The following is a 115,343-nucleotide window of genomic DNA, read 5'->3' as shown; positions in this document are numbered from 1 at the left end:
GTAGACCAATTACCAAGACAATTGCAAATTGACTTTCAGGCAAATTTGTACCCGAGCAATGACGAGTAGTTTGAAGTAGAATGTAGCCAGCCAGAAATTAAGAATCGCCAAATGGTTTTTCACCCTGACTTTGACCGGGACAATGCCCAACAAACCGCAGTCAATCCACTTCTGAAGTACCTCCAACACCAATCCCCGGAGGTTCTAGCCCGCATCGCCAAGTCCGCCAGCCCAGAAATCAAAGAAATTATCTCTCATAACGTCCAAGGACTTGTCGGCGTCTTGCCTTCAGACAATTTTAACGTCCAAATTACCACTGACCGCGAAAACTTAGCAAATTTGCTAGCTTCAGCGATGATGACAGGCTATTTTCTGAGACAAATGGAGCAGAGGATGCAGCTAGAAGAAAATTTAGCAAGCACCAGCTCGATTCAACCAAACTCTCCCAAAGAAAATTGACATACTCCCCGGCCTGAAGGCACGGGGATTCTTATTCCTTGCTCAACGAAGTCCACTTGCCAGCTCTGGTTGCCCTTCACTGATAGAGGCGGTCTTCTCCCAAGGCTTTCCCTCAAAAGAGGCGGATTCCTTTTGCCCAAAGGTACCGTTTTGATACTCAGCGCCTAAAATATTCATTCCCTTCCGCAAAATGTTGAGCGCCGCATTTGTATCGCGGCAAATCTCTAGTCCACAGCTTGGGCATGAATGGGTTCTCGTGCTGAGTGCTTTCTTGGCTCGTTGGCCACAGCCAGAGCAATCCTGAGATGTGTAGTTAGGCGATACCGCCACAACTACCTTGTCCCAGATTTTCCCGTAGTAGTCAAGCCACTGAGTATATTGGTAACAAGCGGCATCTGAAATTGACTTAGCCAAGTGATGATTCTTGACCATGTTCGCTATCTTTAGATCTTCATAGACCACAACATCGTTAGATGCCACTACGCACCGAGCCTGTTTAATAGCCCAATCTTTACGCTGTCTTTGAATCTTCAGATGGATTTTTGCTAGCCCCTTTCTTGCCTTGTGGTAGTTCTGCGACTGGGGCTTTGCACCCTTTACGAATTTCTTGCTCAATCGGCGCTGCGCTTTCTTTAGTTGTCGTTCAGCTTGGAGTAGAAACTGAGGGTAGACAACAGCAATATCGTTTTGGTCTTTGGTGAAATACTTCAGCCCTAGATCTAATCCAACAACATTACCAGTGTATTCGCCCTCTTCCTTTCGGTCAGCATCAAAGCAGAATTGAGCATGATACCCGTCCGCTTTGCGAACAACCCGCACCCGATTGATTTTCAGGGTTAGGATATCTTCCCTCGTTTCGTTATTACAAAATAACGAAAAAGTCCCTGCTTCAAATCCATCCGTGAAATTGATAGTCGTGGCATCAGGGGATACTTTCCAGCCCGATACCTTGTACTCAACCGAGCGGCAATGTTTTTTGAAAGTAGGGTATCCTTTTTTCTTTTCGCCCTTTTTACAGCGGGCATAAAAGCTAGCTATCGAATTCCAAGCCCGTTCAACGCTGGCTTGTCTGGCCGAAGAATTCAGCTTCTTGGCGAAGGGAAATTCCAAGGCGACGGTCTTTGCACAGCTTGTACAAATCGGCTTTTCCAGTACCCTTGCTGTCCATCCAGAGTCTAACAGCTTTGTTCCTGATGAACTGGGCTGTTAGGATGGCTTCATCAAGGGCAGAATACTGCTCTTTTGTACCGTTTTTTAGCTTGACTTCTCTAACTATCATGTTTCCATGAGAGCACATTTTTATTCAGCATAATGCTCAATAAAAATATTTCTGCTGTGCTATTATTGGTGTGTGCTAAATCCCTCATCCGCTTGGACGCTAGTTTGTGGTACAAAAGTCTCACTAAGGGCGGAATAACAATTTGGCGTTCCTATCCATCCTCGGCTATCAGGCACGAGGCTTTCCGTCACATCTGGTAAAAAAATCAACGGGTTTGGCAAGGCAGAAAGATGAAAGTTGTTGAAAAAATAAACATTCCTGGAAAGACAGGAAATTAAGAAACGGGGTTTTTGATCTATATACCTCGCGATACAGGGAGGATTTTGGTGGAAAAGCCCGGTTTCTGCGTGTAGGAATATTCATTTATACGGCTGGAAATTAACCACCGGTGGGACTCCCCGATATGGGAAAAGCAGCGGGACGTACTTTAATTTTCTGAACTTGACCGAAACGGTTAATTTCCACTTCGAGTTCTTTGCCGACATTCGTGTTTTCCACCCGTTCTTGCACGTCCCCAGGAGTGTTGACCGCAATTCCGTCAACTTTTTGAATGACATCTCCGGGGCGCAAGTCGGCTTGTTGGGCTGGGGAATTTTCCACGACTCGGGTCACGGCTACGCCTTTATCGATCGTAATTTTATTATCGAGCTGTTTGTTGACTTCTGCCTTGGTGGCGGGAGTCAAGCCGATCATTTGAATGCCGAGATAGGGATGTTCGGCTTTTCCCTTGGCGAATAACTGATCGGAAACTCGTTTGGCGGTTTCGATCGGAATTGCAAATCCCAAGCCTTGAGCGTCGGCGCGGATGGCGGTATTGATGCCAATGACTTCGCCTTGGTCGTTGAGTAGCGGGCCGCCGGAATTGCCGGGGTTGATGGCGGCGTCAGTTTGGATGAAGCGGACTCGCTTGTCGGGGATGCCGACTTGGGAACTGGTTCTACCGGTAGCGCTGATAATGCCCACAGTTACGGTATTGTCGAGACCTAAAGGATTGCCGATCGCGATCGCCCACTGTCCCGGTACAATATTGTCCGATCGGCCCAAAGCCACCTGCGGCAGTTCCTTGGCATTAATTTTCACCACAGCCACATCCGTCAGCGGATCGACCCCCTGCACCTTACCCTCAAACTCGCGGCCGTCTTTGAGCGTCACCTTAACTGTATCCGTCCCGGAGACAACGTGAGCATTAGTAACGATGCGGCCGTCTGGAGTGAGAATAAACCCCGCACCTGTACCGTGCTTGACTCGTTCTTCCGGCTGCGGCAAATTGTCCCCAAAAAACCGGCGAAACAAAGGATTTTTGAAAGCTTCGGGCACTTGATTCGTCACCTTGCTGGATGCGTCAATCCGCACGACAGCGGGGCCGACTTTTTCGGCTGCTTCAGCAATAAAATTGGGATTGCTGCGATCGACTGCGCGATTTTCCTGAACTGGAGGAGACGCATAGGGCGGGATTTGCTGGCGCACCACCGGCAAAACCGATCCGGTTTCCAGAGTGTTTGGGCTTTGGAGATAGCGATTCCCCAACCATCCCATGCCTCCCCCAATAGACAGCAAAGTCACATAAAGGGTCGTTTGCTTAAAAGATAAACTCATATTTAACAACTCCCGCTGAATACCTCATCCCCGCAGACACGTTGCGCTTTGAGCATTTTTGTCTTGGCGACGGGAAGGAAGCGGGGCGGGGCGTACCGCTTCCTCAAGAACATAGCTGTTAACAGACAGGCGCTGATTGGCATCACAGGCAATTTTTGCCGGATTTGCCAACAGCGAGGAAAACTAATAATTCTTATCCTAACTTGGCTCAGGCTGCGATTTGCAGTCTCGGGCGGGACTAGAGCTTTCAAATATGCGCTTTCACTCGGCGAAAAAATTGTCAATTGTCCGAATTGAATACTTTTTTTTGTACTTAATGACTTTTAAACGCTTATTTCTGGTCATTTCTGCACTCCTAAAGGTCGATCGCCCCTGTTGGACAAACGGCGACAAATCTTCCTCCCGGTTCGCCTTTAAAAAACCGTGACTCCGCCCGCGATTGTCCGGGGCCGCTGTGTCTCGGTTGCGCCGCCACATCGCTCTCGATGGCGAAATTGTAGAAAGCATAGTGCGACAGTACAATGTGATGCCGGCGGTGTCGATCGGGATAAATCCAATGTTGCGGGGAGGTCGAGCGGCGGCAGTCCGGTGCGATCGTCATTCCTCCCTACGATGGCAGGCTCGTAGAAGTGCCTGCGGGCTGGAATTGGCAAAAATTGACCCAAGTTTATCAAGTCCCCGCAGATTTGCTATTTGAGGCGAACGGGTGCAGGTCTTTGGGGCAAACGGTGTTTGTGCCTGCGGTGAATAGGTCGATCGGGCCTTCGGTAAATCCCGATTAGGGCGGTGCCAGGATTTCCGCTACCCGCCCCAGCCGATTGCTGCTCGATATGCTCAACAAACATCAGCCGCTGGGGAAAGGAATCCGTGCGCCCGATCGGGTTTCACTCGCCCGTCCATCTTTCCCCTTTTCCTAGCAGGAAACACGGTCAAGTGCGTCTTGACTGCATAGTTTGGGGAGGGTTATCAGGGGGATTCTCGGGCTAATTAAAATACATTGCTGCCAAGACCAACCGCTTTGGATAATTTATACCTATTCTAAACAAGAGTGCTACAGATAGATTGTACGCGACCGTTTCTGCAAGCACGCGGGAATGCCGTTTTATTAGCGGAATATGCGACTTTTAATCATTGGTACAAGATTGAAAAGTGTAACAAATATTTTTTGAAGTGGTAGGATTTTTTTCAATCCACATTCCGCACACTCAACTGTTACAATCGGTTTTTACTTATTTTTATCGAGCAATGAAGCTATAAATTATATACTTTTTAAGTATATATACGTAAAAAATTTTTAAAAAGCATAATTTATGACTGGAAAAATTGATTGTTTTGAGTAATTATGCTGTGTAAAACTAAGCGAGGGCGGAATGTGGGTTTAAAGCGCATAAAATTACTTGACAGCAGCTTAATACCTCATATATACTTTTCAATAAATATTTTTGTCCCGCTTCAGAAGTTAAGTAGCAGTTCAATGGAATGTCATCTATTGGGTTGCAGGGAAAAAGCTCGATCGAGCCACAAAATGGTGTAACTAAAGTTCACCTCAATTTACAGTGCAATTATTAAATTTGGAGACAGCGGTATGTATTTGTCCAAAGAAAAGCTCCAGCACATCAACAGCATCGCCCATGAAGGCAAAGTAGTCGTCTTTGCAACCGATGCTGATGGCATAATTTCCTATACCGTCAAGCAAGATGGGTTTGAAGACAGCTACCTCAACACGCCCGCAGATCAGAGAACTGGGTGGGAAAACTGGCAAACATTAGAATTTCCTGATGAAAAAGTAGATGACCAGTCGGTTGTTGACAAAGAAAAAGCCGAACTTACCTACCAAAAAGACCCCAGTAAATTTGTTTTCAAGTCGCGCTACAGAACTAAAGAAGAATGTGCTGTAGCTCCCGTACAACTCATTTCTGCACTGGGACATATTTATGTTTTCCGTCAGTCCAAGTCCAATACTTTGTTAGTAGACCGCTTTGTTTTAGATGGGATGACCAATAAGCTGAATCGCAAACTAGAAGTACGGTTTAAGCGCAGTAAGCAGAAGCACGCGCCCACGAAAAACATGAATAAGGGGTCTAATGGACTCGCTAACATTGACTCCTTGGACTTTCGAGATGCCAACGGTAACTTTTTTTACGAACCCACCACAGAACTATGTGCAGTCAACAACCTGCAAAAAGGTTGGTTTTCAGTCGTGTTGGTTCCTACAATTGAAAATGATGTTTATCGTTGGCATATTTTCGCCTTCAACACTCAAAGCCAGAAAGTAGAATTAACGACTATTCGCGCCTCCGAAGAAGGGCTATTTGATGTCAAAGATTACACAAATTTTGAAGAATCAAACGATACTCTCGTTCCCCGGAAAATTCCGGGAGTAATTAAACGGACTTTAGACATTAGTGGTGTAATTGTCACCAACGGTTTAGCAGCCACCAAGTACGATTTACAACAGGAACAGGAAACCCAATCAGGGGAAAAGCAACTGTTGAAAACAGCAACCCGGTTGATGTTAGCAGTTCCCACCGATAAAGGAACGGCTGCATTCAGTTTTGCCATTGCTGGAGATGGCACCCTGGCAGAAATCGACGCAACACCTGACAGCACCATCATTCGCAGTCAACAGCGAGAAGTGCTGTTACCTTTAAACACTCTGGATGAAATCAAAGCCATTGGCGACAAAACACCTCCTCCCCAAGGAATTATTACAGGGTTTGCAGAGGGAACAGATGAAGAAGATATCGAAGATTTGGTGAAAATATCTACAGATGCCAAAGCAGCAGAATTAGCAAATGGCGACCTCGTAAAAATTACGGGTACAAGTGATTATCAAGGGCTTTATCGCACTAAAAAAGTAGATAATAATACCTTTGAAATTGACCTGCCATCAGGTAACGGACTTGGCTATTGGGAAAAAGAAGATCAAGAAGCCGGGGGTTTGATTTTTGATGGGATGATTACCGCCTATCAAAAAACAGCCGATGGTAAATTGCGAGTAACTTGTCCCGATCATGGTTTAGAAAATGGGGATGAGGTGCAGATTGCGGGGACAGAAGCCTATAACGAAACTTACCCCGTGCAGAAGATTGACGATACTCAGTTTGCGATCGAGCGTAAATGGGCAACGGGAGAAGCCATCAATGTAAAACTGGTATCTCGCAAGCGGCGCGGCGTTGTGTTTGATGGGGTGGATGATTATATCCAACTCCCACAGCCACTCTCAATATTTTCTGGTTCATTCACCGTTTCTATGTGGGTGAAAGTGCCTAACAATTCCGATCGGGGTATATTGTTGGGAGACTATGGACTACCAAACTCAATTAATGTAAATTTTGAGGTTTTCGATGGAAAGCTGAGATTTTACTGGAACGGTGAACCTATACCCTATCTACTTGGCTCGAAAGATTTGAGAGACAATCAATGGCACTTCATCAGCTTTGTCAGAGATCGGGACAACAAAAAAATCTACGGCTATGTTGATGGTGTCCTTGATTTTGAACATTCAGGAGAAATTTCTGATAAGCGTGCTGCGATCGCTCACAGAATAGGGCGTGATAGTCGGGAAGGAGTAACCAATTTTGAGGGTCAAATTGCCGATATCCGCATCTGGAAAACCGCCCGCACCGCCGAAGAAATCAAAAATAATATGTACCTGCAACTGACTGGGAAAGAAGTCGGTTTGGTGGGGTACTGGCGGCTGGGGGCTATTGCCGAAGGCAAAGTCATCGACTTTTCGGCTAACTGCAATGATGGCATCGTACATGGAGATGCCTATGTAAGTGCTGCCACGCTGAACCGCAAACTCGCAGGGGGAACTGACGCAGTTAAGTATAGCAATCCTGAGTTATTTGCAGTCAGCGAACGGGCAACCTACGAAGAAAGCTTTGAGTTTAAGGTTAATTCCAAGACACCAGTCAATGTTGCCTATCTTGACAATGCCGATGGCAAGAATCTAGGAACCAAGATTTTCACCCTATCCTATTGGGGAAAAACCAGCCGGAATACTGAAGAGAAAAAGCCCATATCTACCGTCCAGAATAAGTTTGAAGACTTGGGCAATGGCTGGTATCGGGCATCTTGCAACTTTACTATTCCTGATGAGGTGAGTATGTTGCGTTCCTTTGAGATTATCAACATCAAAGGTGACTGGGTATCCCTGGAAATTCGCAAGCACCGCATCCGTTTGTTGTCTGACAGTATTACTGAGGCTAAGTATACTGACAGTGTGACTTTGGCAACTTTGGCTGATAGTCAGTTAACATTGGCGGACAAGTTAAAACAACTGGAATTAAAGGAGAAACTGGAAGCAAATCTGCTCAAAGAAAAACGAGATTTAGAAGCCAAAATTGCTGCCTACAATGCTCAGGCTTCAACCCGAGAAAAGATTGACAAATTAACCGCTCAGATTACAACGCTCACCAGTGAAGAGCAAGCCCTTTTGTCTCAATACAATGCCGAGCAAAACAGCCCCTTTAACTACTATTGCTACATTATCAATCTCTCTTACGAGAATCATCGTTTAGCTCCCTGTGGAATGAGTGGTAGTCGTTACAACATGGTATTACGACCCAAAGGAGATGAAGACTATTACCACAAGTGGAAATTTGTCTCCTTGGGGCAAAATTCTTACCACATTATCAATCTCTCTTACGAGAATTATCGTTTAGCTCCCTGTGGAATGAGTGGTAGTCGTTACAACATGGTATTACGACCTAATGGAGATGAAGACTATTACCACAAGTGGAAATTTGTCTCCTTGGGGCAAAATTCTTACCACATTATCAATCTCTCTTACGAGAATTATCGTTTAGCTCCCTGTGGAATGAGTGGTAGTCGTTACAACATGGTATTACGACCCAATGGAGATGAAGACTATTACCACAAGTGGAAATTTGTCTCCCTCGGCGATCAGTCTAATAACAATATACCGATAGCCTATCAAGCTTGGCAGGCCAAACTTCAGCAACTAAACCAAGCAAAAGAGCAGTTAATACTGCTTAATGCAGCATTAATTGCCACGCCTGCTGAAAAAGCTGCTTGGGATGCTCGTCTTGCACAACTGATCAAAGAAATCACCACGATTCAAACTGAGTTAAACACCCTAAATACTGACTTCCTGAATGCAGTCAAAAACACCGCAGCAAAGCCACAAACCATGCCACAAGTTGGTAAAGATGGCAAGGGATTGGTAACTCAAGGAGCTTTACTTGGCTTTGTGCAACCTGCCAGCCGCCTGAACGCCATTGAAACCTGCGAAGGCAATGTGCAACTGAGTTACTTCGATATCCAGGGGCGGATGCGACAAACCAACTATGATGCTACGGCTGACAGTAATAATGCTGCCTTCGAGCAGTGGATTCCCGATGCTCAACGCGCTTGCTTAAATTTTGGCAATAGCAACAGCGCAGTTAAGTTAAATCAACCTCTGTTTCTTCCCGCAGACTGGAGTATTGAAGCCTGGTTCTTCTATCCTTTACCAGAAGCAGGAGAATGGAATACATTAACCAGGGGGCAAAATAGCGACCACCACATCTTGGTCAGAAATCGCAAACAGTTAGGTATTTATTTCAACAATGACTCCCTGGGGCAGAACTTTTACGATAGCGGCTTCAATATGGAGTTGTTATCTCAAGGATGGCATCATCTCGCTGCTGTGGGTGGGAAAGATACCACCAGGTTCTACATTGACGGGAAAAAAGTTGGCGATACCAAAGCAAAAGCTCTAGCTGATGCCGAAGAAAATCTGAAGAAAACCCCCAACGATGCCGCAGCTAAGAAAAAGGTTGACGATATCAAGAAAGCTATTCTGAAAGTCACCAGCGATGTTTATGCCATTGGCAACACTAACGGTAGCGGACAGCAATTTGGGAAAGTAGCAGAAGTCCGCATTTGGGGAGTCTCCCTGACTGAAGAAGAGATTGCGGTTAACAGCAAAACCCTACTGAGTGGTAACGAACCGGGTTTGATGGCTTACTATCCCCTGAATGAAGCCACAGAAGTTGAAGTCCGCGACAATTCTGGGAAGGGAAATAATGGCACGGTATCTGGTGCTAACTGGTGGGGTTGTACTGCTCCCATTGGCAACCCCGGAAATACGGTAATGCAGTTTGATGGGGTGAATGACTATATCGCTACCACGAACAGTTTAATGAATAATCTGCCAGCCTTCACTCTGGAAGGATGGGTAAAAGCCCTCTCTTTACCAGAGGGAAAAGCAATTTCTCTATTTGGGCAAAACGATGCGATCGAATTTGGCATCAGTTCCCAAAAACTTGCAGTATGGACAAAGGGTGACGGATCTTTGTTGAATGCCGATGCTCCTTTTGAGCTTCAAACGTGGCATCATGTCGCGGTGGTTGGTAACGGCACAAATGTACTCCTTTATCTTGATGGAATGCAAATCAAAATCGGCGGTTCTGCCACCAAAAATTATGGAACGTCGCCAGATCGATTTACAATTGGAGCCGGAGTTTGGTCTGGAGGGAGCGCAGATCCGTTTAACGGTCAAATCGCTGAGGTTCGCATCTGGAATAAAGCCCGCACCCCAGCCGAAATCCAGGTGGATATGTACAAGCGTCTGAGCGGTAAAGAGCCAAATTTAGCAGCTTACTATCCCCTCAATGAAATCAAACTGGAAGGTTCTACTCGAAAAGTTCTAGACCTAGCTGGCAACAATCACGGCACTGTAAGCGAAGCCATTACCGTAGACGACAACACCCTACCCATTGGTGGCGATGCCCTCGTGTCCAACGAGTACAGCACTGTGACCCTCCAAAATAACCGCAAGGTAGCCATCATGCGGCGGTTCTTTGCCTCTCCTGCTACCAATGGACCAACGCTGCTACCCGATAAGCGTGTTGAAGCTTTGGAACTGAAATGGATTGGTAATGCCCAATTTGCTCCGACTTTGTTGGGCTACATCGAAGGGCCACCACCCGTACCCAGTGAAAACTTGACGCTGGAAGACGACTATAACTGTGCGACTTCTGTGGAATTAACCATGTCGGAAGATGTGGAATTTAACTGGAATCGATCGCAAGATAGTGGTTTGGGAGCGAGTATAGAAGCTTTTGCTGGATTAGATGATGAAGTCACGGGAGGGATTGTAGTTTCCAAAAGAATTGCCAAACTTCGTGCTGGTTACAAAGCAAACTTAGACTTCAGCTACCAATTCCAGAATGAGAGTAGTATCACCTCGAGTTCATCCCTAAGGATGACCGATAAACTGGAACTGCGGGGTACGCCGGAAGAAACTGCTAAATTCCCCCATCTCGGCAAACGTTTCATTCCCAAAAACATCGGCTATGCGTTGGTAGTTTCTGCAATAGCAGATGTGTTTGTTACCCGACTTGCCCGCAGCGGAAAAATGGTAGGCTACCAAGTCCAACCCGTTGACGGTATTCCCCCCGATGTCAACACCATTACCTTCTTGATGAATCCGGCTTACACCATGAACGGCAGCTTGGATGGGATGACAGGTAGCAGTGCGACGAGCGATCGCTTCTTCAAGCACGTTCCCGAAATGCGATCGCAGTACGGTTCTCTCTATCCCGCCAGTTACTATCGCCTCCAAGAAGCTTACGATCTCAAACAAGCGATCGAAGCAGAAGACAAGCGACGGGAATCTTACTTTTCTCACTTTGATGTGCGTTTAGTTGATGAAATCTCTTTGAATCGGAATATAGACAGTGGCGATGCACCGACGACTATTGGGGTGACACGGGAAGAAGACAAACCCAGCACCCAGATGACTGAGGAGGAAAAGAAAAAGGCTGCGGAGGAAAAACTTCAGAATGAAAAAGCTGAGGCAGCAGCAAAAACCAAGCAACAAGAAACCGCTTCCCAGCAGAAACAGGCAGAGATTCAAAGCAAAATTGGCGATCGAGAGAAACGAGTACAAGCCACAGACAGTTTTGCTGGCTGGCAGAAACGGATGGAAAGCCTGCAAATTCGGGCTGGCAAACGCAACATCGTCAACACCTATGTTTGGGATGCTGACGGCGGACTGCGAACCGAAGCCCAAAGCTTTGCCAATACTGTAGAGCATAGCATTGGCGGATCTTTTAGTATGAATGCAGGTTTAGGCGGAGAAGCGAACGTTGGTGTAGCTGGTTTCATGTTTGAATTGTCCGCCCTAGCCACTGTCAACCTAACTCAAACCATGAGCAAAACCGAAGCTCGCAGCAAGGGCTTTGAATTAAACGTAGACCTCAGCGGTTTGGAATATAAAGGCATCACCAACTACAACGACAACCCCATTCTGCCAGGGGAAAAGGTCGATCGCTATCGGTTTATGAGTTTCTACCTCGAAGGTAGCACCAACAACTTCCAAGACTTCTTTAACTACGTGGTCGATCCAGAATGGCTGCGAAGCAATGACGAAGAAGCACGGGCGTTGCGGCAAACTCAAGCAGGTAAACCCAACAAAACTTGGCGGGTGCTGCACCGCGTCACCTACGTCGAACGTCCGGCGCTGATGGGATTTGGTCGGGATGTCCGCAAATTGCGGGCTGCTGCTGAGATTTCCGAAAATCAACAACTGCTGGGTAAAATTGCCAAGTTGGAGGAAGATAACCGCAAACTAGAGGCAAAACTGGATAAAATCCTTGATTTGCTCTTTGAGCGCAAATAGTCGATGATTTTGGGAGGGGGGAAACCTCAAAGCTATGGCTCTATCTAGACCTAGCCCCCCTTTCGGGCGATCGGGCTACCGAAGGGGGGAGAAGAGAAGGACGAAGAATAAGAACCCTTGTACGATCGCATCAGCACTGAGGCAGAAACTGGGTGCGATCGACGACGAAAATACACAGGTTGCAGCCGGAAAACACACTTAAAAAACCGGGTTTCTGTGGTCAAGACTGCGTAAGTCCTGAAATTTTAGTAAAAGCCCGTGGCGAGATTTGAATTACACCCCTCCACTTAATTAACGAGTTTACGTCATTCCAGTCCATAAATCATTCATCTCAAAGCACTTGCTAACACGCTTGAGTGGAAAGCGAGTGTCTTGCAGTAAGCTGTACACAATAAGCAGACTCAACATTGAGAATCAAGTGAGTGGAATATGAGTGGAAATCGTTAATCGTTAATTAACTGAGATTCTTAAATGGCTAAGCCATAATGATTTAAAAGCTAAGCCCGTGGCGAGATTTGAACTCGCGACTTCCTCCTTACCAAGGAGGTACTCTACCCCTGAGTTACACGGGCATAAAAGATTAAAAATGCTAAATTAAAATGTTTGACTTTTAATTTTCAACTTTTAACTTTTATGTCAATTGTGGTGGGCCGGGCTGGATTTGAACCAGCGTAGGCGTAGCCAGCGGATTTACAGTCCGCCCCCATTAACCGCTCGGGCACCGACCCATTTGTACCCACAGTTAAACATCCTAGCAGATTCTTCTTTTTTTGCAACATGACATTTGAAAGTCTAATCATTAAAGGCTGAACCGATAAGTTATATCGTGTCCGGTCGATTACCATAACAAAAACAGTTCGCGCGTGCAAGTCCTCTGCCGGGAAGCGGACTGAAGTCAGCGCTACGGCCGGAAAGCGGACTGAAGTCCGCACTACGAACCTTACAAGAAACCGGGTTTTTTACCGAATCGGAGGGTTGCAACGACTATTTTGGTAAAAACCCGGTTTCTGGGCATCTGTGCGTGTAGGATTCTTATCGCAATTGAAGTCTGGGCTCAGCAGAAATTCCTAATTTACTAATTCGCCGGTTTCTTGCAGGGAGTGCAGGCGGCGGTAAATGCCTTTTTGGTTCAAGAGTTCGTCGTGGCAGCCAACTTCGACGATTTTACCGCCGTCGAGTACGACGATCGCATCAGCTTCGCGAATTGTACTCAGTCGGTGGGCGATAATTATGGTGGTGCGCGTACCTAAGATGTTCTGCATGGCTAGCTGGATCGATCGCTCCGACTCATAATCCAAACTAGAAGTAGCTTCGTCAAAGATTAACACGTCAGGCTGCACCAGCAGCGCCCTGGCAATTCCCAACCGCTGCCGCTGACCCCCGGACAAGCGCATTCCCCGCTCCCCGACAACGGTATAGTAACCTTGGGGCAACAAGTTCACAAACTCGTCTACTCGGGCGATGCGGCAAGCTTCCTCAACTTGGGCGAAAGTTGCTTCCGGGTTGCCGTATTTCAAATTTTCCAGCAAAGTACCGTTAAACACGTCTACTTCTTGGTGGACGATGGCCAAACGCTTGCGGTAGCGAGTCACGTCTAAGCTGGAAATGTCCTCGCCGTCGATCAGAATGCGGCCGCAGTTGGGCTCGAAATACCGGAAAAGCAGTTTAACTAAAGTTGATTTCCCCGAACCCGAGCGCCCGACTAATGCTACTGTTTGACACGGGTGAATTAATAAATTGACATCCTGCAAAACTGGCTTTTCGCGATCGTACCCGAATGTCAGCCCGCAAAACTCAATTTTCCCGCTAAATCTATAAGGCGGCGCGGATGCAGCATTTTCTGCTGCTAAATTGACCGCATCTACACCGTCTGGTAACTGCATAAACTCGTGGAACCGGATCATTGAAGAATAGCGGCGGGCAAACAATTCGGCGATAATGCTAATCGGACGCAGTTGGGAATATGCCATGCTTGCTAAGGTGTAAACCGTAACAAAATATCCCAGAGATATCTTGCCTGCGACTGTTGCTGCTACGCTAAAACCGAGAACTGAAAACAGGCAAAGCTGGACGATCGTCTGCTGGTATGTTCCCAGGGTGACGTATCCTTTGTGAATGCGGTTAATTACGACTTTCAACTCGCGATCGAGTCTGGTTGTTTGTTTTTTTAGTTCCCGACTTTCCGTTGCAAAAGCTTTGACTGTTTTGATGTTGGTGATAATTTCCGAGTTGCGGCTTTCGGTATCTTCGATGTATTCATCCAGAATTTCTTCTCGCTGAGTAAGCCCTTGAAGGCCTTTGAGGGTAAAACCGAGGATAAATAGGAAGGAAACCAAAATTAACAAGCCGATGCGCCATTCTATTAACCAGATAACTGCAAAGATGCCGATTAAGCGGACGACTTCGGGGATGAATTCACTGGCAATTTCTGGGTAAGTCCAAGTATGGTTGGCGATGCCTTTGGCGATGCGACTGGAAATCCGACCGGCGTTGTTTTCGTCGTAGAATTCTAAGGGTAAGGTGAGAATTTTGCCGATCGCTCCTTTCATCCGATCGCGTCGTGCGGTCAATGGTAGCGCCCAGTGGAACCAATTTCCCACCCAAGGCTGTACGGGTGCTTGGGCGACTGTTACCAGAAAAATTAAGCCCAGCAAGACGGATAGCGATAATATTTTACTGGCGGGCTGCTGGGTAAGTGAGGCGATCGCCGCGATCGATTTTTGCGTTATTATGTCTGGTGGCTGACCGGACAATACGTTTAATAGTTGTCCGATCGCGTAGGGCACAGCTAAATCGGCGATCGCAAACAGGCTGGAGGCGCCGATGCTGAAAACCGACATTTTCCAGTATTGGCTGTAGTATTTGAGGATGTCCCGAAAGCTTGCCATAATTCTTTTTGCGATACAACCCTTGCCAAAACTTGAGTCTGACAACTGCGCGCTCCTGGCGCTTTGCTTACAATTGTACTACAAAAGTAGTCGATCGGGAAGCGCTGTGGGGATAAGTTGAAGCAGCTCAGCCGGCTTTTGAAGGCGCTCGACGTGTTTGCGCGATCGCAGCCATCGCTGATGAGGAATAGATATTATTTATTGTGACTCGGGCGATCGCAACGAAGCAGATCGATCGCCCGCGATGATATTTCAAGCGTTGATGCAACAAGAGGAAACCGCTCCTTAACGCTCCTTAACGCAGATAGTTTCCTGTTATGGCGATCGAATTAATGCAATGCCGAACTTAGTTGTGGTGTCGCAGAAGTCCTTGTACTTGTACTTTTGGGCAACAATTGATTTAGCGCACCACACAAATATTTTTTCACTGTTTCCCTGCTTGCACCCACCCCACTCGGAATGGTAAAGATCATCTCGACATTTAATAGATTGCCATCCTGTGAGGCAAATACATCGATCGGCAAAGCACGCTGAAATGCTGTTGCGGGATTTTCCGCTTTCATTACACCCATGCTCACATCGGTGCTGACAGTCTTGATACCCTCGCGGGCTAAAATGGGTCGCAATTGGGAAAATGCTTTTTCTACCGTTAACCCCTCAACCTGAACGCGCGCAGAAAATGCAGCGCCATTGAAAAAGTCCCCTTTTTTTTGGAAGCTTTCCTCGCAGGTGGTAGCAAAAGCAGGGGTGGCTAAACACAGAAGAGCTACGGTTAAGATAGTCGATCGCATATTAACTAAGTTACGAGTCTGAAAGTGTCATCAAGACCAAGATAAACACCCTACAAGTGTTTGGCAAAGACTTGAAGTATCTGTCTCAGGCAAAAAAATACAGAAGACAGAATTTGCTTAAATTCTGCCTTCCGAGCAATGCTTTCTAATTTTTAGGTTCTTTTCGTCTGTTAGCTGAAGGCGTAGGCTGATTGCAGCGCCCACCAGATGAGGAAGCCGATGCCGCTGCCAATGACGATCGCCGAAATGGCGATCGCGATGGGGCTGTCAGCTCCTTTGAACTTCATGATTCCGCGATTTAAGTCTGACATGAGCAGTGTTCTCCCACAATTGCAGCTTGATTGTAGCTTTGCACTGTGGCGGATGACGGTCAAAACCACTGCAATTACTGATTTTTTTAACAATCGGGCTGCTGCAATTTCAGGCGGGCAGGGGCATTGGGGCGCTTTTACTGGGTTTGTGAAAAAAACTTACAAAAAAGACTTGACAAATTCCCAGAAGTGAGACATTATAGTTAAGACCGCAGGAAATGCGGGTGTAGCTCAGTGGTAGAGCGTCACCTTGCCAAGGTGAATGTCGCGCGTTCGAATCGCGTCACCCGCTTTAGAAGATAGAGAAAATAAAAAAACCGGAAAGTATAGCAATAAGCTCAGGGATATACTCCTAACGGTGGTTGAAAATACCTAAGTTAGTGGTAAAATTGAGTTGAGAACTTGCAAGTCACAATTGCCGCTCGGGCGATCGCTCGGCACAGGCAGTTGAAATCCTCGATAGGGCAGAATTGACAAGTTTGATTAAATGGATATGTTAACGATTATTTTTGCAAAAACGCTTTTTTTATCCGATCGCTCGTGCCATCTCAAAAAGCTCCCAAGATTGACTTAAACGATGAGTACCCGTGCCCTTGCCGGCGCCGGGGTCGTCTCGTGCCCATAACGCTGACAGAAGCATTTGGCTGCAACCGCTGTCAGCAAATATTTGTATTGGACGAAAGCGGACAGGTCATCGAGCAACTATCAACGAACTATCCTTACAAGCAGGCTTGGCGGTGGACGGGCAAACATTGGAACAGAGCGCATCCGGGTTTGAAGGCGCACTACTTGCCGCTGGCCCTGGGGATGATTTTGGTGCCTCTAGTGATTTGGTTGCCCCTGGCGCTGCACTCGCCTGGCCCGAATGTGATTCTGTGGGCAATGGTGGCAGTGCTCCTAGCAATGCTGCCGGCGCTGATGGTATGGCTGGCTTACAGGCGTTAGCTAGATGATAATAGAGGATTTTAGCCATTCATCAGATGGGGCAAATGTCGCCCGCCGCGCAAATCTTGCTTCTTTGGAGTTGGCGGCGACAAAGAGTAGGGATCGTGCTGCTGCTTTGCAGGCGATGGCGCAAGCGCTGAAACGCCGGCAAAATGACATTTTAGAAGCAAATACTCTGGATCTCGAAGCGAGTCGGGATATGGCGATTCCCGAGTTGATTGTGGAGTGGCTGAAGCTGACGCCGGAACGGATCAAGACAACTGTGCAAATTCTGGAACGGTTGGGGGAAATGCCAGATCCGATCGGCAGAGTGATCAATGCTTCGTATCAGGTCGATCGCTGTCAGGTGTACTGTCAATCGCTGCCGCTGGGGGCGATCGCTCTAATTTACGAGGCGTTTCCCGAGTTGGGGGCGATCGCGGCAGGTTTGTGTCTCAAAAGCGCTAACAGCTTGATTCTCAAAGGCGGCAGCGAAAGCTGGCAAACTAATGCTGTAATTGGAGAAGCTTTGGTTTCGGCGATCGATGATGTGGGTTTGCCGTCAGGATGTTTGCAGGTACTGCCGCCGGATCGGGGCGCTTCGATCCGAGATTTGGTCACTCAAGACCAATATCTCAATTTAATTATTCCCTACGGTAGACCGAGTTTGGTGCAGCAGGTGGTAAGGCTGTGCACGGCGCCGGTGTTGCGATCGGCAATGGGCAATTGTTACCTTTATTGGTCGCCGACTGGTAGTTTGGAAATGGCAAGGTGGATGATTTTGGACAGCCATCAAAGCGTGCCCGATCCGGTAAACGCGATCGAGAAAGTGCTGATCGATCGCAATCAAAAGCCTTCTTCCTTAGTCAGGCTGTGGAACAGTTTAAAAGAAAAAGGCTTTCAAATTAGCGCCGACGCGGATCTCGTGGCAGATTTCCCCGAGTTGAAGCTGGCTGAACCCTACGAGTGGACTCAACCCTATTTAAACAAAACCATCGCGTTTAAAGTTGTTGATAGCTTGGAAATTGCGATCGGCTGGATCAACCGCTACAGCAGCGGCCACGCTGACTCCATCGCCACTGAATCTTACTTAGAAAGTCGCCAATTTGCTCTCGATGTCAACAGCGCCTCTACTTTTATTAATGCCTCGCCTCGGTTTTGGCGCTATCAAAATCGGGGAGATGCGATATTTTTGGGAATGTCGAACCAAAAAGGTTATCGCCGGGGATTGATCGGGCTAGATACGCTGACGACAATTAAAGAAATTGTTCAAGGTAACGGACAATTTTAGGGAGTTAGATTTTGTAGTTGGGCTGTGGAATTGAATTTAAGGCAGAGCATCTTTTTCTAACAAAGTTTGTAGTCAGGACTTGAGTCCTATGCCTCGGCTTTTATTAAACAAAGACTAATAGCCGTACTACAACAACCAACTTTTATTGTAGGTGATTAAGCCAAGATGAGATGAGATTCAAAATCTATAGAAATAGGATGTATTTTAGCAGTTAGATGGGATTTGCTATACAGATTGTTGAGAATTAAAATCTTCCAATAATTACATTTTTGTGATATGTATCAAGTGTCGGGACAACAGTTGTAAATTCCCTAAAACAGTGACTTGCAAAGAGTAAATTATCCCAGAATAGATATAATTAAAATAGGAAAAATAATCTGACTGACATTAGGGTGTTATTAGCAAACAATGAATTCTGAAAAAATGCTCATTTCTTTAGACGAGACTGTCGATCGCGAAACGCTAATTCACCAATCGACATATGCTAAAAAATTGCGTCCGCTGCTGCCGGCAGAGGCCTTTGAACCCGATCGTAGCAAGTTAGCAATCCTGTTAATCAATCTGGGAATTCTCTTGCTGGGATGGGGAATTGCCGACTATCTCGATCGCTGGTCTGTGTATTTTTTATGGCTTTACTTACCTTTAGCCGCGATTATGGGCCATAGTATCATAGTTTTGCTATTTAGCTCCCACGATTTGATGCACGGTAGCGTTCAGAAAAAGTCTCGCCTGACATATCCGATCGCCTTTTTAGGCCTGAGTATGCTATTGATGCCACCTACCCAGTGGAAATCCCTGCACAACCTCGTACACCACAATACCACCAATTCCCTAGCAGACCCCGATCGCAATTACCTGCACCAGCAACCGGATACTTGGGGAAAATGGATTCAAAATCTATTTGTACCCTCGGTAGAAGTCAATCCGCTGTGGTTGATTGTCGGAATGGCTGGATCGTGGGCGGTGCATAACTTCCGCAACGTGTCCTCAGTCTTGTTATTCAACGATAAATCTGTGGATTACGTACCGGCTGCGTTTACGGTTAGTCCGAAAGATCGATCGATAATCGCCTTGGAATGTTTGGGAATCTTGGGAATTCATCTGGGCATCTTGTTCTACCTAGACTTTAACCCGATTAAAGTTACTCTGGCATACATTTTGCCGATCGCGATCGGTCATGCAGGAGCAATGTTTTACATCTATACAAACCATATGGGTTGTCGGATGACCACCATTAATGACCCGCTGATCAATAGTGCTTCGCTGCGAGTTCCTAAAATATTTGACCTGCTGCACTTGAATTTCTCTTACCACACAGAGCACCACATTTTCCCCAGCATCAACTCCGACTATTACCCGATGGTGCAAGAGTTGTTACAAATTCATTATCCCGATCGGATGAATTTAATCGATGCTGGGGAAGCTTGGCGGTTGCTGAGAGAAACGCCGCGGCATTACAAAGATGAAGTCACCTTCACTGATTCCCTAGGAAAAATGTCCGTAAATTGCAGTATTTTGGAAGAATATAAATGCTAATTTAGCGATGTGTAATATCGTGTCCGATCGATTAACCGCAATCAGATTCGACGATCGCGCGTGCCCCCGAAAGTCCGCAAAACGCTGCGGACTTTCGGGGGCACTACAAACCGTTTTTGTTATGGTAATCGACCGGACATGATATAAAAAGTAAGGTGCGCCCCTAAGCACTCTACGGCTTTTATACAGTTATATCATGTCCGAAAATTTGGTAGTGAGGACTTCAGTCCTTATAAATCAGAGGACTTTAGTCCTCACTACCAACCATTCTGATTGCTGGGAATTCAGCGGATTTCAGTCGTTATAAATCAGAAAACTAAAGTCCTCACAACCAACCATTTTGATTGCTGGAAATTCAGCGGACATAATATTATTTTAGGCTGCATTGTGTTAAAAACCGTCGAGCTGACTCGGCGGTTTTTAAGGCGGATTTGGTATTAGATGCTGATGCTATTGATCACTAAAGAAGGTTTGAGAGCAATATATGGCACTAATCGCTTTTTATTGTTGGCATCAATCTTCTGTTCTGCCATATTCAAATCTTGCTGAAACTGTCTGACTAACTGTTGGATCGGAGTTCCCTCAAAAACTTCGTCGAAGGTGGCACGGTAGAGTTCTCGGAAAGATCTATCGTAATAACCCAAACGGTCATATTTATAAGCTGACAAAGTAAACATAATTTGCAGTTGGTCGGCAGCTTTTTTGTAGGGCGGAAGCAACTGTAGAAGCTTCAGTTCCGTAATTACTTCAGGAATATCGGACTTGGTAATTCCCGGAATATCCCGGTAGGCAGCCAAAGGCATATTGGCGACAAAACTCATGTATTGATGCTGCGTATAATTCACAGCACAATGCTGCGGCCCGCAGGTGAAAATCACTGTTGTGACAATTTCAATCAATTGTTGAACATCGTCAATGCGCTGTGGCATTCCTTTGACTTTACCCCCTGTCTGGGAGGATAATTCTTGCGCCCAGCGTTGCAGTTCGGTATCATCGGTAAGTTTCTGCTTTGTCGAGTAAAAGTGTTTTAGGTAGCCGGATACAAAGGTTTTAATTGCGTTCCAAAGCAGCAATCCATCATCTCGGTAAGGGTAGTGAGGTAGTTGAGTTGTGTTGTCCATTCCCCGATTTTTAAGTTCCGTTGGGAAGGCAAATTGATCGATACTCCAGTTAGTGCAGGCTTCCCTGCTGATGTCGATTGTCTCTGGCAAGGTTCCTGCTAGCAACTCATCGACTGGGCCTCCAGGGGCGATCAACTGATTGCGTGCGAGATTGTTGTTGGTCAACATGAAGCGAAAGTGGGGTTTGAGCAGTAAGCTGAGGGGATGATTTTCAGCTAACTGTCGGGCTGTGACGATCGCGATCGGTTCCATAACAAGATGGGTTCGACCTAAATGCGAACTCATTTCGTGGTGATTGGCATCTGCGACTTGCACGCAGAGTTTGGCAAAAAACCAATTGAGGGGCGGATCGGACGGGGTGTAGAGATGGCTGCCCGGTTTGGGGTCTAGTTGGATGGCAAGGGGTACCATTTCACCCCGATCGCGCACTCCCGTCCACCGCCAAGCAAAGAAAGCACGGGGTTTCGGCAAGTATTTCCTGCCTTTTTCATAGGTGCCTCCTTGAATTCGAGCAGGCGCGCGATAGTTTGCGTCAGTACCCGTGTAATCGGCAATGTAAATACTTTTTTCCCGCAACTGTTTGGGTATCTCCAATAATGGCTGCTTGCTGTCGAGTTTGGTGAGGATTTCTGCCCGGGGATCGCTGGCATCTAAGAGGCGAAGCACCATCGGATTTGCCCCTGACAAGCGCTGTTCGGCAAAAGAGCGATCGGTTTGGTAAGTCTTGGCAACTTGAGGCAGCCGGATCACGGGAAAGAAGTCTTCATAGTCTTGGAGTTCGTCGAGAGGATCTAGAAAAGATCTCGCCTGGACTGCCAACATATTTACAGGAAGTTCAGAGGTTGCTATTATCCGTTCTCCAATATAGTCGCTCGAAAAATTCTCGACCGCTGGCACGGTTTTTAATAAGGCCAAAGGTGATAAACTGTTATAGTCAAACTGGTAAGCTTGTTGCTGGCGAGTTAAGTAATCGCTGCGCTGTTGTTTGTTCGCGTCGTCTTGAGGAAGGGAAGGTTTCATGATTTTTATCCGTTATCAATTTTAACCCTTATTTTGTAGTAATATATAGGTAAAAATTACCACAGATAGGGTATTGGATGAACCCAGTCTTGTGACTGTATAAGAGAACTTGATATAATCATAGTTCGCAGATTGGCAATTGCGCTCCGGACAGTTTCGAGTTATTTTGCTGCTACCAGTCGCAACTCTCCAAGCACGGGGATTTTGGTGGAATAATCAGTCGAGCAGCTTCGTCCCGAACTCAAAGCCATTGAGCCAAGCAAAAGTTATGCTAATTCAAAAAAGCTATGCAACAGTAGCTTCGGTTTGCTTTCGTACAAGTCTACCTACTGTACCATGATTTTTTGCCAACGGCTATTAGAACAAATGAGTTCGTGTTCGGTTATCTAACCATAATTAAGTTTGATCGTTGGGACTGAAGTCCTCAAAATCCGAAAAATCATCGCCAACAATTTTATCATGAGTGATTGACCGGACTTAATAGGAGTTCCTGTCTGCTTATCTAACCATAATTAAACTCGCAGTCAGGGCGAAGGGTTTTATTCATACCTAGAAAGAGGACTTGCATTCCGAACGATCGAACACGGAGGACTTTAGTCTTCATTAAAAACACGGGCTAATTATGGGTAATTAGCCGGACATCACCTCTGGGCTATTCCTGGACGCACTCCGGCTTTGATCGACCGGGTTTTTTCACTGTGATTGAGAGTTTGAACGAAGTATGGGGGTTAAAAAACCCGGTTTGTGCGTCTTGGAGTGTCAGCGATTAGGCATGAACCATTAAATATTGACCGTTGCCGTTATATTCACCATCGCAACTGGCGAAATTAGCCACAAACCAAATCAAGTAAAACCGCCAGATGCGGCGGAATTTGGCATAATCGATGCCGTAGTCTAAATCTTTGACTGTCGCCTGAGAGTTGTCAAAATTTTGCAACCAGTTAGCAAAGGTTTTAGAGTAATTGTATCCGTTGAGATACCATTGTTTTAGGGTTTTGAGGTCTTTGTTGTGGCTGGGAACAGCATCATATTTCCAGTAACGGCCGTGGGGAAAAATGTATTTGTGGGTGAAAACGCTGGATATGTTGTTAGGGGTGCGAACTGTGATGATGTGAATTAAAACTTTGCCATTATCGTTCAGGAAAGATGCCAGCTTTTGGAAAGCTTTCGTTAAATTGCCTACATGCTCAAAAACTCCGATGGAGAGAATTTTGTCAAATTTTGTCTCAAATTGGGCCTCGTTCAAATCTCCTTCATATAGGGTAAATCGACCGGAACTAAGGTAGCTTTCTGGGTCTTGCATCTTCTGACGCATATACTCGCATTGGTGGTGGCTGAGGTTAATCCCGGTAAAGGTGACATTGGGGAATTTGGAAAGAATGTAATTGGGAACGCAACCCCAACCGCAGCCAAAGTCTAAAATATTGTCGCCATCCTGAATCTCTAGCTTTTCAATCACATCATCAATCATCTGCATTTGCGATTGTTCAAGGTTGGCGGCTCCTTTTTCCCACAATCCCATGCTGTATTTAGGATAAATGAGTTTCCCGTCGCCTAACATCGGATTCAGCATAGCTTGAGGTAAGTCGTACTGAATCTTCATTAAATCCGGCGGCCCTTCGGCGGTACGATCTGTTTCTGTGAGTACCCATTCGTAGGGTGCGAGGAGGGAGGGAAAATACTTAAAAAAGACGGGCATACAGGTATCAAAAAGCGATCGCAATACAGAATCCGGTACTTCTAAGCCGTTGATATAAGACTCTGCTACTGCCATTTGCACCGCGTTAACTGCACTAACTGCGACGCGGGTTGCTCGGTAGGCGATCGGACTTTTGGTATGGATATTTCCCACGAGCGGGATGTGCTGTTCGATGTTTTGTAGGGCTGTTGATGAACTCATGGTTATACGGGTTTTAAAGATGCTGCTATTCTATCTCACGCAAATTTGCTGGTTGTTAGGGAGCCAAAAAGCTGAAACTATTACCAACTAAGGTTTGCACAGAAAAAGTCTGCAAAATCCTCAAAATATATGGCGGTTGACGGCGATTGGATAACGCATTTATTGGGTTTTAGGCTATCTTAAATTTATTAAGAATTATGTCGGTCAATTGAGGATTTTAGATGGGAGATTTGAGATTAATTCCACAGGCTTTAATGAAGCTGGAATTGGCGTGTTTTCAGGGTGCGATCGCCTATTTAAGGCTGAGGTTGTTTGGCGGTTGAGGTGACGGCACCAGAAGCAAGTGTCGATCGCGACTTATAGTTAAGGAATCAGGCCATGCAGAAAAGATGTTGAGAAACCGGGTTTGCAGATAGAGTCGCTGCAATAACAGATGTCCGCTCCATGCCTCCCTAATTAGCTAGAAACGCCACATATGCCGCAAATTCACTATCTGCCGGACGATCGCGCGATCGAGATAGACGACGACGATATAATTCTGGAAGCTTCGCTGCGTGCAGGCATTCCCCACACCCACATCTGCGGCGGCAGCGCCCGCTGTTCGACTTGTCGCGTCTTAATTGTCGAAGGTTTAGAATTTTGCTCGCCCCGCACATCGCCGGAAGAGGAGCTCGCGAAAAAACTGCGCCTAGAACCGGAAATTAGGCTGGGGTGTCAGACGCAGGTTGCGGGCGGGAAGGTGATTTTGCGCAGGCTGGCGATCGATTCTGAAGACTTGGAAACATTTAACGACGAAATCGCCGGAAACTTGATTTCTGCACCTGTGGGTCAAGAAAAGAGAATTGCAATTTTGTTTGCCGATATTCGAGGGTTTACGGCATTTGCAGAATCGCTTTTACCCTACGATGTAATTTATATTTTAAATCGCTATTTCCAAAAAATGGGTTATGTTATCAACCGCAACGGCGGGATGATTAATAATTATATGGGCGATGGTTTTATGGCGCTGTTTGGGTTGGAAAACTCAGAGAAGGCGGCGGAGCAAGCGGTGAGAGCTGGGGTAGAGATGCTGGAGGAATTGGACAAACTCAATCCCTATTTTGAGACTTTATACCGCCACCGGTTGCGGATTGGGATTGGGATTCACTGCGGTTTGGCGGTTGTGGGGAATTTGGGGGCGTCGAAAAATCAGACGGTAACGGCGATCGGGGATGCGGTAAATTTGGCCAGCAGGATTGAATCTGCAAACAAGCAAGTGGGAACAAGTTTGCTGATTTCCGAGGAGACTTATCAGGAAATCAAGGATTTGGCGATCGTCAACCAGCGCGTATCAGTTCAAATTCCGGGAAAGAGCGGCGAATATCCGCTTTACGAAGTTGTCGGAATGCCGCCGCTGCCGGTGGAAATAGAGGAGATCTCCGAGGTTGATAAAAGTTCTTTTTTCCAGGGTTTTGTCAAAAAGTTGATGAGTTTATTTGCTGCGGCGCGGAATTGGATTAGGAAATTATTTGAATTGTGAATTTATATTAATATGAGCCTATAATTTTGTTATAATTAAGTTGTGTACTTGTCATAAGCCTATGAATGAGGAGCAGCTTGCAGAAATTAAACAGATTGCCAGAAGATATAGAAACTTTCAATGCGTTCCCTGTTCCCAAGCAATCGAAAGTTACTTGACTAGAGAGGGCATTCAGGGTAAGCTAATAAAAATTAGCACAGAAACCGACCGACTGCCATTTTCAATTATCACTAATCCAGCGGGGAGCGATCGCCAAATAGCCACCAAGGGTTTTCATCAACGTGCGGTTGTTGAAATAACCACAGAGTTAGGAACACTTGAAACAGTTTTTGATAACCTTTATCCTGATGGAATTCCTAAAGATGATTGGCTCCAGAGTTGTGGCGGGCCTCTTGTTGAAGATTTTAAGGGCAACTTTGCGGTGAGAGAAACCGAGTTTTAATAACTCAAGAAATATTCAATAAATGATTCAACGGGATAGTTTGTATGGATAATCTCTCCGAGCTTCTCAAAAAAATCCAGAATAAACCTTCAGTCTATTTGGGCAAGGTGTCAATTAGTTGTCTTCAGGCTTTCTTGTCGGGATATAATGTGGCACAGTACCAACTTGGCATACCTCTCAAAGAAGAAAACGCCCTAGATGGATTTCAAGAGTGGATACAGAAAAAATTTAATATTGATTCATCTCAATCATGGGCGAATATAATTCTCTTTTTTTCTCAGGATGAGAGGGATGCTCTTAATAGTTTTTTTGAACTCTTTGAAGAGTTTTGTCAAAGTAAGAAGGTGGTCGAATCGGGGAAGGTGCACCCATAAGCACCCTACAGGGATTTGAGATAAATTCACAACCGCAGATATCCGCGTTCATCCGCGTGCATCTGCGGTTAAAACAATCCCTCCTAAGCCATCACCATGCCCCCATCAACATTAAAAACCTGCCCGGTAATATAAGCCGCCGCCGCATCCGCCGCCAAAAACTTCACCAGGCCCGCAACTTCATCAACTTCGCCGTATCTTCCCAGGGGAATGTACTTTAAAATCTCGTCAGATTTGACATCCTTGGTCATATCTGTGGTGATAAATCCAGGTGCAACCGCATTTACAGTAATCGCGCGACTGGCCAACTCTTTCGCCACGGTTTTCGTAAACCCAATTACTCCAGCTTTGGCGGCACTGTAATTAGCTTGTCCGGGATTTCCCATTTGGCCGGCAACCGAAGCAATATTAATAATTCGGCCGCTGCGCTGCTTCAGCATGATTTTGCTGACTGCTTTTGTACACAAAAATACGCCGGTGAGATTCAAATCAATCACGGCTTGCCAATCTTCCAGCTTCATCCGCAGCAGTAAAGTATCGCGGGTGATGCCGGCATTGTTCACCAAAATGTCAATTCGTCCCCATTTTTCCATGACTTTACTGATGAGTGCATCCACTTGGTCAGTTTTGGAGACATCCGCTGCAAGGGCGATCGCCTCTCCGCCCGCTGCGATTATTTCTGCTACCGCTTCATCAGCCGCAGCGCTTGAACTGGCATAATTCACGGCGACTTTCGCGCCTTCTGCTGCGAATGCTAAAGCGACGGCGCGGCCGATTCCCCGCGATGCACCGGTGACTACTGCAACTTTACCCCGCAATCGCTGATATGTCTCTGGCAATAATTCCATAATTGTGTCCTCGCAAATCTACGCTCACAGAATTCTGCACTAAAATCGATCCAGAACCAAAAAAATTTATACGGATTTGCTGGGTTCCGTTGTGACTATTAGTGTCAACAAACACGTCAAATGTAGTGCGGGTCTACTGTCTGACGATCGGACCCTCGATCCCCCCGGCGCCCCCGCAACGATTCGGGGGGAACCGTCCACTTCTGTTTCGTCAACCCCTACTCCCCTTCTTAAGGGGGATTTAGGGGGATCTGGCCTAGGTTATAAACGACAGATACAAAGGTTTTCGGGGTTAAGTTGATACTAATGAGTTCTGACAATTTCCCACTCGTTAACCCTTCGGCTATAATTGGTGTCCCTTTACCACTTTTTTAAGATGGCAGTTCAAAAACAGTTCAACAGTTTTGAGGAGTTACTATCGAGCTCTGATTTGCCGGTACTGGTAGATTTTTATGCTACTTGGTGCGGGCCTTGTCAGATGATGGTGCCGATTTTAGAGCAGGTGAGCGGTCAGACGAAAGATAAGCTCATGGTTGTTAAGATTGATACGGATAAGTACGAGCAGTTGGCGTCGCAGCATCACATTTATGCTTTGCCGACTTTGGTGCTGTTCAAAAATGGCGTTGAGGTCGATCGCATTGAGGGAGTATTGCAGCCGGCGCAGTTGATCGATCGACTGCAACCTCACTTGTAACCACAGCCGATTATCTCACACGCAGGGGTGCGTCAGCCAATATCTGATAGATTGCGGACAAAATAATGGTTCCCGATCCCGCCTCAAAACGGGTATAAGCCCCCGACACTCATGAGGGTCGAGCCCAAGATTTTAGACTCGTGTTCCAGCTCCAGATTCATCAGTTCGGTAAATCTAAAATCTAAAATCTAAAATCTAAAATCGACTGACGCACCCTACTTATGAAAACTCCCAGTCACGCTATTATCAATCTGGCTATTCTGGGTAAACCGCAACTGCCGCAATTTAATCTGATTATTGCGATCGGCGGAATCTTACCGGATATCCCGATATTTTTATTTTACTTTTGGGCGAAGTACATTGCTCGCTTGCCGGAAGCTAAAATCTGGTCGGAAGCATACTATGAGCCTTTGAACCAAAATATTGTTGCTTTGTTTCATTCGATTCCCCTGGCGGTTATTGGTTGGTTAATTGCTTATTATTTCGGTTGGCAAAATGTGCAAATTCTGTTTTTGAGTATGATTTTGCACTCTTTGGGAGATTGGCCGGTGCATAATGATGACGCTCACCGGCACTTTTTTCCGTTCAGCAATTACCGTTTTATCAGTCCGATTTCTTATTGGGATAGGAAGCACTACGGGTCAATTGTTTCTCTGGTGGAAATGTTGTTGGTGCTGCTGTCAACTTTCCGCGTTTTTGGTTTTGTTAACTCTTATGGTGGTAAGATATTGTTAATTTTGGTTAATTGTTTTTACTGGATTGGATATGTGTCTTTTTCCCTTCGTTCTCTAATTTCATCGGCGGTCGATCGACCCCTATAAAATTGGTTCGATCCTTCGGACTTTAGTTTTCTCTCCCGGTCTGAAGAAAAACTAAAGTCCGAACGATCGAACTTAATATAATTTCTCTATTTTAATTATTCGGCTGCCATTATCTAACCCAACTGCTGTAAGGTGCGTCAGCTAATATCTGATTGCTTGTGAATTGAATTATGCTAGCTGACGCACCCTACCAATTACCAATTACCTATTACCTATTACCTATTACCTATTAACTATTACCTATTATTAACTCCGCCGAATATTGAAACAGCACCAATCTTGGCGCTTCCACAGAGTAGCGACAATCCAGCCGTGCTGTTCGAGGGTGTCCGCAATTGGTTTAGCTTGATCGAGCAAAATGCCGCTGAGAACTGCCCAAGTATTCGGCTTGCTAATGGCGGTGAACTGCGGTATCAAATCAATGATTACTTCTGCTAAAATATTGCACATCAAACCGTCGATCGGACCGCCGGTCATTTGGATGAGCCGATCGATACTTCCGAGCTCTGCTACCAACTGCTGCGGTTTAATGCGATTGAGCTGTCGGTTGCTAATTGTCGATCGCACGGCCAAGGGGTCTGTATCCAAAGCATAAACCTTTGTGGCTCCGAGCAAAACCGCGCCGATCGACAAAATGCCCGAGCCGCAGCCGATATCAGCAACGATGGACTTGCTGTCGTCAAAACCGAGACGCATTTCCAGCGACTCCAAACACAGTTGAGTCGTAGCGTGAGCGCCCGTACCGAAAGCGACACCGGGATCTAAGCGCAAGACTAGGCGATCGGTATCAGTCGGTACCGGGAGCCAAGCCGGATTAACTAAAAATCGATCGCCCACTTCTTGAGGCTGCCAGTGCTGCTTCCAACTGCTGCCCCAGTCCTCCTCTTCAATCAAATCCCACTGCATCGCAGGTAAGGGCAAACCTGCACACAAAGCATCTTGGCGCAGCCACAGAGACAGGGCGGCCAAATCCAGCAATCGGGCCTGTTCTTCGGGCAAATAACCCGACATCAGGCAGGAATTGCTTTTGATCTCAGTGGCAGTTCCCCGACAGTTAAATTGTTCCAGACGCCAAAAGATGATATCTTCCAGCGCCGGATCGCAAATAATTCTAATTTCCCACCAGCTATGTGCCATTAACTTAATTTTAGATTTTAGATTTTAGATTTTAGATTCGCCGGTCTGGAACTGGAGACTGGGAAGTGGGGAGTCAGGAATGAGGATTGACTAATAGAAAAATTTCAGCTTTCTTGCCAATTACCAATAACCAATTACCCATTACCAATTATCAGTCCTTGCATCGAAAATCTCCACTCCAAAATCCTTCAAAGAGTTACCGTGTAACGATTTTCGATTTTCGCATTGAAGATTTTCGATAGGCCGCACCTAAAATCTAAAATCCTTCAAAGATTTACCGTGTAACGATTTTAGATTTTAGATTGGCCCAGGGAGACTGGGGACTTGACGGTCAGGATTGACGTAATAGAAAAAATTCCAGTTTTCTTGCCAATTACCCGTTACCAATTACTGAATTACCAATTATCAGTCCCTGCATTCAAAACCTAAAATCTAAAATCCTTCAAAGAGTTACCGTGTAAGCATCCCGAATCCCCGGAACTTTGAGGATCTCGGCCAGTATCCCCTCTGGCAGAGGGTCATCGAGGCTCAAAACCATCACCGCATCGCCGCGGACGATTTTACGGCCTACTTGCATACTGGCAATATTGACATTAAAACTGCCCAATTGGGAACCAATTTTGCCAATAATCCCCGGCATATCGCGGTGCAGGGTAAACAGCATGTGGTGAGTGGGGGAAACGTTGACCGGGAAATCGTCAACGCTGGTAATCCGAATTTCGCTTTCGCCGAGCACTGCACCTGTAACTGTGTGTTCGCCGAGAGTTCCCTTGGCCGAGAGGTGCAGGGAGCCTGTGTAGTCGCGAATCGAGGCATCTCTGGTTTCAACGACCCGAATTCCGCGTTCTTTGGCTTCAATGCTGGCGTTGACGTAGTTAACGCGCTCTCGCAGGGCTTGGGAGAGCAGGCCTTTGAGGGCGGCGACGACTACGGGCTGGCTTTGGTTGCTGGCCAATTCGCCTTGGAGTTGGACGTTGAGGTAATCGACTCGGCCTCCGGCTAGCTGGCTGACGAGGTTGCCTAGGGTTTCGGCGAGTTGCAGGTAGGGTTTGAGTTTTTCGATCGAGTCTGGGAAGATTCCCGGTATGTTGACAGCCGATCGCGCGGGGAGTCCCAACAGGACATCGCGAATTTGTTCGGCAACATCGATCGCCACATTTACCTGAGCTTCAGCCGTGGAAGCTCCCAAGTGAGGCGTCAGCACGATATTTTGGCCGACATTCCGCAGCGGAGAATCAGCTTCCAGCGGCTCATGTTCGTAAACATCGATCGCTGCACCGGCGATCTGACCTGATTTAATGGCTTCTGCCAGGGCTGCTTCGTCGATGATGCCACCTCTGGCGCAATTAATGATCCGGGCCGTGGGCTTCATCTTCGACAGCACAGAGGCGTTAATTAAGTGCAGGGTTTCCGGCGTTTTGGGGATGTGCAGGGTGATGTAGTCGGATTCGCGCATCAGCAGTTCGAGCTCTACCAAGCGGCAGCCCAACTGTTCGGCTCTTTCGGTGGAGATGAAGGGATCGTAAGCGAGCAGTTTCATGCCCATTGCTTTGGCTGCGGTGGCGAGGTGGGAGCCGATTTTGCCCAAACCGACGATACCGAGGGTTTTTTTGTAAACTTCTACGCCGATAAAGCGGTTGCGTTCCCATTTACCGCTTTTGACGGATGCGTTGGCTTCGGGGATGTGGCGGGACATCGAGAGCATCATGGCGATCGCGTGTTCGGCGGCGGCGATCGTGTTGCCTTCGGGGGAGTTGACGACTACAATTCCTTTGCGGGTAGCGGCGGGTACATCGACATTATCTACGCCGACGCCGGCTCTACCGATGATTTTGAGCAGATTTCCGGCTTCAATGATTTCTTTGGTAACTTGGGTGCCTGAACGGATCATTAAAGCATCGTAATCTGGAATAATTCTCACCAGCTCTTCGGCTGAAAGTCCAGTGTTTACGTCAACTTGCGCGACTTGGGAGAGGATGTCAATTCCGGCTTGGTCGATCGGATCGGATACTAGAACTTTAGGCATAGCAAGCAATTGAGTGCAATAGTAAAAATAGGCCGAGCGTTGGCGAGCTCAAAGTTGAGACTTAGACTTAGACAAGGAGCAGTATCTAACAGCTCAGCTCAAGCGTGCCTTTGTGCAGTTTGAATTGTATCTGTATTCGGTCAAAGTCGGTGGTTTTTGCTTGAAATATTTTAGCTTTGCGGGCGATCGCACCGGCGCAGCAGTCTAGAAAAACCCCAATTGCTTAGCTAGTAAGTCTTTTCAGGCTATAATGAATTCCGGGTATCCGAACCTAACTATCAGGAATTCTTGTCAATGAATTATCTTATCGCCGTACTGCCCGATCGAATGCAAGCCGAAGCTGCCTATTGCGCCCTCGAAAAAGAAGGCTTACCCATGAAACAAGTAAGCATTTTGGGCCGCGGCTACAAAACTGCTGATGAATTTGGCTTGATCGACCCCAACCAGCAAGCGAAGAAACAAGCGAAACTCATGGCTGTTTGGCTGATACCGTTTGGCTTTATTGCCGGCGTTACTTTCAGCTTGATGACTGAGTTGAAGACTTTTGCTTGGGCGGGCGAAATTGGCGATCACGCGATCGGCGGAGTGCTCGGTGCGATCGCGGCCGGGATGGGCAGCGTGTTTGTGGGCGGTGCAGGAGGAATGGCTTTTGGTAGCGGCGATGCTTTGCCCTACCGCAACCGTTTAAATGCGGGCAAATTTTTGATTGCGGTTAAAGGTAATGACGATTTGACCGAGAAAGCAGCTAATATTTTGCAGCAGTTTGAACCGGAAAATATGCAAGGTTATACAGAGACTTAATTCTCATCGGCGTTCCTCTGCGTTCATCTGCGGTTAAAAATTCCAAGTTAGTATTATGGAAACAATCTAATATTGACTTGGATTAAGGTTGTGTTACACCAGAATATTTAACCTTACTTGATATTTGGAGAAACCGATGGAAGTTCAAACGATCGCTTTATCTTCTCCCCTCGAATTAACAATCGATCTAACTGACGAACAATTTTTTCACTTGTGTCAAGAAAACCGAGATTTCAGGTTTGAGCGTACTGCTACTGGAGGATTAATTATTATGTCGCCTACTGGTAGCGAGACTGGTAATCGCAACATAGACTTATCCTATCAACTTCAATCTTGGAGCCGTCAAAATAAACATTTAGGAATTGCTTTTGACTCTTCAACTGGATTTAAACTGCCCGACGGTGCAGATATTTCTCCCGATGCTGCTTGGATTCGGCGCGACAGGTGGGACGCTTTAACTCCCGCAGAAAAAGAGAAATTTGCGCCAATTTGTCCCGATTTTGTGGTGGAATTGCGATCGACCACCGATTCCCTAGAAAAATTGCGGGCTAAAATGAAATTGTATATGAAAAATAAAGCTCGTTTGGGGTGGTTGCTCGATCGCAAAAATCGGCAAGTGGAAATCTCGCGTCAAGGTAGAGAAGTAGAAATTTTAGATGCACCTGCAACTCTGTCAGGTGAAGATGTACTGCCCGGTTTTGTGTTGGATTTAACTGATATTTTATAATTGGCAAACAAGCATTTTTCTCGGTGGTGGACAGAGAAAATCTGTTACCTAGTCTAGAGCGCGTGCCGGATAAGCTGCCGCAAAAAATTGGCTGCCGACAAATCTGAACACGGCTCCGTATAATTGGGATTTTGTGCAGCCTGTTCGCGGTTTGTCACTAAAAAACAAGCAGCCGTGAAATGCCTTTCCCGCACCATCTTCTGACAAAAAAGTTCGTAGCGTTGAGCATAGCTTGCCCCTCTAAACTCCGGCAAAACCGCGAAATGCGGTTCGGCAACCTGCACCGGCGCGCGCGAAGCCGGACTGTCTTCCAAAACAAACAAATATCCCAACCACGGTGGCGGAGGTGCTTCGCCAAACACCCCTTCCCGGTAAGCTGTCCAGATGTCGAGAGCCGCCCCCATCGCTTCTTCTGTGCGGTTGTTGAAATTGTTGCCAAAGCTGCCAACCTGGCTTTTCAACTCGATGACTACCTTGAGTTGTCGCTTTTCTGGGTCTACCACCAGAAAATCATACATCTTCGTCGGCCGAAAAAACCCTGGGATGACAGTTAGGCTTTTCTTAACGTGGATGTGGTTTTGAGGAACACCCGCAGCCAGCAGGAAATTCGTCAGGGTGAGGATGAAACCGTCCATCTGTTTGCCTCCTGTCACCGCGCTGCGATTGCCTTGGTCAACTTTGCCTGCTAGCACCTGGGCTTGTGCTTGAGCGATGCGGGTATCCCAAAAACCCTGCACCGCTTCCCGGAATACATTATCGGGGATGATGGGCGAGTGTCCCGTCATTCGGCAACCTCCGCCATCAATCCGTCATAAACTACGCGCAAACCATAACTCTCCTGCATCCGTTTCAGCGCCATCTGATGGTAATTGGGCTCAACATCTACCCCGATACTGTTGCGTCCCCAGTTGGCCGCGGCGACGCAAGTTGTGCCCGTCCCCATAAACGGGTCAAGTACCGTGTCCCCGGCAAACGAAAACATCCGCACCAGCCTTTCTGCTAGTTCCAAAGGATACGGGGCGGGGTGTTGCTTGGTGGAAGCGCCTTTGATATCCTGCCAAATTTGTTGAAACCACTGTCGGTGCAGAGTTTCCGGTATCACGGACAATACCCGGGCTGTGAGGGTAGGGCTGCGGTAGCCGCCCGGTTTGCGCTGCATCAGGATAAATTCGATATCGTTTTTGATGACACCTCCGGGCTCGTAAGGCTTGCCGAGAAAACTGGTGCCATTTCCGGCTGCTTCTAGGGAAGCATTGGCGATTTTGTACCAGATAATCGGTGCGAGGTTATCAAATCCCAGATGGCGGCAGTGTTCCTGAATGCTGGCGTGCAGGGGAAATACCATGTGCCTGCCAAAACGCCGGCGCGCAACACAGACATCGCCCACGACAATCACCAGCCGTCCGCCGGGGACTAAAACGCGCCATATTTGCTGCCATACTCGATCGAGCTCTTGCAAAAACTGTTCGTAGTCTGCTATTTCCCCAAGCTGGTTTGGGTTTTTGAGATATTCTTTTAAATTCCAGTACGGGGGCGATGTGACTACCAGATGCACGCTTTCATCGGGAATATGTGTCAAGTTTCGGCTATCGCCCTGTAGCAGGGAATGGAAAGATGGCAAGCTTTGCACTCGATGCTGAATTTCCTGGAGCAACGCTGCATTTTTGCTGATGGCAGGAATGGCGCGCTGTTCGCCTGCTGCTAGTAATGCGGCTGCTTCCTCGGGTACAAGGCTTCGATCCTGTAGCGCTTGTTTCAACGGTTCGGCTGCTTCCTGAGACAGCAACCGCGTTGAAATATTAACCTTGCTTAAACTTGAAGACTTCATACATTAGGCATAATAACACTGTTTATCATATCAGCTTTACCAGTACCAAAAATCCTAATATCGTTGTTGGATGATTTTAGACTATAATTAAAGTAGTGCGACTGTTAAAGAAGTAGACTTTTTAGTTACAGCAAGGTTTGGCAATCTCAAATTAGAATCTAAAATTGACTGATGTTGCAAAGAGAAGAACTGTTAAAAGGTATCGAAAACCGCGAATGCGTGGCGCGGGCGATCGACCAAGCGGAACAAGCAATTAAAACTTGGGAAGTTAGTCAGACTGATTTTCTGTCGCCGCCGGAGTTGGCGGATACTCTGACGGTGTTTAAGCGCTTAACTGATGTGGAATTAGTGGCTTGGGGCGGCTACCCGCAAGCTGAAAGGCAAAGAATTGCGATCGCGCGATCGGATATCCCGATCGACTCTGAAGCGGTTAACATTGCTGCGGTAGAAATCGCTGGCAATTTCCTCTTCGACACCGCCAGCCACCGCGACTTTTTGGGGGCGATGCTGGGTACGGGAATTGTCCGCGAGAAAACGGGCGATATCATCGTGTTGGGCGAACGCGGCGCGCAAGCGATTGTCATGCCCGAAATGGTAGAGTATTTGGAGATGAGTTTGCAGCAAGTGCGATCGGTTCCCGTGAAAACTCGGCGCATTGAGTTGAGCGAACTCAAAATTAGAGAACCCAAAAAGAAAGAAATGACAACCGTTGAAGCATCGATGAGATTGGATGCTGTAGCTTCGGCGGGATTCGCAATGTCTCGCAGCAAAATGGTTGAATTCATTGACAGAGGCGACGTGCGAGTTAATTGGAAAGACATCACCCAAGCTAGTTATAACGTTAAGTCTGGAGATTTAATCGCTGTTACCGGCAAAGGAAGATTGGAAATTGGGGAAGTTATGGTAACAAAAAAAGAACGCTATCGAGTGCAGTTAACTCGATACTTGTAATTTGGAGAATTTGGAATTGGGACGCGGGTAAGTGCCGGAGTCCGACAGGGGTTGAAAACCCCTGTCTCATAGCAAAAGTCCTCTCAAAGAGGACTGATATCATGTCCGAAGAGAACGAACACAATAAGATGAGTTTGTAGTGAGAACTTTAGTCCTTATAATCAGAGGACTAAAGTCCTCACTACAAACCTTTTTTATTACGGGTAATTGACCGGAGATGATATGAAGTTCGCGATTATTTAATCTAGCTGTGCAGTCGGTTGAAACCGACTTTCGCTATTAGCCCGGAACTTGAGTTCCGGGCGGGCTTACCTGCAAATTGTTAACGCCGAAACAGCTTGGCTATCGAGTTTACCAAAAGTTCTCGCGGCATAAATCGGGGCATATTTACGATTATGGGATTCGGGAATCCGCCAGTCACGACGTTAGACTGATTTTTGTCTAAAGCTTTGAGTCCATCTCGCACTACTTCCTCGGCGGAAACGAGTTTTTGCCCGCTGCTAGATGCCAGAGCTTCGGGAAATTCTGCTGCTTTAAAAAAATCGGATTCTGTGGGACCGGCACAAAGTGCTAAAACCCGAATTCCTAAATCTTTGTTTTCCGCCCAAAGTGCCTCGCTGAAACTCAACACAAAGGCTTTACTTGCTGCATAAATTGATAGGTACGGCATCGGTTGAAAGGCTGCAATAGAAGCCACATTGATGATACTTCCAGATTTTCTCTGCCGCATTCCAGACAAAAATAAGTGCGATAGTTCAACTAATGCTACAATATTCAGTTGCAGAATTCCTACTTGTTTTGCTAAAGGGCGATCGGCAAAAGCACCGTAATCCCCAAAACCCGCATTGTTCACCAGCAAATCAACCGTCCAACCTTTTTGAACAACCGCATCAAATACAGCAGTTGTGGCTCCTGGCGCCGTCAAATCTTGAACGATAATTTCGACCAAAATATTGAAGTCCTGTTGCAGTTGAGCAGCTAGCTGCTGCAATTTGGCTTCGGAACGAGCTACCAAGATTAAATTGTGCTGGCGTTTGGCTAATTCGGCGGCAAAGGCTGCACCAATTCCGCCAGAAGCACCGGTGATTAAAGCAGTTGGCATGAACTTAAATTCGGATTATTTGATGTGGTCTTTATATATTTTAACAATTATCTCGGCGAACAACCTGTAGAATAATTAAAAGGGAATAGGTGAGTTTTATGGCGCGTCTTACCGATCGAGCTTTTGACATTTTACGGGCCCAAGTTGACAAGTGCGCGGCTGATGATGCTCTGGCGGGTGCAGTGTACCGCAAGATGGTGATGAAGCGGCTGGAGAAGTTGCGATCGCAAAACGGCACTTTCGCATCCAGAGAAGAAATCCGCGATGCCTTCAAAGACGAATTCCCCAATTTCAGCGAAGAAGCTCTCAAAGCTGCCGTCAAAGCCAACCGCGCGCCCGGATTGTTCGATAAAATCCTCTTGGCTGGCGGTTTGTTGGGCGCTGGGGCGGGGATAATTTGGCTGATTAACTTGCCTTTCCCGATGATTCGGTGGCCCGTGGCGAACACCCTGCCGATCTTGCTTTGGCCCAGCTTTATCAGTATGGATTACAATTACCGACAGGCGATCGCCCTTGTGGAACAATCCGATCAACTGGTTAACAAAGCTACGGCTGCGGCAGATTTCGACTTGGGCGAAACAAAAGTCAAAGAAGCGCAAAAACACCTTGATGCTTTGCCGGTGTGGTTCCTCGGCTATTACCCAAAGAGGTACTGCTCTTTTTCCCGTTGCACTTGGCGGTTTACACTCGATGAATTTCAAGCAGCCCGCAAAAATATCGGGCGGATGGATGCTCAGATTTTCCAGCAAAAAAATGCTTTTACTGAGTTAGATCGAGCCGAACAAACTCTCAACGCGGCGAAACAGCAGTACCAGCAAGCAAAAACTGCCGCTGACAGGCAAAAAGCGACGGGAAATTGGCAAAGTGCGATCGATCGACTCAATCAAATTCCCGCAGAAACCCTCGCCGGAGAAACAGCTAAGAAAAAACTCCAAGCAGCAGAAAGAGACTTTCAAGCAATGGGAGGCGTCGCCACCGGTTCCCTCCACGCCGACAACTTAATCGAAGCAGCCAAAGAATTTGCTCTTTCCGCCGCCGTCGCTTCCCAAAAACCGCCGCATCCAGCCGCCCAGTGGGAGCAAATAGCAGGATTGTGGGAAGAAGGAATTAACCGATTGAAAATGGTTCCTGTCGATAATCCGGGCTATCTCGACGCTCAAACCAAACTCGCTGAATATCAGAAAAATTTAGGAATTGCCCAGATTAGACTGCAAACAGAAAAGGATTCTGAAAAAGCTTTGACAGAAGCTAAAAGCTTGTTTGCAAGTTTGCAAAATAACTTAAATTCTCCCAGTCAAAATCCCGGTAACTCCCTCGGACAATTGCAACAAATTATCAATCAATTAGAATCCGTCAAACCTGGGACAACTGTTTATCCCGAATCTCAAAAATGGCTGCAATCTGCTCGTAAAAAACAGAAAGAATGGCAAAAGTAATTAAAGCGTATCAGTCACATCGCTCGATCGCAATACCGCCAAATCGCCCTTCATCCGCCCAGCACTGTATCCCCTCGATATAGCAAATGTGGCTGAGATATTCTTCTTGAGTATCAACTACGATCGCCTGAAAACCTCCATCCATTGAGACGTTAAAAAACTTCAGCTTTCGCCCTCGATCGTCACAGGCTTTGCTGCGGCAAGTCGAACATACTAGACGGGGATACCTTTCCCAATACGGGGATGGGATGGAACAGATGGGGCAGGGATGAAGTTGTCGATCGTTCATAGGAAGATTGACTTAAAAAATATATCGATTACCAAGTCGGGTCAACATACAGATTAATTGTAACTTGCTTTTTCCCGGAAGGGATGCCGGAAATACAAGCACAAATCGTATCCCCGCCGTCAATTTCTACTTCGCAAGCGTGACAAGAACCCATCAGACAGCCGGTAGGAATAGAAACCCCTGCACGTTTGGCTACATCTAGCAACAGCTCTCCTGCTTCAGCTTCCACTGTCACATTATCCGGCAAAAAAACAATCTTTGTCATGCAATTTTAACTCCAGATACGATACCATTTTTAGAAATTTTTGCTCCCAACAAAGTGTGAGGTTTGTTTACACGAATTCTGTCAGTTATTTGTAAGGTGCGTCGCTGTAAGATTTTCGATATTTAATTAGGGATTGTTAGCATAGCGACGCACCCTACGACTTCCTTCTCTTTCTGACATCCGTTAAATCCGCTACATAATCCGCTGCCGAACTTCCTTCTTTTTAACCTAAAATCTGCCTGATATCTAAATGCTTTTCCACGGTATCTGCTAGAGTCTCTAACAGAGTTTCTCGGTGTTCCCGGTAATTGGGAATACCTGTGGGCAATGCGCGGAGTCCCCGCTGTTGGCGCAAGTGATTTAACCAAGCTCGCCGCCAAGCTCCGTTGTCAAAGATGCCGTGCAGGTATGTGCCCCAAATTGATTGAGAAGTGTTGACAATTCCTAAACTCGGATCGTCAAATAGCGGTTGAGTCAAATCTGACTCGATCATTTGGGTTCTTCCTTGGTGAATTTCGTAACCTGAAACTGGTAAACCCGGTTGAGGATAGTTAGATGTTACGATCCGTTGGCGGGCAATTTTGTTCGGTGCGATCGCAGTTTTCAAAGGCAGCAATCCCAATCCTTCAAATTCTCCCTTTTCTCCCTCAAGCCCTTCTTTATCGGTGATACTTTCTCCCAGCATTTGAAAGCCGCCGCAAACTCCCATGACTGTACCGCCAGCTATTAAGTAATTTTTAATAGCTTCTGCCATACCTGTTTGGCGCAGCACCTGCAAATCGGAAATTGTAGTTTTAGAACCCGGTAAAATCACGGCATCTGGATGGCCTAACTGGTCTTTTGGGCTGACATATTTGACTGTGACGGTAGTTTCCGACTCCAGGGGGTCAAAGTCGGTAAAATTGGCAATTCGGGGCAGGCGGATGACAGAAATATTTAGGTCGGTTTGAGAATTGGGAGAACGCCGATCGAGCAAATCGAGAGAATCTTCTGAGGGAAACACTTCGTCTATCCAAGGAATCACCCCAACTACCGGGATTCGGGTCCTTTCTTCGAGCCAAGTCAGGCCCGGATCTAAGATCGATTTTTGTCCTCGGAACTTGTTAATAATGAATCCTTTAATTAAAGCGCGTTCGTCGGGATCGAGCAATTCCAAAGTACCGATAATGTGAGCAAAAGCGCCGCCGCGATCGATATCAACGACTAGCACAGTCCGAGCATTCAAATGTTTGGCCACCCGCATATTTGTTAAATCGCGGTGTTTGAGATTGATTTCTGCGGGGCTACCTGCTCCCTCGCAAACGATCATGTCAAATTCTTGACCGAGAAATTCTAAAGATTCCCGAATAACTTGCCAGCCGAGATCGAAATACTGCTCGTAATATTGAGATGCTCGGACATTTGCGATCGCGCGGCCCTTGACAATCAATTGAGAAGTCATATCTCCTTGTGGCTTGAGCAAAATCGGATTCATTTCTACCCAAGGTGCGACGCCGGCAGCCCAAGCTTGCACAGCTTGAGCGTAGCCCATCTCTCCGCCGGCGGCTGTGACATAGGAATTCAGTGCCATATTTTGACCTTTAAACGGAGTTACCCGCCAGCCGCGCCGAGCAAAGATGCGACACAATGCTGCAACCAGTAAAGATTTCCCTGCGTGAGATGTTGTTCCCACGACCATAATTGCTTTCATAATATAGCGCTTCTCAATGAGTTTTACAAGAATTAACGCTATTATTTTATAGGGTTAATTGCTAAAATTATTTTCAAAAGTTACCGATCGTTCCTGCTTAATATTTTTGGGACTTCGCCTAAATTGTACAAGTGATTTAGACTCGCTCTACCCAGGCACAAGTAAGAAGTAAGAAGTAAGAATGCAAAAGTAAGAAGTAAGAAGGTAGAAGGTAGAAGGCAGAATCAAAATAATTCTGGTTTCTACCTTTTGGTTTCTACCTCAAGCTGACGGCTTGTGTTCGCCGGATACATTTTCCGACTTGGATTCAGTGGCCCTTTGAGCAGTTTCAACCCGATCGGGCTGTTCTCCGTCAGAAGAGGGTTTTTCTTCTGTGGATTCGATCGAGATCGCTGATACTGAAACCGTTTCCACCTGCACCCTCAACCCAGGTTCTCCGGGTACTTCTATCTCTACAGGCTCTGCTATTTCCACCACAGTCATTTCTATGGATACAGGCTCTGCTGCTTCTGGTTCGGATTTATCAACATCAGGCGGTGTTGTCCGAGTCTCAGCGGACGATCGCTCTTCGATCGAATTTTCCCCTATTTTGGCAGAACTCGCGGTTTGAGCCGCCATCAACTCGGCCATTGCTTCAACATCGGTGGGAAACGGCACTCCTTCGCTTGTTTCCACAGCAGTGTTGCTGGTTTCGGCTGCCACTTCGGCTGCTGCGGAGGCTAATTCTGATTCGAGAATCCGATCGATATCCGGTGCCGGAATTGCCGTTATCTTAGATTCAGGTGCGATCGGCTCTGGAGTCGCTTTCGCTGTTGTCACCGGAGCACTTGCATCAGACTTATTTTTACCCGCACCCCGTCCCAACATACCGCCGAGACTATTTTTGATATTGCCGAACAGACTTCCGAAACCGCCTGCTTTTTTAGCTGTTTTGGCAGGAGTTGAGTTTGCCGTTGGGGCAGCAGTTGGTGTCGCCGCAGGGGCTGCCGAACTAGCAGCAGACTGGGACTCTTTAACCCTCGCCCTCCACATCTCGTCAAAATCATCGGCTTCGGGCTGCTGTTTCACCTCTGGCTGAGCCTCTGCTGGCTCCACAGTTGCTGAATCGTCAATTTCTGATTTTTCAAGAGGTAGAGGAGTGAAGCTGCTTGCTGCTGATTCTGCTGGGGGTGGTGAAGTCTCAGCAGCAGGATTTTCGACGGAAAACACGGGTATTTCTGCAATTGCAGGTGGTTTCGAGTCGGGAATTGCCAAGTCAGGGGCGATCGCACTTTCGGCAATAATTTCAGGTATTGGGGGAACCGCCGGCTGTTCCTCTAGCTTTACCTCGCCCTGATTCACAGCGGGTGCTGGAACAACATCAGCTTTCGGTTTGGGCGATCGAACAAACTTAGGTTTTTTCGCTGCGGGCTCTTGTTTCTTGCCAAACAAACCTGATAGCGGCGCGCCCATCGCCCCGGCCAAATTCGCCGCCTGAGGAATCGGCGTTTGCTCAGAAACGGGCGTCACCAGCCTGCGCAAAGTCAGAGTTTCCCAGGCAAAGGATCCCAACACAGCCACACCCGCCATTTGACCAAGCAGGAGAGCTCCCGTAATTCGCCCCGCACAAGCCCATAAAATTAACGCATAAAAAAGCCCTACCCCGCTCCAGGCAAAATCACTTTTGCGGTGAACTTCTGGAAAAAAGAAGGCCGCCATGTAAATACTGAAGCTGCCCAGACCGACCGCCAACGCCAGAAAGTATGCAAGCATATTGTCGGTACCTCCGCTGTGTCAAATAACTTCTACGCGCTAATTCTACCTTTGTGAGACACTCAACGGCTTCTTTCTCAGGGACAATTCCCGATGTGGAAGGAAGTTCGGCAACGAGCAATGTACTGGATTTAAAGGATTTTGACGGATGTTGAGGGATTTAACGGATGTTGGTGGAACAAGAAAGATTTTCCCAACTTTCTTGTTCTCCCATCTCTCCCTCCCCCTCTCACCCCCTCACCCCCTGACCCTCTCCTGAGTAGTGATATTTGTCACTCTTTCTATGCTGGTACGATCGCACTTGCCGTAGAGGATGTTCTGTATGGTGTAGGTGTAAGAGGAATTATGCCCTACGGCATATGTATTGGAGACAGTGCTATGTTTGAAAAACTGTTGTTAGCGGCGGCCTTAACCTTATCGGTTCACATATTTGCCGGAGTCAGCACTTCCGCGAAATTACCAAAAAATTTGGTATTGCGATCGAGCGATCGCCCGACTCAAACCCTGAAACTTCCCCTGGTGGCAGTACCTGCGGCCCTCAAGTCGAACGTGGAATCCTAATGATGCGTGCCAAATAATACGTGCAAGTGCGATCGAACGCAAGGCAGAGCCTGTCTAACATTTTTTTCAAGCAGTTCTCTTTTCTATTTAACTCTTCACAACTCATCAGTGTGTAGTGACGGCTTCAGTCCTCATTAATATCAGCTAATAAGGACTTGCATTCGGAACGATCGAACCGCAGGTGAATAAGGAGTAGCATCTGACATTAATTCCCATAACCTACGAAACAAATCTCAACATCAGGTTGTCAAGTACAGAAATTCAAACCTTAAAAAAAATGTGTAATTCTGAGTAAAGGGTCAAAACAGATATATGCTCCCCACATGAAACTCAAAGCGAATCAGCACATTCACTGTTAAATCAAGGAAAGTAAAAATGGGACTTAGCGATATTCTATTGAATGAAAACAAGAGAGACACTATAGTTGATGACTGTGTAAAGTTGATAGACAAACAAGTTGCAGCAGCGCCGGGATTGGGCGGTTTGGCTCTGAAAGCTGCCTACTCTACTGTCAAAGGCATACGGGCTGACTATTGCGCCCAAGTCGTCGATCAACTTTTGCCCGAAATCTCGATCGCGCTCGATCCGATGTGGACTGAAGCAGTAAACAATGGCAGCCCAGTCGAATATCTGGCCCAAAGAAAAGCTCAAGTAGCAGATCAATTGCTGCAAATCAGTGACAAAAAAGCCGAAAACAGCACCAGAGCAGTTGTTAAAGGCGCCTATGCCAAACTCCGCCCCTCAGCTAAGACTTACGTGGAAAACGGCATCCCGGATTTAGCCGAAATTATTAATAAACATAGTGCGATCTGATGTTGAATTGGTGGGGACTTCCCGCCAATTCTAATCCTTGTGCGGGCGGGAACTTCCCGCCTGCTAGTTAATTTTTCGGACACAAAAGATAAGACGGCGGTTGAAACCGCACGCCAAACAAACGATGTCCGCTTTCGGGCCGACAGAAGAGGATAACGTAATGTCTGGTCTTCAACCGGCGTCCGGCGGGTTTTGCTTGTTGTATAGACGCGGTTTCAACCGCGAGCGTCTTCTTATCCATTGCCAATTACCCATTGATTCGCCGCCAATATTTTCAAAATAGCCTCTCCAGTAATGCCCAACCCCAAAAACATTACAAACATGGCGCTAAATGCAGGCAAAAACTTCACGGCTGTTATCTGTTTTGGTAGTCGATCGAACTTACGTTTCGCGTAAACTAAGATTAATCCGATCGCACTCAGCACCAAAGCCAATCCCAAACTAAAGGCTACCACCAGCGTCATCCCCAAACCAACATTACCTAAAGCCGACGCGCTCAACAGCATCACCAAAGCGGAAGGACAAGGCAACAATCCCCCCGAAATCCCCAACAATAATAAGCTTTTCCAAGTAATGGGAGAACCGTCAGCACCGGGCGGCAAATGCGAGTGGATGCGGCCGTCTCCGTGATGGTGGTAGTGATGAGATATATCTGGTTTGACAGGTTTAAATTCCCTCTCCCAAGTTCCTCTACTTAAAAGATTTACTGGTTCCTCCAGGTTTGTAGTAAGGACTTTAGTCCTTGGGTTTTTGCGGACTGAAGTCATCACTACGAACCTGATTTTTTGTAAGAGTAGTTTTAAGTTGGTAATGGTAAGAATTTTAGTTTTTGGTTTTTTGCGGACTGAAGTCCTCACAACGAACCTGGTTTTGATTCTTTCTGAAAGTAACTTGAGGCCGATGACGGCCACTAATAAGCCTGAGATTAAACTCAGCCAAGGATCTAATTTTTCTGGCTCGATTAAGTTAGAAGCAAATAGCGTAATTCCTCCCACAGCAAACACCCCCGCAGTGTGAGTAATTGTAGTAGTCGCTGCTAGAAACAAAGCGTGTACTGGAGTAGCCCGCGAACCCACTAAATAAGCGCCGACTATTGTTTTTCCGTGTCCGGGGGACATTGCGTGCACGCATCCCCACGCAAATGCTCCCGTTACTGCTAGCACCAAACTCCAGCCTGAATCCCAGATAGATTCATTTCCTGCTAACAAAAACTCCCGGTTTTGCGCTGTAAATACAAAGCTTTTTACAGCACCGGCTTGCACAATCGTAGCTTGACAGCTAGCTGTCGGAACTCCGGGCAAAAATAGATTGTAGTTAATCCGCAATTTGTCGAGTCTTGAAATTACATTAGATGCGGGCCAGGTGTAGTTTAAGATTAAGGTGCTGTGGGTATTGGGCTGCTGGATTAAGCTGGCGGTTTTAGCTGCTATTTCTAGCGGTGTTACTGCTACTGAGCCTTGAATGTTGCTGCTGTTGGTGATGCGAATTTGTTGGCTAAAAAACTTTTCTAGTTCTGTTTGGTGTCTGCGAATTTCAGCAAGTTGTAACTGTCCGTCTCGATTGTCGTCGGCGAAGTTTGTTAAGCCGGTGGGAAAAGTTAATGTTACTTCGGTTTGCGAATCATTAACGATTATTTCTGCTACTGATAAGTCTGACCAGTGCGAGTAGACTGGTCGGGTTGAGGTGCTTAAAAATAGTAGGACTGCGAGGAAAAAGAGAATGAGATATTGTCGCGGTTTGTGCCATTTTTTGTGCATAAATACTACCTTTTGAAACAAGTTTATTTTGTGAAATATTGTGCGTTTTCCGACAGTACGCCAGGGGTTTAAACCCCTGTCTGATAGCGAAAGTCGGTTGAAACCGACTGAAAGATTTTCTAATTTTTCTTGAAATTCTTTCAGTTTTCTTTCAGAGGACTTTCTCTCTCTCGCCGTTCGTTGAAACGAACGGCGGACTCAGGGATTAGCGAACATTACCCAATGCTCAAAATTCATAACTTCCCAAGCCCAAATATTTGCCCGATCGATCGCCAAAACTCGGATCGATTTCCTTAGCCTTTTGAAAATAAGCGCGAGATTCAGCATCTTTACCTAAAGTCCGGGCGATCGCACCAGCCCGGTAAAACATCCCCGCATCGCGAATTCCCGATCGCACGATTTCGGCCATCACCCGATCGGCCCCAAGCCATTCCCCAGCGCTAGAAAGCGCCCAGGCGAAGATATCCAGCGTCACCGCATCCCTGCGAATTTTCACTTCTTCCTGCATTAACAGCAGCGCTTCGGCGACATCCTGCGATCGACCTTTTTCCAGCAGCAAACTCGCCAAATCGCGCCGGTGCCCGAAACCTCCAGAAACCTGTTCCTGTCGCAGCCGGGCTTCTGCTTTGTCGCGCAGTCTCCCGGAGGATCTCGCATCTCCCTCTAACTCCTTCACCCTCGCCATACCGCGATCCACCTGGATCTCGAACACCGTCGCAGCCGGGCCAGAATAGGCAGAAACCTTGCTGTAATTAGCCTCCGCCTCCCGATAATTGCCTTGGCGCGTCTCCAAATCCGCCAAATAAATCAGCGCTAGCGGGTATCGCGGCACCAACCGCAGCGCTTCCAAAAATAGCGCTTTCGCCTGCACAAACTGGCCGCGGCGGGCGTAAAATCGACCTAAGAGCGATCGGGCTCGCGCCGATCCCGCCACCTCTCCCGGTTCCTCCGCAGCCATTGCTTGCCGGTAATCCTGCAAAACCTCAGCATCTCGCCCCTGCGACTCTCTCACTAACGCTCTTAATGTGAGAGAACCCAAGTTGGGAATCCGCTTAACTAAGGTTTCTGCGGCTATACTTGCCTCGCTCACTTTTCCGGTGGCTAAGTGAGATGTGACTGTAAGGGCGATCGCATCTTCATTGTCAAAACCCACCTGTTTAGCAAAGCGCAAAGCAGTAGCAAAATCGTGTCTGGCCTCGGCAATTCGAGCTAAAACTAGCAGCGCACCTTTGTTGTCAAAAGGCAAAAGGGCGATCGATCTTTGGGCCGCTTGTTCGGCCAATAAAAACCAACCGCCCTCCCCAGTTGCGCGACCCATTTTCAAATAAGCACCCGCCAGTGCCGCCCGGTTCAAACCGCTTTTTGAATCGATAGCTAATCGCTCCTGATAAAAAGCTATTTCTTGCTGAATAACTTCCTTTTGATTGCGATTATTTCTCAAACTTTCCGAGAAATGGTAGCGGTAATTAGCATCGAGATTTGCCGGAGTTTTGTTATTATAAAAATTATCGGAAATTTCACGCAAGTTCGGCAGCCAATTAACTGCGACAATTCCCACTATCGGCAGTCCGATTAGGAGCAACCACCAAAAAATATCTGATTTTGTTTTTTGTTCTTTATTAGCAGTCATTGGTTATAATTAAAATCCTTAAATTGAGATAGTGCATCTGTTTGATAGATTTTTGTCAAACATCTAATATCATGTCCGTTGAATTGCCGGCAATGAGATTCTGTCGTCAGGTGGGGGCGGGTTTATTTAGATTGTTAGTCTGCCGGAATAGATTGTTGGTGAAACCCGCCCCTACAAGTATTCTGGTTAATTAACCAGACTCGATCGATCTAACAACTAATTAGGCAAAGCCAAATAAGGAAAATTCGGTTCTAAGGGTTTGTGTCCCTGAGCCGGATTTCCCGGAGTTCCGTTATAAGAAACGTTATCGCCAACCGGAGAACCCACCAAAGCTCCCAGAGTGATATCAATAACGTCGTCCATCAGCATACGACCTCCGATCAAGCTTCCTTGAGCATTTGTAGCGCTAGCGTAGCCGCTGGTTTTTGTGGTATCGATCCGCATGACATCGGGTAAGAAAGCTCCGGCGATCGCATTTGGATCGACATTATCCCGACCGTCCAAAAGATCCACAGCATTCAGAGTAGCAACAGCTTCCTGCCGCACCGGAGCCGCAGCAGCGCTCAAATCCAATCTCGGAGAAATATTATTAAATGCTTCCAAAAATGCGGGAGTAACTATCAAACCCTCATTAATTGCAGGTCTCGCCAAACGCTCGAATTGTTTGAAACCGCCAACTCCATCCCTTACAGAAATAGTTGACCAAACATCAAAAGTATTCGCCCCTGTTCCTGCTTGCAAAAACGCTTTCGGAACGCGCACGGCAATTGTATTGACGTTGTAACCTTTAGTAAAGTCGATCGCTTTACTCGGTTCCTTGAAACCTACTTTCGCCCCTGTTCCCAAAGCCCCGGCGCGGACTCGGAAAAATTGTTCAACATCAAAGAAAAACGGGTCTTCCCGCAAACCTGCAAATACAGTCAAGTTAGAACCGCCGACAGGTACTGTATTCAAAACAGTATTGGAATTCAGCGGAGTTGTGGCAATTAGCCCGCCATTAACTGTAGTCTTAGTAGTTGTCTCCGAGCCGCCGCGAACAACAGTTACAGCCACCGCTTGCATACCTTGATTGTTAGGCGGACTGAAGGCAAACCGCAAGATAATATCGGCGCGTCCAGTCGGTGTAGAATTTACATCGCCTACCTGCGTGATGTGAAATTGGTACAGGGCTGTAGTGCTGAAATAATATTGATAGCGGGCTACAGATCGGGGATTTGAATTCATGGTAAATACTAAATCCCCGTCCGCAGCACCAGAGTTTTGGTCTTTTTCGCGATATACGTACAGGTCGGTTAAATTGACAGCGCGACCTTTGATATCTACTTCGCCGTCGTCGTGGTCGGAAGCGGCAATTATCCCAGGAGTTAATACAACAATTAAGGCTACTTCAATTGCTAGTACGATCCGGCGAATTTTTTTGGTTAGTTTCACAGTTAGCACCTATATTTCACTGAGATTTTTACAGAACTTCTAGATGTAGGGTGCGCGGCAGACCGCGCACCTTACCGCGCTCTTAGTAGCGTGTAAAACCAATTTTTGTGTAAGTCCTAATTGGTATACGAAGCTTTGGCAATTTTGGATCTGTGCTGCCAGATGAATTTATGTAAAAAAGTGCGTTATTGAGGGTTTACTCGTTCCCGGGCTATTCTTGGGAATGCTTGCTCGCAGACAGAGCCTCGCTGATATGGGTTCTCCGGCGCTTCTTTGCAGCGAGCGAGCAGAGCTTAGAAACGAGTTAATGGCGCGGTTTTGACAGTTCAGGCTCAGGGCATTTCTTCGTTCTGCATCAAGCGGATTGCTCTCGTCTCAAAAAAATCACTAATTAGGTGGTAAACTGCAAGATGACTTGGAATTTTTACAATTCAAAGCATGACAAAATTAGCCCGCAAAGGCCTACGTAGGATTGCATCCCCAATTAACTTACAATTATGTTCTGTAGTGATATACGCCGAATATTTAATTTTGGATCTGTGCACTCAAAACAAAATTTTTTAGGTACACTGAGATGACAGGCGAAAAGTCAAGGGAGGAATCGCTGCTTTTAGTGCAGATTGCCCACAAAGACCAAACGGCATTAGCTAAACTTTACGATCGCTACGGTCGCCCAAGTTATGCTCTCGCTTACAAAATCCTGGGTTCGGTAGAAGAAGCCGAAGAAGTGGTACTCGATGTTTTTTCCCAAATTTGGCAAAAAGCAGCAACTTACGATCCTTCTCGCAGTCGAGCAGATACCTGGTTGTTCATGCTTACCCGCAGTCGTTCCCTCGATCGGCTCCGAGTGTTGCAGCGAACAGTCCGAGCGGCCCAAGCTTGTCTGGAAGATGCTAAAGTACCCATCTCTAGCGTTGCAGAACCGATGGAAGATGCAATGATCGAAGAACGCAGCGAACAAGTCAAAGCGGCCTTAGAAAAACTGCCGCCTGAACAGCAACAGGCGATCGAACTAGCCTACTACCAAGGATTGACTTGCGCGGCGATCGCGACTAAAACTGGTATCCCGACAGGTACAATCAAAACCAGAATTCGGTTGGGGATTTCCAAATTGCGTCAAGCTTTGAGCGAACAATTTTAGATTTTCAACAAATAAATTTTAAGTGGTTTAACATCAATCTAAAATTATGGCATCTCCCATCATCCATCTTGAGTGCGAGGGCAGCAGAGCAATCTCAAATTTAAAATCAACTTAGGATGAATTACAATTAATGGCCCAAAACAGATGGAAATGATGCCAGACGAGGAGTATAACATCCTTGCAGCCCTTCAAGCTCTCGATACCCTCGACGAGTCAGAAAGTCGCGCATTTGCAGAGAAATTGAAAGAGTCCGCAGAACTTAAAAATGAATTAGCGGCTTTTGAAGCCGCAATTGCCGCGATCGCCTACACAGCCCCCCCAGTTCCCGTCGCCCCCGAACTCAAAAACCGCCTGTTCCAGCGCATAGCCGAACTGCCAATTGTTACCTCGCCAACCGAAAATAATACGCCATCTTTAATCGTGCGATCGAACGATGTCAAATGGAAATCTTATGGAGTTCCGGGAATGTCGATCGGCAAGCTTTACATTGACAAAAAAAAGCGCGAAATAACCTGCTTGATGCGACTAGAACCGGGAGTAAAATTTCCCCTGCACCGACACGCTGGCTCGGAGGAGGTGTTTGTATTAGAAGGAGATTTAATTGTAGAAGGGGAAGTTTGCCATCAAGGCGATTACATTCGATCGGTTCCTAGTTCCATACATTCGCCCATCACAGAAGGGGGATGTTTGCTGTTAATCAAAAGTTCCACAAACAACGAAATGCTTGTTTAAAAAGGGCAGGCTCTCCGGCCTACCCCACAAGAATTTTTGAAGATGTCTATTCATTGTGGCACGGGCCGGAGAGCCCGTGAAAGATGAAGGATAGTGGCACGGGCCGGAGAGCCCGTGAAGCACCAATTAAAAATCACCAATTAAGGATAGTGCTATGCTAAATTACTGGCGTTTAACGGCTGTCATGTCCGCCGTTATTATACAATTAGTACCGATCGCCAAAAGCGCGATCGCCCAAGAACGCGAAGGATGTTTTCTGGTCAATGCAGCGGGAGAAGTGATTAACTTAAACCAGTTGTGCGCGCCCCAAGAATCTGGAATTAACCTGACAGGAGACGATGGGAAATTTATCGAAGACTACAAACGCTTAGCAAAAAGCTACTCTCCTGACGCCACGAACAATTTACTGCAAGGAATTCAAAGTAGCCCCGGTCAAAAAATTGCCGCAGCTAAAAGAATGTGTGCAGAAGCCAAATCGGGAGTTTCTCTACCGGAAGTTAAATTAAGGGCGATCGGGCAAGCTGCGAGTATCGAAAATCCAACAGTCAAAGAAAGTTTTCTCGCCGATGCGGATATTATCACCACCCTTGCAGCCAATCATTATTGCCCGGAATTAGCCAGTAAGTAAGATCGTGAAATCTGTAGAGACACGGCAATCCCGCGTCTCTACTTGCAGTTAAAATCATTTCCGGTTACACCGTCCGTGATGTTGACGGTTGACTGTTGACAGTGAACAGTGAACAGTCAACCGTCAACAGTGAACTCGAATTTACTATTCCGATGAAGAGAGGATTTGATATAAAATATTAATAGTCCTCTTGTCGCGCAACGACTCAGGAAATTACCCAGCATGAGATGAAACATTTAAAATCAAGTTCCGCCGACTTGCGGGATTTATTCAAAGACAGCATTACAGTTAAATACCTCGCGGAACCGCTGAAATCTGTGCCCGCTGGGGAAGATGCAGCCCAATTGCGATCGTGGATGGAGGCGCGCGATTTTGACGTGCTCGGTATCGAAGAAAACGGCACGGTTTGCGGCTATGTAGAACGATCGCACTTAATGACAGGTAAGTGCAGCGACTACCAGGAAATTTTCCACCCGTCACAGTTAATCGCCGCCTCGACTCCGTTGATGGAATTGCTACCGCTGCTGCGAGAAAAACCGAGATTGTTTGTATTGGAAAGCAACCGCATCAACGGGATTGTCACCTGCGGCGATTTGCAAAAAGCGCCGGTGCGGATGCTGCTGTTTGGGTTGGTGACGCTGCTGGAAATGAATTTATTGCGGATTGTGCGGATTTACTTTCCCCAAGATGCTTGGCAGAATTTGCTTAAGGGCGATCGCATCTCAGCGGCAAAACACCTGTGGGAATTGGGGCGATCGCGAAACGAAGCAATAGACTTAATTGATTACCTGCAATTCTGCGACAAGCGAGATTTAATCCTGACGAATGCCGAAATAGTCGATCGGCTGGGGCTCAAATCCAAACGTTACGGGGAGCGTTTTTTAAAGTCAGCAGAAGCATTGAGAAACAAATTAGCACACGCCCAAGATTTAATCAACGGTTCTTCTTGGCCAGAAGTAATTTTTCTCGCCCAGGAAATAGAAGCGCTGTTGCAGCGCTGCGAAGAAATTGAAATTACCGCACCCGCCGAATTACAATACCGGGCGGTTGAAACCGCGTCTATACAAACAAAACCCGCGACTCGACTACGCTCGCCGAACACCTCCGCGGGTTGAAGAATGGGCGGTTAAATTTACGTTATTTTCTTTACACCCTCGCTTGTTCGGACATGGTTTGTATAGACGCGATTTCAATCGCCTTTATTTCTTAGTCCGCAGAGGCGGACATCGTTTGTGTAGACGCGATTTCAATCGCCGAGTTCGATCTTTATTTCTTAGTCCGCGTCGGCGGACATCGTTTGTGTAGACGCGATTTCAATCGCCGAGTTTTATCTCTATTTCTTAGTCCGCGTCGGCGGACATGGTTTGACAAGAAGCGATTTCAATCGCCGTCTGATATTTGTTGATTTAATTTTTTATCTTTAGTTTCCTATTAGTATACTGAGGAACCCACCCTTGAGCCGTGGTGTAATACTGCACCGCTTTCAAGTACAGCGACGGAGTGAGATAAAACCAATGTTCGGTATTGGGTGGCACTTTAATATATTCTTCAGCTTGCAACATTAATTGTACCTGAGAGCCGTTAGGATACACGAAACCAAAAACACATTCCCCAGCTAAAATGTGCAGAACTTCTGCATCTGCGTGGGTGTGAGTGCGATCGCTTTGAGTCATCAGCGGGTAAATCTGCGGCGAACCCGGATGCAGCACTTTTAAGTCGCACCACTGACATCCGCTGGCGCGCTTGAAGTATTCAAACTCCGTTTTAAATGCTGCCAGGATCTGCTGTTTTTCAGTTACACTGAGAATGTCTTGGAGTAGCAGTTCTTGAACCGCAGGATTTTCCTTTCTTGGCAGGCGATCGAGCTCAATATTGAAAACAGCCAGTTGGCTGGCGATCGCCCCGATATCCGTATATGTCCTACCGTCTTCTAGTTGCAGAACAGCCATATTACACCACCTATTTATTTGGCTTTGAGGAGAATTTAGTTTCCAGTTTCTATATACTGTTGTTACAGACTAAACTCCTGCTTGTTTTCCATAATAGCCGATCGCTCAAATTAGATCTTTTGCCTCGCCGATCCTCAACTTGATATCACACTTTCACTATAAAATCTTAAATTTTAACTTTTATTTAATAACCTTGAAAGTAGGGTGCGCAATGCGCACCTTACAAAACCGACAACTTTTAAAGCAGCATTCCCGCAATGCAAGCAGTCATAAAACAAGCCACAGAACCAGCAATCATCGCCCTGACGCCCAACCGAGCCAAATCGCCCTTGCGCGATGGCGCGATCGCACCAATCCCCCCAATTTGAATCCCGATGGAACCAATATTAGAAAAGCCGCACAAAGCATAAGTCGCAATAATTGCCGCTCGTTCCGAAATCGCCTGTTGCTTAACCAATTCCATCAAATCCAAATAAGCAATAAACTCATTTAAAATCGTCTTCTTCCCCAAAATCACCCCAATTTTTCCGCAATCCGCCCAAGGTATGCCCATCAACCAAGCCACCGGAGCCATCAAATAAGAAAAAATCCCTTCCAGCGACAACCCCGGCAAACTAATCAGCCCTCCAAACCAACCCAAAAGCGCATTAAAAAATGCCAACAAACCCAAAAAAGCAATCAGCATCGCTCCCACATTAGCCGCTAATTGCAAGCCATCGCTAGCACCCGAAGCCGCCGCATCCACCGCATTAGCATAAACCTGTTCTACCTTAATCTCCACCTCGCCAGCAGTTAGGGATTTTTCAGTTTCCGGGTACAGCAATTTAGAAACAGCCAAAGCAGCCGGTGCCGACATCACCGACGCAGCAATTAAGTGTTGAGCCGACACTCCAAAAGAAATATAAGCCGCCATAACTCCGCCCGCAATTGTCGCAAAACCCCCCGTCATCACAGCGTGAAGTTCCGAGAGCGTCATCGTCGCCACATAAGGCTTAATTAACAGCGGCGCTTCTGTTTGTCCGACAAAAATATTCGCAGCACAGGAAAGAGTTTCTGCACCGGAAGTTTTCATAGTTTTAATCATCCCCCAAGCCACCGCCTGCACCACCCGCTGCAAAATACCGTAGTGATAAAGTAGAGTGATGAACGAAGAGAAAAAGATAATAGTCGGCAGCACTTTAAAAGCGATAAAGTGCTCGGCAAATTTATCTCCAAATACGAACTTTGCCCCGGCATCAGAAAAATTGAGAAACTGGGTGACTAAATCTCCCAAAAATTTAAATGCAGCCAAACCCGGAGCAGTTTTGAGAATCAAAATTGCAAAAATTAGCTGCAAAGCAATTCCCCACAGTACGGGAGGCCACTTAACAGCGCGCCGATCGACTGAAAAGGCGTAGCACAAACCGACAAAAACCGCTAACCCCAATACAGAAACAAGTCTTTCCATTTAAGTCAGATTCCGTTATAATTAAAGATTAAAGCTCAAAATTACGGCGCAGCCTAATTGCTGCTACTTTTATGCCTCTACCTATAGTTGCTATTATTGGACGCCCCAATGTAGGCAAATCGACGATCGTCAACCGTTTAGCCAACAGCCAAGACGCGATAGTCCACGACGAACCGGGAATAACGCGCGATCGCACGTACAGACCAGCATACTGGGGCGATCGCGAATATCAAGTCGTAGACACAGGCGGGCTAGTATTCGACGACGAAACCGAATTTCTGCCATTAATCCGCGAACAAGCAATGGCGGCCCTCGCAGAAGCCAGCGCAGCCATTTTCGTAGTAGACGGAAAAACCGGACTCACAGGCGGCGACGAATCCATCGCCTCTTGGCTGAGGCTGCAAAAAGTCCCCGTCATTCTAGCAGTCAACAAGTGCGAATCGGAAAACACAGGACTCACCCAAGCCGCAGACTTTTGGAGATTGGGATTGGGAGAACCTTACCCAATTTCCGGGATTCACGGTAACGGCACCGGTGAATTGCTAGACGCACTAATGACTCACCTTCCCACAGAAGTAGAGCCAGAAGTAGATGAAATAAAAGTAGCAATAATCGGCCGTCCCAACGTCGGCAAATCGAGCTTGCTAAACGCATTTCTAGGAGAAAACCGCGCCATAGTCAGCCCGATTTCCGGCACTACCCGCGACGCGATCGACACCTTAGTAGAACGCAACGGTAAAACCTACCGCCTGATCGACACAGCCGGAATTCGCAAAAAGAAAAACGTCGAATACGGCGCAGAATTTTTCGGGATCAACCGCGCTTTCAAAGCCATCCGGCGGGCCGACGTAATACTGCTAGTAATAGACGCAATTGACGGCGTTACCGACCAAGACCAAAAATTAGCCGATCGCATCAGCCAAGAAGGTCGAGCCTGCATCATAGTCGTCAACAAATGGGACGCAGTAGAAAAAGACAACGACACCATCTACGAGTACGAAAAAGAAGTAAGAACCCGACTGTATTTCCTCGACTGGGCCGAAATGATCTTTGTCAGCGCCATGACAGGACAGCGCGTTGAAAAAATCATTGAATTAGTAGACAAAGCCTCCGACGAACACAAGCGCCGCGTCCCCACCGCCGTCATCAACGAAGTGATAGAAGAAGCCACAAGCTGGCACTCAGCCCCAGTTACCCGCCAAGGAAAACAAGGCAAAATCTATTACGGAACCCAAGTGCGATCGCAGCCGCCGACAATCGCCCTGTTTGTCAACGATCCCAAACGCTTCACCGAAAACTACCGCCGCTACATGGAAAGCCAATTCCGCAAACACCTCGGCTTTACCGGTACACCAATGCGGCTGCTTTGGAGAGGCAAAAAAGTTCGCGCCAGCGAAGTCAGTACCACCAACAGAGCACTGCGCGTGAAGTGATTTTAGATTTTGGATTTTGGATTTTAGATTGAAGAGAAAACGCAGTTTAATGATATGATTAAATTGCGATTTTTTCTTTTATTTGTGGAACAGGCGTCCCGTGGTTCGGGAAAGTACAATTTCAGAAATAAATCTGATTAGATGTCTGACAGTTGAATTCATCAAAACCTTAATCGGTAGACACCCAACACAAAATTGAAAATCCCCCAATCCCCCAATCCCCCAATTCCCCAAACAATCAATCAATCCCCCAATTCCCCAAACAATCAATCCCCCAATCTAAAATCTAAAATCTAAAATCTAAAATCACTCAAGTGGATGAACAAGAGTTTAAAAGAAGAACGAAGCAGCTAGCATTGAGAGTTATTAAGCTAGTAGATGCGCGGCCAAAAGAATCGGCTTCTCAGGTGATTGGTAAGCAGTTAATACGTTCGGCAACTTCTGTGGGAGCCAATTATCGAGCTGCTTGTCGTGCTAAGTCAACAGCAGATTTGATTTCTAAACTGAGGATAGTGGAAGAAGAAGCGGATGAAAGTCTTTACTGGATGGAGCTAATTGTTGAAGCGGAATTGCTAGAGGCCACTAAATTGAAAAGTATCATGTCAGAGACTAATGAGATTTTAGCGATGACAGTTGCATCCATTAAAACATTAGTAGCTAAGCACCAAACAGCAAATCGAAGATGAAAAAATCCGCCAATCAATCCTCCCAATCAATCCCCAATCAATCCCCCAATCCCCCAATCCCCCAATCCCTCAATTCCTCAATCCCCCAATCTAAAATCTAAAATCTAAAATCTAAAATCTAAAAGATGGATTTATTGCGATCGCTACCCATAGGACTTTACCTAGAACAACCCGTAACCTGGCTGCACCGGCTAGACTCCCGCGTCAAACTAGCCTGGTTGATGACATTTCTGATCGCGCCAATACTCGCCAATCCCGTTTGGCGGTTGATGCTAGTAGCAATGTTAATCGTACTGACACTCAGCGCATCCATTCCCCTCCGCGTCTGGAAACAGCAAATGGGACTGCTGCTGCTATTCTGCCTTTTAGTATTTTGCCTCAGCGCGATCGCCCCCGACGCAGTCCCATCAGAACACCAGCCCCGCATCCCCGCCGACGAATTAACCTTTTCCCAACAGCCCGCAACCCTTCCACCCCCTCAACAGCCCAAACCCTGGTACCAACCATTTAATTTAGGCTCAAACTCCCCAACCCAAAATCCCAAAACCCCAAGCCCAAATAAACTCCCCCAACCCACAAAATACAGTTACGTTTTATTCAAACAAGGCCCGATTAAAATCACCCGCAAATCCTTAGATTTAGCTATCAACGTCAGCACCCTATTTTTCACAGTAATTTACAGCACCAACCTCTACCTCCTCACCACAGCCAGCGAAGAAATCACCGCCGCCATCGAAAACTTAATGCAGCCCCTGCGCCGCTTGCACTGGCCTGTCACGGAAATAGCACTAACATTAACGTTATCTCTGCGCTTCATTCCCCTAGTATTGGAAGAAATACAAAATTTAGTGCGATCGGTCAGCACTAGAGCCATAAACTGGAAAAAACTCGGATTTCGCCGCGCCGCTCAAGTTTGGTTGACGATCGCCGAGCGCCTGTTAGAAAACTTGCTTTTGCGAGCGGCACAAATTGCTAGCGCCATGAAAGTTCGCGGCTTCACCAGTCCCGATCGACACCGTGTAGAATGGCACTCGTTGCACTTCAAAATCCGAGACTGGATCGCCCTCGGCTGCTTGCTCCTGCTCTGGAGCGCCCGCTTGGTTTGGGGTTGGGACAGTTGACAGTTGACAGTTGACAGTTGACAGTTGACAGTTGACAGTTGACAGCTCGCCCCCCGAGCGAAGCCGAAGGGTTGACCTGTGACAGTTTTGCTTGGATGGGTAGCCAACAAGAATGCAGATTTAGGTAGACTCCAAACCCATATCCAGTCAGTCATCCCCAAATCTCAAATCTCAAAGCTCAATTCTAAAATCCTATGAGATGCTCCCGCGCCTAAGTCCTGCTAAAGTAATGGAGATGAAAATTTAGAGATTCAAGAGTTTGAACATCTATCTCGGGACAGATATTGTATACGTTCCCCGCATTCAAGCTGCGTTAGATCGGTTTGCCGATCGCTTCCTAGAAAAAGTTTACACGCCGGCCGAACAAAGAGACTGCGGGCAACTAAATTCTCAAGACAGCAGTATTAAAGGTAAAATGAACCGAGTTTCCTGCAACCAGCTAGCGGGGCGGTGGGCAGCCAAGGAAGCTGTTGTCAAAGCCCTAGGCACGGGATGGCGGGGAATACGGTATGCAGATGTGGAAATTCGGCGCTCCGAAACTGGTGCTCCAAACGTGCAACTGCACGGAACCGCAGCAGCACGAGCCTCTGTTTGGGGAAATTGCCAGTGGCAGTTGAGCCTCAGCCACGACGGAGACTACTGCACGGCTACGGCGATCGCCCTTTGCACCCCGCGATCGAGCGAAACTAAAATCTAAAATCTAAATCTTTAATCTAATATCGATCGATTGTGAGCGTGAATGACTACCGAAACCTACCTGAACCATCCAAACTTTGGCCTCCTCTTCAGGGTATCCCAGGTTGAAGACAGCCAAGAATTATTTACCACCCTATACGCCCAGCGCCTATTTTTTTTAGTGACAAACGGCCCAGGCGGCCTGAGATTTGAGCCCATCAGCCGCTCCGACGCTCGCCTCATGGTCGAAATTCGCCTGCGAACCCTCCGTCGCAGCGGTCAATATCACGAGTACGACCAATTGCACGCCATTCACCAGCGCACATTTCTCTAGCCAAAATCGGTAATTGGCAATTGGCAATCGCTAATTGCTAACTTGGTAATTGGTATCTGTCTTAATTTTCCTTCCCTCCAGTCAAGAGCGTTGTGCACCCATGACCATTGCCTCTCGAATTAACAGCATTCGCCAACACTTGCCGGAATCAGTGCGGTTAATTGCCGTTACCAAACAGGTATCGACTGATGCTATCCGCGAAGCCTACGACAGCGGCATCCGGGATTTTGGCGAGAGCAAGGTTCAAGAGACTGCCGAAAAACAAAGCCAACTCCAAGATTTGCCGGATATCAACTGGCACTTGATCGGCCACTTGCAAACTAACAAAGCAGCCAAGGCTCTAGAGCATTTCCAGTGGATTCACTCTCTAGACAATTTAAAGCTGGCTCAGCGGCTCTCGCGCTTGGCGGGCGAACAGTCCTGCTCTCCCCAAGTGTGCTTGCAAGTCAAAATGTTGCCCGACCCCGACAAATACGGCTGGAGCGTTCCAGAACTGCTTGCCTCCCTCTGTGAACTCAACAAATGTCAGCATATCAAAATTCAAGGTTTGATGACAATACCTCCGATCGGATTAGATGACTCGCAAATCCTAGAATTGTTTAACAGCACCCGCGAACTTGCTGACAAAATCCAGCAGCAAAATTTGCCCCGCATTCAAATGCAGCAGCTCTCCATGGGGATGTCGGGAGATTATCATTTGGCAATTCAAGCAGGTGCTACTATGATACGGCTAGGAACAAGCTTGTTTGGCTCTAGAAGAGGACAACTTGGGTTAAAAATAGAATAGTCAGCCACCCGCGGCTAACCCGCAACGCGAGTATAGTCGGGGCAGCACAGTCGTGAAGGAGCTTAAATGGTGAACATTTTTTCTAAGCTACGAGATTTTGTAGGCTTCAACAATGAGCCTGAATACGATTACGAGTACGACGAAGCCGAAGGCGAGCGTTTTCAAAACGTCTACCAACCGCCTGAACCTAACGCCGCTGCTGTCGCCGCAGCAGAAGAAGAACGCCGCCAAAATCGCAGAATGCGGGAGCGGTCAGTAGTAGGATCGACAGGTACGGATGTTGTTGCACCAACCGGGGGAGTAGGGTCAGTAATGAATAACGTAATTGGAATGCCAGGAGCTATGAACGGGATTTCGGAAGTAGTAGTGATGGAGCCGCGCACTTTTGAAGAGATGCCGGCAGCAATTCGAGCTCTTAAAGAACGCAAATCTGTGGTTTTGAACCTGACGGTGATGGACCCAGACCAAGCGCAAAGAGCTGTGGACTTTGTGGCGGGCGGTACTTACGCCCTTGACGGTCATCAAGAGCGAATTGGCGAAAGCATTTTCTTGTTTACGCCTAGCTGCGTGCAGGTGAGAACTCAGTCTGGTGTGGTTCACGAAGTGCCCCCAGCCCAAGGACGCCCCCGCCCTGCTGCTGCTGCTCCTGCACCGACAGTCTGGCCTGCTGCAGAACAAGCTCAAATGGCTCAGTAGTCAGTTGACAGTTGACAGTTGACAGTTGACAGTTGACAGTTGACAGTAGTTAGTGGTCAGCAGTCAGTTGACAGCAGTCAGCAGTCAGCAGTCAGCAGTTAGTAGTTAACAACTAATAACTGTGCAATAAATACTGCGGATTAATAACATTAGCTAACAACTAAGTAACCCATGACAACTGATAACTGACAACTAACAACTGACAACTGACAACTGACTAATGACTAATGACTAACATCAAATTTGGTACGATCGGCGGCGGGGTAATGGGAGAAGCTCTCTTATCCCGCCTCATAGCACAAAAAATTTATTTGCCATCCGAAATTTTGGTGAGCGATCCGCAACCCCAACGGCGCGAATTTTTGACGGAAACCTACGGAATCGGAACAACAGCCAGCAATCTAGAAGTTGCTACCGCTACAGAAGTGCTGTTTTTGGCGATTAAACCGCAAATTTTTGAGACGGTAGCTTTGGAGTTGGCGGTGGCGACCGATCGCAAACAAGGAAATAATGGAGAAACTGCTAATTCCCAGCCATCCGCCGCGATAGTGTCAATTTTGGCCGGAGTTCCCCTCAGCAAGCTCGAACCAGCCTTCCCGGGGCGCTCTGTGCTGCGGGTGATGCCAAATACTCCGGCAACGGTAGGCGCGGGAATGAGCGCGATCGCCCCGGGGAAACTCGTTCAACCGGCCCATTTAGAATTAGTCAAGCGGATGTTTCAGGCGGTGGGAGAAGTCGTAGAAGTGCCTGAGAGTATGCTTGATGCGGTGACTGGTCTTTCCGGTTCCGGGCCCGGTTATGTAGCGATTTTTATCGAAGCCTTGACAGATGGCGGAGTTTGTGCTGGTTTGCCGCGGGCGATCGCCTCCCAATTAGCAATCCAAACAGTATTCGGTACGGCGAAGCTGTTGCAAGAAACAGGAATGCACCCAGCAGAATTAAAAGATCGAGTGACAAGTCCCGGCGGCACAACTATTGCCGGAATTGCTACATTAGAAAGTAACGGCTTTCGATCGAGCGCGATCGAAGCAGTCAAAGCAGCTTGTTTGCGTTCTCAAGAATTGGGAAAATAACAACAGAGAATTTAAAATGGCTTATAGCGACTTCAAAGTGAAGGAACTTGTCAAGCAATTCGACTTAACTCTCAATGAAAACCAGGATTTATTTGGCGATACACCAGAAGTAGAGCCTAGCGAAAATCTTAAATCATGGTTGAGAGAAAATTCCGCATTAGCAGTAGACATCAATACAGAAAAAGCTCGTTCTGAACTGATTATTGCACCGATTTTACTTGAAGTTAGGCGGCAATTAAATTATCAAATTGGTTTATTTTCCGGCTCTGAATTTAATGTGGCTCCTGAAAAAGGATTGAACGGAACCTGCGATTTTTTGTTGAGTTTGTCGCCGGAACGCCTGTTTATCAGCGCCCCTGTAATTACCCTTGTGGAAGCTAAAAAAGAAGATATTAGAGCTGGATTGGGGCAGTGCGGGGCCGAGATGTTAGCTGCTCGGTTATTTAACGAACAGGAAGGCAATAACATCCCAATTATTTATGGAGCGGTGACATCGGGTACTGTATGGAGGTTTTTGAAATTAGAGGGCAATGTTATTTATATCGATCCGATCGAATATTACCTGAGAGATGTAGGAAAAATTTTAGGAATTTTATTCAGCGCTATTGCACCATTGCAAAAATAATATCAGTTTCAAAAAATAGTTAGCTCCGCTATTACAGCATTTTTTAAGGAGCGTGAAGTACACCCAGAAACCGGGCAGCCACGGGGGGCTGCTCCTACAGAAACCGGGTTTCTAAATTCAGTACCGATCTAGTGCTATTGCCCGTAGTTCAACTTAGCTTTTCAAGTAGTGTCTCCCATTCAATAATTTGATTTTTGAGCAATTGAGCGCGATCGCCGGACGCCTTGCGCTTGAGGAACAAGCCCTTTCCCGCAAGTTCTTCGCGCGCCATAGCGATACAGCATTCCAGGGCTTTTGCACATTGCCTCCCTATCCTCCTTTGTTAGCTCAGAGTCGGTGATCCCCGCACGCCCTCGGGCGAACTGTTCCAAGAATTCGGAGCGGGAGACGGCAAGAGCCTCAGCCCTGGCATCGATTGCCTTCATTGCGGTGGGAGTCACAAAAATACTGTAACGCTCTTTATTTTCGCCCCAAGCGCTGCGTTCAGCAGGTTTTCTGGCCATGTCTGTGTATGCACAAATAACAATTTTCATCATAGGGCTTGACAACCCAGAAGCAAAAGTGTTATGTCTGTGCATACATAGATATATCTGTGCATACACAGATATGGTCGAACACCAAAACCAAACCCCGCTCCCTCTGACTCACAATCTTTAAGGGCGAGGTCTGGCACTCACTTTCTAGAGATTTCCTCTATGTTTGCAGACTCCGAGCAGCCATATTTTCTGACGGTTGCTAGCCACTTGCGTCGCTTTCATTTTCAGGGCGCTCGTTACGCTGATTTTCTTCTATGTACTGTTTGACCAAATCGATAAGCACTTCATTCATATTTTTTCCGTTCAACGCACAAACAGCTTTAAATCGCTCTCGAAGCGTTCGAGAAGGAAATGTAACTTTCACAGTTGGTACTGGTTCTGTAGTTTTTAGCTCTGCCACTGGGATATTTAGCGCAATTACTTCATATATCCCAGACTACCTGTTAAAGCTCGTTTTTTGCTTAACGATCGAGAGGTGTATATGGGTTATTTGCATTTTATACCCCATATGCGTTATCATACATCCACGAACGCCTACGAACCAAGCAGAAGCATGAAACAGTTATCTGTACTCCCAATGTGGTTGCTTCAGCCAGCTTTGTTAGCGTTAAAAAAACCAAAAACCAAACCCCGCCCCCTCTGACTCACAATCTTTAAGGGCGGGGTCTGGCACTCACTTTCTGGAGATTTCCTTGTTTGGGATGTTTCTGATGTCCCATCGCGCCGCGCAGAGGATCTAGACCATCCTCGGCGCGACTAACCCCCTAATACAACTAGGAGACTTAAATTATGATGACAAATTTTGGCATTGGTTGGGAAACTACACCAAGTTTTCCGCCACAATTGGTTTATTCGCAAACTCTGGGTTTTGTGCCTAAATCCGGCGATACTTTGCCGTCGGTTATTCCTGGTGTCGATACCTTGCCACCTTGCTCTGATGGCTACGAACTGGTGAGGGTAGTTGTTTTTGGATCGAACTACGGCATTAACTATACGATCCGCTGGCTCTGGGGGCTGAATTTCGCTCAAATCTCCGAATGGAGTGTCCCTATACCTGCGCCCGGTTCTAGCGAAATGATGAGCATCGTTACCAAACGGATTCCGTTGGGTGGAACTAACTAACCGGCAAACTTGGTAACAACTTCTTCGGCAATGCTGGCGATAGTTTTATCTGTATCAAAAGCTCGATCGCCAGTTTCTTCCATCAAGACACCAGTGAGGATTGACCATGACTAACGGCAATGGACTTAACGGTGACAGGCCTCAACCCGATCCCATACAAAAGTTAACAGAATATGTCGAATCTTTGGAGATTTCTCTGGAAATTCAGGAGGATAAAACAGACGCTATTGAAGACCAGGTAGCAAGTCTTACCGAGCAGATAACCGAGTTGAAACAACAAGTGAAAGACATATATGGAGACGAAGAGGACTGGAAACGTATGTCAAAGACTTGACGGACTGATCGCAGGCCGTCAAAATAAAAACCGATTGCAACGGGAAAAACTGGAGCGAACCAAGCGCCTACAGGCTGAAGCTGCCTTGGGCAGACCTTTGAGAAAGTCCCCAATGCTTGACTTTGTTGATGATTTGGTACACCGTCCGCCAAATACTGAACAGATGCGCCAGCTCAAGGAACTGTTGTTGCAAGAACAAGCGGCGATAGCGAGACTCATTGCTCTAATCGATCGGCAGCTAGAGGACTAACACCTAGAGTAGCTGTTTGCTGTTCCCAACTTGTCTAGCAGCGCGTGCTGCTGGGCAAGTTTTGTTTTTTAGTGCGGTTGGGAGGTAACGGAATGACGACTTCAGAAGCAATTCTGGTGGACAATTAAATCGATCGCCCGCGATATCAATCGCACTTTAAACCGGCCTCCTTGGCGGTGGCATACTTGACGGGAACAAAAGCGAGGCCGAACGGCTCTTGCGGACACTCTACAATATGTGCTAAATCGGTGGGAGGATTTTTGCGATCGCCATTCTTCGGCGAGTTAAACTGAATAATTCCTGTTGCTCCCCACGCCTTAAAATTAGGAGATGAAAGCATTTTCTGCATTCCTTCGCGACTGGGTATTGGCTGCATTTTCAATGCTTTGACGATCGCGCGCGCTGCATCGTAACCTGAAGCCGTACAAGTATTAGGCTCTTCTCCCCAGAGCGATCGAGCCTGTTGGGGAAATTTTTGGTTTTGACTGTTTAAAGGATGCCAGCCCACAGAAAAAATGACTTTTTTAAACAACTTTTGCGGTTGCCCATATAAAAATTCTAACATTTGCTGAAACATCAGCGTCCATGCCCCGACAATCCAATTGCGATCGGCGTTAAGTCCGATTATCTCAAATGCGTTGTTTAGAGATATTGCCAGATGGGGATCTGGAACTAACACGATCGCAGTTTCTCCGTTTGCCTGAATTTCCTCGATCGCTCTTGCGGCATTGAAATCTCCTCTAGATATATCATAATCGCGAATCCTAACTATTGTTCCCCCTTGGGCATCTTGAAGAAAATAGTTTTTGTAATCTTCCACAAAAGATGCGCCGAACGGGCTGCCCGGATTGTATAAAATTGCTACTTGTCTTTGATTTTGTTCTAAGAGGTAGTCTGCTAAATCTCTAGCTATGAAACTGGTTGTATATTGAGTCCGAAAAAAATATTTTTTCGGCTCGTCGGTCAGCTCTTTCGTGGCTGCACCCGGAGACATCAAAACCAGATTATTGTCATTGTAAATATCTACAACGTGCATCGTCATCGCGCTGCTAGCGTGACCGACAACTGCTAAAATATCCGAGCGCTCCACTAATGAAATTGCTCTTTGTTGTGCCTCCACTGCATCGTTCGCATCGTCAGCAATAATTACTTTAAGTCCTTTGCCCTTAATGGATTTACCCAGTAAAAAACCCCGACCGGGAAAGTCACACTCCCGAGAATTTAACAGTTCCAAATTAACTTCTGTTTGCGCTTGAGCCACTCCGCGCAGAAATTCTTTCGCTTGATTGCCAAGCTGAGCATAACTGTTTGCAGGATTTTTCCAACAAAGCGGAAGGGCTACAGCAATTGTATAATAAGGAGCATTGCTGGCATCCAGAAAAGCATTGTTGATGTAAACTAAAGTTTCGGGATCTTTGCCATGTTCTCTGTCATGTTCTCTCTGCCACGAGTCTTTGAATGAATTAAAAGCTTTCTTTGAATTTACAGATGCAAATTCTTTAACTCCTCTTTGCTTTAACCAAGGAGCGGAACTTGTCAGGAGAATTTTTTCTCCTGCACTTAAACCATCTGGGAGAACTAAAGGAGGGTTTGAAGGGATAGGTGGCTTGCTGTCACGGGCGATCGCATCTTCCACTTCTACTATCGCATTATTAACAGGCTGCTGTACTTCCAAGTGCGGCGGGCGCGATACCGCTAGCAATTGCAAATCTTGCAAAACTTCAACAGCAGATTGATAGCGTTTGCCGAAACCATAGCTCACCATCTTGTTTAAAACAGTTTCTAATTGGCGGCTAATTTCCGCAATCGGCCTATCTGGCGTGGAGTAGTGCCAGACTATATACCCTTGCGGATGCAGCAGCAAATCCCTAGCAGGACGCAATCCAGTAACAGCTTGAATGGCGATGATGCCGACAGCGTAAATATCGCTACAAACTTGAGGGTTCCCGTGCATTTGTTCGGGCGGGGCATATCCTGCCGTGTAAATAGTTCGGGTTCTAGTTTGTCCCGACTCTGTAATTTCCAAGCTGCTAATTTCTTTAACTGCTCCAAAGTCTATCAGAACAATTTTGCCGTCCCTTTTGCGGATGAGATTAGAAGGTTTAAGATCGCGGTGGATGACACGATTCTGGTGAACAAACCTTAAAATTTCGAGAAGGTCTCGCAGAAAAGCGATCGTCTTTTCCTCAGTCCACTGCTGCTCTGTTGCGAGTTCTTGGCTCAGCGGATTTCCTTCGATGTATTCCTGAACCAAGTAAAAATTTCTATTTTCCGGGGATGGTGAAAAACTCTGATAATACTCAGGAATGCGCGAGTGATGACCGAGCAGGCGCAAAGCCTCAACTTCCCTTTGAAATCGCTGGTTTGCGTCCTGCCAAACCAGCGTATCTGTAGATTGAGGAGGCTTAATTTCCTTAACGACGCACAGGGGATTTCCAGGTTGTTTGAGATCGTAAGCTTTATAGGTTGTGGCAAACCCTCCCTCACCTAATATATCGATAATTTGGTAGCGATCGCGCAGAATATCCCCTGGATTCAGGCACATAAGTTTTTTACGATGATAGCGGTTTTCAGTTGAGTGAAGTACAGATTTCGGGTAGAAACTTAAAACCATATCAGTCGCAGTTTAAACCGGCCGAAGAGGCTGTCGAATACTTGACGGGAACAAAGGCGAGGCCGAACTGCTCTTTTGGACACTTGACAATATGCACCAATTCGCTGGGGGGATTTTTACGATCGCCATTGTCCGGCGAGTTAAACTGAATAATTCCTGTTGCTCCCTGGGCGCTAAAATCAGTAGATGCAAGCGTTTTCTGCATTCCATTGCGGCTGGGTTCCTGCTGAATTTCCAACTGCATTTCCAATGCTTTTACGATCGCGCGAGTTGCATCGTAAGTTGAAGCTGTACGGGTATTTACCTCTCCTCCCCAGAGCGATCGAGCCTGTTGGGGAAATTCTTTGTTGGGACTGTTTAAGGGATGCCAGCTAACAGAAAAAATGAGTTTTTTAAACAACTTTTGCTGTTGCCTCGATGCAAGTTCTAAAGTTTGCGGTTGCATCAGCGTCCACGACCCGGAAATCCAATTGCGAGATCCATTAAGTTTCATTATTTCAAATGCGTTTTGCATAGACTCCGTAACTAGATCGTCGGGAACTAACACGAGCGCAGTTTCTCCGCTTGCCTGAATTTCCTCGATCGCTCTTTGAGCGTTGAAGTCTTTTTTAGATAAATCGAAATCGCGAATCCGGACTATTTTTCCCCCTCGGATGTCTCGAAAATACTTTGTGTACTCATTCTTAAAATCTGCGCTGAACGGACTTGTCGGACTGTATAAAATTACCACTTTTTTTTGTTGTTGTGCGATGATGTAGTCCGCTAATTTTTTAGCTATTACACTACTCGTATATAGAGTGCGAAAGAAAAACTTTCTCGGCTTATAAGTCAGTTCTTCCGTGGCAGTACCCGGAGAAATTAAAACCAAATTATTTTTATTGTAAATATCTACCGCGTGCATCGTCATGTCGCTGTTACTATGACCGACAACTGCTAAAATATCCGGTCGATCGACCAGCGCCCTCGCTATTTCTTTAGCTTTTTTACCATCGTTTGCATCGTCACCAATAATTACTTTAAGTCCTTTGCCGTTAATGGCTTGACTTGGTAAAAAACCTTGACCGGGAAAGTCCTTATTGCTGCTAAAATTAGGCAGTCCCAAATTAACTTCTGTTTGTGCTTGAGCCAATCCGCGCAGAATTTCTTTTGCCCGATCGGCCATGATATCGGAACGATCGGGATTTTTCGGGCTGCTAAGGGGAAGGGCGATAGCAATTGTGTAATAAGGAGTATTGCTTGCCTCCAAAAAGGCATTATTCATGTAAATTAAAGTTTCTGGATCTTGGCCGTATTCTTCGTTCCACGATTTTTTGAATAGATCGAAGGCCGATCGATAATTTGAATTGGCAAACTCTTCAACTCCTCTTTGCTTTAACCTAGGACTAGAACTTGTAACGAGGATCTCTTCGCCGCAACTTAAAGCATCTCCCTGGATTAAAGGACAAGTTGGAGGTTGAATAATGCGCAAACAAATCAGGGCTGCCTGTCCCGCCACCATTGCCGCCACTGCCCGCAGCAACCTGTTAAAGAGATATCTAGAAAACTGCTGGCGTTTCGGGCGCGAATGCGATGTTGGTGGCAGCGCGATCGCCTCGGACAGCGGCGAGTTTTCAGGTGCTAGCGAGAGTCTTTCTAAATCTGGCAACACCTCAGCAGCAGATGGATGCGGTGTCGCGGTTGTCAGGGCTACTAGCTGCGGTGGTGGCGACTGCAATTGCGGTGCCGCGATTTCGTCCAAATCTTGCAAAACTTCAACAGCAGATTGATAGCGTCTGGCAAAATCATAGCTCACCATCTTGTTTAAAACAGTTTCTAATTGGTGGCTAATTTTCGCAATCGGCCTGTATGGCGTCGAGTAGTGCCAGACTATATACCCTTGCGGATGCAGCAGCAAATCGATAGCAGGACGCAATCCAATAACAGCTTGAATGGCGATAATGCCAGCAGCGTAAATATCGCTGCAAAATTGAGGGTTCCCGTGCATTTGTTCGGGCGGGGCATATCCTGGCGTGTGGATAGTTCGCGTTCTAGTTTGTCCCGACTCAGTAATTTCCAAGCTGCTAATTTCTTTAACTGCTCCAAAGTCTATCAGAACAATTTTGCCGGATCTTTTGCGGATGAGATTAGAAGGTTTAAGGTCGCGGTGGATAACACGATTCTGGTGAACAAAACTTAAAATTTCGAGAAGGTCTCGCAGAAAAGCGATCGTCTTTTCCTCAGTCCACTGCGGCCCGCTCGCGAGTTCTTGGCTCAGCGGATTTCCTTCGATATATTCCTGAACCAAGTAGAAATTTCTATTTTCCTGAGATGGTAAAAAACTCTCATAATACTCAGGAATGCGCGAGTGATGACCTAGCCTGCGCAAAGCCGCAACTTCCCTTTGAAATCGCTGTTGTGCTTCCTCCAACAGTCCCGGATCGTTAGATTGAGGCGACCTAATTTCCTTGACAACGCACGGGGAATTTTCGGGGCTGTCCAAAACATTAGCCCTATAGGTTGTGGCAAACCCTCCCTCACCTAATGTATCGATAATTTGGTAGCGATCGCGCAGAATATCCCCTGGATTCAGGCACATAAGTTTTTTACGATGATAGCGGTTTTCAGTTGAGTGAAGTACAGATTTCGGGTAGAAACTTAAAACCATATCAGTCGCACTTTAAACCGGCCGAAGAGGCTGTCGAATACTTGACGGGAACAAAAGCGAGGCCGAACTGCTCTTTTGGACACTTGACAATATGCACCAATTCGCTGGGGGGATTTTTGCGATCGCCATTTGTCGGCGAGTTAAACTGAATGGTTCCTGTTGCTCCTTCGGCGCTAAAATCAGGAGATGAAAGCATTTTCTGCATTCCTTCGCGGCTGGGTTGCGGCTGCATTTCTAATGCTGTGACGACGGCGCGCACTGCATCGTAAGCAAAGGCTGTACGGGTATTTACCTCTCCTCCCCAGAGCGATCGAGCGTCTTGAGAAAATTTTTTGTTAGGACTGCTTAAGGGATGCCAGCCGACAGAGAAGATTACTTTCTCAAAAGCCTGTTGCCCCGATGCAAGTTCTAAAGTTTCTTGCCGGACGAGCGTCCATGCCCCGGCAATCCAACTGCGATCGCGGTTGGCTTTCATCACCTCGATCGCGCTGTTTAGAGAACTCGTAACTTGAGCGTCTGGAACTAACGCGATCGCTGTTTCTCCGTTTGCCTGGATTTCCTTTATTGCTCTTGGGGCGTTGAAGTCTTTTTTAGATAAATCAAAATCGCGGATATTTGCGATCGTTCCTCCTCTGCTGTCTTGAAAATACTTTCTGAATTCTTGCCGAAAAGACGCGCCGAACGGACTTGCCTGATTGTATAAAATAGCTACTTTTTTTTGATTTTTTTCAAGGAGGGAATCCGCTAAAGTTTTAGCTATTAAGCTGCTTGTATAGGGAGTCCGAAAAAAATATTTGCGCGGTTCTTCTGTCAGTTCTTCCGTGGAGGTACCCGGGGACATTAAAACCAGGTTATTTTTATCGTAAATATCTACAACCTGCATCGTCATATCGCTGTTAGTGTGACCGACAACCGCTAAAATATTCGGTTGCTTCACCAGTGAGTTGGCTCTTTGAATTCCCTCGGACTTACTATTGGCATCGTCAGCAATAACTACTCTGAGTCCTTTTCCGTTAATGGCTTTCCCTTGTAAAAAACCTTGACCGGGAAAGTCGTTATTGCTGCTAGAATTGAGGAGGGCTAAATTAACTTGTGTTTGCGCTTGAGCAACGCCTCGGAGAACTTCTTTTGCCTGATCGGCAAGGATAGGAGAACTGTCCTGATTTCTCCGGCGAATGGGAACGGCAATAGCAATTGTGTAATAATCAGCCTCGATCGCCTCCAGAAAGGCATTATTCATGTAAATTAAAGTTTCTGGATCTTTGCCGTATTCTTTCTGCCACGATTTTTTGAATAAATTAAAAGCTTGTTTAAAAGCTTGCGGAGAATTTGAAGCTGCAAACTCGTCAACTCCTCTTTGTTTTAACCGAGGACTAGAAGTTGTAACGAGAATTTTATCTCCAGCACTTAAACCATCTGGGAGGACTGCAGGATGGGGTTTTCGGGCGATCGTCTCGATCGCGGTCGCGATCGCAAAGCCGGCCGCCACGATCGCGACCGCGATCGACAAGCGGACTCTCAATTTACCTCCCCGTGGGCCTGGAGACAGGCCTGATGTCTGTTTTACAGGAACATCTGCTGTGGTGACACAGACATCAGGCCTGTTCGCTAGCGATTCCCTACGGGATAGCTTCGCCGCGCGTAAATCCTCCAACACCTCAGCAGCGGATTGATAGCGATCGGTAAAGTGGTAGCGTACCATCTTGTTTAAAATTCTTCTTAAATCATCGCTAACCTGTGGGATCTCTCTATCGGGGGTCGAGTAGTGCCAGATAATTTCGCAAGTTGGTTTATGATTGCAAAGGTCTGCAATATCTAAACCTGCGATCGCTTGAATGCCGACGATTCCTGCGGCATAGATATCGCTGTTAAATCTCGGCTGATTTTTCCACTGTTCGGCCGGCATATAACCCTCTGTACCAACGGCGCGAGTTTGAGTGATGTTCCCCGACTCAAACGCCAAACTGCGGATCGCTTTTACTGCCCCAAAATCGATCGCTGCAATTTTGCCGTCTAGTTTGCGCCGGATTAAGTTTGACGGTTTAATATCGCGGTGAATAATATTTTGAGAGTGGACGCAATTTAAAACCTCTAAAATATCCTGCAATAAATTGATGACTTGTTGTTCTGTTAATTTTTTGCCGTCACCGAGTTCTTTGCTCAGCGGCTCTCCTTCTATGTATTCTTGAATTAAGTAAAAATTTCCATTTTTTTCAAAGCTCTCAATTAACGCAGGAATGCGCGGACATTTATCTTTTAGATGCAGCAGAGTTTTAGCTTCTTTTTCAAATTGCTGTCGTGCGGACTCCAACAGTCGCGGATCGTTAGATTGAGGCTGCCCAATTTCCTTGACGACGACGCACAGGGGATTTTCTGGGCTACCCAAAGCATCCTGAGCCGTATAGGTTGTGGCAAACCCTCCCTCACCTAATGTATCGATAATTTGGTAGCGATCGCGCAGAATATCCCCTGGATTCAGGCACATAAGTTTTTTACACTCCCTCGATTTGCTGCACTCGTGGATGTCGATCGTACCACAAATATGACTTTTATGAACTCCAGGTTATGACTTTTATGAACTCAAGGTTATGAATATATGAATTGACTTTGAGAGTGGCTTGTTTAATCATGTTGACATCCGAGATTTTAGGGAGAAAATATTTTATGGTTTTACGAGCAGACCCATCAGGAGTACCCAGATTAATTGGCGACAATACATCTGAATCAGTTTTTTTATCCCTCGCTAATTTCCAATTCGGAGGTATAACTAATTTCCCTTCGGGAGTCTGGATGCTTGGAGGTGACGATACAGTTAGTGGCTCAACAGCTAGCGATTTGGTTTATGGCAATGACGGAGAAGATGCGCTAGTAGGATATGCTGGCAACGATTCTTTATTGGGAGGAAGAGGGAAAGATGACCTGTGGGGAGATGAGGGAAATGACTGTTTGAGTGGCGGTCAAGATGCAGATTGGCTTCTTGGTGGAGCAGGAAATGATATTTTATTGGGAGGCAGAGGCAATGATATTTTATACAGCGGTAACGGTAATGATACTCTGATTGGAGGTTTGGGTCGAGACTGGTTATCAAGTGTGGATCGTGATAATGCTTCGCGGAAAACCAGTGGAAGTAACTTATACGTCCTCCAAGTAGAATCAGGAATTACTGATATCAATAAGGCCGATTTTATTAACAAATTTCAACTCGGTTTAGATCGAATTGGATTAGCAGGAGGTTTGACTGTTAACGATATAGTTTTGGATAACTTGACAAATGTGCTGCTGTTAAGAGATTTTGATTTTTCAGAAGATGCCAAACGCACTGTTTCCCCAGCCGATGCTTTAATTCCTTCAACTTTTGTGACTTCAGGGACTCTCATCAAAGTTAGGGATTCTGGAGATTTAATAGGTTTTGTTTATGGTGTAACGCCCAGTCAACTCCAAAACCGCATTATATCAGTTCCGGGATTCTGAGCTTGAGGATGCGTTGCAACACATCCTACAAAAGCCAGATTTGAGACAGCTAAATTACAGGAAATGGCAGGTTTATTTATGGAAGATTGGGATTAAATCAAACTAATTATCACTCGCTAGCGGCTGTTTCCAATTTCTCCCCAATTCTCGGTTCCGTCCCATTCAACAGACGCTGAATGTTGCTGCGGTGCCGCACAATCACAAACACGCCACCAGCAATTCCAAACAATACATAAGCCAGCGGCTGATGTAAAGCAAACATCAATCCAGCAACGCTAATTGCGCCGATAATTGAACTTAAAGAAACAATTCGGGACACCGCAAAAACTATTCCAAAAATCCCGAAAGTTCCCAAACCCACTGGCCAGTACAAACCGAGCAAAACTCCCAAACTCGTAGCCACAGATTTACCGCCGGTAAACCCCAGCCAGATAGATTTGCTGTGGCCCAAAACAGCAAATAAACCTGCCAAAGTTGCCATCCAAGGGATGATAGTTGCAGTATTTTCTAAACCGGCGGCGATCGCGAGCTGCCTGGTAAAATCTAGAGAGTAGATGTAGCGGATTAGGACGATCGCACTTACCCCCTTCAACACGTCAACCAGCAACACCCCCAACCCCGGCCACTTCCCCAAAGTCCTGAGTACATTAGTCGCGCCCGTCGAACCAGAACCCACTTCGCGAATATCAATTCCCAGCATCCATTTGCCCAAAGCGTACCCAGTCGGAATCGAACCCAGCAGGTAAGCTGCGATTAACAATGCGCCATTTAAAACTATCCAACTAGCCATTTTTTAAGTTTAAATTTCGTGTACTTTAAAAATTTTCCACCTTTGAAATCTAATAATTAGCAATTAGCAATTACCAATTAGCAATTACCAATTACCAATTACCAATTACCAATTCAAAAATCCTTCGCAGCCATCAAAGTTTGCGGATCGGGAGCAAAGGCCAGCCACAGCGGAAATTGCAGCATCGACAAACTAATTAAATCCTCAGTTTCATCGATCGCAATTAACGGCAACTTGCCATCTTTCACCAGTCGATCGGCTTTTTGAGCCAAAGCCTCCGCAGACTCAAACAAAATAATCCCACGTTCCGGGCCAAAATCGCTGCGAGTAATCCCCAAACAATCCTGCAAACCCCGGCGCCACTCACCCAAACGTTCGGGACTGTTCGCGAGCACCAAAGTCCGCACCCGCGGGCCGTAGACGCTTCTGAGTACAGAAATAATGGTTGAACTAATCAAGATATTTTGCAAGCGCGAACCCATTGTTCGCAAAGCGCCCCTTCCTCCTTGGGTGAAAAACCAGTTAGAAACCCGTTCCGCATGGATGGGTTCAAAGGTGCGGCGGAGTTGCCAAGGCGGGCCGTAATAGTCGGGGAGAGTGCGATATTGGTCTAGGGTGCGGCGAATTTGTTTGGCTTGTTCTTGAAATCCCTGTTCGGCAAATCTGGGATTTACTGGGGAAGAGGATGGAGAATCCTCAGCAGGAGTTTGCTTGGGCGTCTCTTGCACCGGCGGTGTCAAATCTAAGAGTTCGGCGGTGGCGGCCAAATCCTGCAAACTGCCGACTAGATAGTCTTTGAAACCTTGAACTCGAATTGCTAAATCTTGGGAAACGCCTGCAAAAGTTGTGCGCATTTCCTTTTGAATTCGATCGCGCCGGCGTTCGAGTTTTTCTACTTCGATTTGTAGGGCCATTTTGCGATTATCTAGTTGAATCAAGCCGTCTTGTACCAAACGCCCGATCGATGCTTGAGCCTCGCCCAACGCTTCTTGGGCCTTAGCTTTGTCGGCTTCCAAGGCGGCAATTCTGTCAGTCAAATCTTGTTCTTGCTGCTGCAATGCTTTGACTCGCTCTGCCAAATTTTCGGTAACATTTTCTGGTACGGGCGTTACCGTTTCTGCGGTTGTTGTTGGCTGCGAGTCTGTTTCTGGCTCGATTTGAGCGATCGAACTTTCAGAGGAGCGATCGTCTGTTTCAGGCTCGATTTGAGCGATCGCGCCTGCTGCGTCCACAAATCGGGCGATTTGGGCATCTTCCTCGTCCAGCGGGTCTGTTTCGGGCGCTCGTTGGGCTTCGGGATCGTTTTGTTCGATCGACAATTCCCGTATTTGAGATGGCAATTGGTTGTCCGTCTCATTCACGGGTAAAGTTGCTTCGCCGTCAGCGGCTGGTTGCGATTGCGGTTCTTGGGTTGGAGATTCGTCTGAATTCATGGGAATTTTGTTCGGCGTAGGGCACAGAAAAGTTAAAAATTTAAAATTAACAACTTTTTTAGTCTTGACGGGGACAGCGCTGTTCTAAGCAGGTCTGTAGCATTTTACGATCGAACAGAACCGGTAGAAAGTGAATGCTGTTAATTTCTTTGAAATAGAACAAAATCGGCACAGCGGGCCAAAATATCCGCCAATTTAGCCATTCTCGGTAAGCAAAGCGGCGGATTAAGTTGGACGATCGATAAATGTCCAAATCGGTTGGGGTAAATTGCAGCCGGAGGGTGGCGGCTTGGTACATCAGAAACAAGCCGAACAGCGAAACCGACAAACTCGCCCACTTCTGCACGAACAGCAGCGGTACGGCGGCCAGTACCAGGACTAAGGGAATCGCATAACTCGGGGCGAGTTCGATCGTATTTGTCGGCGAAGTAGCAGAGGCAGTTGTATTCACGGGTTTAAATCAGGGGTAGTTAAAGGAATATTGCCCATTATTCATATTTTACTGTTTCCTAGCTTATAGCCCTTTGAGTACGCTAGATCCCGTGCCCTGGAACATCAGCCAAGTCAAGAAAAAGTTAACAATAAAAATAGCCAGCAAAGCCGTCACCACCGCCGTGGTAGTGGATTCGCCGACGCCTTTTGCCCCGCCGGTGGTGGTCAAACCCCAGCTAGTACCGATGACAGCAATCAAACCACCGAACGCAAAAGCCTTAATAGCAGCGCTGCAAATGTCCCACAGAGTCAGGAAATGGCGGACTGATTCTAAAAACACGTTTTGAGAGATGCCGTACATTGTCGTCGCAATCAGCAGTCCGCCGGCGATGCCCGTGACGAGGGATAATATTGTCAGAATTGGCAGCATCAAGCAGCAAGCTAGGACGCGGGGAATTACTAAATAGTCGATCGGGTCTGTTCTGAGCATCAGCAAGGCATCTATCTGCTCTGTTACCTGCATCGTGCCGATTTCCGCCGCAAAAGCCGAACCTACCCTTCCCGTCACGATGACGGCTGTTAAGACAGGGCCGAGTTCGCGAGTCAAAGACAAAGCCAAAACGCCGCCGACGACATTGCCGGCACCGAGGTTAATAAACTCCCTCGCTACCTGAACCGTAAATACCATGCCGACAAAACCCGCAGTCAGCAAAGCAATCAGCAGCGATTCCGGGCCGACTGCTGCCATTTGATCGAGGGTGTTGCGGCGGTTAATTTTGCGAGTTAGCAAGTGCAGCATGACTTGGCCGCCCAATAAAATTGCTGCGAACAAGCGCTGACTCCACAAACTGAGGCTCGATGGTGTAGTTGTACTCAAGGGATTTTGACTGTAGAACAACTGCCAAAATGAAATCTCTCTACAAATCTTAAACAAGTTTCTTCTCTAAGGTTTAAGATTTCTGACATAACAGGCCGCTGAGGGCGATCGCTGCCTATCGTAGAAAAGGACAAGTTTTGTTTGCTTGCACCTTTCGGCAGTTTAGCTGAATTTACTGACTATTATGAGCATCTTTCCTAATTTTCTGCGCTCTGTACTGCTGACGGGCCTATTGAGCTTTGTCGCTCCCTTATTGTTAATCTGCGCGGGATTGACTAGCTTTTCGCTGATCGGCCTCGTGCCTGCTCTCCAAGGATTCGGTCGTTCTGGAGAAGACCTGATTTTGCAGTTCCTAGCTACTTTCGGCAGCGGCTGTCCCCTCCAGGGATTTTTGGTAATTGGTCTAGCTTTTGGTTTGGTGGGTGCTTTGTTTGATACCTACGCTGCTTATCAGCATTCCCGGTGGGGTTAATTGTGTTTAGCTTTGAGATGTGGGATTTGAGATTTTAGGTCGGTAATTCTCGATCGCATCTAAAATCTCAAATTGTTGGGTTGCGGTGCGCTTGAATCGCGCCCCCTGCTGCGAAAAATTCGATCTCGAAGTTCCTCCTCCTTTGATTCATCAGTGGAGTCAATTGTAAAATCGTTCGACGCTTCTCTAAGCAAGCATGACCGCGCTAGCACTGAGGCCCAAGTCTAAAATCTAAAATCTCAAATCTAAAATCGGCTGGCTCAGCATTACCGATCGCCCATGTTCGGAAATACGATCGCCCTTTTTGCGGAAAACCGAATCCGCCAGTTTCGGGAGCTGGAATATATTAAATACAAGTTGAGTCAAGTGTTTCTCAACCCCTAAAAACTTCAGATAGTCGAGGTATTAGTTATGGCACTTATTCGTTGGGAACCTTTGCGGGAAATGGACTCCTTGCAGCGAGAAATGAATCGGTTGTTTGATAGCTTGACACCGGCCACCGATCGCGCATCTAACGGTGTTGCTTTTGTCCCCCCCGCCGAACTCGATGAAACTCCCGAAGCCATTCACCTTAAGTTAGAAATTCCGGGCATGGAAGCTAAGGATTTGGACGTACAAGTAACCGCAGAAGCTGTTGCTATCAGTGGCGAACGCCGTCACGAAACTAAGAGTGAAGAGAAAGGCATGACTCGTTCTGAGTTCCGTTACGGTTCCTTCCGCCGGGTGATTCCCCTACCCGCTCGCATTCAAAATGACAGCGTACAAGCTGAGTACAAAAATGGGGTTTTAAACCTGACTTTGCCTAAAGCGGAAGCGGAAAAGAACCGCGTAGTGAAAGTTGAACTGGGCTAATCAATAATTGTCGGCTAATTGCTGATAGGGCGTGCGGTGCGCGCCCTATTTGCTTTGGCGGGTCGCGCGGCAGATTCTCCAACCGTGCTAAACTAAAATCAGCAATGGTTGGTGAGGAAACTTGGCAATGCCGAGTCAGGGAGTGGGAGGAAATGGAACTGCATCTGAGTTTGGAGACTTAACCGGGATGACTCGCGAACAAGTCGATGACTTTTTGCGCGGATTGGGTGCAGAAATCAGAACTACTAAAGGTGGTTATCTTGAATACGAATTTGCCGATCGTTCGCGAGTCAATATTCGTACTGATGGTGAAGTTATACGAACCCCAGCGCCTAGATACGGTTCAGATGGCAGAAAAATAAACAAAGGTTTGCGTCTTGATAAAGACGGCAGCTCGGTCAAAACACGCGATGAGTTTGGCAACCAAATTCTGGGGACACACAATACGGGAGAAAAAGTGAGGGATTAATATGCCGGATGACTACAACTTGCTTAATTTAGGTGAACTGACATCCCTAGTAACCAATGTCAATGTCTCTTTCTGGGGAAATGAAATTGTATTTGAATGTATTTACGATCCTACACGGGATCGATTGCCTTATACTATCGTATTTCATGACTGCCGAGATATCAGTTGGGAGGTTTTCCATCCAGAAGATGTACAAGATCCAGAAGCTGATTTGATTGGCATTCATTTGGGTGAAGACGCGCACCGAAAAGCAGCTTTAATCCATACGGATATTTTTGAAATTTCCATTCTCTACGGCAGTTTCAGTATTCATAAGGGAGAGGATTTAAATTCAAAAATAGGAGAATTAGAAACAGAGGTTTTGGTATCACAAGCGCAACCAGTCTTGTAGAAATTTAAATGAGTGATTGGAAAGACGACTATAACTTGCTTGGCTTGGGTGGATTGACATCTTTAGTCACAAATGTCAAGGTATCTTTGTGGGGAAACGAAGTATTAATCGAATGCGTCTACAATCCTGAAGAAAGATCCCCTTATGTGCTGGCATTTAAAGACTGTCGCGATATCAGGTGGACTGTACGCGATGAAGAGGAAGTCGGCGAACAGGAAGCTGAATTCTTAGGGATTTCTTTGGGCGAATCTGCTCACCGCAAGCCTGCTGTGCTGACTACAGATATTTTTGAGATTTCAATTGTGTATGGGAGTTTTAGTATTCACAAGGAAGAAAACCTAAATCCTCAAATGGCAGATTTAAAAACAGAGGTTTGAGTGTCACCAGCAACCGCAGTCTAGTAGCAAGTTAAAAGTATTGCGCCGTTCAAGCGCAAATCGGTTAGTAAGATTATGTGTAAAACAACCATTATTAGGTTCGATCGTTCGGACTTCAGTCCGCAAAAAAGAGAGGACAGAAGTCCTCACTACGAACCAATTATCAATTTTTTAACAAATACAGTAGGTATTGTTGCCCGCATCAGTTTAGGATACTTAATAGAACTTTTTTGCCAAATGAGGTAAGACAAAATGCCTGATATTGTTGATATTGCCGTAGGTGCGGGTTCGTTCCAAACCCTGGTAACGGCCGTGCAAGTAGCTAATTTAGTAGATGCGCTCAAAAGTCCGGGCCCTTTCACTGTCTTTGCACCTACAGACGATGCTTTTGCGAAATTGCCGCCCGGAACTATCACCACCCTAGTGCAGAATGTTCCCCAACTGACCAGGATTTTGATGTTTCACGTCGTCTCCGGCAAGTTTATGAAGGCTGATTTGGCAAAACTCGGTTTTGTTACTTCCTTGGAAGGTTCGCCGATTAAAATTGATTGTTCTGATGGTTTTGAGGTGAAAAATGCTACTGTTGTCGCGGCTGATATCGAAGCTGACAACGGCGTCATCCACGTGATCGATAACGTGATTTTAATGGGATAGTTTCGCCTTTAAACCTCGCTGCGGGAGCGAAGCAGGTGCCTTGCGGTGCCGCGCGAGCTCCCGATCGCACCACTCTTTTTTAGCGATTGAAGGTAATATAAATATAAAAAAGTTGTCTTTTGGCCCGATGTATTTTAAGATGATTGTTTAAAAAAGTTTGAAAATGAATAATTATAATATAAGCAAACCAGTGTGGTGAGCACTATGCAAATCCTAGCCGCCAGCCTCAAAGCAAAAGTCCGCCAGCGTACCTTGGAACTGCAAGTTCTCAACGAACTTACTGCAAAAGTACAACTCGCCGCTGACGCTGATGAAATTGGGCGTGCGTGTATCGAACACATCGGGCGCCTGATTCCTGCTGAGACGATCGCACTTTTGACTCTACCGGACGATCGCATCTACCTGCAACACTTACAGCCGTTAACTGAACCGGCCAAATCTGAAATTGCAGCCTGCTTGCAAGCCGCTCGCGCTGCATGGCTGGCGGGAAATCGGGATTGGGCGCACAACATCGCCTCGCCACCCATTGCTCAGTTTAAGTCGGTCTTGATGGCACCGGTCAACCCGGATGAAAGTGAAGAATTGTTGGGAGTATTTTTCATCGGTGCAGAGCCGGCAACTGCTTTTAATTTTGAGCACCTTTGTTTGCTCCACACTGTCGCTCAAATCTGTACTAATTCCTTAAAAATCTTAGCAGCTAAAACGACGGAGGTCAAGGGGAAAGCTCAAAAAATTTTTGGTGTCGATTCGGAAAGTAAAGAACTCTTGTTGCGGGCTTTAATGGACGGTGCGCCGGACAGAGTTTTTGCGAAAGATCGAAATTTTAGATACATTTTTGTCAATCAAAGTTTTGCTGCATATTTGGGAAAAAATATTGAGGAAATTATCGGCAAAGATGACATCGAATTAGGGTTTTCAGCAACAGCAGTATTTGGCGATCGCAACAGCCTTCTTAGGGGCATCCGCGAGGACGATCGAGCTGTTCTAGCCGGGGAGATGGTTCGCAATCCCTACCAGGCGAGATCCTTTGCAGGCGGCAAACAGCACGTCTTTGACACGCAAAAACTGCCGCTGCGCGATGCCCAGGGCAATATATTTGGGGTTTTGGGTATTTCTCGCAAGATTGCAGAATACTCCGCAGCAGATGAAGCCACGAATCAAAGCCAAGCCAAACTGCAAAAAATTACTGCTAGCGTACCGGGTACGGTATATCAAGTTGATTTGCATCCAGACGGCTCGATGGCATTCTCGTTTGTCAGCGCAGGCTGTCGAGAATTGTATGAAATAGAACCCGAGGAGGCTCAGGAGGATATTCATGTAATTCTTGACATGATTCATCCCGAAGATCGAGATGATTTTCGGAACTCGGTGAGGCTTGCTGCTGAAAGTTTGCAGCCTTGGCGGTGGGAGGGTAGAATTATTACCCCCTCTGGCAAACTTAAATGGATTCAAGGGGATGCGCAGCCGGAAATGCAAGGATCGGGGGAGATAGTTTACTATGGCTTGTTCACGGATGTTAGCGCCCGGAAACAAGCTGAGTTAAAACTGCAACTTTATCAACAAATATTTTTAAAGTCTAATGATGCGATCGCCATTTTAGACCCGCAAGGCTATTATTTGGAAACAAATCAAGCTCACACGGCTTTGCTGGGTTACAGTGCATCGAAATTGTGGGGAAAAACGCCTGCTGCTCACATGGGAGAACAGACATTTGCGTCAGTGCTGCAAAGCTTGGCCGAAACAGGGAGTTACCGAGGCGAAATGACCTGTGTTATGGCTTTGCAAGGGGGAACAGTTGAGGTGGAGCTTTCGGCTTTTGCGGTTCTGAATGATGCTGGGGATGTAGTTTGTTACGTCAGCGTCAAAAGGGATATCACGGAACGCAAGCGAGCTGAGGAAAGACTCAAACTTTACCGAGAAATATTTCTCAACTCCAATGATGCGATCGTCATTATCGATGCTGATGCGTTTTTCCTCGAACAAAATCGCGCTCACCAATCGCTGCTAGAATACACCGACGCGGAATTAGAAGCAGAAGCGCCGCCGCTGGTTGCGGGGGAACTCTTTTCGGCAATTGCCAAAAGTTTAGCGAAAACGGGAACTTTTCGGGGCGAAATTACTAACTGTACTAAAAAAGGTCGCACGCTGGCGATCGACGTGGCGGCATATTCTGTGATTAACAACAGCGGCGATATAATTTGTCACGTCTGTGTCAAGCGCGATATTACCGAACGCAAAAAAGGAGAAGAAGAACGGCAAAAATTTGTGTCGCTGATTGAAAACAGCAGCGATTTTATCGGTATGGCTACCCTGGAAGGCCAAACGCTGTTTGTTAACGAAGCCGGACGCAAAATGGTCGGTTTAGAGAAGATTTCGGAAGTGCTTTATACGGAAATATGGGATTATATCGGTCAAACTTTTAAACAGGAATTTAGTCAAGAGATTTTGCCAATAATTATCAGTCAGGGCCAGTGGCAAGGAGAAGGTCAAATGCAGCACTTGCGCAGCGGACAACGCATTGATGTGGTGATGAATGCTTTTCTGGTCAAGCACCCCCAAAGCAGCGAACCGCTGTGCTTTGCTGCGGTAATTCGCGATGTCACCGAACGCAAGCAAGCGGAGAGAATGCTGCGGGAACAAGCAGAACGGGAACGGCTGGTTTCGGCGATCGCCCAGCGAGTCCGGCAGTCTCTGAACCTCACTCAAACTCTGAGTACGGCTGTACAAGAAGTGCGGCAGTTGCTGGCAACTGACCGCACGGTAATTTATCGTTTTGATTCCGATGAAACAGCGATTGTTGTTGTGGAATCTGTAGGGGATGATTGGATGCCGCTGCTGGGCAGAAAACTTCAAGAAACATCTTTTGGGGAAAGTTATGTATCGCTGTACCGCGCCGGAATAATTCAAGCAATGGCAGATATTTATACGGCAAATTTGAGCGGGATTCACCGAGATTTCCTTGGTAGTTTGCAGGTAAGGGCTAATTTAGTTGTACCAATTTTTATCGGCGATGAAAGTCAGGAGTTGGCAATAGAAGATTCGCCGTCAACTTTCGGAATTGGGTCGCCGATAGGGAGTTTGGAAACGAGTCAAAATCGGTTGTGGGGATTGCTGGTTGCCCACCAGTGCAGCGGGCCGCGCGCTTGGACTGATTCTGAGGTAGATTTGCTGGGAAGGTTGAGCGTGCAGTTGGCGATCGCCATTCAGCAATCTACTTTGTTTGAACAAGCGCAGCAGGCCCGAGAAGCCGCCCTGGAAGCGTCTCGAATGAAGTCGCTATTTTTAGCAAATATGAGTCACGAAATCCGCACTCCGATGAATGGAGTGATGGGGATGACTGATTTGCTGCTGAAAACAAATCTTACTCCCGAACAGCTAGACTTTGTGCAGACGCTGAAACTCAGCGGCCAAAATTTGCTGTCCATCATTAACGATATTCTCGACCTCTCCAAACTGGAAGCAGGAGAAATGCGCTTGGAAACGATCGAATTTGACCTCAGTATCTGTCTGGATGAAGTGCTGGATTTGTTGGCAACTCCCGCACAAGAAAAAGGTATAGAATTGGTGGCGCTGATTGAGAGCGACGTGCCGCTGCAAATTAGTGGGGATGCCGCGAGGCTGCGGCAAATACTCACTAATTTAATCAACAATGCTATTAAGTTTACGGAAGCAGGAGAAGTAGTAATTGAGGTTTCGACTGGCAGGATTCCAGGAATGTCGGCAGCCAGCGACGACCAGAAAGTTTTAGAGAATATCCAACCGTTAAAACTTGGAAGCAATCGCTCGCTGTTCCTGCTATTTAAAGTCACAGATACAGGAATCGGGATTGCTCCGGAAGACCAAGAAAAGCTGTTTCAATCTTTTACTCAAGTTGATGCTTCTACTACGAGAAAGTACGGTGGCACTGGTTTGGGTCTGGCTATTTCTAAGCAGTTGGTGGAGTTGCTCGGGGGTAAAATAGGTGTGGAAAGTACCCCCGGCAGAGGCTCGACTTTTTGGTTTACTGTGCCGGCCCTCAAGGAAAATTTAACTGCTTCAGGGACAGCGTGCGAAGTGAATTTGCAAACGGCGCTGGCGGGGCGAAAAATGTTAGTTGCTAGCGATAAGCCGACAGTGCGAAAAGTGCTGCGGAGAATGGCTGTTTTGTGGGGAATGGAAGTTGAGGAGGTTGAGAACGGTTGGATGGCGATCGCCTCTCTGTACAAATCTGTCAGTGTTAATTGCCCTTACGATATTGTTTTGGTTGATATTCAGTTGCCGGAAATGGTGGCGGGAAGTCTGGAACGCTTGATTATTGCTGAGCCGGCAATGCAGCAGACAAAGTGGGTGGTGCTCAATTCAATGACTCAGATATCCGAGGCGAAACGTTTGGTAGATATCGGTTTTACCGGCTATTTAACTAAACCTGTGAAAGCTCACCGGCTGTTTGATTGCTTGGTGAATGCGATCGCCCCGGGTGCGGCGGTTGACTCGCGGCTGGCAAATCCAACGGCAAATCGATCCTCAGCTATTGACAACCGGGAGTTAGCGAGCTTAAAGATTTTGTTAGTTGAAGATACTCCGATCAATCAAAAAGTTGGTCTCAATCAGCTCAAAGTTTTGGGATGCGCGGCGGATGTGGCGAATAACGGCGCAGAGGCGCTATCGATGCTGGCTATCAAAAAGTATGACATTGTGCTGATGGACTGTCAGATGCCGGTTTTGGACGGTTACGAAGCTACGCTGGAATTGCGCCGCATGGAAGCGACAGGCGCTGCTGCTGGTTGGAGGGAGCCGGAGCGAAAGACGGTGGTGATTGCGATGACGGCGAATGCTTTGAAGGGCGATCGGGAAAAGTGTCTGGCGGCGGGAATGGACGATTATATTAGCAAGCCTATTTCGATCGAAAAATTAAAATCTGTACTAGAAAATTGGTCGGTACAGTTAAAAATTGAAAGTCCCAAGTTTAAGGGCGAGGAGATCGAAAACTCTATCGAAGATCTCGAATCTGTAGTCGATATGGCACGTTTGCACGAAATTGCGGGCGCTGATTTAGATTTTGAGCGGGAAATTCTGCAAGCTTTTGTGGTGGATACTGGCGGTTATTTAGAAGCGGCTAAAAGTGCGATCGCCTCGGGAGATGTGGAGACACTGGCCCGCCGCGCGCATCAAATTAAAGGTGTCAGCGCTACGGCTGCTGTGCGGTTAATGCCCGAGATGGCTGCTGAGCTTCAAAGGCTGGCCGAATCAAACGATTTGGAGGGGGCCACAAAAATCATCGCTGAATTAGAAATAATTCTGGCGGGGGTTCAAAAGTTGGCGGCTGAGTAAGGGGAGATGGTCCGAGGGGGTGATGGGGTGATGGGGTGATGGGGTGATGGGATGATGGGGATGGGATTGAAATATGCAATTTCAATGCAGTACAGCTTAATTAATTTTCTGGCTTTCCGGGCTTTACATACTATCGCGAACTGCTTCTGGCAACTCCCGCGATCGATCGTATGTAAAGATTCTTAAAAATTTATCAATATATTTATCTCAATGTGACGAGATTGGAAACTCTTATAACATCTTGTGTGTTGTAGCTTTTGACACTATTATATTAAGTTATTGTGGTCAAATATAAAATAATCATTAAGCCGATGACTGTGAGAGTGTTTTTCGTCTATCGGCTTGAAAGACTAAGACCAACCGATCGCCCAGCCCGCCCATTAAGTGCGTATTTACGCTCAAGGAGGTTTTATGACTCCAGTCATGTTACGTCAACTCTGGTCGTTAATTGAGACCACCCAAGCCACTGTGTTAGTTACTTTGGACGATGCCACCCTGGTACAGTGGCTGCTGAAGCAGTTGAAGATGAACTCTGCGCTCAATGGCAAGGAAACAGATTTGTTGAACGAGTACATCGAGTCTCGGCTGTCGCTAATCCGCGATTTAGCTGAGCAGCGCCTAGCACCAGAGCGGTTCTGAATGGATTAAATGAAAATTGGACGCTCAATATCGCAGGAAAGGTCGATCGCTCGTCACGGGCAAAAAACAATAGGCGGTGAACCGATAATACACTTGTCAGGGTGCAGCACCGGGTTGAGAATAGTTAATTTGAAGCCACAGGGTGTTCTAGATTGCCGATCGCAACAGTTCTCGACAGCTACAAGTTACGATCGTTGAGAAAGCGTTCTACTAAAATGTATGCGTAAATGGGGATGGATGTTGCTGGCAAGTGTGTTGTTTGTGACACCGCTGGCATCTTGTAGGGATCGATCGGCACAAGTGGGCCAAACACCAGCCACAAATACTACAGAAGGCAAATCGCAACAAGGCCCGAGCCGCATAGATACAATTGTCAGCCGCGGCAAACTGATTTGCGGCGTCAGCGGGGAACTGCCGGGTTTTAGCTTTGTAGACGAAAAAGGCAAATACTCCGGGCTCGATGTAGATGTGTGCAGGGCTGTGGCGGCGGCAATATTTGACGATCCCGAAAAAGTCGAGTACCGAAAGCTCAACGCCAAAGATAGATTTACAGTTTTGCAGGCCGGAGAAATCGACATTCTCAGCCGAAATACTACCTACACGGCAAGCCGCGACAGCACAACGGGACTGGAATTTGCCCCGGTGATCTTTTATGACTCTCAAAGCATCATGGTCAAAAAAGACAGCGGCATCAAAAGTTTAAAAGATTTTGCGGGCAAATCGATCTGCGTGCAGACAGGTACGAGCACCGAACAAAATTTGTCCGACCAAATGCGAAAATTAGGAGTTAAATACACTCCTGTGGTATTTGAAGATGTGAATGCTACCTTTGCGACGTATCAAGAAGGTCGCTGTCAAGGTGTTACTGCCGATCGATCGCAACTCGTGTCGAAGCGCACAACTCTGCCGACTCCCGAGAATAATGTTGTTTTGCCGATCGTAATGTCAAAAGAACCGCTAGCCCCAGCGGTGAAAAGCGGCGATCCTAAATGGTCGGATGCGGTGAGATGGATCGTTTTTGCGGCGATTGAAGCTGAAGATTTGGGAATTAATTCTGGCAATGTAGACCAAACTGTCGCCAGCACTACAGACCCGAACGTCAAACGTTTGCTAGGAAAAGAAGGAGATTTAGGTAAAGGTTTGGGACTGCCGAACGATTACGCTCTTCGCATTGTTAAGAAAGTGGGAAATTACGGGGAAATGTACGATCGCAACCTCGGCCCGAAAAGTACACTTAAGTTAGACCGAGGTCAAAACAAACTCTGGAAAGATGGCGGTTTGCTGTACTCGCCGCCGTTCCGTTAATTTTTTTTAGTCAGTAGTCATTAGTCAGTAGTCATTAGTCATTAGTTATTGGACTGTTAGCTGTTGACTATTGACTGGTAACTACCAACTACCAACTACCAACTGCCAACTGACTAATAACCAATGATTGAACGACTGCTGATTAAACTGCTGATTAAACTGCTGCGGGACGCTCGCTATTGGAAAATAGTCGTACAGGCGATCGCCGTAATTTTAGTAATAATAGTCATCGCCATTCTCTGGGACAACCTCAGCGCCAATTACGCGCAACTGGGGATTGCATTTGGATTTGACTTTCTCAATTCCCAAGCATCCTTCGACATCGGCGAAAGCGTGATTCCCTACAGTCCAGAAAACAGTTACAGACAAGCTTATTTTGTCGGTTTAATCAACTCGCTGCGGGTAATGGGACTCGGGCTGATTTTCGCAACAATTGCGGGTTTGACTGTAGGAATTGCGCGCCTTTCCGACAATTGGCTGCTGCGAAATTTGGCTGCATTGTATGTAGAAATTCTGCGAAATACGCCGTTATTGCTGCAATTATTTTTCTGGTATTTTGCAGTGTTCATTTCCATGCCCAAACTGGAAGACAACCCACAGTTACGCGGCCCAATTTACTTGACAAATCGCGGTATTGCTGTACCTTGGCCGGCGCCTTTGCCAGGTTTTGAGATTTGGTTGATTTTGCTAACTGTGGGAGTTTTGGCGGCGGCGGGACTGTGGATGTGGCGGGCGCGGGTGATGCTGGAAGAAGCGAAGCCGGGAAGACAGTTGTTTTGGGCGACAGGTGCGATCGGGCTGAGTGCAATCTTGGCTTTCATTATCACCAAAAATCTGCCTTTTCGCCTCGATTTTCCCCGCCTGACACCAGCATTGCAACTCGAAGGAGGATTAAAACTAACTCCAGAATTTGCCGCCCTGGTAACAGGACTCAGCTTGTATACTGGCAGTTACATTGCAGAAATTGTCCGCGCCGGAATTCAGTCAGTATCGCGAGGCCAGTGGGAAGCGGGAAAATCTTTGGGACTGAAGTCTGGAACAATGATGCGGCTGGTAATTTTGCCGCAAGCTTTGCGGGTGATTGTGCCGCCTTTAACCAGTCAGTATCTGAATTTAGCTAAGAATTCGAGTTTAGCGGTGGCGGTGGCTTATCCCGACGTTTACTTTGTGGTGGGCTCTCCGACGTTGAATCAGACCGGTCGTGCGATCGAGGCAATGTTAATTATCATGGTAACATACCTAACAATTAGTTTAATAGTTTCTCTGTTTATGAATTGGTACAATCACACCGTACAACTCAAGGAAAGGTAAACAACAGTTGACAGTTGACAGTTGACTGTTGACAGTGGATAGTTGACAGTTGACAGTTGACTGTTGACTGTTGACTGTTGACTGTTGACTGTTGACTGTTGTCATCTTGCCCGCTCGCGAACGTTATTACTCATCAGTCAAAAGGAGTTTTTTGTGGAATTGACAAACAAGGAAAATTCTTGAATTCAAAACTTTTATTTAATTATTTAATTATGAAGAATGCTCAATGACTAATGCCTTGCGCCTTGTGAAGTAATTGGCCCAAGACTGAAGACTAATGACTAATGACTTATGACTAATGACTAATAACTAAACCTGAATTCTAAAATCTAAAATCTAAAATCTAAAATATGGAAACTCACCCCGTACTGCCGCCCCCAGCCACCGAATCGCCCACCCCTTGGAATTGGGCGCGCAAAAACCTATTCAGTACCTGGTACAACAGCATTCTGACAGTAATTTGCCTGATTGTCGCCTTCCAAACTGTTAAAGGAATTATCGTTTGGGCCACAACAAAAGCTAAATGGCGCGTGTTAGAAGCCAACTTGCCGCTATTTTTCGCGGGCAGATTTCCCAGCGAATCCTACTGGCGGCTGTGGATAGTAGCCGGAATAATTGCTTTGTTGGGCGGTTTAACGTGGGGAAACGTTCAGCGGGAAGAACGTCTTTGGAATCCGCCTACACTGATTTTACTCGGTGCTGCGGTTGTTGGTGCAGTCATTTCGCCGATCGACCTTACCTCTCGCTTCTACCTCTTAGGAATTATTATCGCAGCCACCGCCAGCTATGCCGCCGCCAGACAAATAAACCCAAAAATCATGGGCTGGATACCCGGATTTTGGGCTCTTTCCTTCCCGCTGATTCTGTGGCTAATTAAAGGCGGGTTAGGTTTGACAGAAGTCTCGACAAATGACTGGGGCGGTTTAGTGCTGACGCTATTTTTAGCAATTATTAGCATTGTGCTTTCGTTTCCTCTGGGAGTATTGCTCGCCCTCGGCCGACAAAGTTCTTTACCAGTCGTCAAATTGCTTTCAACATTGTACATTGAAATTGTTCGCGGTTTGCCATTAATTGGCATTTTGTTTTTAGGTCAAGTGATGCTGCAATTATTCTTGCCGCCCGAATATCCCAAATTAGATAGAGTGATTCGGGCGATCGCCGGATTAACATTATTCAGTGCGGCATACTTGGCCGAAAACGTGCGCGGAGGCTTGCAGGCCGTACCGAGGGGACAAATAGAAGCGGCAAGAGCGATCGGGCTAAACACACCCTTACTCACAATTCTGATTGTACTACCTCAAGCACTGCGAACAGTCATTCCGGCGATCGGCGGTCAATTCATCGGATTATTCATGGATACATCCCTGCTCTCCCTATTCGGAATGTTAGAATTAATCGGAATATCCCGCGCCGTTTTAGCAAATCCATCCTACATCGGCAGATACGCCGAAGTTTACATATTTGTCGGCATCATTTATTGGGTATTTTGCTACTCAATGTCCCTCGCCAGCCGCAAAATAGAGCGAAGTCTAGAAAAAAGTAATTAGTCCGCAGTCTGTAGGGGCGGGTTCACCAACAAAATAGAACTCGCAACCCAAATATATATAAACCCGCCCCCTCCCAACCCAAATATATATAAACCCCCCCTCCGCTGAAGTAGTCAACAGTCATCAGGCAATAATTACCCGTCATTATTTAAAGGACAACACTATGCAAGATACACTAACAGTTCCAGAAACAGTAATCGTCGCAGAAAACGTCCACAAATGGTACGGACAATTTCACGTACTGCGAGGCGTCAGCATGAACGTCAACCGGGGTGAAGTCGTAGTCGTGATGGGCCCTTCCGGCTCGGGAAAATCCACGTTTATTCGCACTTTCAACGCTTTAGAGGCATATCAGCAAGGTAAAATCACGATCGACGGAATCGAACTTTCCCACGATTTGCGCAACATCGAGAAAATTCGCCAAGAAGTAGGAATGGTGTTTCAGCAATTTAACCTATTTCCCCACCTATCAGTCTTGCAAAACGTCATGCTAGCGCCCGTATGGGTGCGCCGCTGGCCCAAGAAAAAAGCCGAAGAAGTGGCGATGCAACTGTTAGAAAGAGTGGGAATTTTGTCCCAAGCCCAAAAATATCCCGGACAGTTATCTGGGGGACAGCAGCAGCGAGTTGCTATAGCACGTTCTCTAGCAATGCAGCCTAAAATCATGCTATTTGACGAACCGACATCAGCATTAGACCCGGAGATGGTGCGGGAAGTTTTAGATGTCATGCGAAATTTAGCTAAAACAGGAATTACAATGGTAGTGGTGACTCACGAAGTCGGGTTTGCGCGCGAAGTTGCCGATCGCATTGTGTTGATGGACGGCGGCGTTTTAGTTGAAGAAGCCGGGCCGGAAGAGTTTTTTCAGAACCCGAAGGAAGAACGCACGCGCAAGTTTCTATCTCAGATATTGTAAACTGAACTTACGTCATTATAGGTTTGTAGTGAGGACTTTAGTCCGCATCCAATCAGACATTATAGGTTTGTAGTGAGGACTTTAGTCCGCATCCAATCAGAGGACTAAACTCATCACTAAAAACAGTAATATGTTCGTAATGAGGACTTCAGTCCGCATCAAATCAGAGGACTAAACTCATCACTAACAACAGTAATATGTTCGTAATGAGGACTTTAGTCCGCATAATATCAGAGGACTAAAGTCCGAACGATCGAACCGTTATCTGCTTGTTATTTGTGAGTCATTCCCTTGACTTGGATAACAGCGTTACAATGGTAGATATAAGTCATAAAATCTCAAATTTATATGCCGTCCACAAAAACGCTGCCGCTGGTTAAAGATGCAGAACGCCTAGAAAGCCGCCTCAAAGAAATTCCGGCAGTTCCTGGTGTATACTTAATGCGAGACGAGAGCGATCGCATCCTTTACATCGGCAAATCAAAAAGACTGCGAAACCGCGTCCGTTCCTACTTCCGCGAAAGCCAAAACCTCAGTCCCCGCATCGCGATGATGGTGCAGCAAGTGCGCGAAATCGAATTCATCGCCACCGACACAGAAGCGGAAGCTTTGGCCTTAGAAGCAAACCTCGTAAAGCAGCACCAACCTTACTTTAATGTCCTCCTCAAGGATGATAAAAAATATCCTTATTTGTGCATAACTTGGTCGGAAGAATACCCGCGCATTTTCATCACCCGCAAACGCCGGGCAGGTAATGCAAAAGACCGCTACTACGGCCCCTACGTGGATACAGGGGCGCTGCGGAGTACGCTGCATTTAATTAAGCGGATTTTCCCCCTGCGGCAGCGCCCTCAACCGCTGTTTAAAGACCGTCCCTGCTTGAACTACGACATCGGCCGCTGCCTCGGCGTTTGTCAGGGGTTAACTTCGCCGGAGGAATACCGAAAAATGATGCAAAAAGTAGCGATGATTTTTCAGGGAAGGACTCAGGAATTGATCGACTTGCTGGAGCCGCAAATGGAACAAGCGGCCGAAGATTTGAACTTTGAAACTGCGGCGCGGATTCGCGATCAAATTAAGGGTTTGCAGTCTTTGAGCGCGGGTCAAAAAGTCTCTTTGCCCGACGATACGGTTTCTAGGGATGCGATCGCACTTGCGGCCGATAGTCAGCACGCTTGCGTTCAATTGTTCCAAATTCGTGCCGGTCAATTAGTCGGCAGATTGGGATTCATGGCGGAGATACCCCCCCAACCCTCCCTTACCAAGGGGGGGCAAGAATTATCTCAATCTTTGCAAAATGGGGAGCAAGAATTATCTAAATCTTTGCAAAATGGGGAGCAAGAATTATCTCAACTTTCTCTTTCCTCCCCCCCTTGGCAAGGGGAGGAACGAGGGGGGGTAGAGGCCGGAGCGATTTTGCAGCGGGTTTTGGAGGAACACTATCAAAATGTCGAATCCGTAGAAATTCCCAGCGAAATTTTAGTGCAGTACGAATTGCCCGAAGGGGAAATATTAGCAGATTGGTTGAGCAACCGCAAGGGGCGAAAAGTTACAATTTTGACGCCGCAGCGGCAAACTAAGGCTGAGTTGATTGAGATGGTGGAACGCAACGCTGAGTATGAATTGGCGAGAATGCAAAGATTGAGCGATCGCAATTCTCAAGCAATGGAAGATTTAGCCGAAATTCTAGATTTGCCAGAAGTTCCGCACCGCATAGAAGGTTACGATATTTCTCACATTCAAGGTTCGGACGCGGTAGCTTCCCGCGTCGTATTTATCGACGGTTTGCCGGCGAATCAACACTACCGCCACTACAAAATCAAGAATCCTGAAATTAAATCGGGTCATTCTGATGATTTTGCTAGTTTAGCAGAAGTTATTGGTCGCAGATTCCGAGACAAGAAGGAAGAAGCAAGTTCGGAAACGGATTTTGTAGCGGATTTAACGGATAAAAGAAAGGAAGATGAATTGAGTAATTTAGGAGAACCGGAAGAAATCAGTAGTTTTTCTTCTGTTTCTCATACTATTTCTGACAAACCGGACTTGATTATGATAGATGGCGGCAAAGGTCAACTGTCAGCAGTTGTGGCTGTTTTGCGGGAGATGAATTTGCTAGATGAGTTGCGCGTTGTCAGTTTGGCGAAGCAGCGAGAGGAGATATTTTTGCCGGGGGAATCTTTGCCGCTGCCAACTAATTCTGAGCAACCGGGCGTACAATTATTGCGGCGGGTGCGGGATGAGGCGCACAGGTTTGCTGTGAGTTTTCACCGGGATCGAAGAAGCGAGAGAATGAAGCGATCGCGCTTAGATGAAATTCCCGGATTGGGACACCACCGACAAAAACAATTGTTAGCACATTTTCGGTCGATCGACTACCTGCGTTTAGCGACTCCCGAACAGTTGGCTGAAGTTTCTGGGATTGGCCCGCGTCTGGCGCAGCAAATCTACGATTATTTTCATCCGTAAAGCCTTACCCAGCGTCGGAGAGGGGGATTTTTGGGGTCAAATCGGGCGATCGGGCCCCAAGTCCCGATTCCGCCACTTTCAGGGAGATATTGAGAAATTTTGCACAGGCCTATTGCAATTTCCAGAAGCTTGTGGTATGTTTATGTTCTGTGTGCGGGCATAGTTTAGTGGTAAAACTTTAGCCTTCCAAGCTAACTATGCGGGTTCGATTCCCGCTGCCCGCTTTCAGAGATATGAACCTCAAATCAACGAGAAATCAAGGGTTTGAGGCTTTTTATTGGCGAAAATACGGCTGAATCAAAAGTTGGGTTGACTAGAATTGGATACAAATTGGATACAAATTGACTACTGATTGCCCTTGTTGACCCTAAATTGGATACAAATTGGATACAAAGTTGTATCCAATTTTGAGACGCCCTAGATTTGTGATCAGTCCAAGTTATCCACGTCTCCCAGTATTTCCAGCACAGTTTGCATATCTGCCAAGTTAGCCCTCGACTTTTTACGCCGTGCCTTGACTTGGTTGAGTAAGTCGGCCGGCTCTGGGAATTCTGCCACGGTCTGCGCTGAGTTTTTATTTGCCTCGCGATCGCGTCGCACTTCCTTGAGTTCTTGCTCCAGCATCTGAACCTTCAGTACCAAATCGCCATTGCGCTCGTGTAACTGATTGAGTTCTGCATCCCATTCTGCAAGTTGCTTGTTGGCCGCTTTCAATTCCTGCCTGAGCGATTCATCGTTGCCATCACTCAGGCACTCAATTTTCCCAGCCGTTCCTCAATGGCGGCCATACGCTCCATCACGGGGTCAAGACTTGAACTTACAGCCTTGTCTACAATGTCTACAATATCTGTAGACACGACGCTATCATTGCTTCGTGTAGACAAAACAGTAGACGGTGTAGACAGTGCGTTGGTGTCGATGGGTGCAGACACTGTAGACAGCGGTGTAGACGTGACTGAGACTTCCTTAAGTATCCGTTGTGCAGCTTGACTTACCGACTCACCATCTAGCCTCTGAGCTTCTATCCAGTTGAGGAAGTGACCGGATGCTCTGAACGATACGACTTGACTTTGACTCATTGTAGACACCTGTAAACAAGATTTGTCTACAATAACTCATTTTGTCTACAGTGTCAACAAACTGTCTACGGAATTTGTAGACATGAAAATCCCCCAATTAAGGGGGGTAGTAATTCAGTGACGGCCGTGGACGGTAGCTAGATTTTCCGCAGGTTACACAACAGAGCAAAGAGTATCCGTCCACTCTTCATCCCCGCTCGCTCTTCCCAATCCACCATACAGCGGTTACTGCTTACAATCTTCACAATGCAACCGTGCCAGTAGTAAGACTCTTCACTTGGATTACTACCGGCGACCCTATCACCGACCTGAAAAACCTTAAAGGGAAATGGAATGCCTAAAACCTCTGCTACCTTTCGCTGTTCTTCTTCAGATAATTTAAGAATGAGTTCTGCCATTTCTGTCAGAGTTACCCCATCCTCGACTAAACTTGCCATTTCAGAATCATTCATCAAAACTACCTTCATATCAGAATTGAGCTGTCAGCTAATCACTCTTCCTAATCAACGATGTGTTCCAAATCCTCTGGTTTAAGCCATGTGGTAAGCCTCCCGTCAGGTTTTAGACAAGTAATTTCTTTGTACTTATTAATCGAATCCACCACCAACTCTAGACCCGCGTATTGTTCGGCGCACTCTGACCCGACGTAGCGTACTCGAAGACCTTTCTTGGCAGGTACACTCCTAGGGCGGGGCGGTGTATCTGACTGTTCCGGCTGAGCTTGAAGTTGATTGAGTATTTTTACCATATTCTCACGCTCGCTTTGTGGCTGTTTTGAGAACCATTGCAAAAATTCTGTAAAAAGTGAAGATTCATCGCAAGGATAGCAAGGTTGGCTCTGGGTAAGCTTTTCATCGCAAGTGTCATCGCAAGGATAGCAAGGTTGGCTCTGGGTAAGCTTTTCATCGCAAGTGTCATCGCAAGGATAGCAAGGTTGGCTCTGGGTAAGCTTTTCATCGCAAGTGTCATCGCAAGTCCCTTGACTTGACACTTGCGATGAAACCCGCTCTACGCAAGAACCTTGCGATACTTGCGATGAATTTACACTTTGCTCAGGATTTGCAAACTTCAAGCCAGAAATGAATTTGTTACCGTAACGCTCTTGAGTATCAACCCGTCGCTCAATCTTGGGAAATAACTCCTTCAAGCGCACATACAAGTCTTGAGACTTCTTGACCGGCTTGTCATAAGTAGATTCGCCCTCCCACGATTTCTTAGATGCTTTGCCAGAGTCATCGACGGTCAGCCACCCGTTTTCTAAATACCAGCCCTCCAAAATTTTATAGAGGTCGCCAATGTAGACCTTACCTGACGGGTCGTATTCAAGCCCAACCTCGCGGGCAAACTGCCACAAGTGCCGACTTTCCTCCTGAGCTTCCCGCATCGCCTCACGGGTTGCCTTGTAGTCAATACCCTCAGCCAACAGCAGCGGCATCCGTTCCAACATCTTGTTGAGCATCGCCGGCGCAATCCGCTCCAGAATAAAGTCTGGGTCATCCTTAAAACGCGGGTCAGCTTCTAACTCTCCCTGAGACGCCACAGCGCCGCGCTTGTAAGTTTTCTTAAAGCTCAGAATGCCGTAACGGTCATCAATAGCAGCCGTCCCCCCGGTGATAGACGGTAGTTTGTTGCAGTTGGCTAAAAAGATGGCCGTTGGCTTGTACTCGTAGCTGTCTTTACCCTTGCGCTCAATTTCTATCGGGTCGCCAGTAATAAACTGCTTGAGGCTTTGTATTGTGTCGAGACTGACGTTTGGCGCGTTCTCAGAAGCCCAGTTGCAGACTGCGCCCTCAATAGTTGCCAGCGCAAATTTCCGCCCGCCGTCGTAGGACTTGAAATCTGATAGCGACTTCCCGGTCATCCCCTGGCCAAAGACAACGCTCAACACAGCTCGCAGCGTATCCTTGCCGTTAGACCCTTCGCCGTAACACAACAAACCTTTGACTCCCTTGCCAGTCAGCTTTGACCGCACCAGTTTCAAATTCAACGGAGCAGCAGCAGTCCGCAGGAATATCTCGCGCTGTGCCGGCTCAAGACACTCCAACAGGCGATCGCAATCAGCGCTATCAACATCAGGGTCATACTTACTCCCAACGTAGGTATAGACCTGGTTAGGGTCATGTGACACAAGCGAGTGAGAGCCATCTGGATTAATCCTCACTACCCCGTTAGAACAGTTCAAACCGTCAGGATTGATGGTGTTTGGGTCGACCGCATTCCGATTCACAACCCAATTGAAAACCTCAGCGACGTTACTAGACTTGGCTCGGTTGTTGACCCAAACACCCTTTACCTTTTCCGCGTAGGTATTGAGCCAGTCACCGATACGACGCTTTTCCTCGGGTTCTGATTGCAGTTCGTAGTGACTGCCGACATAGCGATAAAGCTGACCTCCAATAGATTTCCAATGACCGTCTGAGTAAAGTGCAGCCTCTGCCTTCTGTACGAAGTTTTGCAGTGCAGTTGGCGCGGTGTCTGGTATGTAGTCGTTTTCACTACTGTCATACTTCTGGCATACTACATCTTCTCGCGTGCGCGGGTGAGGAGTTAAAGAAATATTAGGAGTTGAAGTGTCATTTTTGCGATCGCCTTTCTTAAGCTGTTTTTCCCACTTGGCTAGAGTTGGCGCGCTCGCAGAGGCCTCCTTAAATGCCTCACCGCCATTAGCCTTGATGAAATCATCCATCCCTTTGAATTGGGTATCCCAAACAGTGATGCGTACCTCACACCCGCGCTCAGCCAACAAGCTGCCAAACTTCAAAATGGCTGCACGGCAAGATGGGTTGGCCGCATAGTCGGAGTCAAAGTCTATGTAGTGGACGGTTCCGGGTTCAGCCCACTCTTTCACGAAGGGTGCTAGCTCCCCATCCTTACCCCAGTTCCATACCCCTGTTAAAGCAATGACGGCTAGACAGAGGCTCAATCCAGCCCCGGCTTTTTTAACTCCCTCTGTCCAGTGGCGCGGGATAGACTTGTCGGCATGAACTTTTGACCAATAATCTTTATCTGGCATCGCCAGGAAGATTGCGTCAGGCTCCATACCACTACCTGTGAGGTATTTGCGCGGCTTAGAGCCTTCGGGCTGGTGCGGTCTGTCTGGTTTGCATTGACCGTAGCGATTCCCCATCCGCGTACCTGTCCGCCAGTTAACGCCACGACAAGCCCATCCCCCGGTTTTGATAGGTTCCTTGGGTCGGATACGCTCGTTGAGTTCTTTGACGGTCAGCGATTCGATGTTGAGAGAGGCGATCGCTTCTGATACGGCTGAGCCTTCAACCCATTCAGTCAGGTGCTTGCGGATGCAAGGATTAAATTTTGGAAATGCAGAATTTTCCCCAGTGGGGTATGATGTATTCACGAGTTTACGGCTCACCGCCTGGTGAGTGTGAATCCAAAAGCCGTTGCGGTCAGGTCTCAATTGAAAGCAGCGGTTTTTGGCGTTTATAGTTTTTGGAAAATTCAAGAAGGCATAGGAGAGACCGCCCCGCGCGCTTAGATTGCGGGTGCGATTAGGCTGTCGTTGCGAGCACAGCCACCTACTTCAACATCGGGAAGCGGCACAAAACCCTTGGACGAGCCTCTGTAGAGTTCGCAACACAGCATCTCTACATTTGGTGCTAGCGCTGCAAGTTTGGCAAAAATTTCTTCGAGTGTTCCGGTTCTCGCTCGATGAACAATATCGGCAAAAGTGTATGCAAGACTTAGCTTCACGCCGAAAGAAGCAAAAACAAGTTTTCTGAGCGCCCAAGAAATTACTTTCCAAAACTCTGGATTTTTGAATGAGCATTTCCGTTGGTTTGCCCACACTTCTGCCAAGGACTCGCCCTTAACGCGACAAGCCCAATACTGCCTGATTTGTTCTTTACTTTCGTTAAAGTCCATCGTTTGATTTTAGCGGCAAACCGCCATCTGATGTGTCTAAAAACAGGGTGCTAGAGGTGTTACCTGCGATCACGGAACATTTAAATGTTCCTTGACAACTGACAACACCTGAAACACCCATCCAGAGAGGCTTCCAAAGGTACGCTGCGATCTCGGGAAACTTAAGGATCGTTGTGACACTTGTAACCTCAAAACAGCCTCTAAAAATGACCGCTAAAAATCGAGTGTTAACCCTCACCGACTAAGCGTTTATACTCAGCCTCAGCAGCCTTGTATTTGGGACTGCCACCCTTCGACACGCCCCACAACTCAAGAATGATTTTGGCTTTGCCATAGCCACGGGCCTTGAGTTGCATGATGCGTTCTGCGAGTTCCAGTTCTGCCTCGGTTAACTGGGATTGTTCCGAACGTTCTGTAGGTTCTGAATCACTACAAGTCAGTGCTAGCGCTCTTTCTAGGCGTTCGACTTCCTCAGAACGTTCGGAACCGTTCAGGATTTGTTCCGCTTCCTGCTGTCGCTGCTGCTGACTGACATAAACCGAGGTTGAAATTTCATCCATAACATCAGCGGTGATTGCCCGCTCCTTAATCACCTCAATTTCACCTTGCTCAGACAGTTTGCGAGCGATACTACCAGCCTTCATAGCACAGGCAATTCCCGCACACAAACTCACGCCTTGGACTGCTTTGTGCCAGCTTACTTTTTTATCCAGCGCGCTCAAAGGAGCCAGCCACAGCGCCACGGCTGACGCGCTCAAAACAAACATTTTTAGGTGCATACAAACACCCCCAAACCAATCAGCAACACAGCCAAACTGCTAACCAAAAGTGCCTGCAACTGGGTGACTGAAATCTTTAGCAGTTGGCTCAGGGAGTAATCCAGCAACCAACACATGACCCAAGCGACTGCGATTGCTGCTAGTAAAAAAGCGATCGCTCTAAATGCCATCGGATGCAAACTCGCTACCCATCCCAGAAAGGAGGAAGCGATGCACCCGGCAACAAAGTAATTTGCCAAGGACATCGCTCTCATTAGTCTTTCTCCTCTTCCAAGGAAACAAAGAAGTCGGAGGAAGCAGTGCAGCGCGGGCAATTTTCGCCAAGCCTGCGAGGTCGCCTCTCTGCGGTGATTTCGTTTCGAGTGGCATCGACTTCAATTACCCGCCACACATTTATATGGTCATAGCGAGGTCGCACAAAGCCCCATAGTTGATGAGTCATCAGTTCGCCCCCGTCAGCTTAGCTGTGATGGCATCAATGCGAATGCGGGCGTCACTATCAGCTTTGTCGATACCCAACCCAAGGCGGGCGTAACCCGGGCGCAACCCGTGCAGCTTTTTCGCCAAACTGGCATTGCCACCGACTTTTTTGAGTTCGTTCTCAGCAACCGCCCCCTCGTATTTCCGGTGGAGCTTATGCACTGTTGCATCGGCTTCTTCGATTTGAGTTAAAGCTTTGTAGCCCCGCTTGGTATGCCGAGCGCCCTCAACTTTTTCTTTTGCAAGTTCTTTAGCTGCGTCTGCTTCTTCCCTTGAAAAGTAGCGCGGGCTAGGTACAACGGGTACAGAACGGATGCTGGAAAACTTGCCTGGATTGAGCGGGGTGATGACACCAGGGGCGGTTGGTTGTAAGACTTTGGATTTGTCGATCGCATGGCCGCCTTCATTGGTAGCAGCTAAGTTCCCAGCAGCAGTTTTGTCGCCGCCAAAAAGTCGCAGTTGTAAGCTCATTATTTTTGTCCTATTTGAATGGTGATGCGGATAGGGGATGGTAGGAATTTAAGGGGATTGTATTGCCACACGGAAGTCAGCAACACAAACAGTCCGACTGATGCAAAGGTCAATGCGATGAGTTGAGAAAAATCAACCCACTCTAGGAAGTTAATAGGTTTATGACTGTCAACAGCGCTGTTGACGCAAATGTCTACAGGTTCAATACTCGAACAGTTATTGATTGTGGCAAGGTAGGAGTCACCGTTAATACCGTGCGCTCTTAACAGTTTTTGCCAGGTGTCGGTCTTACTGAGTTTGCCGAAAAGGCGGGCGTCAGAGTTGGTGAAGCCGAGGTCAAATGCGACTGTTTTGAGTTGGTCTATGCGACGGAAACTGATAGCGGGTTTAGTCATTTGACCTCCTCAAATCGCCACCAATTACCAGGTGTCCGTCAAAACAGGGGTACGGGAAATCCGGGTCTTGTCCCTTGTACCAGTCAATAAGATAAGCCCAGGTCTCCTGACGGGGATGCCAGCAGATACCCACGACTTCACCAAATTCGACGCGATCTTTGTCGAACTCGTCAACCCAGTGGTCAGAAACTTTCTCCCCAATAAGAAACTCAGGTTTGGGAAGGTTGGCGAGAATTGCTGGCGATCGCACGTAGCGAGCTAAGCTTGTCCAGCGAATAGAACTCTTAGCGCGAGATTGCGTTAAGAGTTGCGATCGTCCGTCAAGACAATCGTCTGAAAATGTCATAATTATTCGGCTCCAAGCGTTGGCTATAAACGGTTGGGGAAGTCGTGACTTGGTTAGCATTGCAAGTGCTAGTCAGTCGCGCATCAATCTTCCTTAGTTACTCACGATTACAGGTTTGCACTCACTTGTCAATGGGTGCGACTGTAAAGTTTTGTTTCGCAAAAGTTGTCCACAGAATCAACATATTAACAGTATCAAAGCGGGCGTAAATGCTCCAAAATCTTGCCGTCTAAATACACAGCATTAATCACTTTCTCCGACGTATCGCACCACTTAGCAACCACCGCACTCGGCACACCTTTGCCTACCTGTTCGCTGATGAAAGTATCCCGACAAGAGTAAGGCGTAGTCGTCTTACAATCCTGTTGATGTTGGCGGGTGCTTTCAGTAATCGGGTCAACCAACTTATGCCACACCTGCTTAGTGAAATTGTTATAGTTAATCGCCCCACCCTTAATAGGTGACGGAAAAACCAATCTGTCTTTATCAGTCAGATTTTGTGGCTTAATACTTTTCAACAACTGAACCAGTTCTTCATTGCAGGGAAATTTACGTCGCTTGTTGTTTTTACTGCCGTCAACCCTTGTCTCCTTACCGCTTGGGTGCTGTATACTCCCGTTGAACACAATGTGAGAAAAGTCAGGAGCAATATCACCCCACCTCAGCCCCACAGCTTCCGAGGGACGGCATCCAGTCAGCAGCCAGAACTGCACCATAGGGTAGTAAAAACAAAACTTTTGCCCGGTTTCTCCCCTCCCGTTCCACGTCCCTCTGTGATTCCTAAAAGCTTCCAATACCAGCTCTTTTTCTTGAGCAGTAAAAGCATTTGGTTCGGGGTCGCTTTCCCAGTTGTGCTTGGGCAATTCGGTAGCCATTCCTTCAAACGGCGACGCAGTTAAACCTTTCACAATTTTGAACTTAATACCCCACTTCACGGCTGCATTTAGGTGAGTCAAAATTCGTTTTGTCATGCTGTTAGTGGTATCCTCCAGCAACCAAGCACGTACCTGCAAAGCACTGTCCTCTGACAGAGGCTGGTAAGGACAGCGGTCAATATAACTCTGAATGCCCGTCACCATGTAGTTAAACGTTGTTGTCTTGAGTGTTGGCTTTTTGAACTCCAAGTATTTACAGAACAACTGAGTCAGCGTCAGTTCTGGCTTAGGCTTGATAGTTTCAATAACGGTCAAGTGAGCCTGGGGCTTGTACTTTTTGAGTGTGGGGTCAAACCGCTCAAACTTGATATCTGACTCAATCAACTGCGCTTTAGCTTCTGCCAGTTCCCAGTTTTCAGGGGTATCCGCTAAGTTTAAGTACATATACTTACGGTTGCCGTCGTAAAGTTGTCTGGGTAATTGCAGTCGCAGCCTACCGTTATAAGTTTGAACAACCACCGATCCTTTCTTTGCTCTGCTAGGGGGATTAGTCATCTTGTCCACCAATTTCGATGACGATATGATAGCGAGTTTGGATACAAATTGGATACAAATTGGATACAAATTTTTTTAGTCGAGTTTTCAACCCAAGTTAGAACCCTTGACCTGTATAACAATATAGTTAATTCCCCGGTTGCCTTCCAAGCTAACTATGCGGGTTCGATTCCCGCTGCCCGCTTACTCAGATAAAGACCTCAAATAAACGAGAAATCAAGGGTTTGAGGCTTTTTTTTGCCCAGAATACGGGCGCTAGGGGGGTTAGGTTGACTAGAAATTGACTACGAAATGACTACGAAATGACCAAATTGAGTATCCAGTGAGTATCAAATGACTACCGATCGCCCTTTTTGGAGACAATTTGGAGACAAATGAATACAAATTGAATACAAAGCATACCTGTACTGAGTTTTAGCCGTTGAGCTTTGCAAGGAACTCTAAAAATCACTTCTTCTACATCTGGGCTGGTGGCGAGCTGGGTGCAAGAATAATTGGTTAACATAGAGTGCCCTGATTTGGCAAGATTGTCGATCGAACTCAGCTTGAGTTATGACTGATTCGGAGTCGCATCAGTCACAAGGAGAACCCGTGAAATATTTTTCAGTAGTAATGTATTTGCTGCGGGAACGGCAACAATTTCTCGAAGAAATTCGCGAAGGCGTCAAGCTCAAATCGAAAATTTTTGGTTTGTTAATTTCCAGTACCATATTTTTTGGGATTTACGGAGCAATATTAGGTGCATCAAGTACGTGGATGCAATGTCTGGTTTCAGCAATCAAGTTGCCAGCACTTTACTTGCTGACGCTGATTATCTGCTTTCCCACACTATACTTTTTTAATGTCATGTTTGGTTCAAAACGAACTTTTGAACAGTATTTGACATTGTTGATGACAGCGATGGCGATGATTAGCGTTTTGCTGTTTGGATTTGCACCTGTCAGCCTGTTTTTTCTGATCAGCAGTACCAATTACAATTTTTATCTGCTGCTGAATGTTGCTATCATGGCAATCACAGGATTTTTGGGGGTAAATTTCATTTATCAAGGAATGCACTTTATGTCCGAACAAGATGCCGAAGGCAAAGACATCAGGCTAAATATTTTGCGGTTCTGGTTGGGACTTTATGCGTTTGTGGGCAGTCAGTTGGGATGGACGCTGAGACCGTTTTTTGGTGCGCCCGGAAAAGCTTTTCAACTGTTCCGAGGCCGAGACAGCAATTTTTATCTGAGTCTGTGGGATTCAATTAGGTCTCTGGGAGGATTTTAATTAATGCCAATTTAAGGAGATTAGCCATAGTGATACAAGCGGATTTGGATGAGTTGAGAATTCCTGAAAAGGAGTTGGAAGATTTCAGCGGAATAGCTTTGAGCGACGGTTTTGCAGGGAATTTTTATCGCCCTGCTACACTCCGGGACGGCAAAAAGCTGTTTGCTCTTTTGTTGCATGAGTTGCTGATATTTTGCGTGACGCTTGTTGTGTCGCTGCCTGTTGCTTTGCTGGTCAATAAACATCAAGTTAGTTCAGTTAGCGATGCTGAGATATTTGTCCGGGTTTTACAAATAACTTTGGGTTTGTCCCTGGCGATTACTGTTGCTTGGAATGTCTATCAATGGGTGAAGGCAAAGCCTCTGGGAACGCTGGCGGGTCTGCTGGATGAAGTTGATAAATATCATGAGGTGATTCAGGCTTTAGATATTATCGATCGCCTAACGGCTGCTGGCAACTTACAAGCCAATTTAATTAATCGACAAGATGCAATTGAGGCCTTAAAAATTACTAGGGAAAGTTTAGTCTGTGCTTTGAAAACAGAAAGGATTCTCAGGGAAAATCAGAAATTTATTGGTCGCCGTTACGAGTTATTTACTAATATTGAGAGTAATTTGGCGGCTCTGATGGCGCTGGATGTGAGCGATCGGGCGACTGAATACGGGCGGTTGCTAAATGAGGCTCTGGAGATTGGGATGAGCGTGCACAAAGAGGTGAGAAAGTTGCAAAATGGCAAATGAATTTAAATTACAGGTTCGTAATAAGGACTTTAGTCCTTCAGGTTCGTAGTGAGGACTTTAGTCCTTCCATCAGAGTCTTAAATGACAAGTTAGCAGTCAGGTTTGTAGTGAGGACTTTAGTCCTTCCATCAGAGTTTTAAATGACAGGTTCGCAGTCAGAACTTTAGCCCTTAAATCTGAGTTATGAAGGACTAAAGTCCTTACTACGAACCTTTTTTAGGAAAAATTTTAATCATCAAAGATATCCAATTGTTGTCCCTCCGACTCTATTTTGCCCTCTTTCTTAACACCCTTTCGCAGCCCGATCGCAATTTTGCTATGTTTCTCAATCTGCTTCATCACCTGTCTCGCCCTGTCAATCACCGACGGCGGCAAACCCGCTAATCGGCCCGCTTCAATTCCGTAAGACTTATCAGCACCGCCGGGGTGAACTTCGTGCAAAAATACGATTTGATCTGGTAATTCCTTCACCGTCACCTGATAATTAGCCACATTATCCAAAATAGAAGCTAACTCGTTCAATTCGTGATAGTGAGTCGCAAAAATCGTCCGCGCCCGAATCTCGCTTGCTAAATATTCTGCCACAGACCAAGCAATCGAAAGCCCGTCAAACGTCGCCGTTCCCCTGCCAATTTCATCTAACAACACCAATGATTTCGGCGTCGCGTGATTGAGAATATTTGCAGTTTCGTTCATTTCCACCATAAATGTAGACTGGCCTGTTGCTAAATCGTCCACGGCGCCGACGCGGGTAAAAATGCGATCGCAAATTCCCAAAGTCGCAGCCTTCGCCGGCACAAAACTGCCCATCTGAGCCATTAACTGAATCAAACCCACCTGTCGCAAATAACAACTCTTCCCGCTAGCATTCGGCCCAGTTAAAATAATTAAATCAGGGCGACTTAGCGCTGCTTCCCGACCCAAAAAAGCCGAATTAGGGACAAAAAATCCCGGCGGTAAAGACTTTTCTACCACCGGATGACAACCCTCAATAATTTTAATTTCCCGACTTTCTGTCATCATCGGGCGACAGTAATCTTGATAAACCGCTATTTCCGCCAAACCGCACAAAACATCCGCCGCCGCCACCGCGCGGGAAACGTTGCGAATAATTTCCGCGTGCTCTCCTACCTCCGATCGCACTTTCGCAAAAATATCGTATTCCAACTGATTTAAATCTTCCCGCGCCGTCAGAATTCGCACTTCTCTTTCTTTTAATTCTTCAGTGCTGTAGCGTTCTTCATTGGTGAGAGTTTGCTTGCGGGTGTAGTCGTTCGGTACTTGGTCAACTTTCGATTTGGTAATGCTGATGTAATAGCCGAAAGCTTTATTGTAGCCTACTTTTAAATTAGAAATTCCCGTGCGTTTCCGTTCGTTGGTCTCTAAATTGGCAATCCAATCTTGGTCTCCTGATGCAGTTTGGCGCATCTCATCAAGCATGGCATTAATGCCCGATCGAATCAAGCCTCCTTCTTTTAAATGAATCGGCGGTTCGTCAACTAAATGAGCGTGAATTTTAGTTGCTAATTCTTCTAGAAGTGGCGGGACATTTTGCAGCGCTTTTAAATAGGGCGATATCCCTTGAGTTGCGATCGCGGCTAATTCCGGCAGTTTCGAGAGAGAATCAGCTAAAGCGACCAAATCTCGGGCGCTAGCGCTTCCAGAACCGGCGCGCCCTGTCAGTCTTTCGATGTCGTAAATTTGGCGCAGCAACTGCTGCAAATCTTGGCGCAGCGGATTGTTTTCTACTAATTCTTGAATCGTGTCGTGGCGGGCGCAAATGCCTTTAATGTTGAGCAAAGGTTGCAGCGCCCAGCGGCGCAAAGCGCGGCCTCCCATAGCGGTGCTGGTTTTGTCTATAGCCCACAGCAGCGAACCGTGAAAAACTCCATCTCTCACCGTTTGAGTAATTTCGAGATTGCGGCGGGTTTGATAGTCGAGTATCAGAAAATCGGTGAGAGTGTAAGTGTGCAATCTTTGCAAAGCAACTGCTTTTTCTTTTTGAGTTTCTTCGAGATATTGCAGCAAACCGCCGGCGGCGCGCACTGCGAGGGAAAGGTGCCCGCATCCCATGCCTTCGAGCGATCGCACTTTGAACTTTTGCAGGATTCTCTGTTTTGCTTCGGACAAAGTAAACGGGATTTGCGATCGCAAAGAATAGCAAAACGAATTCGGCAAACAATCGGGTAAATGCTCGGATTCCTCTCCCGGCCTCAACATCGTCACCAAATCCGGCGCATTAGTCGGAACCAGCACTTCCGAAGGTTGCAAGCGCAGCAATTCTAGGGTTAATTGTTCTAAACTGTCGGCTTGAGTAGTGACGAATTCTCCCGTAGAAATATCAGTATAAGCCAATCCCCAATGTTCCCCAGCGATGACGACTGCTGCTAAAAAATTATTTTGTCTGGGTTTGAGCATTCCGTCATCCGTCAAGGTTCCAGGAGTGAGAATGCGGGTAATTTCGCGCTTGACTTGGCGGCCTTCGCGGGTGGCGATCGAGGCATCTTCAACTTGGTCGCAAACTACCACAGCATAGCCTTTTTCTACTAACATTGCAGTGTAGCGATCGAGGGCGTGGTGCGGCACTCCTGTCATCGGCACTCGGCCGATTTCTTTGCCGCTTTCTTTGCTAGTACAAACAAGTTCTAATTCCCGCGAAATAGTCACTGCGTCTAGAAAAAAACACTCAAAGAAATCTCCGACTCGAAATAATAAAAGTGCGTGGGGATACTGTTCTTTCACTTCCACATACCGCTGCATCATCGGCGTCAGCTTGGTGAATTCTAGTAGGCGGTGGTCGGCATTGGGGATGTTGGCTTGATTGGGGTCTGTTGGGGTAGATGCAGTGTAAGGCATAAAAGGCGATCGATAAACTTTAATCTTTAACAACTTTAGCGCAAGCTCGGCTTTTAGCTATAACTAATGATACAATTTTTGACGATTAATCCTCCTCCAGCAGGGTGCGTGATTCTCCTGATGCGGAGTTATGTAGGGTGCGTGACTCTCAAGAAAATGCTGACCCAGTTTTGAGAGATACGAAAGTCGCGCGCAATAATAAAGTTATGTAGCGTGCGTAACTCTCAATATGCGGGCGGGGTGTTGAGCAATGCGAAAGTCGCGCACCCTACTCGCGTTGTGTAGTGAGAGAGGATCGAGTGCCGATCGCCAAAAACAACCTCAGCCATGCCGCTGTTAGCTGTTAACTGTTAACAGAAAAACGCGAAATCTCCTCCTATTTACTCTGGGGATAAGCTCTACATTTTTTCTTATTGAAAACAGCCGAAAGATAGATTTATAAATTATACCTCGGATAGAGAGCGGGATCATTTTATGTGGATAGAATTAAAAACATCCGAGCGACTAATTGATAGGCGGAGTAAATTTAAGATTTAGAATCAAAAATCTGCTAGTAGTTAACTAGAGGAGAACAAAATAATGAAAGCTCTTTGCTGGCACGGAGCAAATGACGTGCGAGTTGATAATGTACCCGACCCAACAATTATCAATCCGCGCGATGCGATAGTGAAAATCACGTCGACAGCAATCTGCGGCTCGGATTTGCACCTCTACGATGGCTTCATCCCGACAATGCAATCGGGCGACATCATGGGGCACGAATTCATGGGGGAAGTAGTCGAACTCGGCAGCCAAGTCAAGAACTTAAAAAAGGGCGATCGCGTTGTCATTCCTTTTACGATTTCTTGCGGCAGTTGCTTCTTTTGCAATCAGGATTTGTGGTCGCTGTGCGACAACTCCAACCCCAATGCTGGGCTGGCTGAAAAAATATACGGTCATTCGCCGGCGGGACTGTTTGGCTACTCGCATTTAACGGGTGGCTATGCAGGAGGTCAAGCAGAATACGCGCGGGTTCCGTTTGCAGATGTCGGCCCTTTGAAAATTCCTGACGGACTTTCTGACGAGCAAGTATTGTTCCTCACTGATATCTTTCCGACTGGTTACATGGCTGCGGAAAACTGCGACATTAAACCGGGGGATACTGTTGCTGTTTGGGGATGCGGACCTGTCGGACAATTTGCGATCAGAAGCGCGTTTATGCTGGGGGCCGATCGAGTAATTGCGATCGACAGAGTACCGGAACGCTTGCAAATGGCGGCTGCGGCCAAAGCTGAAATCATCAACTACGAAGAAATGGACGCCGGGGAAGCAGTCACCGAAATGACGGGCGGACGCGGGCCAGACTCCTGCATTGACGCGGTGGGTATGGAAGCCCACGGTACCGGCCTCGATGCTTTGTACGACAAAGCTAAGCAAGCTGTGCGCTTGGAGAGCGATCGGCCTACAGCGCTGCGACAAGTGATTCTCGCGTGTCGCAAAGGCGGCACAGTGTCAATTCCCGGCGTTTACGGCGGCTTCGTTGACAAGGTTCCCTTGGGTGCAGCTTTCAACAAAGGCTTGACCATGAAAATGGGACAGACGCACGTTCACCGCTATTTGCGGCCTTTGCTCGATCGCGTTCAAAAAGGCGAAATTGACCCGTCATTCGTGATTACGCACCGCATGAAATTGGATGAAGCGCCCCACGCTTACGAGATTTTCAAACAGAAAAAAGACAACTGCATCAAAGTTGTCCTCAAACCCTAACTCCCATTCACCCTTCAAGGAGAAACTATGCTTTTACAAGAAAAAGAATCCGGCGACTTGATAGAAATCCTCGATGTAGATGCTTTAATCAGCCCTACAAAAACAGAGGTACCGGGCCGCAGTCAAGCAGGGCAAGAGGAGCAAGAGCCGGCTACTTTTGAGAAGGTAAATTTGGTGTTTCCTTCCGGCGAAGTGCTGCCGCGCTGCTGGACTGAGGAAAATTATCAAACTCATTAATTCCCGATAATTCCCTAGCCCCTCTTAACAAAGGGGGGACTGGAAGCTAGGGGTAGGGACAGGGCACAGATCATTGGTGTCAACTTAAGCTTTTAGTCCGCCTGTCCTCCCGCCCACCCGTTAGTCCGCTCTTAGAATGAATTCCCCCTCTTATAGCTAAAGTCCTCGCTATGAGGACTAATGAGTTCTTCAGTCCTCTTTGAGAGGACTTTCGCTCCATCGGCAGGGGTTTCAACAAGAGCCGGACTATGGGTTGTACGTTAAGTTGACACTCCTTGGGCAAAGATGTGTCAGCTCAAGCCAAAAAACCGATCTCATACCATTTTTCTAAAGATGTGCTATGGATGAAGTCTTAGCCCCCCCGATGCTTTGGGGGGGTTGGGGGGGGTAATATCTAGCGGTACTTTATGAAATTGGTATCAGACAGGGGTTAAAACCCCTGCGAGACGGGGAATTTGACCTTTTTTTTGACACCTGGAGGACGCGGCACCGTGTTTCTCAAAATATAATGCAATACGCGATTGTTAACGCTTTTTTTGTCCTTGCGTTCCTCAAGCAAAGCAATCGAGCGTATCTGTTTTTCACTCTCGTTTTGCCGACCGGACTCTATAATCCAAAGCGTACTGAAATATAATGCAATACGCGATTGTTAGGAGTTGTCCGAAGAGAGGAACGCTCTTTGAAGCGAGCTATACATAAAAGCAATCGCAGAGTCTATTTTTCACATGGTTTGGCCTTGAGAATAATCTTAACCCAAGCGTACTGAAATATAAGCTGCGACCGACAAAATTTAATACAGTTCTTAGTGCGCGGGCGCGAGAAATTGCATTAAACTAAAGTGATAAAAACAACCGGGTTTGATTTAATTTATTTATGACTAAAAGCAGATCCCCCTCGGTAGGTGGCAGCGTTACAACTAATGAAAGTTGACCCAAAAACGCTGGTAGGAATTCCCGATGTTTTATCACAAGAAGCCACTACAGTATTACAAAAGACCAGAAAAGCCTGATGCCGTTTACGCCAAGAAAATACAAGAATTAATTGGCGGTACATTTGGCGAAATGACCGTGATGATGCAGTACCTATTTCAAGGTTGGAACTGCCGAGGCCCTGCCAAATATCGCGATATGCTGCTTGATGTCGGTACAGAAGAAATCGGGCATATCGAGATGCTAGCAACTATGATTGCTCACTTGTTAGATAAAGCTCCTGTATCTATGCAAGAAGAAGGTTTCAAGGATGCTGTGGTGGGTGCTGTGATGGGGGGAAACAGCCCGCGAGATGCGATCGCCGACAGCATGAATCCCCAGCACGCAATTGTATCCGGTTTGGGCGCGCTTCCTAGCGACAGCGTAGGCTATCCTTGGAACGGCCGTTATATCGTTGCTAGCGGCAATCTTTTAGCAGATTTTCGCTCGAATTTGCACGCCGAATCCCAAGGAAGATTGCAGGCTGTGCGGATGTATGAAATGTCAAACGATCCGGGCGTAAAAGACACCCTGAGTTTTATGATCGCCCGCGACACGATGCACCAAAATTTGTGGCTGGCGGCGATCGAAGATTTAGAAAGTTCCGGAATGGAAACAACCCCCGTTCCGAGCTCCTTCCCGCAGGAGTTGGAAAAATCAGAATTTGCTTATCAGTTTTGGAATCATTCTGAAGGTTCCGAAAGTAGCGAGGGACGCTGGGCGAAAGGCAAATCAATGGACGGCAAAGGCGAGTTTGAATATGTAGCCAATCCCCAACCGTTAGGGCCAGAACCAGTACCGCCCCCGCCCGAACCAAAATTGCACGGCACTGGCATGAAATAGCCACTCCAAAAGTTAATAGTAAGGTGGGCAGTCCCCGATTGACTAATTAAGTAATTAAGGACTAAAGTCCTTACTACTAACCTAAGAAAAAACTAAAGTTCTTACTACTAACCACAGGTTCGTAGTAAGAACTTTACTCGCTGATTGGCTAATTAATTAGTTAACAACGGAAGTCCTTAGTACAGTCCTTAGTACAAACCAGGTTTGGGCAAAAAGTTTAATAAGAGCAAATAACTTATGAAATTGCAAGCAGTAATTCTCGATATTGACGGTACTCTGACGCTCAGCAATGACGCCCACGCTCAAGCTTGGGTAGAGGCATTTGCGGCCTACGGCTACGAGGTGCCGTTCGAGAAAGTTCGCCCGCTAATTGGCATGGGAGGCGACAAAGTTATACCCAAAATGGTATCAGGACTTTCCGACGAAGCAGGCGACGGGAAAAAGATTGCACAGCGCCGCAAAGAACTGATTATTAACCGCTTTGCTCCCGAACTTTCTCCAACCCCCGGTTCGCGGGATTTGCTGTTAAAAATGCAGCAAGAAGGATTGCGGCTAATTATTGCTACTTCAGCTAGCAGCGAAGAACTTTCTCCGCTGCTGAAAGCTGCACAAGTTGACGATTTGCTCGACGAAGCGGCGACATCTAGCGATGCGGAAGCTTCTAAACCGGAACCGGATATTGTGGAAGCCGCTTTGAGCAAGTTGCAGATGGAAGCGAGTCAGACTGTGATGTTAGCTGATACTCCTTACGACATCGAAGCTGCGGGCAAGTGCGGGGTGCCAGTAATTGCTTTTCGGTGCGGAGGTTTCGATGATGCTTCGCTGGCAAATGCTGCGGCAATTTACGATCACCCTGCTGATTTGTTGGCGCATTATGACGATTCTATTTTAGGGAAAAAGGAGTTGGTAGCGAGTTGAAGAAATAGAACTATTTAAGGAGACATCTTTTGGTTCTTAAGTTCGTAGTTGCGCTTGGGCGCCCTCTTTAGCGCTCAAGCGCAACTACAAACTTGTTTTTACTGTGAACTTTTGAGTAAAAACAGGTCAAAATGCTCTTGACTTATTGCTCTGCGCGACATAGCAGGTTCCACAGGATCTCGCCTATTTCTTCAAAATGCTCTAGCAAAAAATCCATCAGAGCTAAATTTCGCAAATCAGCGGGAGTAGGGCGCCGGTAGTGGCGGCCTTTTTTAAACCACCCTTTAACTGTCGAGATCGATCGGCAGCAAATTTCCGCCATTTGCTCGTAAGTCACATCCCATTTCCCGTAGAATTTCTGAGGAGTCATCCCTAATTGGCACTGACTGTAAAGAGCAATTAACCGCAATTCTCGCTCTTCAATTTTTCGCGGGGTATTCGCCATCAGAATTATCCCTTTTTTTGCAAAGTTAATGGGAAGTCAGATTAGTTACCAAAATCTCTCTCTCTGCCGTATAGTTCCAGTAGAACCTCAACGCCATTGAAGCTGAAGACCCCCAAATATCTCCGGTTTTTTGCTTGTATCGGTGGGTTCTCAAACTTCTGTAGCTAGGCCCTTCTGACTCTAATAATTTGAAAGCTTTTTCGTACTGCTTTCGGGCTGGGAGGGGAAGAAAACTCAGTTTTTTGGTGACTTGTTTGGTGAAAGCAAGCTGAAATTTTGGGGTTCGACATGACATAAAATCTTGCCCCTTTCTCGATTGTTTTCATTCGGTTGTAATGTAGGGCTCGCCTGGGATTACTAAGGGTTGGCATTGAACTCTCGATCCCCCCTAACCCCCCTTAAAAAGGGGAGTAGGGGGTGGGACAAGAGCATTCTCTTTCGTCCCCCGGGAGGGGGATTTAGGGGGATCTAGACTCGGCTACAAACGAGATATAAACAGGGTTTCAGTCTTAAGTTGACACCTGCGATTAGACGATAAAAACAGAATCGTCGATCGCAAATTCCGGCTCAGTTCCCAATATCTTGACCTGGTAGCGGCTGTTAGCAGGTAAAGGATAAAAACGCAGTTGGTCTTGTTTTGCGTCGAGCAGATTTGACAGTTTTTTTTGCAGATTATCGTACTGATTTTGATTCAGCACGGCTTCAAAAACGGATTTCTGGACTCGCATTCCGAAAGCTTCTAAAAGCTTTGAAACTTTAGTTCGCCGCCTGTCATCTGCAATGTCGTAGCAAATTAGGTAAAACATCACTCAACCTGTAGATTTGATCCTTCAGTCCGCGTCGGCGGACGAAAGTTTGTATAGACGCGGTTTCAACCGCCGAATCATCTATTTCCAAAGCAGCGGCCGATAAACATCCCGTTCACCTTTCACGCAAGCCAGATATTCTTTGACTTGCAATTCCAAACAGTGACGGTAGCTGACTTTTCCGGCATATAAATGCGCGGCGAAAGTCTGCAACTTCGTTTCCCAATGCAATAAGAACTCTCGCAGCGCTTCGGGATGCAAATACAGTCCTCCCCGTTCGTCTGGCGGGAAAAAATCTCCGATTGTTATGCAATTTTGATTGACTAAATCCGCGACTAATGCTTCTACGATCGGCGCGCGAAATTGCTCCATTAAATCGCAGACTAAAGGTGTGTGATTAAAGCAGGTATGGTGCAAGTTGCCGAAGTCTGGATTCAGCCCGAATTTTTGCACGCAGGCGTGAAGGTTTTGACTCAATAAGGCGTATCCTAGATTCAGCAGGCTGTTAATTCGATCGCCCGCTAAATCAGCCGATCGCCCTTTGAAATTGAACGCTTCCGGCAGCAGGTAGCTGAATGCTTGATAATAAATCCGGGCGGCTTTGACTTCAAATTGCCAGAAGCCTTTCCGAGTAGTGGCTGCGGGCAGCGCTTCCAGCAAATAAGCCAGACAGTCAACGGCTTTGCAAACAATTCGGAGGTGGCGGCGGCTGTTTAATTGCATTAGCAAAACGCGGGAATTGTGCAGTTTTGCTCGCAGCAAACTTTCGACGATCGCCAGTTGAAATTCACCATCGCCAAAGCACTGTTTTTGGCGGCTTAAGTGCAGGCATTTCCCCGCCTCGTGCAATCGCGCGACATAACGCCCGCCGTCGGCAATGAATCCTACCGGAATGCCGCGGGCGATCGCGCATTTAATTGCCGGCCCAGTGATGTCGCACCAGTCGAACAAGATGATTTGTTTGACTTTCACTGCCGCCATTTCGCAGCAGAGTTTTTCGAGAAAAAAGACTTGAAAGCGATCGGCCTCTAAATGCACGATCGAACCGGGCTCAGTAGCGTATAATGTAATCATGGATTCTTTGGCAAGAAGTGAAACATCAACAGCTCAAAGGTTGATAGTTTTGACCTTTGGCTGTCGTTAGAATCCATATTTGCAGGGGGGTAAGTTTGTTCCAGCCCCCGTATCTGAGGGTGTTACGTGCGTTCCTGCGCGTCTTGAAAAATTGGGTGCGATCGACATCTTTCACCGATACCAAAAACCTGTAGGGGCGGGTTCACCAATAGCTTTAAAAGATACCCAAAAACTCAAAAACCCGCCCCCAAAGAGCGCCATCGTCTAGAAGATTGATATTGGTGCCTGATGAAAGCTGTACTGGACTTTCACCAAGATCGGGAACGAGTTCTTCAGCTTGTGAAGCGATAAATATATTCCCTTCGTCCAATTTCCCCAAAATTATTAGCTTACTCCCTCCGTCCAAAGAAAAATTAGCCATTGAAAATATTGTTGCCCCCCGAACTGCTCCAGAATTTGCAGCATTTATGGGATTAACAGTGTTGAGTAGCTTGCTGACAGCGGGCAGTATATACGGAGGAGTAGGTATAGCAGTTATCGGTTTTATCTGGTGGCGGGTCGATCGCGCCCGCGCCAAAGCCCGCGCTCAAAGGTTGTACAGCGATTTAGCAATCTCCGTGGACAAAGAAGCGCCTACAGGAGTTAAAGGTTTAATCCTGTTACTCAGTCCCTATTCGCCCCAGGCCAAAGAACTGAAAAATCAAGAGACGATCGCCCCTTTGATTGATGCTGTCATCAACGGCGAGATCGGCAAACTGACTCAAGCAGACTTCGATCGGCTAGACTTGTTGAATTCCAATCTTTTTCCCCAAATTAAAGCGGTAGAATTTCATGCAAAACGGGAAAAACTGCGAGATATTTGGCTGATCAGCACCGCAAGCTACCAGACAAAGGAAGGTAAAAAAGTTAAAGGTTCCGAAGACTCGGCACTAATTCTCAGTCAATACCTGCGCTTTCTCTACGGAAAAAGCCTTGATATTAACTCGGAGGGATTATCAGTCAGAGATTACGATTATCAGGGATTGTGGCGGCTGGCAGAGCAAATTTTCCGCGATTCGGGATACAAAGATGAGGTGATAGTGGCCGATATTACCGGCGGCACAAAAATGATGAGCGTGGCTTTGGGTATGGCTTGCATTCCCCCAAAACGCCGAATGCAATACATGGATTCGCAGCGGGACTGGGAAGGAAATCCCGTGTCGGCTGGGGATATGCAGCCGATCGTAATTGATGTTGACCCGATTCTGTATTCGAGTTAATTTCTGTAATTAACTTGTAGGGTGCGTCAGTCAGCCCTTGTAGGGACACGGCACCGTGCCCATAGGTGACAACTTAACGTCAAACCGATAGTCCGGCAGGGGTTGAAACCCCTGCCTCAAAGCTAAAGTCCTCTTA

General features: G+C 46.9%; 106 protein-coding genes and 4 tRNA genes (1 of these 110 cut by a window edge). 59 read left to right on the top strand and 51 right to left on the bottom strand.

Annotated elements, in window-relative coordinates; genetic code table 11:
• Positions 1 to 69 carry the 3' portion of an SMC-Scp complex subunit ScpB gene (gene scpB, locus QUB63_RS02715; RefSeq protein ID WP_332943232.1) on the top strand. The gene continues 447 nt to the left of window position 1, outside the view, so 69 of the gene's 516 nt are visible here — the last part of the coding sequence; its start codon lies beyond the left edge, outside the window; its stop codon occupies positions 67 to 69.
• A 42-nt stretch (positions 70 to 111) separates the two neighbouring features.
• Positions 112 to 459 carry a DUF760 domain-containing protein gene (locus tag QUB63_RS02710; RefSeq protein ID WP_332943231.1) on the top strand — a complete coding sequence of 116 codons (348 nt, stop codon included), beginning with the start codon at positions 112 to 114 and terminating at the stop codon, positions 457 to 459.
• 42 nt (positions 460 to 501) lie between these two features.
• Here QUB63_RS02710 and QUB63_RS02705 read toward each other — a convergent pair whose 3' ends face one another.
• The 4 genes from QUB63_RS02705 to QUB63_RS02690 all read right to left on the bottom strand — a co-directional run bounded on the left by QUB63_RS02705 (position 502) and on the right by QUB63_RS02690 (position 3,935).
• Positions 502 to 1,569, bottom strand: coding sequence for an RNA-guided endonuclease InsQ/TnpB family protein (locus QUB63_RS02705; RefSeq protein WP_332943230.1), 1,068 nt, complete (start codon positions 1,567 to 1,569; stop codon positions 502 to 504).
• Positions 1,514 to 1,738 (bottom strand): transposase, encoded by a 225-nt coding sequence (locus QUB63_RS02700; protein WP_332943229.1) that lies wholly within the window; start codon positions 1,736 to 1,738, stop codon positions 1,514 to 1,516. The genes QUB63_RS02705 and QUB63_RS02700 overlap by 56 nt, the downstream gene beginning before the upstream one ends.
• A gap of 378 nt (positions 1,739 to 2,116) precedes the next feature.
• A complete protein-coding gene (locus QUB63_RS02695) occupies positions 2,117 to 3,334 on the bottom strand; it encodes an HhoA/HhoB/HtrA family serine endopeptidase (protein ID WP_332943228.1) in 1,218 nt (405 codons plus the stop codon).
• A 355-nt stretch (positions 3,335 to 3,689) separates the two neighbouring features.
• On the bottom strand, positions 3,690 to 3,935 hold the full coding sequence (locus QUB63_RS02690; protein ID WP_332943227.1) for a hypothetical protein: 246 nt from the start codon (positions 3,933 to 3,935) through the stop codon (positions 3,690 to 3,692).
• Between the two features lie 55 nt (positions 3,936 to 3,990).
• Between QUB63_RS02690 and QUB63_RS02685 the strand changes: the two genes are divergently transcribed.
• The 3 genes from QUB63_RS02685 to QUB63_RS02675 all read left to right on the top strand — a co-directional run bounded on the left by QUB63_RS02685 (position 3,991) and on the right by QUB63_RS02675 (position 12,171).
• The gene (locus tag QUB63_RS02685) at positions 3,991 to 4,116 is read left to right on the top strand and encodes a hypothetical protein (RefSeq protein WP_332943226.1); all 126 of its coding nucleotides are present in this window, start codon (positions 3,991 to 3,993) and stop codon (positions 4,114 to 4,116) included.
• Between the two features lie 803 nt (positions 4,117 to 4,919).
• Complete coding sequence (locus QUB63_RS02680) at positions 4,920 to 11,969, top strand: LamG domain-containing protein (RefSeq protein ID WP_332943225.1); 7,050 nt, start codon at positions 4,920 to 4,922, stop codon at positions 11,967 to 11,969.
• Between the two features lie 34 nt (positions 11,970 to 12,003).
• Positions 12,004 to 12,171, top strand: a complete 168-nt coding sequence (locus QUB63_RS02675; protein ID WP_332943224.1) for a hypothetical protein — start codon at positions 12,004 to 12,006, stop codon at positions 12,169 to 12,171.
• A gap of 298 nt (positions 12,172 to 12,469) precedes the next feature.
• On the opposite strand, the gene QUB63_RS02670 is transcribed toward QUB63_RS02675, so the two are convergent.
• From QUB63_RS02670 to QUB63_RS02650, 5 genes are all read right to left on the bottom strand, one after another.
• Positions 12,470 to 12,541, bottom strand: a tRNA-Thr gene (locus QUB63_RS02670).
• Positions 12,542 to 12,612: 71 nt separating this feature from the next.
• Positions 12,613 to 12,697, bottom strand: a tRNA-Tyr gene (locus QUB63_RS02665).
• A gap of 339 nt (positions 12,698 to 13,036) precedes the next feature.
• Positions 13,037 to 14,857 carry an ABC transporter ATP-binding protein gene (locus QUB63_RS02660; protein WP_332943223.1) on the bottom strand — a complete coding sequence of 607 codons (1,821 nt, stop codon included), beginning with the start codon at positions 14,855 to 14,857 and terminating at the stop codon, positions 13,037 to 13,039.
• Positions 14,858 to 15,186: 329 nt separating this feature from the next.
• Positions 15,187 to 15,648: a hypothetical protein gene (locus QUB63_RS02655; protein ID WP_332943222.1), complete on the bottom strand. Its 462-nt coding sequence runs from the start codon at positions 15,646 to 15,648 to the stop codon at positions 15,187 to 15,189.
• 170 nt (positions 15,649 to 15,818) lie between these two features.
• Positions 15,819 to 15,959, bottom strand: coding sequence for a hypothetical protein (locus tag QUB63_RS02650; RefSeq protein WP_332943221.1), 141 nt, complete (start codon positions 15,957 to 15,959; stop codon positions 15,819 to 15,821).
• Here QUB63_RS02650 and QUB63_RS02645 point away from each other — a divergent pair.
• From QUB63_RS02645 to QUB63_RS02625, 5 genes are all read left to right on the top strand, one after another.
• Positions 15,958 to 16,152 (top strand): hypothetical protein, encoded by a 195-nt coding sequence (locus QUB63_RS02645; RefSeq protein WP_332943220.1) that lies wholly within the window; start codon positions 15,958 to 15,960, stop codon positions 16,150 to 16,152. The genes QUB63_RS02650 and QUB63_RS02645 overlap by 2 nt on opposite strands.
• A gap of 27 nt (positions 16,153 to 16,179) precedes the next feature.
• Positions 16,180 to 16,251 (top strand) — tRNA-Gly (locus QUB63_RS02640).
• A 248-nt stretch (positions 16,252 to 16,499) separates the two neighbouring features.
• Positions 16,500 to 16,904, top strand: a complete 405-nt coding sequence (locus QUB63_RS02635) for a hypothetical protein (protein ID WP_332943219.1) — start codon at positions 16,500 to 16,502, stop codon at positions 16,902 to 16,904.
• A 4-nt stretch (positions 16,905 to 16,908) separates the two neighbouring features.
• Complete coding sequence (locus QUB63_RS02630; RefSeq protein ID WP_332943218.1) at positions 16,909 to 18,174, top strand: glutamate-5-semialdehyde dehydrogenase; 1,266 nt, start codon at positions 16,909 to 16,911, stop codon at positions 18,172 to 18,174.
• A 423-nt stretch (positions 18,175 to 18,597) separates the two neighbouring features.
• The gene (locus QUB63_RS02625) at positions 18,598 to 19,710 is read left to right on the top strand and encodes a fatty acid desaturase family protein (protein WP_332943217.1); all 1,113 of its coding nucleotides are present in this window, start codon (positions 18,598 to 18,600) and stop codon (positions 19,708 to 19,710) included.
• Positions 19,711 to 20,147: 437 nt separating this feature from the next.
• Here QUB63_RS02625 and QUB63_RS02620 read toward each other — a convergent pair whose 3' ends face one another.
• Positions 20,148 to 21,851: a lipoxygenase family protein gene (locus QUB63_RS02620; protein WP_332943216.1), complete on the bottom strand. Its 1,704-nt coding sequence runs from the start codon at positions 21,849 to 21,851 to the stop codon at positions 20,148 to 20,150.
• 766 nt (positions 21,852 to 22,617) lie between these two features.
• Complete coding sequence (locus tag QUB63_RS02615) at positions 22,618 to 23,751, bottom strand: SAM-dependent methyltransferase (protein ID WP_332943215.1); 1,134 nt, start codon at positions 23,749 to 23,751, stop codon at positions 22,618 to 22,620.
• A gap of 475 nt (positions 23,752 to 24,226) precedes the next feature.
• Between QUB63_RS02615 and QUB63_RS02610 the strand changes: the two genes are divergently transcribed.
• The 3 genes from QUB63_RS02610 to QUB63_RS02600 all read left to right on the top strand — a co-directional run bounded on the left by QUB63_RS02610 (position 24,227) and on the right by QUB63_RS02600 (position 26,086).
• Complete coding sequence (locus QUB63_RS02610; RefSeq protein WP_332943214.1) at positions 24,227 to 25,270, top strand: adenylate/guanylate cyclase domain-containing protein; 1,044 nt, start codon at positions 24,227 to 24,229, stop codon at positions 25,268 to 25,270.
• Between the two features lie 61 nt (positions 25,271 to 25,331).
• Positions 25,332 to 25,712: a papain fold toxin domain-containing protein gene (locus tag QUB63_RS02605; RefSeq protein ID WP_332943213.1), complete on the top strand. Its 381-nt coding sequence runs from the start codon at positions 25,332 to 25,334 to the stop codon at positions 25,710 to 25,712.
• 44 nt (positions 25,713 to 25,756) lie between these two features.
• The gene (locus QUB63_RS02600; protein ID WP_332943212.1) at positions 25,757 to 26,086 is read left to right on the top strand and encodes a hypothetical protein; all 330 of its coding nucleotides are present in this window, start codon (positions 25,757 to 25,759) and stop codon (positions 26,084 to 26,086) included.
• A gap of 83 nt (positions 26,087 to 26,169) precedes the next feature.
• Here QUB63_RS02600 and fabG read toward each other — a convergent pair whose 3' ends face one another.
• Positions 26,170 to 26,934 carry a 3-oxoacyl-[acyl-carrier-protein] reductase gene (gene fabG, locus QUB63_RS02595; RefSeq protein WP_332943211.1) on the bottom strand — a complete coding sequence of 255 codons (765 nt, stop codon included), beginning with the start codon at positions 26,932 to 26,934 and terminating at the stop codon, positions 26,170 to 26,172.
• A 376-nt stretch (positions 26,935 to 27,310) separates the two neighbouring features.
• On the opposite strand from fabG, the gene trxA reads away from it, so the two are divergent.
• Positions 27,311 to 27,628: a thioredoxin gene (trxA, locus tag QUB63_RS02590; protein WP_332943210.1), complete on the top strand. Its 318-nt coding sequence runs from the start codon at positions 27,311 to 27,313 to the stop codon at positions 27,626 to 27,628.
• A 221-nt stretch (positions 27,629 to 27,849) separates the two neighbouring features.
• Positions 27,850 to 28,449, top strand: coding sequence for a hypothetical protein (locus tag QUB63_RS02585; RefSeq protein ID WP_332943209.1), 600 nt, complete (start codon positions 27,850 to 27,852; stop codon positions 28,447 to 28,449).
• Positions 28,450 to 28,695: 246 nt separating this feature from the next.
• Here the strand turns inward: QUB63_RS02585 and prmA are convergent, their stop codons facing one another.
• On the bottom strand, positions 28,696 to 29,586 hold the full coding sequence (gene prmA / locus QUB63_RS02580) for a 50S ribosomal protein L11 methyltransferase (RefSeq protein ID WP_332943208.1): 891 nt from the start codon (positions 29,584 to 29,586) through the stop codon (positions 28,696 to 28,698).
• Between the two features lie 442 nt (positions 29,587 to 30,028).
• The gene (gene serA / locus QUB63_RS02575; RefSeq protein WP_332943207.1) at positions 30,029 to 31,612 is read right to left on the bottom strand and encodes a phosphoglycerate dehydrogenase; all 1,584 of its coding nucleotides are present in this window, start codon (positions 31,610 to 31,612) and stop codon (positions 30,029 to 30,031) included.
• Between the two features lie 294 nt (positions 31,613 to 31,906).
• On the opposite strand from serA, the gene QUB63_RS02570 reads away from it, so the two are divergent.
• Together QUB63_RS02570 and QUB63_RS02565 are read left to right on the top strand one after the other, a co-directional pair.
• Positions 31,907 to 32,413: a hypothetical protein gene (locus tag QUB63_RS02570; protein WP_332943206.1), complete on the top strand. Its 507-nt coding sequence runs from the start codon at positions 31,907 to 31,909 to the stop codon at positions 32,411 to 32,413.
• Positions 32,414 to 32,549: 136 nt separating this feature from the next.
• The gene (locus QUB63_RS02565) at positions 32,550 to 33,140 is read left to right on the top strand and encodes a Uma2 family endonuclease (protein WP_332943205.1); all 591 of its coding nucleotides are present in this window, start codon (positions 32,550 to 32,552) and stop codon (positions 33,138 to 33,140) included.
• Between the two features lie 53 nt (positions 33,141 to 33,193).
• Here QUB63_RS02565 and QUB63_RS02560 read toward each other — a convergent pair whose 3' ends face one another.
• Positions 33,194 to 33,925, bottom strand: a complete 732-nt coding sequence (locus QUB63_RS02560) for a PaeR7I family type II restriction endonuclease (RefSeq protein WP_332943204.1) — start codon at positions 33,923 to 33,925, stop codon at positions 33,194 to 33,196.
• Positions 33,922 to 34,968 (bottom strand): DNA-methyltransferase, encoded by a 1,047-nt coding sequence (locus tag QUB63_RS02555; protein WP_332943203.1) that lies wholly within the window; start codon positions 34,966 to 34,968, stop codon positions 33,922 to 33,924. Before QUB63_RS02555 ends, QUB63_RS02560 begins: the two co-directional genes overlap by 4 nt.
• 171 nt (positions 34,969 to 35,139) lie before the next feature.
• Here QUB63_RS02555 and QUB63_RS02550 point away from each other — a divergent pair, with 171 nt between their 5' ends.
• Positions 35,140 to 35,919: a photosystem II S4 domain protein gene (locus tag QUB63_RS02550; RefSeq protein ID WP_332943202.1), complete on the top strand. Its 780-nt coding sequence runs from the start codon at positions 35,140 to 35,142 to the stop codon at positions 35,917 to 35,919.
• Between the two features lie 322 nt (positions 35,920 to 36,241).
• Here QUB63_RS02550 and QUB63_RS02545 read toward each other — a convergent pair whose 3' ends face one another.
• The gene (locus tag QUB63_RS02545; protein ID WP_332943201.1) at positions 36,242 to 37,021 is read right to left on the bottom strand and encodes an SDR family NAD(P)-dependent oxidoreductase; all 780 of its coding nucleotides are present in this window, start codon (positions 37,019 to 37,021) and stop codon (positions 36,242 to 36,244) included.
• A gap of 98 nt (positions 37,022 to 37,119) precedes the next feature.
• Between QUB63_RS02545 and QUB63_RS02540 the strand changes: the two genes are divergently transcribed.
• Positions 37,120 to 38,457 carry a hypothetical protein gene (locus tag QUB63_RS02540; protein WP_332943200.1) on the top strand — a complete coding sequence of 446 codons (1,338 nt, stop codon included), beginning with the start codon at positions 37,120 to 37,122 and terminating at the stop codon, positions 38,455 to 38,457.
• A 10-nt stretch (positions 38,458 to 38,467) separates the two neighbouring features.
• Here the strand turns inward: QUB63_RS02540 and QUB63_RS02535 are convergent, their stop codons facing one another.
• The 4 genes from QUB63_RS02535 to QUB63_RS02520 all read right to left on the bottom strand — a co-directional run bounded on the left by QUB63_RS02535 (position 38,468) and on the right by QUB63_RS02520 (position 42,453).
• Complete coding sequence (locus QUB63_RS02535; RefSeq protein WP_332943199.1) at positions 38,468 to 38,746, bottom strand: hypothetical protein; 279 nt, start codon at positions 38,744 to 38,746, stop codon at positions 38,468 to 38,470.
• 28 nt (positions 38,747 to 38,774) lie between these two features.
• The gene (locus tag QUB63_RS02530; protein WP_332943198.1) at positions 38,775 to 39,011 is read right to left on the bottom strand and encodes a 2Fe-2S iron-sulfur cluster-binding protein; all 237 of its coding nucleotides are present in this window, start codon (positions 39,009 to 39,011) and stop codon (positions 38,775 to 38,777) included.
• A gap of 223 nt (positions 39,012 to 39,234) precedes the next feature.
• On the bottom strand, positions 39,235 to 40,701 hold the full coding sequence (cobQ, locus tag QUB63_RS02525; RefSeq protein WP_332943197.1) for a cobyric acid synthase CobQ: 1,467 nt from the start codon (positions 40,699 to 40,701) through the stop codon (positions 39,235 to 39,237).
• Between the two features lie 261 nt (positions 40,702 to 40,962).
• On the bottom strand, positions 40,963 to 42,453 hold the full coding sequence (locus tag QUB63_RS02520; RefSeq protein ID WP_332943196.1) for a Ycf66 family protein: 1,491 nt from the start codon (positions 42,451 to 42,453) through the stop codon (positions 40,963 to 40,965).
• A 141-nt stretch (positions 42,454 to 42,594) separates the two neighbouring features.
• On the opposite strand from QUB63_RS02520, the gene QUB63_RS02515 reads away from it, so the two are divergent.
• A complete protein-coding gene (locus tag QUB63_RS02515; protein WP_332943195.1) occupies positions 42,595 to 43,014 on the top strand; it encodes a hypothetical protein in 420 nt (139 codons plus the stop codon).
• Between the two features lie 375 nt (positions 43,015 to 43,389).
• Positions 43,390 to 43,827, top strand: a complete 438-nt coding sequence (locus QUB63_RS02510; RefSeq protein WP_332943194.1) for a DUF6918 family protein — start codon at positions 43,390 to 43,392, stop codon at positions 43,825 to 43,827.
• 233 nt (positions 43,828 to 44,060) lie between these two features.
• Here the strand turns inward: QUB63_RS02510 and QUB63_RS02505 are convergent, their stop codons facing one another.
• The 3 genes from QUB63_RS02505 to QUB63_RS02495 form a co-directional block, all read right to left on the bottom strand.
• Entirely contained in the window at positions 44,061 to 45,584 is a 1,524-nt protein-coding gene (locus tag QUB63_RS02505) for a nickel/cobalt transporter (protein WP_332943193.1), read from the bottom strand.
• 226 nt (positions 45,585 to 45,810) lie between these two features.
• Positions 45,811 to 47,214: a tetratricopeptide repeat protein gene (locus tag QUB63_RS02500; RefSeq protein ID WP_332943192.1), complete on the bottom strand. Its 1,404-nt coding sequence runs from the start codon at positions 47,212 to 47,214 to the stop codon at positions 45,811 to 45,813.
• Positions 47,215 to 47,430: 216 nt separating this feature from the next.
• Entirely contained in the window at positions 47,431 to 48,645 is a 1,215-nt protein-coding gene (locus QUB63_RS02495; protein WP_332943191.1) for a DUF4331 domain-containing protein, read from the bottom strand.
• 574 nt (positions 48,646 to 49,219) lie between these two features.
• Here QUB63_RS02495 and QUB63_RS02490 point away from each other — a divergent pair.
• The 4 genes from QUB63_RS02490 (at position 49,220) to QUB63_RS02475 (ending at position 52,261) form a co-directional block, all read left to right on the top strand.
• A complete protein-coding gene (locus QUB63_RS02490) occupies positions 49,220 to 49,786 on the top strand; it encodes a sigma-70 family RNA polymerase sigma factor (RefSeq protein ID WP_332943190.1) in 567 nt (188 codons plus the stop codon).
• Positions 49,787 to 49,936: 150 nt separating this feature from the next.
• Positions 49,937 to 50,518, top strand: a complete 582-nt coding sequence (locus tag QUB63_RS02485) for a cupin domain-containing protein (protein WP_332943189.1) — start codon at positions 49,937 to 49,939, stop codon at positions 50,516 to 50,518.
• A gap of 154 nt (positions 50,519 to 50,672) precedes the next feature.
• A complete protein-coding gene (locus QUB63_RS02480) occupies positions 50,673 to 51,146 on the top strand; it encodes a DUF732 domain-containing protein (protein ID WP_332943188.1) in 474 nt (157 codons plus the stop codon).
• 227 nt (positions 51,147 to 51,373) lie between these two features.
• Entirely contained in the window at positions 51,374 to 52,261 is an 888-nt protein-coding gene (locus QUB63_RS02475; RefSeq protein ID WP_332943187.1) for a hypothetical protein, read from the top strand.
• A gap of 291 nt (positions 52,262 to 52,552) precedes the next feature.
• On the opposite strand, the gene QUB63_RS02470 is transcribed toward QUB63_RS02475, so the two are convergent.
• Entirely contained in the window at positions 52,553 to 53,095 is a 543-nt protein-coding gene (locus QUB63_RS02470) for an acireductone dioxygenase (protein ID WP_332943186.1), read from the bottom strand.
• 238 nt (positions 53,096 to 53,333) lie between these two features.
• Positions 53,334 to 54,542 (bottom strand): NupC/NupG family nucleoside CNT transporter, encoded by a 1,209-nt coding sequence (locus QUB63_RS02465; RefSeq protein ID WP_332943185.1) that lies wholly within the window; start codon positions 54,540 to 54,542, stop codon positions 53,334 to 53,336.
• A gap of 71 nt (positions 54,543 to 54,613) precedes the next feature.
• Between QUB63_RS02465 and der the strand changes: the two genes are divergently transcribed.
• From der to QUB63_RS02420, 9 genes are all read left to right on the top strand, one after another.
• Positions 54,614 to 55,975, top strand: coding sequence for a ribosome biogenesis GTPase Der (gene der / locus QUB63_RS02460; protein WP_332943184.1), 1,362 nt, complete (start codon positions 54,614 to 54,616; stop codon positions 55,973 to 55,975).
• A 314-nt stretch (positions 55,976 to 56,289) separates the two neighbouring features.
• A complete protein-coding gene (locus QUB63_RS02455) occupies positions 56,290 to 56,661 on the top strand; it encodes a four helix bundle protein (protein WP_332943183.1) in 372 nt (123 codons plus the stop codon).
• A gap of 125 nt (positions 56,662 to 56,786) precedes the next feature.
• On the top strand, positions 56,787 to 57,782 hold the full coding sequence (locus QUB63_RS02450) for an energy-coupling factor transporter transmembrane component T family protein (RefSeq protein ID WP_332943182.1): 996 nt from the start codon (positions 56,787 to 56,789) through the stop codon (positions 57,780 to 57,782).
• A 259-nt stretch (positions 57,783 to 58,041) separates the two neighbouring features.
• Complete coding sequence (gene acpS / locus QUB63_RS02445; protein ID WP_332943181.1) at positions 58,042 to 58,479, top strand: holo-ACP synthase; 438 nt, start codon at positions 58,042 to 58,044, stop codon at positions 58,477 to 58,479.
• 42 nt (positions 58,480 to 58,521) lie between these two features.
• Complete coding sequence (gene pipX, locus QUB63_RS02440; protein WP_332943180.1) at positions 58,522 to 58,791, top strand: transcriptional coactivator PipX; 270 nt, start codon at positions 58,522 to 58,524, stop codon at positions 58,789 to 58,791.
• Positions 58,792 to 58,891: 100 nt separating this feature from the next.
• Positions 58,892 to 59,578, top strand: coding sequence for a YggS family pyridoxal phosphate-dependent enzyme (locus tag QUB63_RS02435; protein WP_332943179.1), 687 nt, complete (start codon positions 58,892 to 58,894; stop codon positions 59,576 to 59,578).
• A 66-nt stretch (positions 59,579 to 59,644) separates the two neighbouring features.
• Entirely contained in the window at positions 59,645 to 60,274 is a 630-nt protein-coding gene (locus QUB63_RS02430) for a cell division protein SepF (protein WP_332943178.1), read from the top strand.
• Between the two features lie 227 nt (positions 60,275 to 60,501).
• Positions 60,502 to 61,347 carry a pyrroline-5-carboxylate reductase gene (proC, locus tag QUB63_RS02425; protein ID WP_332943177.1) on the top strand — a complete coding sequence of 282 codons (846 nt, stop codon included), beginning with the start codon at positions 60,502 to 60,504 and terminating at the stop codon, positions 61,345 to 61,347.
• Between the two features lie 16 nt (positions 61,348 to 61,363).
• On the top strand, positions 61,364 to 61,972 hold the full coding sequence (locus QUB63_RS02420) for a hypothetical protein (RefSeq protein WP_332943176.1): 609 nt from the start codon (positions 61,364 to 61,366) through the stop codon (positions 61,970 to 61,972).
• A gap of 179 nt (positions 61,973 to 62,151) precedes the next feature.
• On the opposite strand, the gene QUB63_RS02415 is transcribed toward QUB63_RS02420, so the two are convergent.
• Complete coding sequence (locus QUB63_RS02415; RefSeq protein ID WP_332943175.1) at positions 62,152 to 62,508, bottom strand: hypothetical protein; 357 nt, start codon at positions 62,506 to 62,508, stop codon at positions 62,152 to 62,154.
• A gap of 199 nt (positions 62,509 to 62,707) precedes the next feature.
• A complete protein-coding gene (locus tag QUB63_RS02410) occupies positions 62,708 to 62,908 on the bottom strand; it encodes a plasmid partition protein ParG (RefSeq protein WP_332943174.1) in 201 nt (66 codons plus the stop codon).
• Positions 62,909 to 63,297: 389 nt separating this feature from the next.
• Between QUB63_RS02410 and QUB63_RS02405 the strand changes: the two genes are divergently transcribed.
• The 3 genes from QUB63_RS02405 (at position 63,298) to QUB63_RS02395 (ending at position 64,214) form a co-directional block, all read left to right on the top strand.
• A complete protein-coding gene (locus QUB63_RS02405; protein ID WP_332943173.1) occupies positions 63,298 to 63,630 on the top strand; it encodes a hypothetical protein in 333 nt (110 codons plus the stop codon).
• A gap of 106 nt (positions 63,631 to 63,736) precedes the next feature.
• A complete protein-coding gene (locus QUB63_RS02400) occupies positions 63,737 to 63,964 on the top strand; it encodes a hypothetical protein (RefSeq protein WP_332943172.1) in 228 nt (75 codons plus the stop codon).
• Positions 63,965 to 64,076: 112 nt separating this feature from the next.
• On the top strand, positions 64,077 to 64,214 hold the full coding sequence (locus QUB63_RS02395; RefSeq protein WP_332943171.1) for a hypothetical protein: 138 nt from the start codon (positions 64,077 to 64,079) through the stop codon (positions 64,212 to 64,214).
• 145 nt (positions 64,215 to 64,359) lie between these two features.
• On the opposite strand, the gene QUB63_RS02390 is transcribed toward QUB63_RS02395, so the two are convergent.
• The 3 genes from QUB63_RS02390 to QUB63_RS02380 all read right to left on the bottom strand — a co-directional run bounded on the left by QUB63_RS02390 (position 64,360) and on the right by QUB63_RS02380 (position 71,957).
• Complete coding sequence (locus QUB63_RS02390) at positions 64,360 to 66,759, bottom strand: bifunctional serine/threonine-protein kinase/ABC transporter substrate-binding protein (protein ID WP_332943170.1); 2,400 nt, start codon at positions 66,757 to 66,759, stop codon at positions 64,360 to 64,362.
• A gap of 70 nt (positions 66,760 to 66,829) precedes the next feature.
• Complete coding sequence (locus QUB63_RS02385; protein WP_332943169.1) at positions 66,830 to 69,403, bottom strand: bifunctional serine/threonine-protein kinase/ABC transporter substrate-binding protein; 2,574 nt, start codon at positions 69,401 to 69,403, stop codon at positions 66,830 to 66,832.
• Between the two features lie 70 nt (positions 69,404 to 69,473).
• A complete protein-coding gene (locus QUB63_RS02380; protein WP_332943168.1) occupies positions 69,474 to 71,957 on the bottom strand; it encodes a bifunctional serine/threonine-protein kinase/ABC transporter substrate-binding protein in 2,484 nt (827 codons plus the stop codon).
• A 179-nt stretch (positions 71,958 to 72,136) separates the two neighbouring features.
• Here QUB63_RS02380 and QUB63_RS02375 point away from each other — a divergent pair, with 179 nt between their 5' ends.
• Entirely contained in the window at positions 72,137 to 72,943 is an 807-nt protein-coding gene (locus tag QUB63_RS02375) for a calcium-binding protein (RefSeq protein WP_332943167.1), read from the top strand.
• Positions 72,944 to 73,052: 109 nt separating this feature from the next.
• Here the strand turns inward: QUB63_RS02375 and plsY are convergent, their stop codons facing one another.
• The 4 genes from plsY to QUB63_RS02355 form a co-directional block, all read right to left on the bottom strand.
• A complete protein-coding gene (plsY, locus tag QUB63_RS02370) occupies positions 73,053 to 73,733 on the bottom strand; it encodes a glycerol-3-phosphate 1-O-acyltransferase PlsY (RefSeq protein ID WP_332943166.1) in 681 nt (226 codons plus the stop codon).
• A 113-nt stretch (positions 73,734 to 73,846) separates the two neighbouring features.
• A complete protein-coding gene (locus QUB63_RS02365; protein ID WP_332943165.1) occupies positions 73,847 to 75,166 on the bottom strand; it encodes a DUF3086 domain-containing protein in 1,320 nt (439 codons plus the stop codon).
• A gap of 58 nt (positions 75,167 to 75,224) precedes the next feature.
• On the bottom strand, positions 75,225 to 75,617 hold the full coding sequence (locus QUB63_RS02360) for a DUF3119 family protein (RefSeq protein ID WP_332943164.1): 393 nt from the start codon (positions 75,615 to 75,617) through the stop codon (positions 75,225 to 75,227).
• A gap of 63 nt (positions 75,618 to 75,680) precedes the next feature.
• On the bottom strand, positions 75,681 to 76,475 hold the full coding sequence (locus tag QUB63_RS02355) for an MlaE family lipid ABC transporter permease subunit (RefSeq protein ID WP_332943163.1): 795 nt from the start codon (positions 76,473 to 76,475) through the stop codon (positions 75,681 to 75,683).
• A gap of 184 nt (positions 76,476 to 76,659) precedes the next feature.
• Here QUB63_RS02355 and QUB63_RS02350 point away from each other — a divergent pair, with 184 nt between their 5' ends.
• From QUB63_RS02350 to QUB63_RS02285, 14 genes are all read left to right on the top strand, one after another.
• Positions 76,660 to 76,947, top strand: a complete 288-nt coding sequence (locus QUB63_RS02350) for a hypothetical protein (protein ID WP_332943162.1) — start codon at positions 76,660 to 76,662, stop codon at positions 76,945 to 76,947.
• A gap of 411 nt (positions 76,948 to 77,358) precedes the next feature.
• A complete protein-coding gene (locus tag QUB63_RS02345; RefSeq protein ID WP_332943161.1) occupies positions 77,359 to 77,799 on the top strand; it encodes an Hsp20/alpha crystallin family protein in 441 nt (146 codons plus the stop codon).
• 127 nt (positions 77,800 to 77,926) lie between these two features.
• Positions 77,927 to 78,268, top strand: coding sequence for a hypothetical protein (locus QUB63_RS02340; RefSeq protein ID WP_332943160.1), 342 nt, complete (start codon positions 77,927 to 77,929; stop codon positions 78,266 to 78,268).
• Position 78,269: 1 nt separating this feature from the next.
• The gene (locus tag QUB63_RS02335) at positions 78,270 to 78,659 is read left to right on the top strand and encodes a hypothetical protein (RefSeq protein ID WP_332943159.1); all 390 of its coding nucleotides are present in this window, start codon (positions 78,270 to 78,272) and stop codon (positions 78,657 to 78,659) included.
• 8 nt (positions 78,660 to 78,667) lie between these two features.
• Positions 78,668 to 79,036: a hypothetical protein gene (locus QUB63_RS02330; RefSeq protein ID WP_332943158.1), complete on the top strand. Its 369-nt coding sequence runs from the start codon at positions 78,668 to 78,670 to the stop codon at positions 79,034 to 79,036.
• Between the two features lie 252 nt (positions 79,037 to 79,288).
• Positions 79,289 to 79,690, top strand: coding sequence for a fasciclin domain-containing protein (locus QUB63_RS02325; protein ID WP_006634220.1), 402 nt, complete (start codon positions 79,289 to 79,291; stop codon positions 79,688 to 79,690).
• A 204-nt stretch (positions 79,691 to 79,894) separates the two neighbouring features.
• A complete protein-coding gene (locus tag QUB63_RS02320) occupies positions 79,895 to 85,000 on the top strand; it encodes a PAS domain S-box protein (protein ID WP_332943157.1) in 5,106 nt (1,701 codons plus the stop codon).
• Positions 85,001 to 85,411: 411 nt separating this feature from the next.
• Positions 85,412 to 85,639: a hypothetical protein gene (locus QUB63_RS02315; protein ID WP_332943156.1), complete on the top strand. Its 228-nt coding sequence runs from the start codon at positions 85,412 to 85,414 to the stop codon at positions 85,637 to 85,639.
• A gap of 219 nt (positions 85,640 to 85,858) precedes the next feature.
• Positions 85,859 to 86,944 carry an amino acid ABC transporter substrate-binding protein gene (locus tag QUB63_RS02310; protein WP_332943155.1) on the top strand — a complete coding sequence of 362 codons (1,086 nt, stop codon included), beginning with the start codon at positions 85,859 to 85,861 and terminating at the stop codon, positions 86,942 to 86,944.
• Positions 86,945 to 87,067: 123 nt separating this feature from the next.
• Positions 87,068 to 88,255, top strand: a complete 1,188-nt coding sequence (locus QUB63_RS02305; protein ID WP_332943154.1) for an amino acid ABC transporter permease — start codon at positions 87,068 to 87,070, stop codon at positions 88,253 to 88,255.
• A gap of 350 nt (positions 88,256 to 88,605) precedes the next feature.
• Positions 88,606 to 89,802 carry an amino acid ABC transporter permease gene (locus tag QUB63_RS02300; protein ID WP_332943153.1) on the top strand — a complete coding sequence of 399 codons (1,197 nt, stop codon included), beginning with the start codon at positions 88,606 to 88,608 and terminating at the stop codon, positions 89,800 to 89,802.
• A gap of 163 nt (positions 89,803 to 89,965) precedes the next feature.
• Positions 89,966 to 90,718: an amino acid ABC transporter ATP-binding protein gene (locus QUB63_RS02295; RefSeq protein ID WP_332943152.1), complete on the top strand. Its 753-nt coding sequence runs from the start codon at positions 89,966 to 89,968 to the stop codon at positions 90,716 to 90,718.
• A 348-nt stretch (positions 90,719 to 91,066) separates the two neighbouring features.
• The gene (uvrC, locus tag QUB63_RS02290; RefSeq protein WP_332943151.1) at positions 91,067 to 93,184 is read left to right on the top strand and encodes an excinuclease ABC subunit UvrC; all 2,118 of its coding nucleotides are present in this window, start codon (positions 91,067 to 91,069) and stop codon (positions 93,182 to 93,184) included.
• Positions 93,185 to 93,337: 153 nt separating this feature from the next.
• Positions 93,338 to 93,408 (top strand) — tRNA-Gly (locus tag QUB63_RS02285).
• A 205-nt stretch (positions 93,409 to 93,613) separates the two neighbouring features.
• On the opposite strand, the gene QUB63_RS02280 is transcribed toward QUB63_RS02285, so the two are convergent.
• From QUB63_RS02280 to QUB63_RS02230, 11 genes are all read right to left on the bottom strand, one after another.
• Positions 93,614 to 93,898 carry a flagellar alpha dynein gene (locus tag QUB63_RS02280; RefSeq protein ID WP_332943150.1) on the bottom strand — a complete coding sequence of 95 codons (285 nt, stop codon included), beginning with the start codon at positions 93,896 to 93,898 and terminating at the stop codon, positions 93,614 to 93,616.
• A 32-nt stretch (positions 93,899 to 93,930) separates the two neighbouring features.
• A complete protein-coding gene (locus QUB63_RS02275) occupies positions 93,931 to 94,263 on the bottom strand; it encodes a hypothetical protein (protein ID WP_332943149.1) in 333 nt (110 codons plus the stop codon).
• Between the two features lie 137 nt (positions 94,264 to 94,400).
• Positions 94,401 to 94,715, bottom strand: a complete 315-nt coding sequence (locus tag QUB63_RS02270; protein ID WP_332943148.1) for a hypothetical protein — start codon at positions 94,713 to 94,715, stop codon at positions 94,401 to 94,403.
• Between the two features lie 47 nt (positions 94,716 to 94,762).
• A complete protein-coding gene (locus QUB63_RS02265; protein WP_332943147.1) occupies positions 94,763 to 97,621 on the bottom strand; it encodes a DUF3854 domain-containing protein in 2,859 nt (952 codons plus the stop codon).
• Positions 97,622 to 97,755: 134 nt separating this feature from the next.
• Positions 97,756 to 98,145 (bottom strand): hypothetical protein, encoded by a 390-nt coding sequence (locus QUB63_RS02260; RefSeq protein WP_332943146.1) that lies wholly within the window; start codon positions 98,143 to 98,145, stop codon positions 97,756 to 97,758.
• A gap of 227 nt (positions 98,146 to 98,372) precedes the next feature.
• Positions 98,373 to 98,924 carry a hypothetical protein gene (locus QUB63_RS02255; protein ID WP_332943145.1) on the bottom strand — a complete coding sequence of 184 codons (552 nt, stop codon included), beginning with the start codon at positions 98,922 to 98,924 and terminating at the stop codon, positions 98,373 to 98,375.
• The gene (locus QUB63_RS02250) at positions 98,915 to 99,178 is read right to left on the bottom strand and encodes a hypothetical protein (protein WP_332943144.1); all 264 of its coding nucleotides are present in this window, start codon (positions 99,176 to 99,178) and stop codon (positions 98,915 to 98,917) included. Before QUB63_RS02250 ends, QUB63_RS02255 begins: the two co-directional genes overlap by 10 nt.
• A 187-nt stretch (positions 99,179 to 99,365) precedes the next feature.
• Positions 99,366 to 99,875, bottom strand: a complete 510-nt coding sequence (locus QUB63_RS02245) for a hypothetical protein (protein WP_332943143.1) — start codon at positions 99,873 to 99,875, stop codon at positions 99,366 to 99,368.
• Positions 99,875 to 100,270 carry a hypothetical protein gene (locus tag QUB63_RS02240; RefSeq protein ID WP_332943142.1) on the bottom strand — a complete coding sequence of 132 codons (396 nt, stop codon included), beginning with the start codon at positions 100,268 to 100,270 and terminating at the stop codon, positions 99,875 to 99,877. Before QUB63_RS02240 ends, QUB63_RS02245 begins: the two co-directional genes overlap by 1 nt.
• Complete coding sequence (locus QUB63_RS02235; RefSeq protein ID WP_332943140.1) at positions 100,263 to 100,616, bottom strand: hypothetical protein; 354 nt, start codon at positions 100,614 to 100,616, stop codon at positions 100,263 to 100,265. The genes QUB63_RS02240 and QUB63_RS02235 overlap by 8 nt, the downstream gene beginning before the upstream one ends.
• Before the next feature lie 194 nt (positions 100,617 to 100,810).
• Positions 100,811 to 102,010 carry a tyrosine-type recombinase/integrase gene (locus QUB63_RS02230; protein ID WP_332943138.1) on the bottom strand — a complete coding sequence of 400 codons (1,200 nt, stop codon included), beginning with the start codon at positions 102,008 to 102,010 and terminating at the stop codon, positions 100,811 to 100,813.
• 588 nt (positions 102,011 to 102,598) lie between these two features.
• Between QUB63_RS02230 and QUB63_RS02225 the strand changes: the two genes are divergently transcribed.
• Together QUB63_RS02225 and QUB63_RS02220 are read left to right on the top strand one after the other, a co-directional pair.
• Entirely contained in the window at positions 102,599 to 103,315 is a 717-nt protein-coding gene (locus QUB63_RS02225; RefSeq protein WP_332943137.1) for an actin-binding WH2 domain-containing protein, read from the top strand.
• A 29-nt stretch (positions 103,316 to 103,344) separates the two neighbouring features.
• Positions 103,345 to 104,055, top strand: coding sequence for a hypothetical protein (locus QUB63_RS02220; RefSeq protein WP_332943136.1), 711 nt, complete (start codon positions 103,345 to 103,347; stop codon positions 104,053 to 104,055).
• A gap of 228 nt (positions 104,056 to 104,283) precedes the next feature.
• Here the strand turns inward: QUB63_RS02220 and mutS are convergent, their stop codons facing one another.
• Complete coding sequence (gene mutS / locus QUB63_RS02215) at positions 104,284 to 106,911, bottom strand: DNA mismatch repair protein MutS (RefSeq protein ID WP_332943266.1); 2,628 nt, start codon at positions 106,909 to 106,911, stop codon at positions 104,284 to 104,286.
• Positions 106,912 to 107,490: 579 nt separating this feature from the next.
• Here mutS and QUB63_RS02210 point away from each other — a divergent pair.
• From QUB63_RS02210 to QUB63_RS02195, 4 genes are all read left to right on the top strand, one after another.
• The gene (locus QUB63_RS02210) at positions 107,491 to 108,657 is read left to right on the top strand and encodes a zinc-dependent alcohol dehydrogenase (RefSeq protein ID WP_332943135.1); all 1,167 of its coding nucleotides are present in this window, start codon (positions 107,491 to 107,493) and stop codon (positions 108,655 to 108,657) included.
• 27 nt (positions 108,658 to 108,684) lie between these two features.
• Complete coding sequence (locus QUB63_RS02205; RefSeq protein WP_332943134.1) at positions 108,685 to 108,894, top strand: acetyltransferase; 210 nt, start codon at positions 108,685 to 108,687, stop codon at positions 108,892 to 108,894.
• 956 nt (positions 108,895 to 109,850) lie between these two features.
• Positions 109,851 to 110,705, top strand: coding sequence for a manganese catalase family protein (locus QUB63_RS02200; protein ID WP_332943133.1), 855 nt, complete (start codon positions 109,851 to 109,853; stop codon positions 110,703 to 110,705).
• Between the two features lie 237 nt (positions 110,706 to 110,942).
• Positions 110,943 to 111,623 (top strand): HAD family hydrolase, encoded by a 681-nt coding sequence (locus QUB63_RS02195; RefSeq protein ID WP_332943132.1) that lies wholly within the window; start codon positions 110,943 to 110,945, stop codon positions 111,621 to 111,623.
• 142 nt (positions 111,624 to 111,765) lie between these two features.
• Here QUB63_RS02195 and QUB63_RS02190 read toward each other — a convergent pair whose 3' ends face one another.
• The 4 genes from QUB63_RS02190 to QUB63_RS02175 form a co-directional block, all read right to left on the bottom strand.
• Positions 111,766 to 112,068 (bottom strand): helix-turn-helix domain-containing protein, encoded by a 303-nt coding sequence (locus QUB63_RS02190; RefSeq protein WP_332943131.1) that lies wholly within the window; start codon positions 112,066 to 112,068, stop codon positions 111,766 to 111,768.
• Positions 112,069 to 112,595: 527 nt separating this feature from the next.
• Positions 112,596 to 112,874, bottom strand: a complete 279-nt coding sequence (gene cas2 / locus QUB63_RS02185; RefSeq protein WP_332943130.1) for a CRISPR-associated endonuclease Cas2 — start codon at positions 112,872 to 112,874, stop codon at positions 112,596 to 112,598.
• 81 nt (positions 112,875 to 112,955) lie between these two features.
• A complete protein-coding gene (cas1, locus tag QUB63_RS02180; protein ID WP_332943129.1) occupies positions 112,956 to 113,948 on the bottom strand; it encodes a CRISPR-associated endonuclease Cas1 in 993 nt (330 codons plus the stop codon).
• A gap of 214 nt (positions 113,949 to 114,162) precedes the next feature.
• Positions 114,163 to 114,369: a hypothetical protein gene (locus tag QUB63_RS02175; RefSeq protein WP_332943128.1), complete on the bottom strand. Its 207-nt coding sequence runs from the start codon at positions 114,367 to 114,369 to the stop codon at positions 114,163 to 114,165.
• Between the two features lie 46 nt (positions 114,370 to 114,415).
• Here QUB63_RS02175 and QUB63_RS02170 point away from each other — a divergent pair, with 46 nt between their 5' ends.
• Positions 114,416 to 115,207 (top strand): hypothetical protein, encoded by a 792-nt coding sequence (locus QUB63_RS02170; RefSeq protein ID WP_332943127.1) that lies wholly within the window; start codon positions 114,416 to 114,418, stop codon positions 115,205 to 115,207.
• Positions 115,208 to 115,343: the final 136 nt, after the last annotated feature.

It is taken from the genome of Microcoleus sp. ARI1-B5 (genome assembly GCF_036705795.1).
Lineage (GTDB): Bacteria > Cyanobacteriota > Cyanobacteriia > Cyanobacteriales > Microcoleaceae > Microcoleus.
This window is presented reverse-complemented; position numbering and strand designations above follow the sequence as displayed.

Bases quoted from the DNA above. Each gene is read 5' to 3' on its own strand.
- QUB63_RS02615 (WP_332943215.1), bottom strand. From the start codon at position 23,751: ATGAGTTCATCAACAGCCCTACAAAACATCGAACAGCACATCCCGCTC.
- QUB63_RS02520 (WP_332943196.1), bottom strand. From the start codon at position 42,453: ATGCTTGCATACTTTCTGGCGTTGGCGGTCGGTCTGGGCAGCTTCAGT.
- QUB63_RS02295 (WP_332943152.1), top strand. From the start codon at position 89,966: ATGCAAGATACACTAACAGTTCCAGAAACAGTAATCGTCGCAGAAAAC.
- QUB63_RS02190 (WP_332943131.1), bottom strand. From the start codon at position 112,068: ATGGCGAATACCCCGCGAAAAATTGAAGAGCGAGAATTGCGGTTAATT.
- QUB63_RS02625 (WP_332943217.1), top strand. From the start codon at position 18,598: ATGCTCATTTCTTTAGACGAGACTGTCGATCGCGAAACGCTAATTCAC.
- QUB63_RS02600 (WP_332943212.1), top strand. From the start codon at position 25,757: ATGGATAATCTCTCCGAGCTTCTCAAAAAAATCCAGAATAAACCTTCA.
- cas2 (WP_332943130.1), bottom strand. From the start codon at position 112,874: ATGTTTTACCTAATTTGCTACGACATTGCAGATGACAGGCGGCGAACT.
- QUB63_RS02565 (WP_332943205.1), top strand. From the start codon at position 32,550: ATGGAAGTTCAAACGATCGCTTTATCTTCTCCCCTCGAATTAACAATC.
- QUB63_RS02530 (WP_332943198.1), bottom strand. From the start codon at position 39,011: ATGACAAAGATTGTTTTTTTGCCGGATAATGTGACAGTGGAAGCTGAA.
- QUB63_RS02385 (WP_332943169.1), bottom strand. From the start codon at position 69,403: ATGTGCCTGAATCCAGGGGATATTCTGCGCGATCGCTACCAAATTATC.
- proC (WP_332943177.1), top strand. From the start codon at position 60,502: ATGACTAACATCAAATTTGGTACGATCGGCGGCGGGGTAATGGGAGAA.
- mutS (WP_332943266.1), bottom strand. From the start codon at position 106,911: ATGCCTTACACTGCATCTACCCCAACAGACCCCAATCAAGCCAACATC.
- QUB63_RS02350 (WP_332943162.1), top strand. From the start codon at position 76,660: ATGAGCATCTTTCCTAATTTTCTGCGCTCTGTACTGCTGACGGGCCTA.
- QUB63_RS02305 (WP_332943154.1), top strand. From the start codon at position 87,068: ATGATTGAACGACTGCTGATTAAACTGCTGATTAAACTGCTGCGGGAC.
- QUB63_RS02175 (WP_332943128.1), bottom strand. From the start codon at position 114,369: ATGGCTAATTTTTCTTTGGACGGAGGGAGTAAGCTAATAATTTTGGGG.
- QUB63_RS02260 (WP_332943146.1), bottom strand. From the start codon at position 98,145: ATGGACTTTAACGAAAGTAAAGAACAAATCAGGCAGTATTGGGCTTGT.
- QUB63_RS02340 (WP_332943160.1), top strand. From the start codon at position 77,927: ATGCCGAGTCAGGGAGTGGGAGGAAATGGAACTGCATCTGAGTTTGGA.
- QUB63_RS02240 (WP_332943142.1), bottom strand. From the start codon at position 100,270: ATGACTAAACCCGCTATCAGTTTCCGTCGCATAGACCAACTCAAAACA.
- QUB63_RS02470 (WP_332943186.1), bottom strand. From the start codon at position 53,095: ATGGCTGTTCTGCAACTAGAAGACGGTAGGACATATACGGATATCGGG.
- QUB63_RS02505 (WP_332943193.1), bottom strand. From the start codon at position 45,584: ATGCACAAAAAATGGCACAAACCGCGACAATATCTCATTCTCTTTTTC.
- QUB63_RS02195 (WP_332943132.1), top strand. From the start codon at position 110,943: ATGAAATTGCAAGCAGTAATTCTCGATATTGACGGTACTCTGACGCTC.
- QUB63_RS02245 (WP_332943143.1), bottom strand. From the start codon at position 99,875: ATGAGCTTACAACTGCGACTTTTTGGCGGCGACAAAACTGCTGCTGGG.
- QUB63_RS02335 (WP_332943159.1), top strand. From the start codon at position 78,270: ATGCCGGATGACTACAACTTGCTTAATTTAGGTGAACTGACATCCCTA.
- QUB63_RS02660 (WP_332943223.1), bottom strand. From the start codon at position 14,857: ATGGCAAGCTTTCGGGACATCCTCAAATACTACAGCCAATACTGGAAA.
- plsY (WP_332943166.1), bottom strand. From the start codon at position 73,733: ATGGCTAGTTGGATAGTTTTAAATGGCGCATTGTTAATCGCAGCTTAC.
- uvrC (WP_332943151.1), top strand. From the start codon at position 91,067: ATGCCGTCCACAAAAACGCTGCCGCTGGTTAAAGATGCAGAACGCCTA.
- QUB63_RS02430 (WP_332943178.1), top strand. From the start codon at position 59,645: ATGGTGAACATTTTTTCTAAGCTACGAGATTTTGTAGGCTTCAACAAT.
- QUB63_RS02545 (WP_332943201.1), bottom strand. From the start codon at position 37,021: ATGCCAACTGCTTTAATCACCGGTGCTTCTGGCGGAATTGGTGCAGCC.
- prmA (WP_332943208.1), bottom strand. From the start codon at position 29,586: ATGGCACATAGCTGGTGGGAAATTAGAATTATTTGCGATCCGGCGCTG.
- QUB63_RS02480 (WP_332943188.1), top strand. From the start codon at position 50,673: ATGCTAAATTACTGGCGTTTAACGGCTGTCATGTCCGCCGTTATTATA.
- QUB63_RS02585 (WP_332943209.1), top strand. From the start codon at position 27,850: ATGAAAACTCCCAGTCACGCTATTATCAATCTGGCTATTCTGGGTAAA.
- QUB63_RS02630 (WP_332943218.1), top strand. From the start codon at position 16,909: ATGATAATAGAGGATTTTAGCCATTCATCAGATGGGGCAAATGTCGCC.
- pipX (WP_332943180.1), top strand. From the start codon at position 58,522: ATGACTACCGAAACCTACCTGAACCATCCAAACTTTGGCCTCCTCTTC.
- QUB63_RS02555 (WP_332943203.1), bottom strand. From the start codon at position 34,968: ATGAAGTCTTCAAGTTTAAGCAAGGTTAATATTTCAACGCGGTTGCTG.
- QUB63_RS02510 (WP_332943194.1), top strand. From the start codon at position 43,390: ATGGGACTTAGCGATATTCTATTGAATGAAAACAAGAGAGACACTATA.
- QUB63_RS02700 (WP_332943229.1), bottom strand. From the start codon at position 1,738: ATGATAGTTAGAGAAGTCAAGCTAAAAAACGGTACAAAAGAGCAGTAT.
- trxA (WP_332943210.1), top strand. From the start codon at position 27,311: ATGGCAGTTCAAAAACAGTTCAACAGTTTTGAGGAGTTACTATCGAGC.
- QUB63_RS02375 (WP_332943167.1), top strand. From the start codon at position 72,137: ATGGTTTTACGAGCAGACCCATCAGGAGTACCCAGATTAATTGGCGAC.
- QUB63_RS02655 (WP_332943222.1), bottom strand. From the start codon at position 15,648: ATGCGATCGACTATCTTAACCGTAGCTCTTCTGTGTTTAGCCACCCCT.
- der (WP_332943184.1), top strand. From the start codon at position 54,614: ATGCCTCTACCTATAGTTGCTATTATTGGACGCCCCAATGTAGGCAAA.
- QUB63_RS02485 (WP_332943189.1), top strand. From the start codon at position 49,937: ATGATGCCAGACGAGGAGTATAACATCCTTGCAGCCCTTCAAGCTCTC.
- QUB63_RS02450 (WP_332943182.1), top strand. From the start codon at position 56,787: ATGGATTTATTGCGATCGCTACCCATAGGACTTTACCTAGAACAACCC.
- QUB63_RS02680 (WP_332943225.1), top strand. From the start codon at position 4,920: ATGTATTTGTCCAAAGAAAAGCTCCAGCACATCAACAGCATCGCCCAT.
- cobQ (WP_332943197.1), bottom strand. From the start codon at position 40,701: ATGAAAGCAATTATGGTCGTGGGAACAACATCTCACGCAGGGAAATCT.
- QUB63_RS02365 (WP_332943165.1), bottom strand. From the start codon at position 75,166: ATGAATTCAGACGAATCTCCAACCCAAGAACCGCAATCGCAACCAGCC.
- QUB63_RS02320 (WP_332943157.1), top strand. From the start codon at position 79,895: ATGCAAATCCTAGCCGCCAGCCTCAAAGCAAAAGTCCGCCAGCGTACC.
- QUB63_RS02390 (WP_332943170.1), bottom strand. From the start codon at position 66,759: ATGTGCCTGAATCCAGGGGATATTCTGCGCGATCGCTACCAAATTATC.
- QUB63_RS02310 (WP_332943155.1), top strand. From the start codon at position 85,859: ATGCGTAAATGGGGATGGATGTTGCTGGCAAGTGTGTTGTTTGTGACA.
- QUB63_RS02315 (WP_332943156.1), top strand. From the start codon at position 85,412: ATGACTCCAGTCATGTTACGTCAACTCTGGTCGTTAATTGAGACCACC.
- QUB63_RS02435 (WP_332943179.1), top strand. From the start codon at position 58,892: ATGACCATTGCCTCTCGAATTAACAGCATTCGCCAACACTTGCCGGAA.
- serA (WP_332943207.1), bottom strand. From the start codon at position 31,612: ATGCCTAAAGTTCTAGTATCCGATCCGATCGACCAAGCCGGAATTGAC.
- QUB63_RS02610 (WP_332943214.1), top strand. From the start codon at position 24,227: ATGCCGCAAATTCACTATCTGCCGGACGATCGCGCGATCGAGATAGAC.
- QUB63_RS02605 (WP_332943213.1), top strand. From the start codon at position 25,332: ATGAATGAGGAGCAGCTTGCAGAAATTAAACAGATTGCCAGAAGATAT.
- QUB63_RS02645 (WP_332943220.1), top strand. From the start codon at position 15,958: ATGAGCAGTGTTCTCCCACAATTGCAGCTTGATTGTAGCTTTGCACTG.
- fabG (WP_332943211.1), bottom strand. From the start codon at position 26,934: ATGGAATTATTGCCAGAGACATATCAGCGATTGCGGGGTAAAGTTGCA.
- QUB63_RS02675 (WP_332943224.1), top strand. From the start codon at position 12,004: ATGGCTCTATCTAGACCTAGCCCCCCTTTCGGGCGATCGGGCTACCGA.
- QUB63_RS02490 (WP_332943190.1), top strand. From the start codon at position 49,220: ATGACAGGCGAAAAGTCAAGGGAGGAATCGCTGCTTTTAGTGCAGATT.
- QUB63_RS02650 (WP_332943221.1), bottom strand. From the start codon at position 15,959: ATGTCAGACTTAAATCGCGGAATCATGAAGTTCAAAGGAGCTGACAGC.
- QUB63_RS02560 (WP_332943204.1), bottom strand. From the start codon at position 33,925: ATGACGGGACACTCGCCCATCATCCCCGATAATGTATTCCGGGAAGCG.
- QUB63_RS02205 (WP_332943134.1), top strand. From the start codon at position 108,685: ATGCTTTTACAAGAAAAAGAATCCGGCGACTTGATAGAAATCCTCGAT.
- QUB63_RS02570 (WP_332943206.1), top strand. From the start codon at position 31,907: ATGAATTATCTTATCGCCGTACTGCCCGATCGAATGCAAGCCGAAGCT.
- QUB63_RS02255 (WP_332943145.1), bottom strand. From the start codon at position 98,924: ATGCACCTAAAAATGTTTGTTTTGAGCGCGTCAGCCGTGGCGCTGTGG.
- cas1 (WP_332943129.1), bottom strand. From the start codon at position 113,948: ATGATTACATTATACGCTACTGAGCCCGGTTCGATCGTGCATTTAGAG.
- QUB63_RS02420 (WP_332943176.1), top strand. From the start codon at position 61,364: ATGGCTTATAGCGACTTCAAAGTGAAGGAACTTGTCAAGCAATTCGAC.
- QUB63_RS02540 (WP_332943200.1), top strand. From the start codon at position 37,120: ATGGCGCGTCTTACCGATCGAGCTTTTGACATTTTACGGGCCCAAGTT.
- QUB63_RS02270 (WP_332943148.1), bottom strand. From the start codon at position 94,715: ATGAATGATTCTGAAATGGCAAGTTTAGTCGAGGATGGGGTAACTCTG.
- QUB63_RS02475 (WP_332943187.1), top strand. From the start codon at position 51,374: ATGAAACATTTAAAATCAAGTTCCGCCGACTTGCGGGATTTATTCAAA.
- QUB63_RS02465 (WP_332943185.1), bottom strand. From the start codon at position 54,542: ATGGAAAGACTTGTTTCTGTATTGGGGTTAGCGGTTTTTGTCGGTTTG.
- QUB63_RS02550 (WP_332943202.1), top strand. From the start codon at position 35,140: ATGTTGCAAAGAGAAGAACTGTTAAAAGGTATCGAAAACCGCGAATGC.
- QUB63_RS02415 (WP_332943175.1), bottom strand. From the start codon at position 62,508: ATGATGAAAATTGTTATTTGTGCATACACAGACATGGCCAGAAAACCT.
- QUB63_RS02405 (WP_332943173.1), top strand. From the start codon at position 63,298: ATGATGACAAATTTTGGCATTGGTTGGGAAACTACACCAAGTTTTCCG.
- QUB63_RS02690 (WP_332943227.1), bottom strand. From the start codon at position 3,935: ATGACGATCGCACCGGACTGCCGCCGCTCGACCTCCCCGCAACATTGG.
- QUB63_RS02170 (WP_332943127.1), top strand. From the start codon at position 114,416: ATGGGATTAACAGTGTTGAGTAGCTTGCTGACAGCGGGCAGTATATAC.
- QUB63_RS02200 (WP_332943133.1), top strand. From the start codon at position 109,851: ATGTTTTATCACAAGAAGCCACTACAGTATTACAAAAGACCAGAAAAG.
- QUB63_RS02710 (WP_332943231.1), top strand. From the start codon at position 112: ATGGTTTTTCACCCTGACTTTGACCGGGACAATGCCCAACAAACCGCA.
- QUB63_RS02695 (WP_332943228.1), bottom strand. From the start codon at position 3,334: ATGAGTTTATCTTTTAAGCAAACGACCCTTTATGTGACTTTGCTGTCT.
- QUB63_RS02535 (WP_332943199.1), bottom strand. From the start codon at position 38,746: ATGAACGATCGACAACTTCATCCCTGCCCCATCTGTTCCATCCCATCC.
- QUB63_RS02250 (WP_332943144.1), bottom strand. From the start codon at position 99,178: ATGAGAGCGATGTCCTTGGCAAATTACTTTGTTGCCGGGTGCATCGCT.
- QUB63_RS02235 (WP_332943140.1), bottom strand. From the start codon at position 100,616: ATGACATTTTCAGACGATTGTCTTGACGGACGATCGCAACTCTTAACG.
- QUB63_RS02395 (WP_332943171.1), top strand. From the start codon at position 64,077: ATGCTTGACTTTGTTGATGATTTGGTACACCGTCCGCCAAATACTGAA.
- QUB63_RS02380 (WP_332943168.1), bottom strand. From the start codon at position 71,957: ATGTGCCTGAATCCAGGGGATATTCTGCGCGATCGCTACCAAATTATC.
- QUB63_RS02325 (WP_006634220.1), top strand. From the start codon at position 79,289: ATGCCTGATATTGTTGATATTGCCGTAGGTGCGGGTTCGTTCCAAACC.
- QUB63_RS02210 (WP_332943135.1), top strand. From the start codon at position 107,491: ATGAAAGCTCTTTGCTGGCACGGAGCAAATGACGTGCGAGTTGATAAT.
- QUB63_RS02330 (WP_332943158.1), top strand. From the start codon at position 78,668: ATGAGTGATTGGAAAGACGACTATAACTTGCTTGGCTTGGGTGGATTG.
- QUB63_RS02275 (WP_332943149.1), bottom strand. From the start codon at position 94,263: ATGAGTCAAAGTCAAGTCGTATCGTTCAGAGCATCCGGTCACTTCCTC.
- QUB63_RS02345 (WP_332943161.1), top strand. From the start codon at position 77,359: ATGGCACTTATTCGTTGGGAACCTTTGCGGGAAATGGACTCCTTGCAG.
- QUB63_RS02225 (WP_332943137.1), top strand. From the start codon at position 102,599: ATGACTGATTCGGAGTCGCATCAGTCACAAGGAGAACCCGTGAAATAT.
- QUB63_RS02620 (WP_332943216.1), bottom strand. From the start codon at position 21,851: ATGAAACCTTCCCTTCCTCAAGACGACGCGAACAAACAACAGCGCAGC.
- QUB63_RS02300 (WP_332943153.1), top strand. From the start codon at position 88,606: ATGGAAACTCACCCCGTACTGCCGCCCCCAGCCACCGAATCGCCCACC.
- QUB63_RS02400 (WP_332943172.1), top strand. From the start codon at position 63,737: ATGACTAACGGCAATGGACTTAACGGTGACAGGCCTCAACCCGATCCC.
- QUB63_RS02500 (WP_332943192.1), bottom strand. From the start codon at position 47,214: ATGACTGCTAATAAAGAACAAAAAACAAAATCAGATATTTTTTGGTGG.